The 103,811-nt window shown below is 56.6% G+C and carries 108 protein-coding genes, 2 tRNA genes and 1 pseudogene (1 of these 111 only partly in view); 68 read left to right on the forward strand and 43 right to left on the reverse strand.

Annotation, left to right across the window (positions count from 1 at the left end; all coding sequences use genetic code 11):
• The 16 genes from SE86_RS07320 to SE86_RS07395 form a co-directional block, all read left to right on the forward strand.
• On the forward strand, positions 1 to 40 hold the final stretch of the coding sequence (locus SE86_RS07320; RefSeq protein ID WP_117354900.1) for a hypothetical protein. Its footprint begins 644 nt before the window's first position; 40 of the gene's 684 nt are visible here — the last part of the coding sequence; the start codon falls outside the window, past its left edge; its stop codon occupies positions 38 to 40.
• 45 nt (positions 41 to 85) lie between these two features.
• Complete coding sequence (gene glp / locus SE86_RS07325) at positions 86 to 1,360, forward strand: gephyrin-like molybdotransferase Glp (RefSeq protein WP_117354901.1); 1,275 nt, start codon at positions 86 to 88, stop codon at positions 1,358 to 1,360.
• A 58-nt stretch (positions 1,361 to 1,418) separates the two neighbouring features.
• Entirely contained in the window at positions 1,419 to 2,195 is a 777-nt protein-coding gene (locus tag SE86_RS07330; RefSeq protein WP_117354902.1) for a nuclease, read from the forward strand.
• A gap of 75 nt (positions 2,196 to 2,270) precedes the next feature.
• Entirely contained in the window at positions 2,271 to 2,834 is a 564-nt protein-coding gene (locus tag SE86_RS07335) for a VWA domain-containing protein (RefSeq protein ID WP_117354903.1), read from the forward strand.
• Between the two features lie 161 nt (positions 2,835 to 2,995).
• Positions 2,996 to 3,202 carry a DUF5622 domain-containing protein gene (locus tag SE86_RS07340; protein WP_117354904.1) on the forward strand — a complete coding sequence of 69 codons (207 nt, stop codon included), beginning with the start codon at positions 2,996 to 2,998 and terminating at the stop codon, positions 3,200 to 3,202.
• A 58-nt stretch (positions 3,203 to 3,260) separates the two neighbouring features.
• Complete coding sequence (locus SE86_RS07345) at positions 3,261 to 3,809, forward strand: 50S ribosomal protein L6 (protein ID WP_117354905.1); 549 nt, start codon at positions 3,261 to 3,263, stop codon at positions 3,807 to 3,809.
• Entirely contained in the window at positions 3,809 to 4,213 is a 405-nt protein-coding gene (locus tag SE86_RS07350) for a 50S ribosomal protein L32e (protein WP_211096570.1), read from the forward strand. The genes SE86_RS07345 and SE86_RS07350 overlap by 1 nt, the downstream gene beginning before the upstream one ends.
• Before the next feature lie 2 nt (positions 4,214 to 4,215).
• Positions 4,216 to 4,680 (forward strand): 50S ribosomal protein L19e, encoded by a 465-nt coding sequence (locus SE86_RS07355; protein WP_117355206.1) that lies wholly within the window; start codon positions 4,216 to 4,218, stop codon positions 4,678 to 4,680.
• Complete coding sequence (locus SE86_RS07360; RefSeq protein WP_117354907.1) at positions 4,677 to 5,315, forward strand: 50S ribosomal protein L18; 639 nt, start codon at positions 4,677 to 4,679, stop codon at positions 5,313 to 5,315. Before SE86_RS07355 ends, SE86_RS07360 begins: the two co-directional genes overlap by 4 nt.
• Positions 5,312 to 5,965 (forward strand): 30S ribosomal protein S5, encoded by a 654-nt coding sequence (locus tag SE86_RS07365; protein WP_117354908.1) that lies wholly within the window; start codon positions 5,312 to 5,314, stop codon positions 5,963 to 5,965. The genes SE86_RS07360 and SE86_RS07365 overlap by 4 nt, the downstream gene beginning before the upstream one ends.
• Before the next feature lie 5 nt (positions 5,966 to 5,970).
• Positions 5,971 to 6,444, forward strand: a complete 474-nt coding sequence (locus SE86_RS07370) for a 50S ribosomal protein L30 (RefSeq protein WP_174221350.1) — start codon at positions 5,971 to 5,973, stop codon at positions 6,442 to 6,444.
• A 50-nt stretch (positions 6,445 to 6,494) separates the two neighbouring features.
• Positions 6,495 to 6,956 carry an uL15 family ribosomal protein gene (locus tag SE86_RS07375; protein WP_117354909.1) on the forward strand — a complete coding sequence of 154 codons (462 nt, stop codon included), beginning with the start codon at positions 6,495 to 6,497 and terminating at the stop codon, positions 6,954 to 6,956.
• Positions 6,957 to 6,961: 5 nt separating this feature from the next.
• Positions 6,962 to 7,558 (forward strand): PhoH family protein, encoded by a 597-nt coding sequence (locus SE86_RS07380; RefSeq protein WP_117354910.1) that lies wholly within the window; start codon positions 6,962 to 6,964, stop codon positions 7,556 to 7,558.
• Positions 7,546 to 8,049, forward strand: coding sequence for a CDP-2,3-bis-(O-geranylgeranyl)-sn-glycerol synthase (locus SE86_RS07385; protein WP_117354911.1), 504 nt, complete (start codon positions 7,546 to 7,548; stop codon positions 8,047 to 8,049). Before SE86_RS07380 ends, SE86_RS07385 begins: the two co-directional genes overlap by 13 nt.
• 110 nt (positions 8,050 to 8,159) lie before the next feature.
• On the forward strand, positions 8,160 to 9,302 hold the full coding sequence (fbp, locus tag SE86_RS07390) for a fructose-1,6-bisphosphate aldolase/phosphatase (RefSeq protein ID WP_117354912.1): 1,143 nt from the start codon (positions 8,160 to 8,162) through the stop codon (positions 9,300 to 9,302).
• A 96-nt stretch (positions 9,303 to 9,398) separates the two neighbouring features.
• A complete protein-coding gene (locus SE86_RS07395; protein ID WP_117354913.1) occupies positions 9,399 to 10,079 on the forward strand; it encodes a triose-phosphate isomerase in 681 nt (226 codons plus the stop codon).
• Here SE86_RS07395 and SE86_RS07400 read toward each other — a convergent pair.
• The gene (locus SE86_RS07400; RefSeq protein ID WP_117354914.1) at positions 10,060 to 10,413 is read right to left on the reverse strand and encodes an HTH domain-containing protein; all 354 of its coding nucleotides are present in this window, start codon (positions 10,411 to 10,413) and stop codon (positions 10,060 to 10,062) included. The genes SE86_RS07395 and SE86_RS07400 overlap by 20 nt on opposite strands.
• Positions 10,414 to 10,494: 81 nt before the next feature.
• The gene (locus SE86_RS07405) at positions 10,495 to 11,526 is read right to left on the reverse strand and encodes an acyl-CoA dehydrogenase (RefSeq protein WP_117354915.1); all 1,032 of its coding nucleotides are present in this window, start codon (positions 11,524 to 11,526) and stop codon (positions 10,495 to 10,497) included.
• A gap of 72 nt (positions 11,527 to 11,598) precedes the next feature.
• Here SE86_RS07405 and SE86_RS07410 point away from each other — a divergent pair, with 72 nt between their 5' ends.
• Entirely contained in the window at positions 11,599 to 12,165 is a 567-nt protein-coding gene (locus SE86_RS07410) for a 50S ribosomal protein L16 (protein ID WP_117354916.1), read from the forward strand.
• A 64-nt stretch (positions 12,166 to 12,229) separates the two neighbouring features.
• Here the strand turns inward: SE86_RS07410 and SE86_RS07415 are convergent, their stop codons facing one another.
• The gene (locus SE86_RS07415) at positions 12,230 to 12,556 is read right to left on the reverse strand and encodes a hypothetical protein (RefSeq protein ID WP_117354917.1); all 327 of its coding nucleotides are present in this window, start codon (positions 12,554 to 12,556) and stop codon (positions 12,230 to 12,232) included.
• Positions 12,557 to 12,917: 361 nt separating this feature from the next.
• Between SE86_RS07415 and glyA the strand changes: the two genes are divergently transcribed.
• From glyA to SE86_RS07435, 4 genes are all read left to right on the forward strand, one after another.
• Positions 12,918 to 14,219, forward strand: a complete 1,302-nt coding sequence (gene glyA, locus SE86_RS07420; protein WP_117354918.1) for a serine hydroxymethyltransferase — start codon at positions 12,918 to 12,920, stop codon at positions 14,217 to 14,219.
• Between the two features lie 204 nt (positions 14,220 to 14,423).
• A complete protein-coding gene (locus SE86_RS07425) occupies positions 14,424 to 15,368 on the forward strand; it encodes an ABC transporter ATP-binding protein (protein ID WP_117355208.1) in 945 nt (314 codons plus the stop codon).
• A 6-nt stretch (positions 15,369 to 15,374) separates the two neighbouring features.
• Positions 15,375 to 16,346, forward strand: coding sequence for an ABC transporter ATP-binding protein (locus SE86_RS07430; protein WP_211096571.1), 972 nt, complete (start codon positions 15,375 to 15,377; stop codon positions 16,344 to 16,346).
• 60 nt (positions 16,347 to 16,406) lie between these two features.
• Positions 16,407 to 16,580 carry a hypothetical protein gene (locus SE86_RS07435; protein WP_158543156.1) on the forward strand — a complete coding sequence of 58 codons (174 nt, stop codon included), beginning with the start codon at positions 16,407 to 16,409 and terminating at the stop codon, positions 16,578 to 16,580.
• Positions 16,581 to 16,738: 158 nt separating this feature from the next.
• Here SE86_RS07435 and SE86_RS07440 read toward each other — a convergent pair.
• Positions 16,739 to 16,826, reverse strand: a tRNA-Leu gene (locus tag SE86_RS07440).
• Between the two features lie 69 nt (positions 16,827 to 16,895).
• Positions 16,896 to 17,615, reverse strand: a complete 720-nt coding sequence (locus SE86_RS07445; protein WP_117354920.1) for a CdvA-like protein — start codon at positions 17,613 to 17,615, stop codon at positions 16,896 to 16,898.
• A 124-nt stretch (positions 17,616 to 17,739) separates the two neighbouring features.
• Between SE86_RS07445 and SE86_RS07450 the strand changes: the two genes are divergently transcribed.
• The 3 genes from SE86_RS07450 to rgy all read left to right on the forward strand — a co-directional run bounded on the left by SE86_RS07450 (position 17,740) and on the right by rgy (position 23,282).
• Entirely contained in the window at positions 17,740 to 18,420 is a 681-nt protein-coding gene (locus SE86_RS07450) for a Snf7 family protein (RefSeq protein WP_023428455.1), read from the forward strand.
• A gap of 247 nt (positions 18,421 to 18,667) precedes the next feature.
• Positions 18,668 to 19,423, forward strand: a complete 756-nt coding sequence (locus SE86_RS07455) for a helix-turn-helix domain-containing protein (protein WP_158543157.1) — start codon at positions 18,668 to 18,670, stop codon at positions 19,421 to 19,423.
• 214 nt (positions 19,424 to 19,637) lie between these two features.
• Positions 19,638 to 23,282: a reverse gyrase gene (gene rgy, locus SE86_RS07460; RefSeq protein ID WP_211096572.1), complete on the forward strand. Its 3,645-nt coding sequence runs from the start codon at positions 19,638 to 19,640 to the stop codon at positions 23,280 to 23,282.
• Here rgy and panB read toward each other — a convergent pair.
• A complete protein-coding gene (gene panB, locus SE86_RS07465; protein WP_117354923.1) occupies positions 23,269 to 24,132 on the reverse strand; it encodes a 3-methyl-2-oxobutanoate hydroxymethyltransferase in 864 nt (287 codons plus the stop codon). The genes rgy and panB overlap by 14 nt on opposite strands.
• A complete protein-coding gene (locus tag SE86_RS07470; protein WP_117354924.1) occupies positions 24,096 to 25,058 on the reverse strand; it encodes a ketopantoate reductase C-terminal domain-containing protein in 963 nt (320 codons plus the stop codon). The genes panB and SE86_RS07470 overlap by 37 nt, the downstream gene beginning before the upstream one ends.
• Positions 25,059 to 25,134: 76 nt before the next feature.
• Here SE86_RS07470 and SE86_RS07475 point away from each other — a divergent pair, with 76 nt between their 5' ends.
• Both SE86_RS07475 and SE86_RS07480 read left to right on the forward strand, forming a co-directional pair.
• Complete coding sequence (locus SE86_RS07475) at positions 25,135 to 25,401, forward strand: ribonuclease P subunit p25 family protein (protein WP_117354925.1); 267 nt, start codon at positions 25,135 to 25,137, stop codon at positions 25,399 to 25,401.
• 73 nt (positions 25,402 to 25,474) lie between these two features.
• Complete coding sequence (locus SE86_RS07480) at positions 25,475 to 25,882, forward strand: translation initiation factor IF-5A (RefSeq protein ID WP_117354926.1); 408 nt, start codon at positions 25,475 to 25,477, stop codon at positions 25,880 to 25,882.
• Positions 25,883 to 25,931: 49 nt separating this feature from the next.
• Here SE86_RS07480 and tfb read toward each other — a convergent pair whose 3' ends face one another.
• Entirely contained in the window at positions 25,932 to 26,888 is a 957-nt protein-coding gene (tfb, locus tag SE86_RS07485; protein ID WP_117354927.1) for a transcription initiation factor IIB, read from the reverse strand.
• Positions 26,889 to 27,114: 226 nt separating this feature from the next.
• Here tfb and SE86_RS07490 point away from each other — a divergent pair, with 226 nt between their 5' ends.
• On the forward strand, positions 27,115 to 27,894 hold the full coding sequence (locus tag SE86_RS07490; RefSeq protein ID WP_117354928.1) for a GTPase: 780 nt from the start codon (positions 27,115 to 27,117) through the stop codon (positions 27,892 to 27,894).
• Here SE86_RS07490 and SE86_RS07495 read toward each other — a convergent pair.
• Positions 27,891 to 29,729, reverse strand: a complete 1,839-nt coding sequence (locus tag SE86_RS07495; RefSeq protein WP_117354929.1) for an aldehyde ferredoxin oxidoreductase family protein — start codon at positions 29,727 to 29,729, stop codon at positions 27,891 to 27,893. The genes SE86_RS07490 and SE86_RS07495 overlap by 4 nt on opposite strands.
• 206 nt (positions 29,730 to 29,935) lie before the next feature.
• Here SE86_RS07495 and SE86_RS07500 point away from each other — a divergent pair, with 206 nt between their 5' ends.
• Positions 29,936 to 30,385 (forward strand): DUF2153 family protein, encoded by a 450-nt coding sequence (locus tag SE86_RS07500; protein ID WP_117355210.1) that lies wholly within the window; start codon positions 29,936 to 29,938, stop codon positions 30,383 to 30,385.
• A gap of 304 nt (positions 30,386 to 30,689) precedes the next feature.
• Positions 30,690 to 30,992: a hypothetical protein gene (locus SE86_RS07505; RefSeq protein WP_117354930.1), complete on the forward strand. Its 303-nt coding sequence runs from the start codon at positions 30,690 to 30,692 to the stop codon at positions 30,990 to 30,992.
• Here SE86_RS07505 and SE86_RS07510 read toward each other — a convergent pair.
• Positions 30,989 to 33,256, reverse strand: a complete 2,268-nt coding sequence (locus tag SE86_RS07510) for an adenosylcobalamin-dependent ribonucleoside-diphosphate reductase (RefSeq protein WP_117354931.1) — start codon at positions 33,254 to 33,256, stop codon at positions 30,989 to 30,991. The two genes, SE86_RS07505 and SE86_RS07510, sit on opposite strands and share 4 nt — an antisense overlap.
• Positions 33,257 to 33,396: 140 nt before the next feature.
• On the opposite strand from SE86_RS07510, the gene SE86_RS07515 reads away from it, so the two are divergent.
• Both SE86_RS07515 and SE86_RS07520 read left to right on the forward strand, forming a co-directional pair.
• Positions 33,397 to 34,668, forward strand: a complete 1,272-nt coding sequence (locus SE86_RS07515; protein ID WP_257791329.1) for an FAD-binding oxidoreductase — start codon at positions 33,397 to 33,399, stop codon at positions 34,666 to 34,668.
• Positions 34,665 to 35,960, forward strand: coding sequence for a hypothetical protein (locus SE86_RS07520; protein ID WP_117354933.1), 1,296 nt, complete (start codon positions 34,665 to 34,667; stop codon positions 35,958 to 35,960). Before SE86_RS07515 ends, SE86_RS07520 begins: the two co-directional genes overlap by 4 nt.
• 1 nt (position 35,961) lies before the next feature.
• On the opposite strand, the gene surE is transcribed toward SE86_RS07520, so the two are convergent.
• Both surE and SE86_RS07530 read right to left on the reverse strand, forming a co-directional pair.
• A complete protein-coding gene (gene surE / locus SE86_RS07525; protein ID WP_117354934.1) occupies positions 35,962 to 36,768 on the reverse strand; it encodes a 5'/3'-nucleotidase SurE in 807 nt (268 codons plus the stop codon).
• Between the two features lie 90 nt (positions 36,769 to 36,858).
• Positions 36,859 to 37,389, reverse strand: a complete 531-nt coding sequence (locus tag SE86_RS07530; protein WP_148666808.1) for a hemerythrin domain-containing protein — start codon at positions 37,387 to 37,389, stop codon at positions 36,859 to 36,861.
• 85 nt (positions 37,390 to 37,474) lie between these two features.
• On the opposite strand from SE86_RS07530, the gene SE86_RS07535 reads away from it, so the two are divergent.
• The gene (locus tag SE86_RS07535; protein WP_148666809.1) at positions 37,475 to 38,038 is read left to right on the forward strand and encodes a hypothetical protein; all 564 of its coding nucleotides are present in this window, start codon (positions 37,475 to 37,477) and stop codon (positions 38,036 to 38,038) included.
• A gap of 183 nt (positions 38,039 to 38,221) precedes the next feature.
• On the opposite strand, the gene SE86_RS07540 is transcribed toward SE86_RS07535, so the two are convergent.
• From SE86_RS07540 to SE86_RS07550, 3 genes are all read right to left on the reverse strand, one after another.
• Positions 38,222 to 39,619 carry a bifunctional hydroxymethylpyrimidine kinase/phosphomethylpyrimidine kinase gene (locus SE86_RS07540; protein ID WP_211096573.1) on the reverse strand — a complete coding sequence of 466 codons (1,398 nt, stop codon included), beginning with the start codon at positions 39,617 to 39,619 and terminating at the stop codon, positions 38,222 to 38,224.
• A complete protein-coding gene (locus tag SE86_RS07545; protein WP_117354938.1) occupies positions 39,603 to 40,682 on the reverse strand; it encodes an AIR synthase family protein in 1,080 nt (359 codons plus the stop codon). Before SE86_RS07545 ends, SE86_RS07540 begins: the two co-directional genes overlap by 17 nt.
• A 204-nt stretch (positions 40,683 to 40,886) precedes the next feature.
• Positions 40,887 to 42,857 carry an AMP-binding protein gene (locus SE86_RS07550; RefSeq protein ID WP_117354939.1) on the reverse strand — a complete coding sequence of 657 codons (1,971 nt, stop codon included), beginning with the start codon at positions 42,855 to 42,857 and terminating at the stop codon, positions 40,887 to 40,889.
• 96 nt (positions 42,858 to 42,953) lie between these two features.
• On the opposite strand from SE86_RS07550, the gene SE86_RS07555 reads away from it, so the two are divergent.
• Genes SE86_RS07555 through SE86_RS07570 form a run of 4 tightly spaced genes read left to right on the forward strand, consistent with a single transcriptional unit; the run spans position 42,954 to position 46,330 of the window.
• Positions 42,954 to 44,129: a thiolase domain-containing protein gene (locus SE86_RS07555; protein WP_117354940.1), complete on the forward strand. Its 1,176-nt coding sequence runs from the start codon at positions 42,954 to 42,956 to the stop codon at positions 44,127 to 44,129.
• Entirely contained in the window at positions 44,129 to 45,313 is a 1,185-nt protein-coding gene (locus SE86_RS07560) for a thiolase domain-containing protein (protein WP_117355211.1), read from the forward strand. The genes SE86_RS07555 and SE86_RS07560 overlap by 1 nt, the downstream gene beginning before the upstream one ends.
• 13 nt (positions 45,314 to 45,326) lie before the next feature.
• On the forward strand, positions 45,327 to 45,866 hold the full coding sequence (locus SE86_RS07565; protein WP_117355212.1) for a Zn-ribbon domain-containing OB-fold protein: 540 nt from the start codon (positions 45,327 to 45,329) through the stop codon (positions 45,864 to 45,866).
• A 5-nt stretch (positions 45,867 to 45,871) separates the two neighbouring features.
• A complete protein-coding gene (locus tag SE86_RS07570) occupies positions 45,872 to 46,330 on the forward strand; it encodes a Zn-ribbon domain-containing OB-fold protein (protein WP_211096575.1) in 459 nt (152 codons plus the stop codon).
• On the opposite strand, the gene SE86_RS07575 is transcribed toward SE86_RS07570, so the two are convergent.
• Entirely contained in the window at positions 46,327 to 46,956 is a 630-nt protein-coding gene (locus tag SE86_RS07575) for an undecaprenyl diphosphate synthase family protein (protein ID WP_117354942.1), read from the reverse strand. The two genes, SE86_RS07570 and SE86_RS07575, sit on opposite strands and share 4 nt — an antisense overlap.
• 107 nt (positions 46,957 to 47,063) lie before the next feature.
• Between SE86_RS07575 and SE86_RS07580 the strand changes: the two genes are divergently transcribed.
• From SE86_RS07580 to SE86_RS07630, 11 genes are all read left to right on the forward strand, one after another.
• Positions 47,064 to 47,942 (forward strand): AIR synthase related protein, encoded by an 879-nt coding sequence (locus SE86_RS07580; protein ID WP_158543158.1) that lies wholly within the window; start codon positions 47,064 to 47,066, stop codon positions 47,940 to 47,942.
• Positions 47,942 to 48,808 (forward strand): N-glycosylase/DNA lyase, encoded by an 867-nt coding sequence (locus SE86_RS07585; RefSeq protein ID WP_236747373.1) that lies wholly within the window; start codon positions 47,942 to 47,944, stop codon positions 48,806 to 48,808. The genes SE86_RS07580 and SE86_RS07585 overlap by 1 nt, the downstream gene beginning before the upstream one ends.
• A 117-nt stretch (positions 48,809 to 48,925) precedes the next feature.
• Positions 48,926 to 49,345, forward strand: a complete 420-nt coding sequence (locus tag SE86_RS07590; protein ID WP_117354945.1) for a 30S ribosomal protein S8e — start codon at positions 48,926 to 48,928, stop codon at positions 49,343 to 49,345.
• 184 nt (positions 49,346 to 49,529) lie between these two features.
• Positions 49,530 to 50,462 (forward strand): polyamine aminopropyltransferase, encoded by a 933-nt coding sequence (speE, locus tag SE86_RS07595; RefSeq protein ID WP_236747331.1) that lies wholly within the window; start codon positions 49,530 to 49,532, stop codon positions 50,460 to 50,462.
• Positions 50,463 to 50,533: 71 nt separating this feature from the next.
• A complete protein-coding gene (gene cedA1 / locus SE86_RS07600; RefSeq protein WP_117355213.1) occupies positions 50,534 to 50,782 on the forward strand; it encodes a DNA import protein CedA1 in 249 nt (82 codons plus the stop codon).
• The gene (locus SE86_RS07605) at positions 50,779 to 52,167 is read left to right on the forward strand and encodes a hypothetical protein (RefSeq protein ID WP_117354947.1); all 1,389 of its coding nucleotides are present in this window, start codon (positions 50,779 to 50,781) and stop codon (positions 52,165 to 52,167) included. The genes cedA1 and SE86_RS07605 overlap by 4 nt, the downstream gene beginning before the upstream one ends.
• Before the next feature lies 1 nt (position 52,168).
• Positions 52,169 to 53,740: a type IV secretory system conjugative DNA transfer family protein gene (locus SE86_RS07610; protein WP_117354948.1), complete on the forward strand. Its 1,572-nt coding sequence runs from the start codon at positions 52,169 to 52,171 to the stop codon at positions 53,738 to 53,740.
• The gene (locus SE86_RS07615) at positions 53,679 to 54,392 is read left to right on the forward strand and encodes a 50S ribosomal protein L2 (protein ID WP_117354949.1); all 714 of its coding nucleotides are present in this window, start codon (positions 53,679 to 53,681) and stop codon (positions 54,390 to 54,392) included. Before SE86_RS07610 ends, SE86_RS07615 begins: the two co-directional genes overlap by 62 nt.
• Before the next feature lie 115 nt (positions 54,393 to 54,507).
• Positions 54,508 to 55,512: a hypothetical protein gene (locus SE86_RS07620; RefSeq protein ID WP_117354950.1), complete on the forward strand. Its 1,005-nt coding sequence runs from the start codon at positions 54,508 to 54,510 to the stop codon at positions 55,510 to 55,512.
• Between the two features lie 111 nt (positions 55,513 to 55,623).
• Positions 55,624 to 56,547 carry a fumarate hydratase gene (locus SE86_RS07625; protein WP_236747332.1) on the forward strand — a complete coding sequence of 308 codons (924 nt, stop codon included), beginning with the start codon at positions 55,624 to 55,626 and terminating at the stop codon, positions 56,545 to 56,547.
• 5 nt (positions 56,548 to 56,552) lie between these two features.
• Entirely contained in the window at positions 56,553 to 57,179 is a 627-nt protein-coding gene (locus SE86_RS07630; RefSeq protein WP_117355214.1) for a FumA C-terminus/TtdB family hydratase beta subunit, read from the forward strand.
• Here SE86_RS07630 and SE86_RS07635 read toward each other — a convergent pair.
• From SE86_RS07635 to SE86_RS07655, 5 genes are all read right to left on the reverse strand, one after another.
• On the reverse strand, positions 57,145 to 58,281 hold the full coding sequence (locus SE86_RS07635; protein WP_148666810.1) for a SufD family Fe-S cluster assembly protein: 1,137 nt from the start codon (positions 58,279 to 58,281) through the stop codon (positions 57,145 to 57,147). The two genes, SE86_RS07630 and SE86_RS07635, sit on opposite strands and share 35 nt — an antisense overlap.
• A gap of 5 nt (positions 58,282 to 58,286) precedes the next feature.
• Positions 58,287 to 59,681 carry a Fe-S cluster assembly protein SufB gene (gene sufB / locus SE86_RS07640; RefSeq protein ID WP_117355215.1) on the reverse strand — a complete coding sequence of 465 codons (1,395 nt, stop codon included), beginning with the start codon at positions 59,679 to 59,681 and terminating at the stop codon, positions 58,287 to 58,289.
• 47 nt (positions 59,682 to 59,728) lie between these two features.
• Positions 59,729 to 60,490: a Fe-S cluster assembly ATPase SufC gene (sufC, locus tag SE86_RS07645; RefSeq protein WP_117354953.1), complete on the reverse strand. Its 762-nt coding sequence runs from the start codon at positions 60,488 to 60,490 to the stop codon at positions 59,729 to 59,731.
• 601 nt (positions 60,491 to 61,091) lie between these two features.
• Positions 61,092 to 63,506: a hypothetical protein gene (locus tag SE86_RS07650; protein WP_117354954.1), complete on the reverse strand. Its 2,415-nt coding sequence runs from the start codon at positions 63,504 to 63,506 to the stop codon at positions 61,092 to 61,094.
• A 165-nt stretch (positions 63,507 to 63,671) separates the two neighbouring features.
• On the reverse strand, positions 63,672 to 64,925 hold the full coding sequence (locus SE86_RS07655) for an IS200/IS605 family accessory protein TnpB-related protein (RefSeq protein WP_158543159.1): 1,254 nt from the start codon (positions 64,923 to 64,925) through the stop codon (positions 63,672 to 63,674).
• Positions 64,926 to 64,989: 64 nt separating this feature from the next.
• Here SE86_RS07655 and SE86_RS08035 point away from each other — a divergent pair, with 64 nt between their 5' ends.
• Both SE86_RS08035 and SE86_RS08360 read left to right on the forward strand, forming a co-directional pair.
• Positions 64,990 to 65,133: a hypothetical protein gene (locus SE86_RS08035; protein WP_158543160.1), complete on the forward strand. Its 144-nt coding sequence runs from the start codon at positions 64,990 to 64,992 to the stop codon at positions 65,131 to 65,133.
• Positions 65,134 to 65,184: 51 nt separating this feature from the next.
• A pseudogene (locus SE86_RS08360) lies at positions 65,185 to 65,334 on the forward strand (peptide chain release factor 1); the annotation flags it as partial.
• 116 nt (positions 65,335 to 65,450) lie between these two features.
• Here the strand turns inward: SE86_RS08360 and SE86_RS07660 are convergent.
• Positions 65,451 to 65,864, reverse strand: a complete 414-nt coding sequence (locus SE86_RS07660; protein ID WP_236747375.1) for a HEPN domain-containing protein — start codon at positions 65,862 to 65,864, stop codon at positions 65,451 to 65,453.
• A gap of 219 nt (positions 65,865 to 66,083) precedes the next feature.
• Here SE86_RS07660 and SE86_RS07665 point away from each other — a divergent pair, with 219 nt between their 5' ends.
• Positions 66,084 to 67,694 (forward strand): radical SAM protein, encoded by a 1,611-nt coding sequence (locus SE86_RS07665; RefSeq protein ID WP_117354957.1) that lies wholly within the window; start codon positions 66,084 to 66,086, stop codon positions 67,692 to 67,694.
• Between the two features lie 93 nt (positions 67,695 to 67,787).
• Here SE86_RS07665 and SE86_RS07670 read toward each other — a convergent pair whose 3' ends face one another.
• Positions 67,788 to 69,347 carry an APC family permease gene (locus SE86_RS07670; protein WP_117354958.1) on the reverse strand — a complete coding sequence of 520 codons (1,560 nt, stop codon included), beginning with the start codon at positions 69,345 to 69,347 and terminating at the stop codon, positions 67,788 to 67,790.
• Positions 69,348 to 69,582: 235 nt separating this feature from the next.
• On the opposite strand from SE86_RS07670, the gene SE86_RS07675 reads away from it, so the two are divergent.
• On the forward strand, positions 69,583 to 70,164 hold the full coding sequence (locus tag SE86_RS07675; protein WP_117354959.1) for a class II aldolase/adducin family protein: 582 nt from the start codon (positions 69,583 to 69,585) through the stop codon (positions 70,162 to 70,164).
• 135 nt (positions 70,165 to 70,299) lie between these two features.
• Here the strand turns inward: SE86_RS07675 and SE86_RS07680 are convergent, their stop codons facing one another.
• Positions 70,300 to 70,800, reverse strand: a complete 501-nt coding sequence (locus tag SE86_RS07680) for a hypothetical protein (protein ID WP_211096578.1) — start codon at positions 70,798 to 70,800, stop codon at positions 70,300 to 70,302.
• 100 nt (positions 70,801 to 70,900) lie between these two features.
• On the opposite strand from SE86_RS07680, the gene SE86_RS07685 reads away from it, so the two are divergent.
• The 6 genes from SE86_RS07685 to SE86_RS07710 all read left to right on the forward strand — a co-directional run bounded on the left by SE86_RS07685 (position 70,901) and on the right by SE86_RS07710 (position 77,040).
• The gene (locus SE86_RS07685) at positions 70,901 to 71,791 is read left to right on the forward strand and encodes a membrane dipeptidase (RefSeq protein ID WP_117354961.1); all 891 of its coding nucleotides are present in this window, start codon (positions 70,901 to 70,903) and stop codon (positions 71,789 to 71,791) included.
• 78 nt (positions 71,792 to 71,869) lie between these two features.
• A complete protein-coding gene (locus tag SE86_RS07690) occupies positions 71,870 to 72,187 on the forward strand; it encodes a DUF424 family protein (protein ID WP_117354962.1) in 318 nt (105 codons plus the stop codon).
• Between the two features lie 127 nt (positions 72,188 to 72,314).
• Positions 72,315 to 73,121, forward strand: coding sequence for an electron transfer flavoprotein subunit beta/FixA family protein (locus SE86_RS07695; protein ID WP_174221351.1), 807 nt, complete (start codon positions 72,315 to 72,317; stop codon positions 73,119 to 73,121).
• A gap of 12 nt (positions 73,122 to 73,133) precedes the next feature.
• Positions 73,134 to 74,042, forward strand: coding sequence for an electron transfer flavoprotein subunit alpha/FixB family protein (locus SE86_RS07700; RefSeq protein ID WP_211096579.1), 909 nt, complete (start codon positions 73,134 to 73,136; stop codon positions 74,040 to 74,042).
• A 129-nt stretch (positions 74,043 to 74,171) separates the two neighbouring features.
• Complete coding sequence (locus tag SE86_RS07705) at positions 74,172 to 76,085, forward strand: 2-oxoacid:ferredoxin oxidoreductase subunit alpha (RefSeq protein ID WP_117354964.1); 1,914 nt, start codon at positions 74,172 to 74,174, stop codon at positions 76,083 to 76,085.
• Entirely contained in the window at positions 76,075 to 77,040 is a 966-nt protein-coding gene (locus SE86_RS07710; RefSeq protein ID WP_117354965.1) for a 2-oxoacid:ferredoxin oxidoreductase subunit beta, read from the forward strand. Before SE86_RS07705 ends, SE86_RS07710 begins: the two co-directional genes overlap by 11 nt.
• Positions 77,041 to 77,115: 75 nt before the next feature.
• Here SE86_RS07710 and SE86_RS07715 read toward each other — a convergent pair whose 3' ends face one another.
• The 8 genes from SE86_RS07715 to SE86_RS07750 form a co-directional block, all read right to left on the reverse strand.
• Positions 77,116 to 77,964, reverse strand: a complete 849-nt coding sequence (locus SE86_RS07715) for a DMT family transporter (protein WP_117354966.1) — start codon at positions 77,962 to 77,964, stop codon at positions 77,116 to 77,118.
• Positions 77,965 to 77,969: 5 nt separating this feature from the next.
• Entirely contained in the window at positions 77,970 to 78,401 is a 432-nt protein-coding gene (locus SE86_RS07720; protein WP_117354967.1) for a DUF296 domain-containing protein, read from the reverse strand.
• 51 nt (positions 78,402 to 78,452) lie between these two features.
• The gene (locus SE86_RS07725) at positions 78,453 to 80,354 is read right to left on the reverse strand and encodes an aldehyde ferredoxin oxidoreductase family protein (RefSeq protein WP_117354968.1); all 1,902 of its coding nucleotides are present in this window, start codon (positions 80,352 to 80,354) and stop codon (positions 78,453 to 78,455) included.
• On the reverse strand, positions 80,341 to 80,859 hold the full coding sequence (locus SE86_RS07730; protein WP_117354969.1) for a 4Fe-4S dicluster domain-containing protein: 519 nt from the start codon (positions 80,857 to 80,859) through the stop codon (positions 80,341 to 80,343). Before SE86_RS07730 ends, SE86_RS07725 begins: the two co-directional genes overlap by 14 nt.
• A gap of 133 nt (positions 80,860 to 80,992) precedes the next feature.
• Positions 80,993 to 81,071 (reverse strand) — tRNA-Gly (locus SE86_RS07735).
• A gap of 50 nt (positions 81,072 to 81,121) precedes the next feature.
• Positions 81,122 to 82,594 carry a radical SAM protein gene (locus SE86_RS07740; protein WP_211096580.1) on the reverse strand — a complete coding sequence of 491 codons (1,473 nt, stop codon included), beginning with the start codon at positions 82,592 to 82,594 and terminating at the stop codon, positions 81,122 to 81,124.
• Positions 82,595 to 82,981: 387 nt separating this feature from the next.
• The gene (locus SE86_RS07745; RefSeq protein ID WP_117355217.1) at positions 82,982 to 83,431 is read right to left on the reverse strand and encodes a PadR family transcriptional regulator; all 450 of its coding nucleotides are present in this window, start codon (positions 83,429 to 83,431) and stop codon (positions 82,982 to 82,984) included.
• Between the two features lie 94 nt (positions 83,432 to 83,525).
• Entirely contained in the window at positions 83,526 to 83,999 is a 474-nt protein-coding gene (locus SE86_RS07750; RefSeq protein ID WP_117354971.1) for an NUDIX hydrolase, read from the reverse strand.
• Positions 84,000 to 84,148: 149 nt separating this feature from the next.
• Here SE86_RS07750 and SE86_RS07755 point away from each other — a divergent pair, with 149 nt between their 5' ends.
• Positions 84,149 to 84,943: a hypothetical protein gene (locus SE86_RS07755; protein WP_117354972.1), complete on the forward strand. Its 795-nt coding sequence runs from the start codon at positions 84,149 to 84,151 to the stop codon at positions 84,941 to 84,943.
• Between the two features lie 18 nt (positions 84,944 to 84,961).
• Here SE86_RS07755 and SE86_RS07760 read toward each other — a convergent pair whose 3' ends face one another.
• Positions 84,962 to 85,204, reverse strand: a complete 243-nt coding sequence (locus SE86_RS07760) for a sulfurtransferase TusA family protein (protein ID WP_117354973.1) — start codon at positions 85,202 to 85,204, stop codon at positions 84,962 to 84,964.
• 364 nt (positions 85,205 to 85,568) lie between these two features.
• On the opposite strand from SE86_RS07760, the gene SE86_RS07765 reads away from it, so the two are divergent.
• Positions 85,569 to 86,843 (forward strand): Glu/Leu/Phe/Val dehydrogenase, encoded by a 1,275-nt coding sequence (locus SE86_RS07765; RefSeq protein ID WP_117354974.1) that lies wholly within the window; start codon positions 85,569 to 85,571, stop codon positions 86,841 to 86,843.
• 41 nt (positions 86,844 to 86,884) lie between these two features.
• On the opposite strand, the gene SE86_RS07770 is transcribed toward SE86_RS07765, so the two are convergent.
• Both SE86_RS07770 and SE86_RS07775 read right to left on the reverse strand, forming a co-directional pair.
• On the reverse strand, positions 86,885 to 87,886 hold the full coding sequence (locus tag SE86_RS07770) for a GTPase (protein WP_117354975.1): 1,002 nt from the start codon (positions 87,884 to 87,886) through the stop codon (positions 86,885 to 86,887).
• A gap of 16 nt (positions 87,887 to 87,902) precedes the next feature.
• Positions 87,903 to 88,463, reverse strand: coding sequence for a TFIIB-type zinc ribbon-containing protein (locus tag SE86_RS07775; protein WP_117354976.1), 561 nt, complete (start codon positions 88,461 to 88,463; stop codon positions 87,903 to 87,905).
• Positions 88,464 to 88,696: 233 nt separating this feature from the next.
• Between SE86_RS07775 and SE86_RS07780 the strand changes: the two genes are divergently transcribed.
• Positions 88,697 to 89,665, forward strand: a complete 969-nt coding sequence (locus SE86_RS07780) for a tyrosine-type recombinase/integrase (RefSeq protein WP_117354977.1) — start codon at positions 88,697 to 88,699, stop codon at positions 89,663 to 89,665.
• On the opposite strand, the gene SE86_RS07785 is transcribed toward SE86_RS07780, so the two are convergent.
• On the reverse strand, positions 89,662 to 90,504 hold the full coding sequence (locus tag SE86_RS07785; protein ID WP_117354978.1) for a hypothetical protein: 843 nt from the start codon (positions 90,502 to 90,504) through the stop codon (positions 89,662 to 89,664). The genes SE86_RS07780 and SE86_RS07785 overlap by 4 nt on opposite strands.
• 211 nt (positions 90,505 to 90,715) lie before the next feature.
• Between SE86_RS07785 and SE86_RS07790 the strand changes: the two genes are divergently transcribed.
• On the forward strand, positions 90,716 to 91,291 hold the full coding sequence (locus SE86_RS07790; protein ID WP_117354979.1) for a hypothetical protein: 576 nt from the start codon (positions 90,716 to 90,718) through the stop codon (positions 91,289 to 91,291).
• Between the two features lie 36 nt (positions 91,292 to 91,327).
• Here the strand turns inward: SE86_RS07790 and gatE are convergent, their stop codons facing one another.
• From gatE to SE86_RS07805, 3 genes are all read right to left on the reverse strand, one after another.
• Complete coding sequence (gene gatE, locus SE86_RS07795) at positions 91,328 to 93,250, reverse strand: Glu-tRNA(Gln) amidotransferase subunit GatE (RefSeq protein ID WP_117354980.1); 1,923 nt, start codon at positions 93,248 to 93,250, stop codon at positions 91,328 to 91,330.
• Positions 93,237 to 94,598 (reverse strand): Glu-tRNA(Gln) amidotransferase subunit GatD, encoded by a 1,362-nt coding sequence (gatD, locus tag SE86_RS07800; protein ID WP_117354981.1) that lies wholly within the window; start codon positions 94,596 to 94,598, stop codon positions 93,237 to 93,239. The genes gatE and gatD overlap by 14 nt, the downstream gene beginning before the upstream one ends.
• 372 nt (positions 94,599 to 94,970) lie before the next feature.
• The gene (locus SE86_RS07805; RefSeq protein ID WP_117354982.1) at positions 94,971 to 95,141 is read right to left on the reverse strand and encodes a 30S ribosomal protein S30e; all 171 of its coding nucleotides are present in this window, start codon (positions 95,139 to 95,141) and stop codon (positions 94,971 to 94,973) included.
• 115 nt (positions 95,142 to 95,256) lie between these two features.
• Here SE86_RS07805 and SE86_RS07810 point away from each other — a divergent pair, with 115 nt between their 5' ends.
• The 4 genes from SE86_RS07810 (at position 95,257) to ilvA (ending at position 99,000) form a co-directional block, all read left to right on the forward strand.
• Complete coding sequence (locus tag SE86_RS07810) at positions 95,257 to 96,516, forward strand: C/D box methylation guide ribonucleoprotein complex aNOP56 subunit (protein ID WP_117354983.1); 1,260 nt, start codon at positions 95,257 to 95,259, stop codon at positions 96,514 to 96,516.
• Between the two features lie 5 nt (positions 96,517 to 96,521).
• Positions 96,522 to 97,217, forward strand: coding sequence for a fibrillarin-like rRNA/tRNA 2'-O-methyltransferase (locus SE86_RS07815; RefSeq protein WP_117354984.1), 696 nt, complete (start codon positions 96,522 to 96,524; stop codon positions 97,215 to 97,217).
• Between the two features lies 1 nt (position 97,218).
• Positions 97,219 to 97,641, forward strand: coding sequence for a DUF61 family protein (locus tag SE86_RS07820; protein ID WP_158543161.1), 423 nt, complete (start codon positions 97,219 to 97,221; stop codon positions 97,639 to 97,641).
• Positions 97,642 to 97,764: 123 nt separating this feature from the next.
• Entirely contained in the window at positions 97,765 to 99,000 is a 1,236-nt protein-coding gene (gene ilvA / locus SE86_RS07825; protein ID WP_211096582.1) for a threonine ammonia-lyase, read from the forward strand.
• Positions 99,001 to 99,002: 2 nt separating this feature from the next.
• On the opposite strand, the gene SE86_RS07830 is transcribed toward ilvA, so the two are convergent.
• Genes SE86_RS07830 through SE86_RS07840 form a run of 3 tightly spaced genes read right to left on the reverse strand, consistent with a single transcriptional unit; the run spans position 99,003 to position 101,401 of the window.
• Complete coding sequence (locus tag SE86_RS07830) at positions 99,003 to 99,770, reverse strand: hypothetical protein (RefSeq protein ID WP_148666813.1); 768 nt, start codon at positions 99,768 to 99,770, stop codon at positions 99,003 to 99,005.
• Between the two features lie 31 nt (positions 99,771 to 99,801).
• Positions 99,802 to 100,296, reverse strand: coding sequence for an Lrp/AsnC family transcriptional regulator (locus SE86_RS07835; RefSeq protein ID WP_117354987.1), 495 nt, complete (start codon positions 100,294 to 100,296; stop codon positions 99,802 to 99,804).
• Positions 100,297 to 100,339: 43 nt separating this feature from the next.
• The gene (locus tag SE86_RS07840) at positions 100,340 to 101,401 is read right to left on the reverse strand and encodes an NAD(P)/FAD-dependent oxidoreductase (RefSeq protein WP_117354988.1); all 1,062 of its coding nucleotides are present in this window, start codon (positions 101,399 to 101,401) and stop codon (positions 100,340 to 100,342) included.
• A 69-nt stretch (positions 101,402 to 101,470) separates the two neighbouring features.
• Here SE86_RS07840 and SE86_RS07845 point away from each other — a divergent pair, with 69 nt between their 5' ends.
• Positions 101,471 to 101,893, forward strand: a complete 423-nt coding sequence (locus tag SE86_RS07845) for an archease (RefSeq protein ID WP_117354989.1) — start codon at positions 101,471 to 101,473, stop codon at positions 101,891 to 101,893.
• Between the two features lie 27 nt (positions 101,894 to 101,920).
• Here the strand turns inward: SE86_RS07845 and SE86_RS07850 are convergent, their stop codons facing one another.
• Positions 101,921 to 102,472, reverse strand: a complete 552-nt coding sequence (locus SE86_RS07850) for an archaemetzincin family Zn-dependent metalloprotease (protein WP_148666814.1) — start codon at positions 102,470 to 102,472, stop codon at positions 101,921 to 101,923.
• Between the two features lie 95 nt (positions 102,473 to 102,567).
• Between SE86_RS07850 and nth the strand changes: the two genes are divergently transcribed.
• Together nth and SE86_RS07860 are read left to right on the forward strand one after the other, a co-directional pair.
• Positions 102,568 to 103,215, forward strand: a complete 648-nt coding sequence (gene nth / locus SE86_RS07855) for an endonuclease III (RefSeq protein WP_158543163.1) — start codon at positions 102,568 to 102,570, stop codon at positions 103,213 to 103,215.
• Complete coding sequence (locus SE86_RS07860; RefSeq protein WP_148666815.1) at positions 103,164 to 103,703, forward strand: hypothetical protein; 540 nt, start codon at positions 103,164 to 103,166, stop codon at positions 103,701 to 103,703. Before nth ends, SE86_RS07860 begins: the two co-directional genes overlap by 52 nt.
• The last annotated feature ends 108 nt before the right edge of the window (positions 103,704 to 103,811 follow it).

The following is a 103,811-nucleotide window of genomic DNA, read 5'->3' on the forward strand; positions in this document are numbered from 1 at the left end:
AACAAAAGACCTTGAAGGGAACCTCCTGCTGCTTAAGTGACTTAGGCTCATTAACTGAAAGGCCCCTGCCTGAGGGGGACGCGCGGTGTCGATAAAGAAGACCATGGAGGGCTTTAAAGTCCTCATAGGTGTTGACGAGGCTTTGAGAATGTTGAAGGAGAGCGTATCATTTACGCCAGAGATAATTGAAGTTAAAGTTCGTGATGCGCTAGGACTGCCAGTCGCCGAGGACGTGGTGGCGCCGACGGACGTGCCACCCTTTGATAGGAGCGCAGTTGACGGATATGCCGTTAGAGCCTTAGACACCCTTGGAGCCACTTTGCTGAATCCCATTAGACTTGAGATAGTTGGCGAGGCCGAGGCTGGCAGCGACCCGTCAAAGCTGCCGCGCGTTGGTGAAGGTCAGGCAGCCGTGATATATACTGGGGCCCCGCTACCACCAGGGGCGGACGCCGTAGTAATGGCTGAGGACACCGAGAGAATTGGGAACTACGTCAACATTAAGAGGCAGGTCACACCATTTGCAAACGTCTCAAGGAAGGGCGAGGACTTCACAAGGGGCGAGGTGGTCATAAGGCGGGGCTGGAAGGTGCAGCCATGGCACATAGGAGCCATGGCGTCACTTAGCATAACTAAAGTCAAGGTTTACAGGAGTATAAGGGTTGCGGTGCTCTCAACTGGCTCTGAAGTCGTGGAGCTCGAGGACCCCAGGGCCGGCTCGCCAGGAACTATAATAAACAGCACTAAGCCCATGCTCATATCGATGCTGGAGTCTGATGGCTTCGAAGCGCTGGACTTGGGGACTGTGCCAGACGACGTGGAAATAATAGAGGAAAGGGTGAGGCAGGGTATCAAGGAGGCTGACGCCGTGATAACCACCGGAGGCACAAGCATTGGCGCTCATGACCTTGTCCCTGAGGCCGTATCGAGGCTTGGCAAGGTGCTGTTCAATGGGGTCAGGATGAGGCCCGGCAAGCCGACCGGGGCAGGCGTGATCAACGGAAAGCCTGTCTTCATGCTGTCAGGCTTCCCAGTGGCCTCCTTAGCAGGTTATATGGCGTTTGTTAAGCCCACGTTAAGGCATATGACAGGGACGCCCGAGGAGCCGCTTCCAGTTGTCAGGGGCAAGATTACAAGGAGAATTGCTAACGTTGCAGGAGTGAGGACCTACCTTAGGGCGAGGGCTTACGTTAATGAGAGGGGAGAGCTGATGGTAGAGCCCTTGGCGATAACGGCCTCAGGAGTCCTTCGTACGCTGACAGACGCAAACGCGCTACTCATAATGAACGAGGACATAGAGGGCTACGACACAGGAGATGAGGTGGAAGTGGTTCTGCTTTCTCCAATTCTTCAAAGTTAAGGGTGGACTACGAAAACTAAATAGTTCTACTTGTAAATAAAGCTGGGAGAGAAGAGGCTTGGTAACTAACATAGAGATCTCAGGCTATACCGAGGAAGTTCTCGAGGCCCTGGTGAAGGCCGGCATATATGGGAGTAAGACGGAGGCCATAAGGGACGCCGTGAGGAGGCTCATTGAGAGTTATGACTTAAAGGATGTGTCACTGAGAGCCTACAAGGGTGGCGGCATCAGCTTTCAGCTGGCTGTTGAGATAAGTAGCCTCAGCGTGGATGAGCTGCTGTGGTATTTCCTGTCGCGCGACATGACGCCAATGCTTGGGTCTGATGACGAGACTGAAGTGAAGACCAGTGAGGAGCAGCTGAAGGAGAGGGGCTCCTTAGTTTTTGACCTATCATCGCTTTACACGACGCTGGAGCTTGATATAAGCGACGTCGTGAGCAGGTTAGGGAAGAGGCTATCCGTATCATCAAAGACTATGGAGAGGGCCAAGGCCCTCACGCTTAGGCTCTCAAAGATGAGGGGTGTAGTATATAGCTTTAGCGGCTTTGAAGTGGTTAATGTGAATAAGTCTCTGGCAGAATTTTCTAGGAAGAACGGTATTTCGCTTCAAGAGGCCCACTCTATGTATGTTGCCAAGAAACTGGGGGCTCTTTTAATTAGCGATGACTTAAGGACTAGACAGGTCTCAAGGACTCATGGGGTGGCAGCGGCGCCCACGCTGTCCCTTATTCTCTACGCCCGCGACGCGGGCATAGTGTCAGATGCAAAGCTAAAAGAGCTGGTGACCAAGATGGCAACAATACCCTATGTCGTGCCTAAGGCAATGTTAATATGAGGCCAGATCCATTTAAGCTTATTAAAGGTGGTAATATCAATTGAAAATAGGTCCCTCGTATTGGCGGGCAGAGCTTTGTCGAAAGGCCTTGGCACAGCGCTGGTCATAGCAATAGACAGCAGCGCCAGCATGATGTTGAAGGACGTGAAGCCTAACAGGCTTGAGGCCGCGAAGAGAGGGGCCGTAGTGATACTTAGGTCCATAGTTGGCAACGGCACCCCTACGCTGGTAGGTATAGTGTCATTTTATGGAAGCTCATTCCCCGTGGTAGACCTGACTGATGACGTCGAAGAGCTAGAGAAGGCCATAAATTCCATCAAGGTCTCTGGCAAGGCTACTAACCTAAGTACGGCAATTAAGGACGCCTTCTACATGTTTAAGGACGCGCCCCCGGGCTACTCTAGGAGGCTCATAGTAATAAGCGATGGGGACTTTAACGAGGGGCCCGACGCTGATGAGATGCAGTTCTTAGTTAAGACCAGCAGTATGAGAATTGACTTCCTTGTAATCACTAATAGTCAGCACGTGAAGACCCAACAAATAGAGAAGCTGGCAGGCCTGAGCGGCGGCAAAGTTTCTTATGCAAAATCCCTTGAGGAGGCTGTTAAGAGTGCCTATAAGCTAGCGCTGGGGGAGTGACGAGCTGTCATTTAAATGTGGCATGCCATTACTCAAGGTACGACATCCATCAAGCCAAGGGCTAGCCGAGAAAGCCGCCGCTCAGAGATCGGAACAAATGCGCGGCATTTAGCCGTGTAGCTTTTAAAGTCACATCTCAACCTTAGCCACGGTGCTATAGCATGGGTGACAAGAGGGACAAGGTGGTATTCGTCTACATGGGCAAGAGCAAGGGGTACCTGAAGGTGAGGTTATTTAAGAAGAGAAAAGAAGAGGACCCAGGCAGAGTTGTCATCCTTGGCAGGGTCTCCCAGCCGCTGCCAGGCTATCAGGTGCTGAAGCTAGACGACTTTGAGGCCGTTGTCAGGGAGAAGCTTGAGAATGCTTAGAACGCTTAAAAGCGAGACCCCATCAAGGGAAGGAGGAACTATAGGCAGGTGCTGAGGGTTGCCAAAGTCTATACACGTCGAGAGGGTAGTGGAGGTGCCACAGGGCGTCACAGTGAGGGTAGAGAGTCTAAAGGTGACTGTGAAGGGACCTAAGGGAGAGACGCAGAAGGACTTCTCCCATGCGAGAGGAGTAGGCATCAGGGTTGACGGCAACAAGGTCATAGTTGAGGCCTGGAGCGCCGACACTAAGGCTAGGGCCCTCGTCGGTACTATAGCTGCGCACATAAAGAACATGATAATCGGGGTCACGAAGGGGTTCAGATATAAGCTTAAGATAATATCTTCGCACTTCCCGATAACTGTTAAGGTCGAGAAGAGCCGTGTAGTCATAAACAACTTCCTCGGTGAGAAGGCACCACGCTATGCAACTATTATGCCCGGCGTTACAGTCAAAGTTCAGGGCCAGGACGTGATAGTGGAGGGCAGCGACGTAGAGGCTGTTGGGCAGACGGCTGCTAACATAGAGAGGGCTACGCGCATCACGGAGTTTGACCGCAGAAAGTTCATGGATGGTATCTTCATATACTCAAGGGAGGTGGCTAGCTGATGTCAAGTGAGGCCAAGCGCCCAGAGGCCTTAGAGGGGAGGAGAAGACTGCAGGCCCTCGCGAAAAGGAAGCTAAGGCTTCGCTTTATCAGGTACCTCTCGTGGCGCCTCAAGAGGATTGATGACTCATGGCGCAAGCCTAAAGGTATAGACAACAAGCTAAGGCAACAGAAGAAGGGCTTTGGAAGGCTGGTCAAGGTGGGCTATGGCACTAACTCAGAGATCAAGGGCCGCCACCCCTCAGGGCTTATACCTGTGGTGATATCATCAGTGAAGGACTTGGAGGGGCTGAGCCCTGCAGCGCACATAGTTTATATTTCAGCGAAGGTCGGGCTGAGGAAGAGGCTGGAGCTGCTTGAGGAACTTAAGAAGAGGGGCTTCAGGGTAGCGAACGGCGGTGAGTGAACATGGACTATAGGTTGCAGAGGAGGCTCGCGGCGGAGATACTGGGCGTCGGCGAGAGCAGGGTCTTTATAAGCCCAGACCCTGAGGACAGGGAGGAAATAGAGGGGGCCGTGACAAAGGACGACGTCAGAGCACTCATAAAGAGGGGTCTGATCAGCGCAATACCAGAGAAGGGCAACTCTCACAGGTGGCTTGAGAGGAAGGAGAAGAGAACCAAGGGCCACAGGAGGGGCCAGGGCAAGAGGAAGGGGACTGCCTTCTCGCGTAGGAAGCCCGAGGAGCTTTGGGTTAACAAGGTCCGCAAGATGAGGTCATACATAAGGTGGCTTAGGGATCACGGCTTAATAAGCAGGAAGGACTACAGGCAGCTCTACATCCTTATTAAGGGCAACAGGTTCGCAAGCCTCTCAGACCTGAGGAGGTACATTGAGAGCTCAGGCATGGTTAAGGGAGGTGCAACAAGTTGAAGGGAGGGCCAAAGTATAAGGTCCCGCTGAGGAGGAGAAGGGAGGGCAAGACTGACTACTATGAGAGGATAGCCCTGCTCAGCTCGAGGAAGCCCAGGATGGTAGTTAGGGTCTCAAACAAGTACGTGTGGGTGCAGTTCATACAGTTTGACCTTAAGGGTGATAAGGTGGTAGCAGCTGCGCACTCAAAGGAGCTTTCAAAGCTCTACGGCTGGAAGGGAGGTGGCAAGAGCACCTGCGCTGTCTATCTTACGAGCTTCCTGGCCGCGGCCAGGGCCCTCAGCAAGGGGGTCACAGAGGCAGTCCTCGACATAGGCCTGAGGAGACCGACCAAGGGCGCTAGAGTGTTCGCAGCCCTAAGGGGTGCCCTTGACGCTGGCGTTCACGTGCCCCACAGCGACGAGGTGCTTCCAAGTGATGAGAGGATAAAGTGTGAGCACGTGGCCTCATATGCTGCCGAGCTAAACAAGAACGATCCAGAGAGGTACAAGAGGCTGTTCTCAGCCCAGATAGCCAGGCTACCACCTGAGGAGATCCCGAAGAACTTTGATGAGGTCTTAGAAAATATAAAGAAGGAGTACGCAGCTGTGCTCGAGGCGGCTAGCAAGAAGGCTGAGCAGGTGGTGGAGAAATGAGCGAGCAGACCAGCGCGGCTGGACCCACGACGCCACAGGCTGAGGAGTGGGTCCCTAAGACTAAAGTTGGACAGTTCGTAAAGGAGGGCAAGATAGCATCAATAGATGAGATATTCAGGAGGAACCTGCCGATACTTGAGCCGGAGATAGTTGACGTCCTGTTGCCGAACCTCCAGATGGAAGTTCTTGACATATCTCACGTCCAGAAGATGACGGACGCCGGCAGAGTTACAAGGTTCAGGGCAGTTGTTGTAGTAGGTAACAGGGACGGCTACGTCGGCCTTGGAAAGGGCAAGGCCAGGCAGCTCAGGGAGGCCCTTGACAAGGCAGTGAGGAACGCCAAGCTCAACATAACGCCCGTGAGGAGGGGCTGCGGCAGCTGGGAGTGCACCTGTGGGGAGCCCCACAGCGTGCCCTTCACAGTGGAGGGCAAGAGCGGAAGCGTGAGGATCGTGCTGAAGCCAGCGCCCAAGGGGACAGGCCTCGTGGCTGGCAACGTGGCTAAGGTTGTGCTCTCGCTGGCAGGGATAAGGGACGTGTGGTCACAGAGCTACGGTGAGACTAGAACAACCTACAACTTCGCGAGGGCCGTCTACATGGCCCTGCGTAACACCTACAAGGTAATCACATACCAGGACTGGACGAGGTGATACAAATGGCGTACCTTATTATAAGGATAAGGGGCGAGCCAGACCAGAGGCCGGACGTCAGGGCCACCCTGGAAGAGCTAAGGCTGAGGAGGATCTTCACGGCAGTTGTTTACCCTGAGGACATGCGCGGCATAGATGGCATGTTGAGGAAGGCACAGAACACCATAACTTGGGGCGAGGCCAGCGTCGACGTCCTAGCCGAGCTGATAGGCAGAAGGGGGAGGCTTGTCGGGGAGAGGCCGATAACTGACGAGTGGGTCAAGGAGAAGCTGAAGCTGGGTAGCTTGAGGGAGCTCGCTGAGAAAGTAGCTAATAATGAGATAGAGTACTATAAGCTTACTGGCTTCGGTGTCAAGCCGTTCTTCAGGCTCCACCCGCCCAGCGGCGGCTTCAAGAGGTCCGTCAAGAGGCTTTACCCGCAGGGCGAGCTGGGCTACCGCGGCAAGGAGATAAACGAGCTGGTCCTCAGGATGTTCTAAGGCTCTTAAGTTTTTAATTCCTCCTGCCAGCGTCTGAGGGGCTGAGGCCTATGACCTGGACGATACCTAGGTCAAGGAAGAAGGTCAGGAAGCTGAGGGGCAGGACCCGCTCCATGGGCTGGGGCCGCATAGGGCAGCACAGGAAGACTGGGAAGAAGGGCGGGAGGGGCGCCGCGGGCATAGGGAAGCACAAGAAGAGCTGGATGCTGAAGTACGCCCCCGACTGGTTTGGCAGTAGGGGCTTCAAGAACCCCAACAGCAGGGAGGAGCCGAAGTCTATAGACCTGGAGGAGCTCGACAGCCTCGCGTCACTCATGGTGTCCAAGGGCGAGGCCAAGGTAGAGGAAGGCCTAGTCGTTGTGGACCTCAAGGCGCTTGGCTACGACAGACTCCTGGGCAGCGGCAAGATAACCAATAAGGTTAAGGTTTTGGTGCCCCACGCCTCTGAGAAAGCAGTTGAGAAGGTCAAGGAGGCAGGGGGAGTGGTGGTAACAGAGGAGGGCGGAGACTGAGGCCCGTGGCCTCATGCGAGCCGGTCTCACCACTTCCTCAGTTCATCTCTAAGCTTATTGACGAGCAGAAGTTTATGGTAGTTTACGGCCCCTTCGGGACAGGCAAGACCCGCCTAGCGTTTGAGGTAGCCAAGTACATTATGTCACAAGGCCGCAGCGTAAGGGTTATGGCGACAGAGCCAGGCACGCTCTCATACGCTAGAAACGTCGTTACGTGTGTCCCGTACGTTATTATTCTTGCTGCCGATCAGCTAGTAAACGAGGTGGTCAGGGCCGCTTCGGAGGGCGCCAGTATAATAATAGACTCGATAAACTGGCCCTTCAGGTCCCTCACAGGCGGTTATCCTCTGAGGGCGCTTTCCTTTATATCAGCCGTCCTGAGGCAAGTCGGGGGCTTTGCCGTCGGCCAGGTCTCCGAGGTGCAAGAAGGGGAGTATGAGATGTCCCTTGGGAAGTGGGTTCTGCCCTGGGCTGATGCAATAGCATATACTACAAGGGTAATGTGTAAGAGGGGACCATGCGTCACGCTAACTTTTATCAAGCCCTACCTTAACTCTCTGATATTTGAGCTCGAGAAGGAGGGTATTAGATGGGTGGCCTAGCAGAGTCGCTCCTGGTGCTGTTCATTTACATAGCGCCAGCCATGGTGGCTAACGGCACCCCTGTTATACTACATGGGCCTCCACCAATCGACTTTGGGAAGAGGATGCCTGACGGAAGGAGAGTCTTCGGCGACGGCAAGACCTGGGGAGGCCTTCTCGCGGGGATCACAGCTGGTACCTTTGTGGGCATAGTTGAATGGCCATTCCTGGGCGCAGTGCACATAGCGTTCGCGTCCCTGGCCTCCGTAGGCGCGCTCTGCGGCGATCTCTTTGGATCCTTCCTTAAGAGAAGGGTAGGCCTTGAGAGAGGAGCGGAGGCGCCCGTACTTGACCAGCTGGGCTTTTACATCTTTGCCCTCATATTTCTCTATATAGCTGGTATCAGCTTCTCAATATACGCTGAGCTGATATGGGCTATAATAATCTACGCGCTACATCGCCTCACCAACTGGGCGGCCTACATGCTGGGCCTCAAATCAGTGCCTTGGTAATGAGAAGCTTCTAACCTTAAGCTAAGGCGCCTAAGCTACTTGGCTGCGCTTCATGTTTCAGAAACGGAAAGATAAATAAAGCCCAGTCCCCCTGCTCTCTGGGAAGTCCTATGTCAGGGGGCGCGAGGACCACCCTTAGCGTTATAAAGGCAGACATAGGTAGCATAGCTGGTCACCACAAGGCCCACCCGGACACGCTTCTGGCGGCCTCGAGGGTCCTTGCTGAGGGTAAGAAGAAGGGCATTATAACAGACTTCTATGTGACTGCCGTGGGCGATGACATACAGCTAATAATGACTCACTCCAAGGGCCCTAACAGCCCGCAGATCCATGAGCTTGCCTGGGACGCCTTTAAGGAGGCAACAAAGGTGGCCAAGGAGCTTGGCCTCTACGCGGCCGGCCAGGACCTCCTGAGCGATACTTTCAGCGGCAACGTGAGAGGACTTGGGCCTGGCGTCGCTGAGATGGAGTTTGCGGAGAGGCCATCAGAGCCCGTGGCCATATTCATGGCTGACAAGACGGAGCCCAGCGCGTTTAACCTGCCGCTCTATAAGATCTTTGCAGACCCATTTAACACCGTGGGTCTCGTCATAGACCCCAGGATGCATGACGGCTTTGTCTTCACGGTGCTCGACCTGTATGAGGGCAAGGCCGTAGACCTAGCTGTGCCGGGGGAGCTTTATGACCTCCTGGCCCTCATAGGGACCACCTCCAGGTACGTCATAAAGTACATCCACAGGAGGGATGGGGAGCCAGCAGCTGTAGTGAGCTCGGAGAGACTTAACCTGATAGCGGGTAAGTACATAGGTAAGGACGACCCAGTAATGGCAGTTAGACTTCAGTCGGGCTTCCCAGCCCTAGGCGAGGCGCTTGAGGCCTTCTCATTCCCTCACCTAGTGGCAGGCTGGATGCGCGGGAGCCACTTTGGGCCCTTGATGCCCGTAGGCCTTAAGGACGCCAAGATGACCAGGTTCGATGGCCCACCGAGGGTTCTTGGACTTGGTTTTAACATAAAGGAGGGGAGGCTTATCGGGCCCGTTGACCTGTTTGACGACATAGCCTTTGACGAGGCCAGGAGGGAGGCCTCGTTAGTAGCCGAGTACATGAGAAGACATGGGCCTTTCATGCCTCACAGGCTCGGCCCTGACGAGATGGAGTACACCACGTTGCCCGACGTGCTTAAGAGGCTTGAGGGCAGGTTCAGGCCCTTCGACCTTGGCTATAAGCCGGTAATAAAGCATGAGGAGCTTTAAGCTGCAGGACTTTCCAGGCCCTAAGGCCTAACCTTTCTACTTCGATCGCATCAAGCCTCTTTTAGCGGGCGGCCCTCTGAGGGCATGTGAGGGCGTATGGCTAGGCTAGTCTTTGCCATAAACTTCAAGGCCTACGACACGGCCTTTAATGAGAGGGCCGTTGAGATAGCCAGAGAAGCCTCAAGGGCCTCGTCAAGGCACAACAACGTCAGGATAATACTTATAGTGCCGGGTGTCACAATTTCAAAGGTTTTACCTGTCTACGAGGATATATACGTAGAGCACGCAGACCCCCTCGACTTTGGGGCCTACACAGGCTACCTGCCAGTTAGCGCTGTTAAGTTCAGCGGAGCCAAGGGAGTCCTGGTAAACCACAGCGAGCACAAGATTGTCTACAGGGACGTCGCTAAGGTAATAGAGGCTGCGTCGAAGGACGGCCTAGAGACCATGGCCTGCGCCGACACCCCTGGAGAGGCCTCAGGGCTGGCGTTCCTGAGGCCGACGTTCATTGCCATAGAGCCGCCAGAGCTTATAGGCACAGGAGTGTCTGTTTCAAAGGCTAAGCCTGAGGTCATAACTGACGGTGTTAAAGCTGTCAGGGCAGTGGCTGACATACCGGTCCTCGCGGGTGCCGGCATAACGTATAGGGAGGACGTGACGCGCGCCGTAGAGCTTGGGGCCAGCGGGGTGCTGCTGGCCAGCGCCGTGATGAAGGCAAAGGAGCCGGGTAAGGTAATAGAGGACTTTGCTGATGCCCTCAGCTCTGTTGCGCGGTAGGTTGCGGGCTCTCTAGCTCCTTAATCTTAGGCTCTATGTACTTTTCAACTTCGTCAAAGTACTTTCTGCACTCATCAAGCATGTTCATAAGCTTCGCCGTGTTGAGCCTCACCAGCTTCCTTGGCCTGCCCCTTCCCTCTATCTTTAGCTTGCTTGTGCTCACGATCCCCAGCCCAGTGAGGTCGTTGATCACCCTCAGGACCAGCGGGTAGCTCACGTTAAGCTCCTTCGTGAGATCCCTTACGCTTATCTCCTTGCGCTCCAGCAGCGCCTCTATTATCTGTGCCGAGACCTCAGGGTCAGGGACTGAGGCGCACTGTATTAGGGCCTTCAAATACTTAAAGGTCTTACCTTCCACCTCAGGTCCCGCTTAGCACCTATCAAACGAAACTTATTAATTTTTCTCTTTTAAATATTAAGACGTAGAGGCCCCCCTGTACTTCTTTACGGCCATGTCACCCACGAAGTCTAGCAGGGCTTCCCTGGCCCCTGCGCCAATGTCGAGCATCCTAGCGTCCCTGGCCAGCCACTCAAGCCTGGAGCCCTTGTTGAAGCCGGACCCTCCCATGATCTGGACGGCGACCCACGTGGCTCTCTGGGCCACCTCAGCGCCGAGAAGCTTCGCCATGGCAGCGTCGTAAGGATCGGGCAGGCCGCCCTCAGCCTTAGCTATAGCCTCGCTTATGAGGGCGTCAAGAGCCCTTGACTTTATCTCGAGGTCTGCCAGGGTCCACCTTATCCCTTGGAATTCTCCGAGCTCCTTTCCAAAGATGACCTTCCTAAGGGCCTTGGGGGCTGCCTCCTCAAGAGCCCCTTCCTTTATTCCGAGGCCTATCATGCCGTACCCGAGCCTCTCATAGTTGACGGTCTCCAGGGCCTCCCGTACACCCTTGCCCGGCGTTCCAACTCTAACGCCGCGCGACCCCTTGAATACAACCTTTGAGACCCCAGCGCCCCTGAAGGTGTAGAGATCCTGAACCTCAACTTCAACGCTCGGGTCCCTCTCCACAAGGTAAAGTGTTGGCCCGCTGGGCCCATTTGCAAGGACTAGGAACCTATCAGCATATGCGGCGTTGCTGGCGAAGACCTTCTCGCCGGTTATCAGCGCCTCATTTCCCCTCTCCTCGGCGACCGTCTTTAAGTTGGCCTTTATGTCAGTGCCCCCTCCGGGCTCAGTGATGCAAATGGAGTAGACGTGACCCTCCTGCTTAAGCCTAAAGGCCGCGGCTGAGGAAGACATTATTATGTGGGCCACGGCTGGGCTCCACTTGGAGGCCTCCTTGACGATGCTGTAGACGGCCCGGGGCCCCAGGGAAAGCGCGTTGAAGGCCCCCCTAGAGGCTAACTCCTTGATGAGCTCCTCGTCAGCTATGTTCCTTTCGTCTATCTCTCTAGCCTTCCGCGGGAGGGCTCCGTTTAGGAAGCCTATGATGTCCTCAGAGTTCATGTGAACCCCCGGACTAGCTCTCTGAGCTAAATATTTAAGGGCCTTACGTGCGGCTATCCAGGGGAGAAGCCTATGCCCATGAGACCTGGCCGCTGCTACTCGCATGTGACAAGCCAGCCTTACACTAGGAAGGAGTACATCCACGGGGCCCCGCAGCCTAAGATTTCCAAGTTCACGGCTGGGACCCCAGCCATACGGAGCAACTATGAGGTGAGGGTTCAGCTTATATCACTTGAGAGGGGCCAGATGCGCTCAAACGCGCTAGAGGCAGCTAGACTGATGGCCTCAAAGTACCTCTCGGTGACGGCTGGTGATCCTAACTACTTCATGGTGGTTAAGACCTACCCGCATCAGGTGATAAGGGAGAACAAGATGATGGCGTTCGCCGGAGCGGACAGGCTCCAGGATGGCATGAGACTCTCCTTTGGGACTCCTATAGGTACCGCCGCTGTAGTGGAGCCCGGCAGCGTTATAATAGAGGTTTACGGTAAGGCCTCAGACCTTGACAAGATAAAGGAGGCCCTCAGGAGGGCTTCCGCAAAGATACCGCTCAGGACGCGCATTGTAATTAAGGAGACTAGGAGTAGCGGCTCCGAGGGAGCGCCAGCCGACAAGGGCGGGAACGCTCAGACAAGCTAGTCCCAACAGGGCCCGCGATAATGGTGTTTAGAAGTCCTTTTGTACATAATAGCTCCTCAACGCTTTATGCGGCTATCGTGGGCTGCTGGATGTAAACCGTTGAAGGCTCCCTGAGGCTCTCAATGCCGTTAGTGGCGGCGTTCTCAAGCGCCGCCTCTACGATCTCGTTGACCAAACTCTCATAAGGCTTTAACTGGTCAACCTTTATCTCCCTCGCCCCAATTACTATCGATGGTCCATCGCGGCTGCTGCCAAGGTTGGCTAAGTCGCTATTTATCTCAACTAAGATCATAAGCGAATACTCCCTCCTCAATATCTCGGCAGCGCTGAAAGCAGCCCTCTCAGCTATGACATCATCCCATGGGGTTTCGTTGACCACCAGGCTAAGCATTTTAAACACACCCGGGGCACCGGAAGCCCTTTACTCCAACCGGAATACTGGCTATGGGGTTATATTTATTGCATTAGGCTCTGTAATCCGCCTCCACACATGGTGACTTATTGAAGTATTTGTAGTAGTCCTCTATTTAACTATAGGAGCTCGGTTAAGTGCGTATACTTATGCTGTCTGTAAGGTGAGTGTACAATAAGTTAGGGAGTGATCTTACGCTCAACTAGTAACCTTTTCTGAACGCGCGGCTTATGGCGGAAGGCGTTTCTCCGGGGGACCTTAGGCGCAACATAGCATCTTTAACGTCTTAGCGCGTCAGGAATAATAACTCGCTCAAGAACAGCTACAGGGAGTGACAGACTTGATAGATAGGGAGTCCTTTATTAAGATCTTTGAGTTGACGAACACCCAGAACCAGTGGAGGCTAAAGGAGACTATAAATCTGATAGCCAGCGAGAACGTCATGAGCCCAGCAGCGATGACTGTCTACATAAACGACTTCATGCACAGGTACGCTGAGGGAAAGCCGTTCAAGAGACACTACCAGGGAACTAAATACATAGACGAGCTGGAGGTGCTGGCCGACAAGCTCATGGGGGACCTGATGGAGACAGAGATGGTAGACCTTAGACCTGTGAGCGGCACCATAGCTAACGCGGCAGTCTTCAGGGTGCTCGCCCAACCCGGCGAGCAGGCAGTTATAGCTCCAGTGCAGGCAGGGGCCCACGTGAGCCACACAAAGTTCGGCACCCTGGGCGCGCTTGGAATTAACCAGGTAGAGCTTCCCTATGACGAGGAGAAAATGAACGTTGACATAGATAGGGCTGTCAAGGTTATAGAACAGGTCAAGCCGAAGTTCGCTGTGCTAGGCGGGAGCGTCTACCTGTTCCCACACCCTGTCAAGGAAATAGCGGATGCTGTGCACTCAGTCAATGGGAAGCTCATATATGACGCGGCCCACGTGCTCGGCCTCATAGTAGGAAAGGCCTGGGAAAACCCACTGAAGCATGGGGCTGACGCGGTCACCGCCTCAACACACAAGACGTTCCCAGGGCCACAGGGCGGCGTGATAGCCTTCTCCGATGAGGCCCTCTACAAGGAGGTGGGTAAGACTATATTCCCCTGGTTTGTGAGCAGCCATCACCTTCACAGGATACCAGCCACGGCAGTTGTTGCCCTTGAGATGAAGGAGTTTGGACATGACTACGCTGAGCAGATAATAAGGAACGCGAAGAGGCTCGCAGAGGCCCTGGCTGAAAGGGGCTTCGCCGTGCTGGGCGAGCACATGGGCTACACTATGAGCCACCAGGTCCTCGTAGACGTCTCGAAGCAGGGCGGTGGCGCCAAGGTGGCCAAGGAGCTCGAGGACGCCAACATAATACTTAACAAGAACCTTCTGCCGCACGACCCACCGGATGCCGTGAAGAACCCGAGCGGGCTTAGGATAGGCGTCCAGGAGATGACCAGGTTTGGCATGAAGGAGCGGGAGATGGAGCAGATAGCGGACTTCATAGAGAGGGTAGTTATAAAGGGCGAGGACCCCCTGAAGGTGAGGGAGGAGGTTAAGGCTTTCAGGTCGCAGTTCACCAAGATACGCTATGCCTACACGCTGGAGGACCTTAAGGGCATATCCTACACAGATGTCGTAAGGCTTTTAGAGTAAGCTTCCACACTAAATACTCTTATTTAAAGGTATACAATTTTGTATTAGAATATTTCGATATGGGATTAGGAGATATTCTCTGCTCACCTTAAACACGCTAACTTAAAACATTCGGACACGGAGTTTATAGTATGAGAGACGATTCCAGCTATAGTAATTTAAATGCAGCTTTTGACAGAGTCAGAGGCCCCGAAGGGAGATAAAATGCCGTTGCTTAAAGTGGAGAACCTCAAAATATACTTTCACATGCCTAGAGGCAACGTTAAAGCTGTGGACGGCGTTGACGTTGAGATAGACGAGGGCGAGATCGTAGGTGTTGCTGGCGAGAGCGGCAGCGGCAAGAGCACGTTGGCCCTCGGTATAATGAGACTCATAGTGCCCCCAGGTTTTATAGAGGGGGGCAACATATACTTTGAGGGCAAGGAGATTCTTCACATCCCTGAGAAGGTCTTCAACTCCGAGTACAGGTGGAAGAGGATAGCCATGGTGTTCCAGGGCTCAATGAATGGCTTCACGCCAGTCTTCAAGATAAGGGACCAGATCAAGGAGGTTCTTGAAGTTCACAACTACAGTGGCGACCCCGACCAGCGCGTCAACGAGCTTATGAAGATGGTTAACCTAGACCCCTCAATAGCTGACAGGTACCCTCACGAGCTGAGCGGCGGGCAGAAGCAGAGGGCATTCATAGCCATGGCACTCGCGCTCAATCCGAAGCTTCTGCTGGCCGACGAGCCTACAACGGCCTTAGACGTCATAACACAAACTCATATAATAAACCTTCTGAAGCAGCTTAAGAAGGAGCTGGGCTTATCTATACTCTTCATAACTCATGACCTGGCCCTCATGTCAATGCTGGCCGATAGGATATACGTAATGTACGCAGGCGAGATAGTTGAGGAGGCAACCATCGAGAACATAGTGAAGAACGCCAAGCACCCGTACACGCAGCTCCTAATGGAGGCCGTGGCTGACATAAGAAAGGACTACATTAAGGGCATACCGGGCTCGATGCCAGATCTGGCCAACTTGCCGCCGGGTTGCAGGTTCCACCCGAGGTGCCCCTTCGTCATGGACATATGCAAGAAGGAGGAGCCGAAGCTCAGGGTTGTTGGGAGCAACAAGGTGGCGTGTTGGCTTTACCAGGGGTGATGGGGTGTGGCGGGGGAAGTCCTTATCGAGACGCGGGACCTGAAGGTTTACTTCCAGAAAGGCGGCCTCATGACAAAGAAGAGCTACGTCAAGGCAGTTGACGGTGTGAGCATACAGATACGCAGGGGCGAGATACTGGGTCTCGTGGGTGAGAGCGGCAGCGGCAAGACAACGCTTGGACGCACCACGATAGGGCTCCAGCAGCCTACCTCTGGACAGGTCATATACTATGACAGCAGCAGCAGGTCACACGAGATAACTCCAAAGAGGATCACGAAGGAGCTCAGGAGGAAGCTTCAGATGGTCTACCAGGACCCGTTCTCGTCAATAGATCCATATATGAGGGTCTACGACGCGCTCAGGCAACCCCTGTACTACGCCGGGGTGAAGGATCCAGCTGAGGCCAGGGAGATAATATATAAGGCCTTTGACGAGGTCGGGCTCCCGCACGACCTGCTTAGCAACTTCGTCTTCCAGCTCAGCGGCGGCCAGAGGCAGAGGGTGGCCATAGCCAGGGCTCTCATGCTTAACCCTGAGTACCTGGTCGCAGACGAGCCCGTCACAATGCTCGACGCGTCCCTTAAGGGACTGATAGTTGAGGACCTGAGGAGAATAAACGGCGAGAGGGGCATATCTATACTCTTCATAACCCACGAGCTGCCGGTAGCGAAGGTCATAGCGCACAGGATAGCGATAATGTACCTTGGTAAGATAGTGGAGCTCGGGCCCACGAAGAAGGTTGTTGAGAACCCGCTTCACCCATATACACAGGCCCTCCTTCAGGCCTACCCTAAGCTCGACCCGAGCCTCAGGGATCAGATTATTAAGGTTAACGTGAAGGAGCTGGAGCTCGTGGTGCCTAAGAGCGGTTGCAGGTTCCACCCGAGGTGCCCCTTCGTCATGGACAGGTGCAAGAATGAGGAACCTCAGCTTAAGATGGTGGAGCCTGATCACTATGTGGCCTGTTTCCTCTATTGAGGGGTGGCTCTCCTGAAAGTTTACTTTAGGTTCTTGATCGTCGGCTTTATAATGATGGGCTTGACATACGTCATAACAGCGCTGGGAATGAAGTATATGAGCCTGCCAATAGAGGTTCTGGCCTTTGCAGTGGGTCTGGCGGGTGCGATGATACTCTTCAGGGGACTCACAGAGTTCATCAGAGACGTCATCAGCGGCGAGTACAAGAAGAAGAGCAGGAACGAGGACGAGTGAGGTTATAGGTGTTCAGGTTTCACAGGGCTCGGTAAATGCTATCGGGCCCTCCGCCTTGGCCTCGTGGCCCTCAGGGCCCCTTTCATCAGGGTCCGCATCACGGGGCTCCGCCCCTTAGATCCCTTGCTGCGTGAGGGCTCGCTACTGTGTTAAGCAGCTGGTGCGGGGGGTGGGCTTCGAACCCACGCAGGCCTACGCCAACGGGTCTTAGGCCCGTCCCCTTTGGCCAGGCTCGGGCACCCCCGCGCCAGGAACTCTTAACTTGTTAGAGAGGAATTAAGGCATTCGCTGAGCTGGTAAAGAGAACTAAGGCGTTCAGGCCTCTATCTTCACGACCATGGTTTGTTGCTGCCCGCTGGGCGCGCTCTGCGGGGCTGGGGTAGTCGACGCCGTCTGCTGGACGGGCGCCTTCTGGACCTCGCCCTCGCTGGCCAGCTGCACCACCTTGTCGAGCTTGTCTACGAGGTCCTTGGCCGCTTTCTTCTCCTCGCTTAGGCTCTCCTGCAGCTTCCTCAGGTGATTCATGCTCTGCGTGTAGGCCCTCTCGCCGACCTCGCCGCTGAAGTAGGAGATGCCTATGGTAGCAACGGCCCTGGCGAGCTTAAGGCTCTCGTCGTCTATCTCGCCTATCCTGGCCTCGACCCTCTTCCTCACCTCGTCGGCCTTGAGCTTGAGAGCCTTTATGTCATCCTCCAGCTTCCTCTTCATGGGCTCAACGACAAGTGCTGGCAGATCATTTCTGCTGTTTATAGACTCAAGGGCCTTCCTCCTCTTGTAGGCTCTGTCAAGCTCCTCTATGATCTGAAGTACCTCAAACTTCCACTCGGACGTCACGTAGACCTTGTCGTCACTGACCTTTACTCTCTCCCCCTCTATCACCTGGAGCGGCAGGTCCTCGGGCTTTACTATTATTGAGGTGATCCTGCCGTCTATGTCGCTCTCGACGGCTATCAGCGTTCCAAGGCTCCTGTTAAAGTCATCAAAGACCTGAGAACCTATGAACTTTGAGACCTCGTCGACCTTAGGCGAGGGCATTCGCAGCACCAAGGAGGTCTAGCAACCCTGTATATAAAACGTGGAAGCCCGCTTAATGCCGTCTGTCCCCCTTTAAGTCCATGTGGTCAATTGGGCTGTTGGACAAGAAGGTCGGTGATAGATCGTGAGCGGCATAGAGAGCTGGTCCAAGAGGTGGAACGAGGAACCCAAGAGGGAGACGATAGCCGAGAAGGTCAAGAACTTCGTGTCCCCGCCCCCGCCTCTTAAGAGGCAGATCATGCTTGCCAGCTACAGGGTAGCCGCGCAGATGAACAAGCTTGACTACACACTCAGCAAGCTGCAGGCCTACGACAGGCAGCTATTCGAGAAAGTAGTAAACAGCCTGACTGAGGGCGACAGGAGCAGGGCCGCCATGTATGCCAACGAGGTCGCCGAGGTCAGGAGGATGACAAAGGTAATAATGACCGTCAGGTATGCGCTGGAGAAGGTGAAGCTTAGGCTCGACACGACCCTGATAATGGGCGACGTCAACGCTGACCTCGCGCCAGCCATAGTGGCCCTGAAGCAGGTTGCAGGGTACCTCAGGGGCACCATGCCAGATGTGTTCACTGACCTCATGGATATAGACGAGGAGCTGCAGACCGCCGTGACTCAGTACACCAGCGGCGCCGTGCCGATGTTCGACAACGAGTTCGTGACCGACGAGGCGCAGAAGATACTGAAGGAGGCCAGCATAGTGGCGGAGCAGAGGATGAAGCAGGAGTTCCCGGAGCTGCCCTCAGTGGAGGGCGCTCCAACGTCAACAACGCAGCAGGGGAGCGCCACAGCCGGAGCCTCAAAGTGAAGGCTGGCGTCCCCTTATCTTACATTTATTAATTTTATTTGATAACAATAAGCTCTGTTGTGGCTTTTTGACCGAGCGAAAAGGGCGAAAGGGGCCGCTAAGGCAAGGTTACTTTGATGTTACAGCCGAAAGCCTCACCCTTCAGGGCGGGGAGGAGGTCAGTTTGACTAGGTCTCTCGCCTAAAGGCTGACGCCTCCTAAATATAGCCTTCCCCGTTTACTTTACTGTTAGTTGAGAGGGGTCAACTTGGCCGGCGAGGACGCGGTGACAGAGGCGCTGAGGAAGGCGCTTGACCTAACGCTCTATGAGGCCAAGCTTTACATAGCGCTGCTCCAGGGGGCCAAGGATCCTAAGGAGGCCAGTGTCATGAGCGGCGTGCCCCTTCCAAGGATATACGACATCGTAAGGGTGCTCGAGTCCAAGGGCATGGTGTACAGGGAGCCCAACGGCTGGTACAAGGCGGTGAGCCCTCAGTCCCTTGCTGCCATGAGCATAGTTAAAGTTGAGGAGGACATGAGAAGGAAGGTAAAGGAGATTGAGAACGCCGTTAAGATGCTGGAGAAGTATGAGAAGCCGTCGCAGCGCTCAGCGACCATTGTGAAGGGATTCCTTAACATGATAAGTGCGGCCGTTGATTACTTCAAGGGCTCTACCACGGTTTATGTAACGGTAGCTTATGTACTTACAAGCACGGAGCAGCTTAGCAAGCTCCTCAGCTCTCTCTTAACCTACGTGACTGAGGTCAGAGTCCTCGCAGGGCTCACATCACTGCAGGTGCCGCAGATACCGGGCGTTAAGGTTTGGGACGGCGTCAACGGCATATACTTGGACTCCCTCGTCTCTAAGTCAGCGATTATGGTGATCTTAAGGGATCCCACAGCTGATGAACCCGTGAGCCTCTTGGTTAACGATCAGCTGCAGGCGGGCTTCTCTTTTAAGTCGCTCAGCGCTATTTGGCAGGCCAAGGAGCAGGCTAATGGGTCGACCATCGAGGACCTCTAGGCCCTTGTCGGCAAAGTTAACTTAACGTCACAATCCGTGGCCTTAGGTCTCGCGCTGGCCTTGACCCTCCTGAGCCCTCAGCCTGCGTCGGCCTCCCTGAACAGGAGACGAAGGCCTGGTTGACCGGCAGAAACTTCACAGAAGTTGAACCTGGAAACCCTTAATACCCTAGCTCCCTAGAAACCAGTTAACATGGTAATATATGGGAGAAGCTGTGCCAACCCTGCTGCCAGTATATGAAAGAATGTGTCCTAACTGCGGAAGGGAAATAACAGCTGACAGACTTGAGAAGGGCCTCCCCTGCAAGGAGTGTCTCCCTACGGAGATCAACACTAATGATGTGATAGAGATAGGCCTGGAGCTCTCAAGAAGGGGGAACCTCAAGGGGTACAACTTCCTCTACATAATGGAGAGGGACTTCAGGGAGTTCTCGAAGTTCTTTGAGGAGAAGTACGGCTTCAAGCTCTCGAGCGCGCAGAGGAGCTGGGCTAGGAGACTCCTCTCGAATGAGAGCTTCTCCATAGTAGCCCCCACTGGGGTAGGCAAGACAACTCTCCTGATGGCATACGCCGCCTTCATGTCATCCAAGAGGGGGCAGAAGGTCATCTACATAGTTCCAACGGAGAACCTAGTCGTTCAGACAGCCGAGAGGCTGTCCTTGATGCTAGGGGATGGGGTGGTATTCTACTACAGCAGCATGCCGAAGGGCCAGAGGGACGAGATGCTGGAGAGAATAAAGGGCGGGAAGTTTTCGGTGACTGTCATAACTCCAGGATTTATGACTAGGAACTTTGACGTATTGAAGGCCTCGGCACCATTCGACATAATGGTAGTTGACGACGTCGACAGTCTTCTGAGAAACAGCAAGAACATAGACAGGGCCCTGATGCTCATAGGGTTTGACGAGGAGACCATCCAGACCGCCTTGAAGGTGGTCCAGGAGAGGCTGGAGCTGGCAGCCCTTGAGGCCTCAGGTAGGGGCGAGGAGAGAATTAAGCAGCTGCAGGGTGACATAAGCTCGCTCACACTCAAGATAACAGAGAAGGTCCTCGAGGGGCACAAGGGCCAGCTGGTGATAGCCTCTGCTACGGGCAGGCCGAAGGGCATCAAACACCTGATCTTCAGGGAGCTCCTGGGCTTTGAGGTGGGAGGGGGCACTGATTACCTCAGGAATGTGATTGACAGCTATATAGTAACGTCGAACGTTGTTGGCACTGCTGTAGAGGTTGTCAGGAAGCTGGGCAAGGGAGGCATCATATTCGTCTCTCAGGCCCTCGGGAAGGCCTACGTTAAGGAGCTCGTTGCAAGGTTAAGCGAATCTAACGTAAGAGCCGTACAGGCGCTTACGAACTCGCGGAGGGCCGTTGAGAAGCTCGCCTCGGGCGAGGCCGACGTCGCGATAGGCGTAGCGAGCAGGTATGGGACTCTCGTCAGGGGCTTAGATCTGCCTGAGGTGATAAGGTACGCGGTATTCCTCGGCACTCCAGCCATCAGGGTTGAGCTTGGCACAGCCCTGCTCTCGCCCAGGAGGCTCCTGAGGGCCCTCCTCTTCCTTGAGGAGAGGGACCAGAGCTTCAAGGGGTACAGGGAGAAGCTTGAGGGCCTCTTGAAGAGCTATAACGTTGACAGTAACGTAGTGGCAGCTGCAATAAGGGGGCAACTGGAGGCCAGGGGGAGGCTTGAGGAGCTGAAGGAGCTAGTGCTTGAGGCCTCAGCCAAGGCAGCCCAGGCGCTCTCGGGCATGCTGAGTGAGGACGGCCAGGTGCTTAGGATAGGCACGATGGTGCTCAGGAGGGAGGGTGACAAGGTGTGGCTGTACTCACCTGACGCACCGTCCTATCTTCAGGCCAGCGGGAGGACAAGCAGGCTGTTCCGCGGTGCCATGACGAAGGGTCTCTCGGTGGTCATTGATAGCATTAAGGATCTAATCGATGCTATGCAGGACAGGCTCAGGTGGATGAGCCAGGCCTCGTTTGTGGAGTTCAGCTCGCTTAAGCTGGACGAGGTCATGCATGATATTGAGGAGAGCAGAAAGGAGACCGGCAACAGAAAGACCGTTAACATAGTCACGGAGCTCATAGTTGTGGAGTCTCCAACAAAAGCGAAGACTATAGCTAACTTCTGGGGCAGGCCTGCCAGGAGGTCTGAGGGAAGGGTCAACATTTATGAGACCACGGTGGTTGACCAGGAGACAAGCACTGTGCACCTCATAATGATAACGGCCTCTAAGGGCCACATCTACGACCTTGTGGTCGAGGGCAGCACAGAGAACAACAGTATATTTGGAGTCAGGTTCAACGAGCACATAGAGCCTCTCTACGCTACAATTAAGAGGTGCCTGAGCTGCGGCTACCAGTTCACGGAGGACGTTGACAGGTGCCCAAGGTGTGGCTCCACCGCAATAATTGACTCAAAGGGCGTGGCTGACACGCTTAGGAAGCTGGCCACGCAGGTCGATAGGGTCATAATAATGACTGACCCTGACAGGGAGGGTGAGAAGATAGCCTGGGACCTCTACCTGACAATGAGGCCCTACAACCAGAGCATATACAGAAGCGCCTTCCACGAGGTCACGCCAGGCGCCTTCATGGAGGCCCTGAGGCACCCAGGCAACATAGCCATCAACCTAGTTAACGCACAGATAGCCAGGAGGATAGATGACAGGTGGATAGGCTTTACGACAAGCCAGTACCTGTGGCTTGTTATGAACAAGAACTGGCTCGGGGCCGGCAGGGTTCAGACGCCCGTGCTGGGGTGGATTATAAGCAGGTATAACGAGTATAAGGATGTCATGGGCTATAAGGTCAGAGCGCTCCTGCCGTCTGGCACGCCTGTAATTTTCTACACTAAGTCGTCTGAGGACGCCGAGGAGGCATCAAAGCTCAACGTTGCAGCTGCCATCACCGAGAGAGTGTGGCAGGAGGACTCAAACCCAATGCCACCCTACACCACTGATGAGATGATATTTGACGCCTCAGCAAAGCTTGGGTACTCGGCAGAGCTCACTATGAAGCTTGCCCAGGACCTCTTCTATTCAGGCCTCATAACGTACCACAGAACTGACTCAACAAGAATATCAGAGGCCGGCATGCAGGTGGCCAGGCAGTACCTGGAGTCTCATGGACTTGGCAGCTACTTCAAGCCCAGGAGCTGGGGCACGGGCGGGGCGCACGAGGCCATAAGGCCCACGAGGCCGTTAAGCGCAGAGGAGGTTGAGAGGGCGATACTTGATGGCTCCCTGAGGGTCCCCATGGCCCTCTCTGGAGCCCACTACAGGCTATACCAGCTGATATTTGAGAGGTTCTTGGCGAGTCAGATGGTGCCGGCCACCCTTGAGAAGGCCTCCGTGACCCTGAGGCTCGGGAAGCTCTCCCAGAGCCTTGAGGTGGTGACCTCAATCGTCAAGGATGGCTACACTGCTATAACGAAGCCGAAGGTAGAGGGCTGGGTTCAAAGGGAGGCAGGCAAGGAGTATGAGGTGCCGTTGAGCAACGTGGTTATGTTCAAGGGGAGCCTGGTGCAGCCCTACAGGAGTGGCGACGTTGTGATGCTGATGAAGAAGAAGAACATAGGCAGGCCCAGCACATATGCGAAAGTGATAGAGGCTAACATAAGGCACGGCTACGTGATTGAGACCAAGAGGCTGAGGTTCCTCATACCGACGCGCCTTGGTATAGAGGTCTACAAGCTGTTGAGCAGCTCGCCGTTTAGCACACTGCTAGACGAGGAGGCCAGCAGGCGCTTGGAGGAGGGCCTTGACTTGATAGAGTTGGGCTCTCAGGACCCGGCGAAGTTTGTGCTGGCGCTCAGGGACGAGCTCTACAGGAAGCTGAGCGAAGTCAACCTCAGGCTGAAGTGACCGACTTTCCCTTGAGCAGCTCAGCCAACCTCTCGTGCTCCCCCTCCTTCATGTGCCAGTACATGCCATCCTGAGGGAACTTGCCCTCCTCAACCTCGCTCTTATATGCCTTCACAGCGCTCAGCATTATGGACCTTAGGTCAACGTAGCGTTTAGCGAAGGGCGGTGAGGCGTCGGAGAGGCCAAGTACATCATGGATTACAAGGATCTGACCGTCACATGCTGGCCCTGAGCCTATACATATGGTTGGCACGCTCACCCTCTTAGTTATCTCAGCAGCGACCTCAGAGGCCGTGTACTCTATAACTATGGAGAAGGCCCCAGCCTCAGCTATTGCCTGGGCGTCATCTATGATAGACCTGGCCTCGCCCGCCGACTTGCCCATGAGCCTGTAGCCCCCGAGCAGCTTGTGCTTCTGCGGCGTGAGGCCCACGTGCCCCATGACCGGTATCCCTGCCCTGCCCATAGCCTTCACAACGTCAACGTAGTCTGAGCCGCCCTCCAACTTAACGGCGTCGGCCCCCACTCTAAGGAACTCGCCCGCATTCTTGACAGCCTCAGTGACGCTGGCCTCATAGCTCAGGAACGGCATGTCTGCCACTAAGAGGGCCCTTGGCTGCGCCCTTGCCACAGCCGCGGTGTGCCTCAGCATGTCATGCATGTCGACCTGAAGGGTTGATGGGTTGCCAAGCATGACCATCGAGAGCGAGTCGCCAACTAATATAATGTCAACGCCAGCCTCATCAACGATCTTAGCAGTTGGGTAGTCATAGGCTGTTATCGCCACTATTGGCTTCTTCCCCTTCATTCCAACTACCTTGCGCACGGTGACCTTCTCCCTCTCAGCCACCGTGAGGCCACCTCGACAGCTCTGTAGGCTGTAAGGTTAATTACGGCACGTGACGCAGTCTTAAGGGACTCCTCCCACACGGCCAAGTTTATGTACCTGAGCTCCGTATCCCTCCCAGCCGCTAGGTCCTGGACTGTCGAGCTGCAGTTCTCAGCGGTTTCCCTTGCGGTCCTCATGGTGGCTTCCACGGGGTCCTCGGCCAGCTCTATGCCGAGCCCCTCTGCGACGAGCCCCGTCTCCCTAGCTAGGTCACCCGCCAGCTGGGCAGCCGGCAGGTCTTTAGCAATGACACCGTTCTTATCCCACGATAGTGCCGTGACAGGGTTTATGGCGCTGTTAACTGCGAGCTTCAACCACCGCTCTGAGTCAAAATCCTTGGGGTTTACGACCTCAGCGTCGAGGCCGCCAGCCTTTATTATAGTTGATAGCTGTGACAGCAGCTCAGGGTCGCACCCTGTCCTGCACCCAATGACGACTCTCCTACCCCCAGTGTAAATAGACGAACACTTGGACGTCCTAGTACTGCCATAGTAGAGTACCATGCCAGCTGCCCTGCTGCCCACCCTGCCCTCAAGGAGCTCGAGGGCGCCAAGGCCGTTGTGGGGCGACACTAGGAGCCTTGGCTCAAGCCTTAGTGCCCCCTCAAGCGCGCCACTGGCGTCATAGGACTTCGTGAACAGCATAGCGACGTCGTAAGGTCCCCTCACGGAGTCCCAGCCGCAGACCTTGACAGGGCCCCTCCAGAGCCCCTTTACCAGGAGCTCCCTGGTTTCACAGCCCCTGGTGCCTCTGTCGATTATGTCAACTTCGGCGCCCCCAAGCCTCAGCGCCGCTACCATCACTGAACCGGCAGCGCCGCAGCCCCCAACTACCGCGACCCTGAGGCGAGCCTCGATTGTTATGCCCGCCAGATATGTTAGACTCAAGCACAAAAAGGCTAATAGGGACGCCTCACTGTTTAGCTTAAAAACCTGTAGTTCAAGATCTTATGGGGGATGGCTATTGGAGGGCAGGAGCAGAATTAACGTGTCATCAAGCGGCACGGCTGAGGACTACGCGCTTCAGGCAATACTTGAATTTAATAAGGGCTTCAAGCAGGTTGAGCTCTATGCGGACAGCGACGACGCGTGCAAGCTTATAGACGCATACCTTATTATGAAGCAGAGGATGGGGGAGGCCCTTAGGCTGGCCTCAGCAGACGTGGGCTCCTCAAGGCCGAGGGGCAGGAACCAGGGCTACATGAGCATAATACTTGAAAGGCTTGCATGAGGCTCCTGCAGGGCCCCCTTGAGAAGGGAACGCTTTTAAGACGTCGCGGCAGTAGCTTCACAGGTGAAGGTAAATGAGCATTCAGTTCGCCACGCTGGGGGACCTTAAGAAGGGCAACTATATAGTGATAGATGGCGAGCCCTGCAGGATAGTTGAGATAACTAAGGCTAAGACAGGGAAGCACGGGAGCGCCAAGGCTCACGTGGTGGCGATAGGCCTCTTCTCTGGCACCAAGAAGACCCTAGTGGCTCCGACGGACACGCAGGTGCAGGTGCCAATCATAGAGAAGAGGAACGGCCAGATACTTGCAGACCTGGGGGACTCGGTGCAACTAATGGACATGGAGACCTACGACACGATAGAGGTTGAGAAACCCAAGGATGACCCAGAGCTGCTTGAGAGGCTTAAGCCGGGCGCCCAGATAGAGTACTGGCTCATAATGGGGAAGCCTAAGATAATGAGGACTAGGCCGGAGGAGTAAACAGTTAAAGCTTAAAAAAGAACCTGAAAGGTCTCAAGGCCTAACTTGTTTACTGTGCCTCACCCTTGAGCTCGTCGCCAACTAACTCCTTGTACCTGTTCCTCACGGTAACCTCAGTCACACCAGCGACGTGGGCTATCTCCTTCTGCGTCCTCCTCAGGCCGTTCCTGAGTGCCGCCAGGTAAACTGCGGCTGCCGCCAGGCCGCTGGGGTCCTTGCCGGCTGTGACCCCCTTGCTCCTGGCCTCCCTAAGTATCTTGGCGGCCTCTATAGTAACGTAGTCGGGAAGCCCGAGGGTGCTGATTATCCTGCTGATGAAGAGCTCAGGTTCTATAACCGGGATCTCAACGTCCAGGTCCCTCACAAGGAGCCTATAGCAGCGGGCCACCTCCCTCTTGGTGTCAGCGTTCTTGTTCGGCAGGTTCTTAACTATGTCATCAATTGTGCACGGTATCTTAAGCTTACGGCAGGCCGCGTAGATGGTTGCTGCCACCACGCTCTCTATACTTCTTCCCCTCGTCAGGCCCTTCTCAGTGGCCTCCCTATACAGCTTGGAGGCCTCCTCCTTGATGCTGTCTGAGAGCTCCATCCTGGTCGCTATCTCGTCTAGGATCTTCAGGGCCTGGTTTATGTTCTTCTCTATGCCGCTGAGGGTCCTCCCCATCTTGAAGCTACGCTGAAGCCTTAGGTTCTCGATTCTCTTCGACAGGCCCCTTATCCTCTTGCCGCTGCCCTCGTGGAAGCTGCCCAGGTAAACGTCAAGTCCCATGTTTGGCTTAGCGAGGGACAGGGGACCTCCAACCCTGGTCCTCCTGGCCCTCTCGTCAGGAGTGTAGGCCCTCCACTCTGCCTCGTCGCCTATGACCTGCTCCTCTATTATCTCGCCTGTGTCAAGGCATATTCTGGCTCCTGTATTAGGGTCGTATATTATGTGCTCAGGGGGGCACTTGGAAGGCCCAGGGGCAGCGGACCCCTGGGCCTTCTTAGGCTGATCAGCCTCCGACAAACCTCTAACCCCCTAAATATTTTGCCACTATTACTAGGAGAGCAAAGCTTATAAACTAAGATGCCTGAGCTCACAGAACATCCCAAGGTGACATCTGGTCACTAGGATAAGGCCCTGTGCTAAAGGGAACCTGCAGCGCAGCTAACAACTAGCACAGAGCTTATGTACGCGTGAAGCTAGAGCCTTACAGAGAATAGCCAGGGAGGCAGAGTAAAGGGGACAAAAGATGGAGCTCGCAGATTGGAGAACGCTCGCCAGGGTGATAAAGAGGTCAGACGGCGTAATAGAGGTGCTTGATGCAAGGGACCCCCTGGGCACGAGGAGCCTGAGAGCCGAGGGGATAGCCAGGGCCTTCGGAAAGAAGGTCATAATAGCTATAAACAAGGTTGACCTCATACCGAAGGACGTGGCCAAGAGGTGGCTTGACTACTTCGATTCGCTCGGCCTAAGGGCTGTCCTCGTCTCAAGCCTGAGGGGCTATGGCAAGGGGACCCTTAAGGCTGAAATGTTGAAGGTCTCCTCAGGCGGAACCTCGACATTTTCAGTGGTTGGGTACCCCAAGACAGGCAAGTCAAGCGTAATCAATATGTTCAAGGGTTATAGGAGCGCCAGCGTCAGCAAGGTGCCGGGCAGCTGGGGCCACACCAAGGGCTACACTATATATAGGGTCGCTAAGGACATCTACGTAATTGACACTCCAGGCACAATACCCGTTGAAGGCGACGAGCTGGAGTCGATAATAAGGGGCAGGAGCCCTGAGGAGCTAAGGGACCCTGTGAGGCCGGCAGTCCTCCTGATAGAGAGGGCCCTGAGGTACAACCCAAACTCCATAGCTGAGGCCTACGGCGTGCTTGAGATCGATCCCTATAAGATACTGGAGCGGATTGCTATGAGGAGGATGTGGATATACAAGAGCACCCATGAGCCAAACATAGAGGAGGCGGCTAGGACCGTGATAAGGGACTACCACAGGGGCAAGCTCTGGTTCTACGTCCCGCCGCCCTAACCCAGCCTTACGTACTTCTCCAGCTCCGGTATGACGTAGTCGAGGCCGAGCCTATGCAGGGTCTCCCTGGTTGGGACGCCGTTGTGATCCCAGCCCCTCAGGTCATAGTAGTAGTCAAGCAACTGGTTGTACTTGTCATAGTCTAGGTGCGCCCCGGCCAGCGGTCCCTTGGTTAAAGGCTTCTTGAACCACTTCACGGGCGGCATATCATAGTCCCTGCTCCAGCCCCCTTTCTCTCTTATCCAGATGGCCCTCATGAGTGCGTAAATTCTGTCTCCAAGCGCGTAGAGGTCGTCCCAGCTGTACTTGACGCCCGTGGAGTAGTACAGGAGCAGCGGATAGTGGTCGAGGCTGAGGCCCACCTCTACCCATGGTAGCCTACACGTGGTGAAGCTCTCGAAGAGCCCTCCCCTTATCCTCTGGAGCTCTATTACCTTGGCTGCTTTCTCCTTTGAGTAGGCGAACCTGTCGTTCTGGACCTCCCAGCTTATCACCCAGGCGTCCTTGTGATGCGCCCCAATGGGGCTTGTGGCGAACGCTAGGGCCATGCCTGGGGCGGCGTGGCAGTCGTAGGCGCTGACCCCAAGGCCCTTGACGTCCATTGAGAAATCGCAGCCGCCCACCTTCCTGCAGGCCCCGGAGCTGGCCTCTGCCAGTAGGTTCCCCAGCGGGGTTGACCTTCTGGCTATCTGATAGGCGACGTCAGCCAACGTCTTTATGTCGCCCCACTCCAGCTTATGTCCGCCGTCGTAGTCCTTCAGGAGGCCGGCCTGGCTCGCCTCTATGGCCCAGCTGAGGGTAGTTCCAAGGCTCTCGGTGTCGTAGCCCACCTGGTCACCTATCCTGTTTAGGTATGCGGCGTCAGCGAGGTGATCTATTCCAACGTTGCTGCCGAGCAGTGCGACGTTCTCATAGTCAAGCTCGCTCTTAACCCCCTCCCTATCAAGGACCACGTTGCCGCACTGCATGTTGCAGTTAGGGCAGCCCCTCTGATCGACCTTCATGGACTCCATGGTGAAGCCGTCTATGCCTTTGAAGCCTTCGAAGACGCCCTCATCGAAGTTATAGGCGGGGAGGACGCTGGTCTCCTGCGCCCAGTCTATGGTGTACATGGTGCCCTGACGCATCCAGAACTGATACCCTGGCCTGTTCTTTATCTCTATCAAGGCCTTAGCTGCCTCGACGTTGTACTGCTTGTCATCGTAGAGGTCAGCCTTCTCGCTGCCCCTTATTACCACAGCTTTAATCTTCTTTGAGCCCATAACAGCCCCTATGCCCGGCCTCCCGCCGCTCCTGCCCTCCTGACTTATCACGGTGGCGAACTTCACAAGGTTCTCCCCGGCAGGCCCTATCTCCACTATGCCCGCGAAGCGACCGTAGCGCTTTCTTAGCCTCTCCTCGGTTGTCCACGTGTCGAGGCCCCACAGGTCGTCCGCGCTCTCAAAATCGACCTTGGTACCCTCTATGTTAATTATTACAGGCTTGTCCGAGGCGCCACTGAAGACTATGGCGTCTAGTCCCGCCTTCCTCATCTCATTTGAGAAGAGCGTGCCTATGTTTCCATCTCCATAGCCCCCAGTCAGGGGGCTCTTGGCTGCCACCTGTAGCTTTCCCGTGCTTGGCCCCGGGAGGCTGCTGAGCGGCCCTATGGCGAATATGAGGAGGTTGTCAGGTCCAAGGGGTTCGGCGCCGGGCTTCATGTACTCCCACATAATCCTGGCAGCCAGCCCCCTGCCGCCCAGGTACATGAGGGCCCACTCGGCCGGGTAGTTAACGACCTTCGACTCCCTCCTAGTCACGTCTAACCACAGCAGCCTGCCGCTCCATCCCTTCATCTCGCGTTACCAATCGTTTGATGTGAGGGAGGAAGATTTATAAAGTATAGTTTTGTGCCATATATAAGTACCCACATGTAGGCATGAAGATGCACATGGGGCCTAATCCTTGCAGGCCGCCCAGGGTCAGCGCAGCCTTAACGACTGTAACTTAGGGCATTAGAATAATAGGCCTGGACCTCCCAGGTCAGACTCAGGTGCAGAACGTGTCGTCCAGGCAAGACTTAACAGAGTTCCTGCGTAACCTGGATAGATGGGTGCTTATGCAGCAGAGCGTGCTTCAGACGTTCAAGGAGAACGAGAAGAAGGTTTCTCAGTCGGACAGGCTCGAACTCATAGTTAACACCAGGCTTGCCTTCAGCCACATGATGAGAACAATAAAGGCCTTCGACGACTGGCTCCAGGACCCCTTCATAACCACTAACGCACCCAAGGACCTCCTGGTGGAGGTGTGGGAGAGGACCGTCAAGATACTCGAGGATCTTCTCGAGCTTGACATAGAGCATACGTCAGGCATGAAGAAGACCCTCGACGAATACTCAAAAAACGGCCAGCTCAACCCGATATTGACAAGGCTGAGAGAGATAGGGTCCACAATAGGAACTGAGCAGGAGAGGGGTCGCGGCGAGGTAGGGGGTACAACCATATCGTTCTAGGCGATCAACTGAGCGGCAGCGTGAAGACCTTTTTATTTTAAGACGTCTGAACATGAGTACCTCTATCGACTAGGATGATAGCCTCTACTCACCTGCAGGGCCCAGCGTTTAATTAGGGCAGCTTAAAACCTAGTTTATTTAATCAAAAAGGCTTCGAATAGATCGACGGGCTGCAGAGAGGCCCTAAGGCCTACAGCCGGTGGCCTTGAACTTAATGAAATAAAGAGCTGGCGGCGACGCCAGCGGGTGCGGGCGCGGGAAACCTTTAAAACTTTGAGCTATCATAAGCCCTAGGTGATGCTCTGTGTCCGAGCAACCTAAGAAGCAGGCCCAGGCCAAGAGGCCCTCCGGCGGCAGGGCGGCTAAGCAACAGCAGGCCAGGGCGCAGGCGGCGCCTCAGCTTGACGTGACCCAGGAGCTCATAAACAGAGCCAAGAGAGACATAGGTAAGATGAGCTATGTCACCCCATCGAAGCTCGCCGCTAGCCTAAACGTGAAGCTATCGCTTGCAAGGAAGGTGCTGAAGAGACTGGCTGCTGATGGCGTTGTCGACGTGCGTGTGAAGAACAGGAGAATAATTGTCGTCGTTCCTAAGTCATCGTCTTAGAGGTCGCAAGTAGGGCAACCGCCGGCGTACTCCTCACTAACGGCAGAGATCGTAGAGTCTCCTACGTTTATGGCCCCTGGGATCATCCTTGCCTTAGCCCTTATTTTCAGCGCTGGGGGCTCCTTGATCAGAGAGTCAAGGTCGCCGCTGACCTTGAGGACCTGAGCGCCTTTGCTTTGGTCTCTGAATACAGTTATGCCTTTGCACTTAAGCCTCCAGGCCTCAAGGAAGACCCCCTTAACGTCGTCAAGGGTAGCGTCCTTCCTCATGTTAACGGTCTTGCTGACGGCGTTGTCAACCCACCTCTGGAAGACCGCCTGCATCTTCACGTGCCAGCGCCAGTCCATATCCAGGGCCGTTGCCAACACGTCCTGGTACTCCTTGGGGACCCAGTCGAGCCCTCTCACAGACCCGCCGTGCCTTATTATCTCCTTCACCCTCTCAGGCGTCAGGTTGTTTGAGGATTCAAGCCAATCCTTCAGGAACCTGTTAACCTCTATCCAGGAGAACAGGGAGCTCTGCCTGATGTATACGAGTGAGTAGAAAGGCTCTATGCTGCTGCTGGCGTTGGCTATTATGCTTATGCTCCCCGTGGGGGCTATAGTAGTTACAGTGGCGTTCCTCGTGCCTTCTATCATCTCCAACCTAACCCTGTCCCAGTCAAGCTTAGGCCTTGACTCAACTATGGTGTGAACGTGCTCAGAGACCTTGGACTCGTCATATATCATGGAAGGGCTGAGCTGGGGCTCAAAGTTGAATCTGCCCTCCTTGTGTATGCTCCCTGGGAACTCAGGGTATGGGCCTCTCTCAGCCGAGAGCCTGTTGCTCTCGTCCCTAGCTACATAGGCTATAAACTCCATGAGCTTATCTGCTAGGAAAAGTGCGGAGTCGCTGTCGTAGGGCACTTTAAGCTCAGCCAACATGTCGGCCCAGCCCATAACTCCAAGGCCTACCTTCCTATTGCGCTTGACCGCCGCCTCTATCTCAGGCCTGGGGTACCAGGAGGCCTCTATGACATCGTCTAGGAATCTCACGGCGACTCTTATGTCGTGCTCGAGCAGCTCCCAGTCTATGGAGCCGTCCTTGATGAAGCGCCCAAGGTTAATAGAGCCCAGGTTGCAGGCCTCATGGCTCAGGAGCGGCGTCTCGCCGCACGGGTTTGTTGCCCTTATTCTGCCGAGCCTCGGGGTTGGGTTGTGTTCATTTATAGTGTCAAGGAACACAAGCCCTGGGTCGCCGCTCTCCCAGGCCGCCCTGACGGCTTCATTAAGGACCTCTGTGGCGCTGACGCTTCTCTTAGGTTTACATCTTCTCCATATGTCAGCTAGGTCGCCGCTGAGGGCCCCCACAAGCTGGGGGCACTCGCTGGGGTCGTATAGGTTCCACTGGGAACCATTAACGGCTGCCATAATGAAGGCGTCGTGCACTCCCACGCTTATGTTGAAGTTCTCGAGGCCCCCTGGCAGCTTCGAGTTTATGAAGTCCTCAAGGTCGATGTGGGTGTCGTGAAGTACGCCCATCATGGCGGCCCTCCTCCTACCCCCCTCCTTTATTACGTCCGCAACCTCGTCGAAGAGCCTCATGAAGCTCACCGGGCCGCTCGCAGTGCCACCAAAGGACAGCGGCGCCCCCCTCCCCCTCAGCGGCGTGAAGTCGAAGCCCGCCCCGGCGCCCGTCTTGAAGATCCAGGCAGCAGCGTTGAGGGCAGAGAATATGGAGTCCATATCGTCCTCCACTGGAATCACAAAGCATGCCGCCAGCTGGTGGTACTTGGTCCCAGAGTTCATGAGGGTTGGACTGTTAGGCATGAACTTGCCTGACGACATAATCTCATAGAACTCCTGCCTGACAGAGTCCATGTGACCTCCAAGGCTCAGCTCCGGCCCAGCTACAAAGGAGGCGACTCTCTCAAGCATCTCATTAGGCGTCTCAACAACGCGCCCCTCGCGCTTCACCAGGTACCTCTCGTAAAGCAGGTTAAGCCCGACCCAGCTGGCCCAGGACTCGAGGCCCTCAAGCTTCTCAGGGGGATGCTGGCCCCTCTCCTCGTAAATTCTGTATAATATTAACCTCCTCGCGGCCTCCTCCCACCTGCTGTCCATGAGGTCCCATGAGGCGAAAGAGCTAAGGGCTCTGGTGAATAGGTCGCTTGGGCTGGCCGTCGGGTAGCGCAGGAGCTCAAACTCTATCTCTGAGGGGTCGAGGCCTGCGCCTTTGGCTGCCTGCTTGGCCCATGTTATGACCTTGGTTCTGTTAACATCCATTGAGTACCCCTCTACTTATTTGCGGGGAAAATTAATTAATTCGTAGCATTTGCAGGAGGTTTCGTGGGACACGTTACGGATGGTGCTACATAAAAGCGGGCTCTAACGTATACCGTTGGGGAGGTCTTACGTACGATTACATAGTAGTTGGGGCTGGGATAACTGGCCTGGCCACAGCCTATTACATAAAGGTCATGAGCCCTGACTCCTCGATTATAGTTATAGACCGCGAGAACTCCCCAGGGGCTGGCGACACCTCTAAGAGTGCCGCTGCCTTCAGGGCAGCCTTCACTAATAGGACAAACCTAATGCTGGCCAAGGGCGGCATAGCCTTCTATGAAGGCGTCCAAAAGGGCGGCTTCGACCTCGGCATGAGAAAGGTTGGGTACCTCTTTGCTGTTGACGAGCAGACAGAGTCCGTCGTGAGGCAGGGGGTTAAGGCTGCTGAGGCCGAGGGCGTTCATGTCAGGGAGGTCAGCCCTGAACTGTTGGAGAAGGCTCTGCGCATGAGGACCTCTGTTAAGGACGTCGAGGAGTCGAAGCTTGTAGGCGTTGGCGACATAGTCAACTCATACCTGTTTGAGGATGCTGGAATAATGGATGCCGAGAAGCTTGTAGACTACTACTACCTCAAACTTAAGTCAATGGGCACGGAGTTCATATTCGGCGTTCCAGTGAAGGAGTTCGTAGTATCAGCAACGAACCCGCTCGGCATAGAGGGTGAGCCCTTCCCGTGGGAGGACGCTAAGGTCAGCGGCGTCAGGCTCGGGGACGGAAGGTATATAGAGGCGCACAGGAAAGTTGTTGCGGCGATGGGCGTTTGGGCAAACGACCTGCTTAACAGGATAGGCGTGGACACCTACAGCAGGCCCAAGAAGAGGCAGCTGTTCGCTGTTAAGGCAGACGGGCAGGAGCTTAAGTCCATACTTTACGCTGAAGGCTTCAGTGCAGAGAAGGTTATGCCGTTCCTGATCCTTCCCAAGGGGGCCTATGTGAGGCCCAACCCCTCCGAGGGCACGTTCTGGATAGGCCTGGCTGACGAGCTGGGGAGGCCCTTCTTAAGGGAGGAGGACCCAAAGGCCGAGGAGAGGTACTACACCTACGGCATACTGCCAGTGCTAGGCACCTACATGCCCCAGCTGGGCCTGAAGTACCCTGAGGCCTCCTGGGCGGGCCACTACGACATAAGCTTTGACGGCATGCCAATAGTTTATGAGCCTTACAGGAGCGGGCTCGTAGTGGTTGCCGGGACCAGCGGGAGCGGCATCATGAAGGGTGACTCCATAGGCAGGGTCGCCGCGGGCCTCGCGCTTGATAAGGAGGAGGTAGAGCTTGGCGACGGCAGCGTCATAAGGACGTCAGTCCTAGGCCTAGAGGGGAGGGGGTCTGAGAGGGAGCTGTTGATTCTATGAGGATCCTAGTGGTCCTCTCAGAGGAGGCTGCGAAGTTTAAGGGCTCGCTGAAGAGCATTGGCACATCAGTTGAAGTGCTGGAAGTGAAGGACCTACTGTTCTTGAGACCAAGCGACCTTAGGCAGCTGCTGCCAGCTGGCTTTGAGAGCATTTATGACTACGTCATTTTACCAGGCAGCTACCCGTGGGACGCTGGCCTGGTAGGCCCCAACGTCTTCAAGGGGCCGGAGGGCCTAGGTCTCCTTGCAAGGCTCCTCATGGAGGGTGGGCACCTGCAGTTTAGCAAGCAGGAGGCGCTAGAGAAGTACATGCCTAGCAAGGTGAGCTCCTTAGCGCGCAGGGACCTCGAGGCCGTTAACTCGTCACCGGAGCTGCTTCCAGCGACGCCGCCGCCCATGAGGGTGCTGGCAGAGATCCCGCTCAGCGGCGCAGAGAGCCCTGGAGAGCTTTTGGATAAAGCAAGGAGCCTTGTGGCCGACGGCGCCGACATTGTGGTCCTCGCGCCGCTCACAGATAAAGCTAGGGCAAAGCTAAAGGAGTACTCATCGCGCTTGAGCGACACTGGTATAGCACTAGGCCTGGACGCTGACTATGAGGTTCTGGCGTCAAGCCCGAGCGGTTTTAGAGTCCTCCTCAGCCTTAGACCTTGGCAGGCCAAGGACGTCAGCTGGGCTAAGGGAAGGTATGTTGTTGTGCTTTCGGAGGATACGGCGGCCGCAGCAGAGTACGCAGTTCACATTGCCTCTCAGGGCGTCAGGCCTGTGCTTGACCCTGTTATGAAGCCCCCCGTGGTGCCCGGCGTGTGGGACTCCATGAACAGGCTCAGCGCTCTCAGATATTATGGGTTCCCAAAGATGGTCGGGGTAAGCAACGTGGTTGAGCTAATGGACGCTGACACCTCAGGCTCAGCCGCAATGTTAGTCTTCATAGCGGCCGAGCTCGGGGCCTCCTCGCTCCTTGTTGAGGAGGCCAGCACAAAGGCCAGGGGCCTGACGGCGGAGGTCAGGAGAGCGGCTGACATGGCGTCCCTGTCACTGCTCTGGCTCAAGCCACCCAAGGATGTTGGGGTGAGCCTGCTCAACTCTAAGGTTAAGCTCCCTGAGCTCGCGTCCAACGGCTACTCGGTGAGACTAACCTCAAGGGACTCCGTGGAGGTCTCCCTGGGGAGCCGCAGGGTAGCCGTGAGCTGCAGGGATCGGTGCCCCCCTAAGGAGCTGGGATTTACGGACCCTTCGCTGATAATAATGATGTACAGGGCCTGTCTCCCATGGTCAGCTGGGTGGAGCTGCTGAGCTAGCTGAGCAGCCCTGAGAGGGCGCCCCTGAGCTTAGCAAGCGAGTTAACAGGGTAGGTTGCAACAGTGAGGCACCTTATGCATATCGGCGTCAGTGAGGCGTAGCCCTTCTTAACCACATCGACGTCACTTCCCTCCTCGCCGCCCGAGTACGCAACCTCCAGATCATCTGTCCTCCACCCGAGGACATGATAAACGCCGTCCTCCTCTCCGTTGTACACCTCCTTGTTTGAGATGTTAGCTATGGGCGCTATGACGAGGCCCTTGGGGTCGCCCCTCGGGAAGTTAAGGTTAATTATTTCAACATCTACGAGCTCATAGAGCGTGTCGACGAGCCTCGACACGACCTCTGCCGTTATAATGGCGGCCGTCCTCAGGCCCCTCAGGTCCCCCTCGCCCTTGAGGCCCCTCAGCACGGAGTAGCTAGAGGCCACAGCCTTAACACCGAGGAGCGACGCCTCTATGGCGGCCCCTATGGTGCCACTTGTGAAGAAGTCCGTGATGCCCATGTTGGGCCCAATGTTAATCCCCGAGACTACTAGGGCTGGCCTGGAGGGAAGGAGGACCTTTATACCTAGGGTCACGGCGTCGGCGGGCCTTCCATCTATGGCCCACGCGTCCTTAGCGCCTTCAAGCTGGCGCCTCTCTACCCTTACAGTGAACGAGTTTGACTTGCTGGCCCCGCTTACCTGCTTGGCTGGGGCTACCACGTAGACCTCAAAGCCTCTGGAGGATAGCTCCTCTAGAATATATTGTAGGCCTAAGCTGTCAATTCCGTCGTCGTTGGTCAGCAGTAGCTTCTCCATGTTTTCCTCACTTCTGGCCTTGCAGAGCGCTAAAGTTAACGATAAGCGAAGTATAAAAATATTAACGATAGCCGTGGCGTCCCAAACCCGCTAGCCCTCAATGACAGAGAACATATAGCTGATGAGCCTTTCGTCGGCTCCCCTGTCGCACTCGGGCCTCTTGTCAAAGGAGCTCATTGCTGAGAGTATCGAGTCCTTCTCGTCGTCACCTGTGTACATTTCAACGTACGCAAAGGCGACGGAGTTTTCCTTATCTTGGTGCCTCCTGAGGGTTAAGGAGAGCTCCCCCATGGCCTCCGCCGCTGATGTCATATCGCCAGCCTCCAGGGAGGACTTCAGCCTGTCCGCCAGGGACCTGATGGTCGCGTGGTCAGCCTCAAGCTCCCCCTCAAGGGATCTGACGTCCTCCGTGAGCTTCTTGAGCACTGGGAATATGTACAGCTCCTCCTTTGCGAAGTGGCATGATATTATGAAGCTGGATAGGAATTGAAGCATAGATGACAGGAACTCGTCGTCAATGCCCACACCTGACTCAAGTCTCGTCCTAGTCCAGTCCAGAATTGAGGCATACCTCTCTATGAGGATGTGCTCGTCCTGCAGCTCCAGAGTTACAGCCTTCATTTCCCCCGGGACTCCTGGGAAGGAGCGGAAATAAATCTGAAGGCTTATAGAAGCCAGGGGAGTTGACCTGAAATCCACGTTGATATTGGCTGACGTTCATTACCCTCACACGGACCTGGGGCTCCTCAGGGAGGCCCTTGACGAGCCTCACGATAGTGTTATCCTGCTCGGCGACTCTGTGGATGTGGTCAGCTCACTATCAGCGCTTCTTAGACTTGTAAGCCACGACGGCAAAGTGCCAGTGACCCTCGTGCTTGGTGACAACGAGCAGAGGCTTGGCATTGGTGGGCTTAGAGAGCACTACGCTTGTGACGGCAGGGCCGTGCTTATTCATGGGCACCAGGGCAACGTGAGCAGCGAGGACCTTACGAAGATGTTAGCCAGGCTTGGGGCTAAGGTTAGCAGGAGGCTCGTGCTTTCAGCGTATGCGGCAAGGCTTCACAGGAAGGGACGCTTCGTGGTGGCTGGCCACGCCCACGTCGCGTGGCACTCAAGGCTCTTCAGGGTTGCCATGATAGGGGCGCTCTCGTTGCCAAGTGGCTCAAGGCCTTTCAATGAGAGGGGCTATGCGCTGCTCAACGGCTGTCAGCTCCTGGTTAAGGGGGCCTCCGGCGAGCGGCTGTTTTCCGTTAACCTCATTGAGGGCTGAATCCTTTTCACGTTAGTAGAAATACTTCTATCTATATTAGATGTGACAAATCTTTACTGATAAGTTGATGAGCCCCGCGCCGTTGGGCTCCAGGGGGCCTATGACCCGCCTGCCGCTAGGCCTAGCAGGCTGCCGAGGGCCTACACGAAGGTTCCAAGGATGGGACCCCGAGCAGCGCAGCACTTATCCTGAACGTTCACCCTCGAGCTCGGCAACCTTCTTGGCTATAGCTATTACCTTCTCAGCGACCTCCATAGCGTTTCTTCCGAAGACGAATGCCCCTGGCTCCTTCCCGAAGTCGCCGCTATCATATATCACGTCGACCGGTGCCCCGGCCCTCCTCAGGGCTGAGCTAATTCCCCATGGCAGTGAGCCGCCCTCCGCCTCCTTCACGTCCTTGGGCTCCTCGCGCCTGTCATAGGACGACGACCTAAGACCTAGTAGCTCCACAGCCTTCTCTATGTGCTCGTTGAGCGCTATGTTGACCGCCGCCCTGTACTCAGGGTAGAGCCTCATGTAGGCCAGCAGCGCCCTGGCCACGTGGCTCGAGGCCCCAGGCGTTGGGTCCCCGTGAATTACTATGGTGTCCTTGTACCTAGTTATCCTGCCGGGCACGGCTACTACGTCATCAACAGACCTAGCGTACGGCGGCTCTATGGCGACGCCGAAGTTTATCGCTATCTCAGGCACCAGCCTACTAACGTAGCGCTCGTTCTCCTTAAGCGCGCTGAGCGCCCCCCTCAGCTCCTCTATCGTCAAGTACTTCTGGGCGGGCACGTAGACCCAGGCCGTGGGGTTGACGGGCCCGGCTCCCTTGCCCAGGTTAAGGCCGTAGACTATGGCTGTTGTTACGAGCTCCTTAGCCTTGACCACAGCGTCAGGGATGCTGAGCCCCTTAGCCAGGTAGGCAGCTATTGCGGCCGAGAACGTGTCCCCGGTGCCGTGAGTGTCCTTGGTCTCAATCCTCGGGGCCCTGTATTCGCGGAAGTTACCATCATAGTAAAGAATGTCAACGGACTCAGGGCCCCCAATGTGGCCGCCCTTCACTATCACCGCCCTGACCCCCGTGGCGTCAGCTATTGCCTTGGCGGCCCTCCTGGCGGATTCTGTGTCCATGACCTTCAGGCCTGAGAGCCTCTCGGCCTCAGGGGCGTTAGGAGTCACCACGGTGGCTCTCGGGAGCAACTCCTTGATTAAGGTCTCTATGGCGTCCTCCCTCAGTAGCCGGGCCCCGCTCTTGGCAACCATGACAGGGTCGACGACCAGGGGAAAGTCATACGACTTAAGCTCGGCAGCCACGGCGCTCACTATCTCCTTGTTGCTCAGCATGCCTGTCTTGGCAGCATCTATGCCCATGTCATCGTAGACGACCCTTATCTGGAGCCTAACCATGTCAGGCGTCACATCATAGATGCCAGCCACTTCGTGGGTGTTCTGTGCCGTGACGCTTGTCACCGCGAGGGTTCCGTGAACCCCGACGGCCGCAAATGTCTTCAGGTCCGCGACGGCCCCAGCTCCCCCGCCGCTGTCTATGCCAGCTATTGTCATGGCGACGGGTAGCGGTTTATCCCTGCTTTGCACCTCTCACCACCTCAAGCGTCCTGAAGAACAGCTGCCAGAACGGGTCCTGCTCCGGCTGCTGTATAAGCTTTTCAGAGCCGTCGTCGACGAGGTAAACGCCCTTGCCCTCCACGACCTCCCCTATGACGGCCGCCTCTATGCCCTTAGACCTCAGCAGCTCCAGGGCCCTGTCCTCGTATCCCCTCTTAACTGTGGCTATCAGCGTCCCCTCGCTTATCGACGCAAACGGGTCAACCTTGACGCCTGTGAGCTCTGAGAAGGCGTTCACGACCTTCATGACGTCTTCCCTGGCGAAGAGCTTCTCCCTGAGGACCCTTATTGAGACGCGGCTCGCCTCAGCCACGTCGTTGAGGGCCCCCCAGACCCCGTACTCTGTGGCGTCATGCATGCTTGTGACCCCCTCCCTGAGGCCGAGCTTTGCAAGCGTCAGGGCATCGTCTACAACTGACTGGAGCCAGAATATGTCCTTGGCCTTCTCGGCGAACTCATTGCCGTAGTGTTTGACCAGCACCTCCGGAAACATCGAGGCCAGGATGCCGGCCGTCTCCACGGCGGCCCCCTTGGTCATTATGACTACGTCGCCTGGCCTTGCCATAGCGGGGGAGACGTAGTGGTCTCTCTTGGCGACCCCTATCATGGTGGCTCCCCCTATCATGGGGTAATCCACGCCGCCGTACCTGCCCGTGTGACCAGCTACGACTGCGACGCCAAGCTTCTCGAGCTCCCTGTGCATCAGGGTCCAGAGCGTGGCGAACTCCTCGTCAGTCATGCCGAGGGGCAGGTTGAAGTCTGGGAAGAAGTACCGCGGCGGGACGCCAGAGACAGCGACGTCGCTGGCCAGTATGTGGACGGCGAACCAGGCGCTCCTCTCCCAGCCGTACTCTGGGACCACATATATTGGGTCGACCTCAAAGATTAGGTCGTAGTCGCCAAGCCTCACGACGCCGAAGTCGACCCCGAACTGGGGCCCAACTATCACTGAGGGGTCCTTGGCCCCAAGCTGGGGGTATATAACGCTCTCAAAGAGCCCCCTGTTAACCTTACCAATTACTACGTTGTTCATATGCTCACCTGGTTACTACTATAAGTGGTAGCATCGCCACATGTTAAAAAGTCATAGTCCGCACTCAGCAAGCGTTTAGACGCACTACGCGTTAAAAGGCGCCTTCCCCTGTGCAAAAAGCGGCCGCTATGAGGAAAGGTTTCGGGGCTGAAACGTGATGAGGGCTAGATTGATCGAGCGGCCCTCCTGGTCGCTTATTGCGTCTCACTTCATTAACTTCTTCAGCTCCTCTGCGGCCTCCTTAACGGCTGTAACTGAGTCCGGGTTGTCTAGCACTGGGGTCTGCTCGACCTGCTTCCCAAGCACGGCGTCCCTCACGATCCTCCTCATTATCTTGCCGCTCCTCGTCCTCGGCAGGTCATTCACGGGCACCACGGCCTCAGGTTCAAACGGCTTGCCTAGCCTCTGTGCTACAATAGATTTTATCTGCTCCAGCTGCTCAGGCCCCAGGGTCCTGCCTGGCTTCGGGAGGGCGAAGCAAACAATCACCTCGCCCTTGACCGGGTGTGGGTAGCCTATACAGGCGCTCTCAGCTACGTCAGGGTGGCTGTTAATTATTGTCTCTATCTCCGCTGGCCCTATTCTCTTGCCGGCCACCTTTATTACGTCGTCAGCCCTGCCAAGTATGTACCAGAAGCCGTCCTCATCTATCAGGGCGTAGTCCCCGTGGTACCAGACGCCAGGGAACCTTGACCAGTAGGTCTCTATATACCTCTCGGGGTCCCTCCAGAGCCCCCTGGTCATGCTGGGGGCCGGCTTCTTGGCCACTAGGTAGCCTGGCCTGCCCCTCACGGGCATACCGTCGTCATCGTATACGTCGACGTCCATGCCAAGGCCCGGGCCCCAGAGGGTGGTGGGCTTAAGCGGCACCACGGGGCTTGGCAGCAGGAAGCAGCCCATTATCTCCGTGCCCCCGCTAAGGTTTATCATAGGCCTTCTCTCCTCGCCCACCTCCCTTACGACCCAGTTCCAGGTGTCCTCGTCTATGGGCTCCCCTGTGTTCCCAAAGGCCCTCAGGCTCGAGAGGTCGTGGGACTCATAGGTCTCGCGTCCCAGCGCCTTCAGCAACCTAGCTGCGGTCGCCGCGAAGCCCAGGTGAGTGACCTTAAACTTCTCTATTATGGCCCAGACCCTGTCCTTCGTGGGGTAGTCGAGGGCGCCCTCCAGCGACAGATGGGAGGCGCCAAGGGTCTGGGAGCCCACGACCATCCATGGGCCCATCATCCAGCCCAGGTCAGTTATCCACCAGAGAACGTCCCTGCTGCCGGTCCAGCCCGGCTTTATGTCAAGGTTAAAGAAGTGTTCCTTGGTGGGCTGAAGCAGCATGCCTGCATGGCTTATCACTGCTCCCTTAGGCTTCCCGGTGGTGCCGCTGGTGAACATTAGGATGGCCGGGTCCTCGGCCTCGGTCTCGGCCGGCTCAAACTCAGGCCTCTTGGACGCTATGGCCTTGTCGTACCACAGGTCCCTGCTTTCGTCCCAAGGCACGTCAACGTTGAGCCTCCTCACGACAACCTGCTTAGCCTGAACCCCAGAGAGCCTGATCGCCTCATCGGAGCTGGGCTTCAGCTTTATGACCTTGCCTTTCCTGTAGTAGCCGTCAACAGTAACTACAACCTTAGCCTCACTCATCCTAAGCCTGTCGGCCACGGCCTCAGGGGCAAAGCCGCTGAATATGGGACTCGCTATGGCACCGACCCTCATGGATGCAAGCATGGCAACCACCGTCTCGGGCATTATAGGTGCGTATATGGCTACCACGTCGCCCTTCTTCACGCCCAGGTCAACTAGCAGGTTGGAGAACCTGTTGACATGGTCCAGCATCTCGTTGTAGGTGAGCTGCACCACCCTGTCGTCCTCCCCAATCCACGTCATTGCTACTCTGTTCCCAAGGCCTCTCTTCACTATCCTATCGAGGACGTTGTACGCTACGTTTATCCTGCCCCCTATGTACCACCTCGTCCACTCGATGCCCTTTGACGCGTCGTAGACATCCTTGGGCTCCGAGAACCACTCAAGCTCAAGCCAGTCAGGCAGGTTGCCCCAGAACCACCTTATATCGGAGGTGCTCTGCCTGACGAGGTCCTGATAACTCTTTATGCCGTGGGCCTGAATGAAGCCCGTCACGTTGGCCTTGTCAACGACATCCTTAGGAGGGGTCCAAATATATGTCAAATCATCCCACCCTTTATACTACCACCAATTATGTATCCACTAAGGAACACGGTTTTTATTCTGATAAAAAGCACTCTTCATAATAGGCAGGCTGGCATGGGCAACGGAAGAGTGGCGGTTATAGGTGTCGGGTCCTATGGCTTTAGGCCATCAACGCCCGAGGTCAGCTTCCAGGGGATGATGTTTGAGTCCTCACAGCGCGCCTACGCAGACGCCAACGTTGACCCAAGGAGAGACGTGGATGTATTTGTGGACTGCCAGGAGGACATGTGGGAGGGCATTGCGATAGCTGACGAGTTCGCCCCAGAGCCCATAGGTGGGGCGCTGAGACCCACGTTTACGGTCGCAGGGGACGGGCTGCAGGGGGTTGCCCACGCCTACATGCTAATAAAGTCAGGGCTCGCTAACGTGGTCGCAGTGGAGGCCCACGGGAAGCCGAGCGAGATAAAGACGCTCCAGGACATATACTACTTTGCGATGGACCCCCTCCACGTGAGGCCTCTGCCTACTGGCAACCCATTCTTTATAGCCGGCCTTGACGCTCAGGCGTTTATTTCTAGGACGGGCGCTACAAGGGAGCACCTGGCTATTGTCGCTGTCAAGAACAGGAACAACGGCCTGAGGAACGAGAGGGCCCCCTATGCCTCAAGGGTGCGTCTCGACGAGGTGCTCTCGGCGCCTTACTCCGTGTACCCGATGAGTAGATACGAGATCGCCGGCTTCTCGGACGCCTCCATCACAGTGGTCCTGGCGAGCGAGGATGCCGCGAGGAAGTTCACTGACAGGGTCGTGTGGCTCGATGGTGTAGGGTACTCAACGGAGGTCGGCAGCGGCTCACTTGAGTGGCACGAGTGGGGCAGGATGCCCTCGATGAGGAATGCAGCCCTCACTGCCTACAGGCTGGCGGGGGTCAGTAACCCTGAGAAGGACATAAGCCTTGCTGAGGTGGAGGACCGCTTCAGCTTCATGGAGCTCCTCTCTGTCGAGGAGCTCCTGCTGGCGCCTGATGGTGAGGCCCACAGGTACCTGGAGAATGGCGACTTTGACTTCAACGGGAGGCTCCCGGTCAACCCAAGCGGCGGGAGCCTCTCAATGGGCGTCCCACTTGAGGCCACAGGGCTCGGCAGGTTCCTTGAGGCGGTCATGCAGTTGAGGGGAGAGGCCGGGGCCCACCAGGTTAAGGGAGCCAAGAGGGCGGTCGTGGCCTCGTGGAGGGGCGTACCCTCATACACGAGCGTTGTTTCTGTTTTATCATCTGACATTGAGGGGTGATGGAAGTGGTTAGCAACCTGTTTGTGAAGGACAGGGTAGCGATAGTTGGGGCTGGCCTCACGACGTTTATGAGGCGCGCCCTTGAGACCCCCAGGGAGCTCGCCTGGGAGGCGGCCAGGCAAGCCTTGGATCAGGCTGGCCTGACCCTGAAGGACATAGACTGCGTTGTCATAGGCTCGGCGCCTGACACTTTCGACGGCGTCCACATGAAGGGCGAGTACCTGGCTGACGGCTCAGGCGCCATAAATAAGCCGATGACTAGGGTCTACGTGGGCGGCGGCACAGGAGTCTTCGTACCAGTATCGGCGTGGTGGCACGTGGCCAGCGGCCTTTGCAGGACTGTGCTGGCAGTTAGCGAGGAGAAGATGAGCCCAGCGCACCCGCACCCACAGTACGTCTTCAGGTACATATGGGATCCAATACTTCATAGGCCGCTTGAGCCCAACTTGATATGGATATTTGCCATGGAGATGAGGAGGTACATGGCCAAGTGCGGCGCCAAGAAGGAGGACATAGCTCTCGTCAGCGTCAAGAACAAGAGAAACGCCCTTGACAACCCAGCCGCCCAGGTGGCCGCTAACATAACAGTTGACGATGTGCTGAAGAGCGAGCTCCTCGTGTGGCCAGTCAACGAGCTTGATATATCGCCCGTCAGCGACGGCGCCGCGGCCCTGGTGATAGCCAGCGAGAACGTCGCAAGGCAGGTCACAGACTCGCCCGTCTGGATAGACGGCGTTGGCTTCACGCTTGACAACCAGCACTGGGAGAACAGGGAGCTGGCGTTCCCGAGGTACCTGAACTACGCCGCAAGGATGGCCTACAGGATGGCCGGCATAGAGAGGCCCTGGAAGGAGATAGACGTTGCAGAGCCCTACGACCCGTTTGACTACAAGGAGCTCCACCACATAGAGGGCCTGATGCTCGCCAGGCCCTGCGAGGCCTGGAAGCTGCTGAAGGAGGGCTACTTCGAGAGGGATGGGGAGCTGCCGACGAGCCCAAGTGGGGGGCTGCTGGGCGTTGGCAACCCAATAGCTGCGGCCGGCACAATGAAGGTGGCCGAGCTGTTCTGGCAGCTGCGCTACGAGGCCGGCAAGAGGCAGGTCAAGAAGCCCGTCCACAAGGCCGTAGCAAACGCGTGGGGTGACCTCATGCAGGCTGGGACAGTTATTGTTTTGAGTAATTGAGGGGGTGGTGATAGTGAGCGAGAGGAAGGGCGAGGTAAAGCTTCCTGGAACGAAGCTTAGCACAAAGGAGATGTACTCACTGCTTGGTCTTGTGGAGTCCGCTCCACAGGCCAAGTATGAGTTCTCAGCTGGTCCCTCGCTATCAAAGTTCCTGCAGGGGCTGAAGGAGGGCAAGATACTGGGCAAAAGGTGCCCGAGGTGCGGCAGGATCTACGTGCCGCCCAGGGACTACTGCGAGTACTGCCACGTCCCCCTAACCAACTGGGTTGAGGTGCCTGACACAGGCGTTGTGCACACAGCGGTCGTCAGCTACATCTCAACTAAGAGGGAGAGGCTTGAGAAGCCGGAGGTTGTAGGTGTGATAAGGCTAGACGTGCCGGGCTACAAGGAGGACAGCTACGAGTTCGCAGGGCTCTTCCACAGGCTCTGCATAGACCCTGAGGAAGCTAAGAAAGACAGCGCCGTTGGGATGAAGGTGAAGGCCAGGTGGAAGCCGAAGGAGCAGAGGACAGGATCTATTTTGGACATTGAGTGCTTTGAGCCCGTGAGGTGATGGGCATGAGCTGGGACAAGCACGGTAGGCTGCACGACCTGGTCTTCTGGCCTGAGCGTGAGGAGATAGATAAGTACGTCTACACCCCAGGCCTCCACGGCCTTGAGCTGGCCAAGGCCTTAGTGGACGGCAAGGTGCTTGGCATGAAGTGCCCTGACGGCAAGGTATACGTCCCGCCCAAGACGTTCTGCCCTGACTTCACCGAGGGGCAGCTGGTGGAGATCAAGGGTCCCTGGAGGCTGCTCCACTATACGGTCGTTTATGAGGACCTCTATGGCAACAGGCTGGACAAGTCCGTAGTCGTAGGCATAATAAAGCCGGACGACGCTGACAACGGCATGATACACATAGTGAATGTCGACCCATCAAAGGTTGTCATTGGCATGGAGCTGAAGCCCGCGTTCAAGCCGAAGGACCAGAGGAAGGGCACTATAACAGACATAGAGTACTTCGAGCCTGCTTAGTTCCCGAAGTTCCTCTTTTGAACCCCGAACCACTCAAGGGCTTTCTTGAGCTCCTCCCTTGTGAGCTCAGGCCACAGGAGGTCCATGAAGTAGAGCTCAGCGTAGCTTGTCTGAAGCGGGAAGAAGCCGCTGAGCCTCCTCATGCTCCCAGTCCTTATGACTAGGTCTATCTGGGGCACGCCGGCGCTTATGGAGGGTGCCACCAGGCCCTTAGCTATGACCTGCCTCTCCCACTCGCCGCTGTAGCAGACTCCAAGGTGGAGCGAGCCGCCTGAGTAGGAGGCAGTGTGCTCCTCAAGGGCGGCTGCCTCCCTCCTAGACTCGTCAGAGACCAGGTTCAGGTCGCCAACCACCTTGACCTTTATCTTCTCTCCGTTTATTACCTCGTCGTTGCGCAGGTCCCTTAGGCCGTTGATTAGGAGGTCCTCTAACACGGCCCTCTCAAGGGATGACCTCCTGGTGCAGTTCTCGTAGCTCATGACGTAGACAACAGCCCTCTTGACGCCCTCCTCTATGACCCACCTCAGGGCCTGCCTCAGCTTCTCATAGCCCTGCCTGTAGGCCTGAAAGTAGGTGAGGCCGTACTTTTTAGCGAACCTCCTATTGCCATCAGGTATTATGCCTATAGCGTTTGGTAGCGTAGGTTTTAGAGACGTGACGTTGCACCTGCAGGAGGGTAGGTGGAGGGAAGGTTAAAAAGAGTTCTCATGCCGTTTGGCCTGGATTGGGCGCAGTGGGCGAAGAGTCTGTATTAAGAAGGCTGGCGGCGCTTGCGGGCAACTCTGACATCTTTGACATAGATGCGGCGGGGCCTGACGGAATAGTAATTAACATAGACGGCTATGCCGCGTCGGCGAGCAGGCTCCCCTTCATGAGCTGGGAGGACTGGGGCTACAAAGCTGTTATGGCAGCAGCTAGCGACGTCATAGCTGCTGGGGGAAGGCCTGTAGGCATAGCATACAGCGTCGGCGCGAGCTCTGTCGACCTGCTAGAGCGCGTCGCTGCCGGGGTGGGTGAGGCCTCGAGGGACCTTGGAGCGAAGGTCTACAAGGGTGATGCTAATAGGCTGACCTCGGATGCCTGGATAGACGTGGCTGTGGTGGGGCTCTCAGGAAGGCAGGTCGGCAGGTCCGGGGCGAAGCCGGGAGATATGGTCGTCCAGGTCGGCCTCCTCGGCTACGGCGCACTTGCAAACAAGGTGATGAGGTCTGAGCTGAGGGCTGACTCATTGCCACAGGATCTCCTCCTTAAGGTGAGAAGGCCGAGGGCTCACGTTGAGGCCGCGGAGGCTATATCAACATACGCTCACGCTTCCTCTGATAACAGCGATGGGTGGCTCCTCACGCTCAGCAATATAGCTTCATCGAGCTCCGTGAAGATATCCATTGAGGAGGTCGTAATAGACCCTAAGCTCGAGGGCCTGGTGAGGCCTGAGGAGGCCCTGGGGAGCTGGGAGGACTACAACTTAGCCGTCGTAGTGCCGCAGGACCACCTGAAGGAGTTCATGAAAACGTGTGGCTCAACATGCTTTACCGTGGGCAGGGTCGAAGAGGGCAGAGGAGTTGAGTTTAAGGGCAAGAAAGTAGAGCCAAGGGGCTGGTCCTGGTGGTGATGAGGGTCTCAGAGGAGAGGGTAATGTCTGTGGCCTCGGCAATAAGGTTGGCTGGCGTTGACGGTCTGCTGAGACTTGAGGAGCAACTTGACCCTCAGTACGATTATATGCAGAGGCTTGCAGACAGCGTCGGAAGGGGGCCCGCGAGCGCCTACGCGCTCTTGGTGGCACTGGTCAGCTACAGGCTGACGATGAGGGGGGAGGAATGGTGGAAGTGCGTCTCAGAGATGCTGGGCAGTAGGGGAAGGCCTAGGAGCGTTGACGAGATAGTTGATAACGTTGTGTGGTTTCTTAACAGCTGCAGCGGCTCCCTTGTGGCGAGGGACGCTAAGGTCAGGAGGGTCAGGAGGGCCGGCTCAGCTCTCAGAGGTTTGCTTGATGAGATAGCGAGGGACCCAGGCGCGGTGATGAGAAGGCCTCAGGAGCTACTAAGGGATATAGCCTTCTCACTGGGCTCCAGCGAGGAGAGGAAGACCATCACGTTCTCAGTCAAGATGGCGTACTATGCAGCAAGGCCAAGAGGGCAGCTCGTGCCCCTAGGCTTTAACATACCAATGCCGGTTGACGTCAGGGTGGCCTGTGTGAGCCTCACCAGCGGCGTTGTGAGCGGGGTAGCGGACTACCACGATCTCGTGAGAAGCCCCCGCGAGGCCCAGAGGGCGTGGGAAGAGGTCTCCCAGCTAAGCGGCGTCCCGACGCCACACCTGGACTCCCTGCTCTGGGTCGTGGGCTGGGCCCCGAGGGACCTCGGCCAGCAGGAGGCCAGGATGAAGGTTAGGGATGTGCTGTCGGCTGTCATGAGTCCTGAGGCCGCCGACGCAATAGCCACTGAGCTGACCTACATGCCCTGTCGCCCCGCTTATTAGGCGCCTCACGATAACCGAGAGCTCAACAGGACGCACGTCCAGCTGAAGGACAGGGCCACGCCTGTTAGCATTAACGCTTTTATGTGAAAGCTAGGCCCCTGCCCTTAGGTGTGGGGCTTGGGCGTCTACCAGTACAGGGACCTTAAGAAGCCCAGCGGTGGCCTGAGGTCGCTTCCGCACAAGAGGAAGAGGAGGTATGCCACGGGCGACTACTTTGTCCCAGCGGTCCTCGGCGAGGCTCGCGAGGTCAGGGTGAAGAGGGCCATGGGCGGCAACATGAAGGTGGCGCTAAGGGCCGTCAGCGAGGCAGTAGTTAGCGACCCCAAGACAGGGAAGAGTGTCAAGGCTAAGATACTTGCCGTCGTCTCAACGCCGGCGAACAGGGAGTACGCGAGGAGGAACATAATAACAAAGGGGACAATAATAAGGACCTCGGCTGGCGTTGCAAGGGTCACGTCCAGGCCGGGGCAAGATGGGGTAGTCAACGCAATCCTAATTGAGGGTCAGGCCCCGGCTGGCGCAGCTAAATCAGGTTGATTTCGCATAGCAAGCCTATGCAAGATGGCCAGCTCGACCTAAAAGAGGTTCCTCATAGCCAAGTGGACAAAAGCCAGATGCACGGTCTTATCTTGCCCTAACACGACTTCTTAGTGCCTGGAATACTGTTGACGCCCCTCAGCCTCTTAAAACCCTATAAGCCGCGTCTAAGTTTTGAACGCGGGTGAGTGCCTTGTCCGTCAGTTACCCGGCCTGGCACTGGATCCACGAGTGGAGCACGCCAGGGACCTTCCACGCCCACTCCGTGAAGAAAGTTTATGCATTTGGTAGGACAAAGTACCAGACCTACCTGGTAGTAGAGTTCGATGACCTTGGCAAGGCCCTCGTGATAGACGGCAAGACGCAGTCTGCCGTAGTTGACGAGCATGTTTACCATGAGTCCCTCGTGCAGCCCGCCATGGTAGCCCATGGCTCTCCCAGGAGCGTCCTAATACTTGGCGGCGGCGAGGGGGCGACGGCGCGCGAGGTCCTCAAGTTCCCCTCCGTTAACAGGGTTGTCATGGTTGACATAGATGAGGAGATTGTAAATGCCTGCAAGGAGCTGTTGCCAGAGTGGCACAGGGGTGCCTTTGACGACCCAAGGCTCAAGCTTGTGATAGATGACGCTGAACATTATGTGAACACTACGTCTGAGAAGTTTGACGTGGTAATAGCTGACCTGGTGGATCCGGAGGAGGGAGGACCTGCGTGGAGGCTCTACACTAAGGAGTTCTACGAGCTATTAAAGTCGAGGCTCAACAGGGGCGGCGTCTTCGTGACGCAGGCCACGAGCCCAACACTGACGTCCAAGGTTCACGCGACCATATTTAACACGGTCAAGGCCGTGTTCAGACACGCCATTTCATATTACGTCTACATAAGGAGCTTTGAGGGCCTCTGGGGCTTTGTGATGGGCTCTGATGACGCTAACCTTGAGGCCCTTCGCGACATGAATGACGTTGACTCGCGCCTGGCATCCATGGGAGTTAAGGGCAACAGGTTCTACGACTCTGAGAGCCACCAGTCCATGTTCCACGCGCCCAGGAATGTGAGGGATATACTGGCCTCGTACCACGAGGTCTCGACCCTCAGCAACCCCATCTACCTGCCTGCCTGACGCCTCTGCAAGGGCGCTTCCGCCTAGCCCTCCCCCGCGCTTTTCTTAGGGGGAACCCCTTGGGAGTGGCAATGACAGACGTGGTGAGCTTCATTCAGCAACTTACCCAGGAGGTCACGCTAGCTGCATGGGCCCTCTTCCTCCTAACGTGGACTATAGGCTGGACTTTGAGAGGGGCCCCGATACCCCTCTCAAGGCTTAAGAGGGCGGGCTCGGGGCTCGTTGAGGACTCCATATGGGCGGCCCTGTGGCTCGCCCTGGGCAGCACGGTGTTCACGTTCATAACGTACGTCGTCAAGGCGGTGGTAGGCTCTCCATGATTTCCTACAGCTACCTTTTTCAGCTCGCAGTTAAGCTGGCCCTGCTGTCTTTCTACATAGGCGTGCTCATCTATGCCCTCCCCATACCCGTGAGGGGCCTCAAGAGGTGGGGCGGGACCCTGCTCAGGGACTCCTTCCTCTCATTTGCCCTGGCGATATCGCTGACCGCAATTATGGAGTTCACGCAGGGCATAGCTGGCATGATGGGTGGCTCGTGGCAGTACTTCGACTCCTGGCTCTTTAATGGAATAGAGCTCCTCCTGAGCCTCAAGATGGCGGCCCTCTCCCTCTCATCGTTGACCTCATACGTCCCCGGGGCGACGGCGGCGAGGGCTATACTCGGCCCCCTTAACGATGCGCTCACCGCTGACCTGCTGCTGCTCTTCACGTTGGCCGCCATAGAGGCCATGGTTAGGTACGCGGGCCTCCTGATAGCGCTGATAGGGCTCGTCATGTTTGCCATGCCCTTCAGGCTGGGCAGGGAGGCCGGGGCCTGGTTCATAGCATTCGTGGTGACCTTCAGTGTAGGCCTTCAGGCAATGCCAGCCTTTGAGTCCTCTATCACCTCAGCGCCATCCGTTGGCATAAGCCCGAGCGCCGCCTCCCTGGGGCTTGGTTACCAGAGGGTCTACGTAAAGGCGGCTGACGGCAGCCCCCTGGGCGACTCCCTCCTGGAGCTCTATGCTATGGTTAACAGCAAGGCTGAGAAGGTGGCCCAGTACTGGGTCAACGCCGATGGCACGGCGTATGACCCGGAGTCGCCTCAGCCTCAGCTTGTCTCAATGCCCAGCGAGGGTCCAGTCTACGGTTACATCATCATAGACGGCGTTGAGACCCTCCTTGACCCCTACCCGTTCAGCCCAGCCAACTACAGCTTCTCCCAGGAGATAACACTGAGCTCTCCGTACATACTGTACGCCCCAGGCAACGATATAATAGTGTTCACGAATCAGCCTCAGTACGTTCACGTGGTGAGTACTCCGCGCGGGGCCCTGTTCTTTGCTAACCTAAGCTATGGAGGCATCGTTGAGGTCAGGGCCCCTGACAGCTGTAATGTAAGCATCACGGGCAACGTAAGGCCTGGCATGGGCTCCTGGACGTGGCTTGGTAACAACGGACAGGAGTGGTACTTCGTAGGTCCCCTGAACCTCACGGCGTCAGTGGCGCTGGAGGGCTGCAGGCCGCTGAACTTTACAGGGATCACGTATATGGACTACGCCACCCAGTTCTTTGGGCTAAACTACCTCTCCCCTAACCTTGTCGAGGAGCTCATAGCTTACTACCTAGTGCTCCCGTTCATGTATGTGGCCACCTTAACTATGGTAACCTATGCCCTGGCCAGGCTGCTTGGCGGCAGGAGGGGCATAATGCCGAGGGTGGCATAACTTGAATCCATCTTACGCCTTTGACGTGTTCCTGGCGGTTATAGCGACGGCGACGGCAGCCCTGATGATAAGGAACCTCAGGGCATCAAGGGAGCTCAGGCTCTCCCTCGGCGTCAGGCACGAGAGAGGACAGCAGATGAGCGTCTACGTTGACGGCAAGAGGCTGGCGGGCATAGCCTATGTGGCTGACGACGTGCCCAGGGAGGGCTCTGACCTCCCGCTACGCCTCGCCAGGCTTGCCAGGTCATCAAGGCTTTCGGTGACGTTCATAAGCAGCATGTACTCGGTCAGCAAGAGCTCCCTGATAAAGGAGCTCGAGGAGGAGATAAGGAAGGCCGACTTCGCTTACACAGCCACTAGGCACGTCAAGTACAGGGAGAGGCTCAGCTTCCTTGAAGGGCTGTACAAGGAGGTGCTCCACTCCCAGGTGCCCTACGTTGGCAGCCTCTCCTTCATAGTCTGGGTTCCCCCTGGCGACAGGGAGGCGGAGCTCAACGCGGAGGCATTTAAGGAGCTCGTCGAGGCCGAGGCCCAGGTGAGGCTAAGGAGGGTGAACGCGTCTGACCTGTCGCAGCTGCTTAGCGCCTCTGAGCCAACTTGGCTCAGCGAGAGCGGCCATGCCATAATTGTCAACAGGGAGGACATAAACGATGAGAGCGGAGTTGTCATAGGTGAGGACGTCGATGGGCCTGGGAACCTGGTCATAATGAGGTGGCCCTACGCCTTCAGGGTCCACGTCGGCGTCTTTGGCCCAACTGGGAGGGGGAAGACCGTCATGCTCTCAGGCGTGGCCGCCCAGCTCATCTCAAGGCATGCCACCCTCGGCGACCCTAAGGCTATAGTGGTCGTAGATCCAAAGGGCGACCTGGCCTCCATGCTGAAGGACGTGGCAGACTCATATATAACGCCCTTGGCCGGGGACTGCGTCCCCATGCCTAGAACTGACGGCGTGGCCGCTAAGCTGATAGAGAGCAGCCGTGAGACCGGCGAGGGGGCATCGGTGAGCGTCTGCCCTGGCTCCCTCGACCTCAGGGGCCTAGTTGTATATGATCTGCGGGGCCTTCCCAACGAGCTGAGGAACGTCTATGGCTCCCTGCTCGTCAGCTCCATAGCCATAAGCGCCAGCGAGGGCGCGTCGGGCGGCAGGGTGGTGCTAATGCTTGACGAGGCCTGGCGCTTCAGCAGAGGCTCGGCAGTTCACATGGAGTTCGCCCTGAGGGAGGGGAGGAGCAAGGGGCTCTATGTGATATACGCTACCCAGTTGCCCTCGGACGTGGGCCGCACGGTCATAGATAACACGGGCTACAAGTTTGTCTTCGGCGGCTTCACAAGCTACTACGTCGAGCTCGGCGCTCAGCTGGGGGTCCAGAGGCCTGAGGTGTTGAAGTCGCTGCCAGTGGGCCACGCGGTCATGATAGACGAGGTGGGCAGAACGAGGGAGGTGAGGGTCCTGGACTTCACGAAACTGCTTAAAAACCTAACCCCCTCACCTACTGGCGAGGGCGGATTAGATGGGAAAGAGCTTAAGGCAGCAGAGGGCAGGGAAGGGCTCACCGACGTTCAGGAACCCTGACCACATGCACCCAGGCCCAGCCAGGTACCCAAAGCTCTCGAACGAGACCCTCGAGGGCGAGGTCAAGGAGCTGATCCACGACCCAGGCAGGTATGTCCCCCTGGCGCGCGTGGTGCTCTCAAAAGGCGAGGAGTTCCTAATGCCGGCCGCCGAGGGCATGTTCGTGGGCCAGAGGGTAAGGGTTGGCCCTGACGCGGAGCCCAAGTTCGGCAACGTGCTTCCACTCTCAAAGATACCTGAGGGGACCCCCGTCTTCAACATAGAGCTGAGGCCCGGTGACGGGGGCAAGATAGCGAGGCAGGCCGGCAGCTATGCTGTCGTGCTCAGCAAGTCGGACAGCACAGTGAAGCTGCTGCTTCCAAGCAAGAGGGAGAAGGAGCTCTCAGGCGACTGCAGGGCCACCATAGGAGTCCCAGCGGGCGCCGGCAGGATAGAGAAGCCCCTGCTCAAGGCGGGCGTCAGCTACTACAAGTTCAAGGTGAAGGGCGGCAAGTGGCCGACCGTGAGGGGCGTTGCCATGAACGCCGCGAACCACCCGTTCGGAGGAGGCTTCCACCAGCATGAGGGTAGGCCCACAACTGTAGCGAGGAACACGCCGCCTGGAAGGAAGGTCGGTCACATAGCCGCCAGGAGGACTGGAAGAAAGCGTTAGTGGCCTTTTACTTAGGGCCCAGTAGCCGTGCCCTCTTTGCATACCCTGGGCCCCAGACGCCCTCATAATAACTCATCTTTAATTTCCTCCTCGTCAGAACGCCAGCCAGGGCGCCTTGAAGCTAAAGGTGCTATATGTAACCTCAAGCGTCGGCCTTGGGCATGTAACCAGAGACTACAGGCTCTCGAGGCTCCTAAGCGGCTGGGCTGATATAACGTGGCTCACAGCCGGCAGGGCCCTTGAGTACCTAAGGGCCAGGGGCGAGAGGTTTCACGATGCCTCACAAAGGCTCAGGTGCATAGGGACCTCGCTCATGCATGTAATTAAGGGCTGCAGGGTTACCTACTCGCCGCTTGGCCTCCTGAGAGTCTACAGCGACCTGAGGCACAACGCTGATGTTATAAGAAGCGAGGTTGACTTAGGGGACTATGACATAGTGATAGGTGATGAGCCCTGGGAACTCATGATGAGCGGCTTAAGGCCTTCCAGGAGGTCAGTGCTTATAACAGACATAACCTCGCTTGGCAGCTCCGACAACTTCATAATGCGGAGGGTCAACTCGTGGGTCGACTACCACTTTAGGAGCTTCACGCTCAGGTTTAATGTTGGCCTCTGGGACAGGGGCGACGGCTACCTGCGCTACGGGCAGATATTTACACATGACAGGTACCCGGACCCCAGCGACGGGGACTCAATAGTTGTTAACCTCGGTGGGACTGACGCTGGCGTTGGTCTGGCGGGGACCCTATACTCTTACCTGGACGGCAAGGGTCTCAAAGTCAAGGTCATAGGGAGCGCTCAGTTAGTTCCAGACCCCACCGAGCTGATAGCGAGAGCTAAGGCACTGGTCACGTTAGCAGGCTATGGGAGCCTTGTGGAGGTTGCGGCGCTTAGGAAGAGGGCTGTCATACTGAAGATAGGTAACCACTTTGAGCACGAGGAGAACGCAAAGATGTTTGAGGGAAGGCCAGGGTACCGCGTCCTTAGGTGCGACAGGGCCGACCCAGGGCAGATCTATAGGGCCCTCCTGCAGGTGCTGGGCGAGGAGCCTCGGCCCCCGCAAGTGGTTGACGCCACACAGAGAATAGCTGAAGATATAGGCAAGATCGTGGACGGTTAGCTATAGGTGGCCCGTGGCGGCCTTAGCGCTGCACGTCGCCAGCCAACTTGGAAGTCTTAAGAACACATCATGGTACAAGGTTATTTACCTTGAAGCATCACTCATCTTCAGGTGAGCCTGTTGGCGCTGACTGAGAGCGACCTAACTGGCATCTTCTACGAGATGGTTAAGACGGCGGCGACGAGCATCCCTGAGGACGTCTACAGAGCTCTGAAGGACGGCTATGAGAGGGAGACCAACCCCCTTGCTAAGAAGCAGCTGGAGGCGATACTGAAGGACATAGAGCTCGCCTGTTCAGGGAAGGTGCCAATATGCCAGGACACAGGGACGCCCTACTTCTTCTTTGAGATGGGCGAGAACTTCCCCATCAGGCTGGGCGCCATAAACGCCGCAAGGGAAGCCGTTAGAAGGGCTACGAAGGACGGCTACCTTAGGCCTAACGCGGTGGACCCCTTCTATAAGAAGAACAGCGGCGACAACACTGGCAGGTACATACCGTGGATTCACGTTGACTTAGTGGAGGGCAACGACCTTAAAGTGTGGTTCATGACAAAGGGAGGAGGCAGCGAGGCCCCCGTGACCCTAATAATGAGCGAGCCTATACTTGGCTTCGAGAAGCTCAAGAGCGGCGTCGTAGACACTATAGTTAAGTACGGCCCCCTGCCGTGCCCGCCAGTAATAGTTGGCGTGGCCATTGCGGCAGGGGGCGACATGGCGCTCACGCTCGCCAAGAAGGCCCTCTTGAGGCCCATCGGGGAGCGCAACCCCGACCCTAACATAGCTAAGCTTGAGGTGGAGCTGCTTAACGCCCTCAACAAGCTCGGCCTTGGCCCCCACGGGTTCGGCGGCGGCCTTACAGCGCTTGACGTTAAGATAGACTACGCCTACAGGCACCCGGCGACGTTCGCCATAGGTATAGTGACGAGCTGCTGGGCCACAAGGAGGGTCTCTGCTGTGATACACGCGGACGGCAGCTGGGAGATGACAAGCAGGCACCTAAGGTATACGGGCAGTGGCTGCACTATTTTGAGGTGATGGCCATGAGTTCGGCTAGGGAGTTCCACCTGAGGACCCCCCTCAGGGACGAGGACGTGGAGGCCCTGAGGATAGGTGACGTAGTCTACCTCTCTGGCACCGTGGTTACGGCCAGGGACGAGGCGCACGAGCTTGCCCTTGAGGTGCTGCGCAGCGGTGGGACGCTGCCAGTGGACCTAAGGGGGCTCGCTGTTTACCACTGCGGTCCCGTGGCTGTGAAGCAGGCCGACGGCAGCTGGAGGATAATCGCTGCAGGCCCCACGACGAGCATGAGGATGGATACCGTTGAGCCTGAGTTCATAGAGCGCACAGGCGCTAAGCTGATAATAGGCAAAGGGGGAATGGGCAAGGCCACGGCAGAGGCCATGAAAAAGCGCAAGGCGGCCTACGCGGTCTTCACGGGCGGGGCTGGGGCGCTCGCGGCCCAGGCGATAAAGAGGGTCAAGGACGTCTACTGGCTTGACAAGCTTGGCATGGCTGAGGCCATGTGGGTCTTCGAGGTTGAGGAGTTCGGCCCCCTGACGATAACGATTGACTCCACCGGCGCTAACCTCTATGAGCAGTACATGAGTGAGGTAGCTAGGAGGGCAAAAGAGGTTAAGAGAGAGCTTGGGCTTCCTGCCGAGGAGTGAACGACCCCTCTATGGCCTTTTTTATTAGTCTCATGCCCAGGTTCTCTGCCTCAGCCGTTATCTCAGGTGGGAGCCCCTCGAGGGAGGCCATGAGCTTCCCCCTCAGTATCAGCTCAAAGGCCTCTGGCTCGCTGAGGCCCCTGCTCTCAAGGTAGAAGAGCTGGTCCAGCGGTACCCTGTACTGGGCCGCGCGGTGTGAGGCGGCAACTATGTCGCCTGTGTCTATCCTCATCATTGGCATTGTGTAGGCTCTGGACTCGTCACTCATAAGGAGAGCCTCAACCACGAAGTTTGAGGAGGAGTGAACAGAGTTAGGCGTCATTATTGCGGTGCCCCTGACAGAGACCAGGGACTTGCCTGAGGAGAAGCCGAAGCCTGAGACGACGGCCGTGCTGTCATAGCCAGTCTGAACGGTGTCTATAATGTCATCAACGGCCTGTCCGTCAGAGGCGGCGACGAAGGACCTGTGCACTATGACAGAGCCCGCGTTAAGGAGGCTCTGTTCATCTATCCTTGTCATGATGCTCCCGCCGGCCACAACGGAGGACCTGACCCTGGCCCTTACTCCCAGGGCTCTCCTGAGTATGAAGGCCATGGGCAGCTCGGCCTGGGGGTCCACTATCACCATCAGGTTAAGCTCCGAGCCCTTCTTGGCCCTGACCTCTATTCCTGTGGTCCCAGGGGCTGCCCTTGGAGCATAGATAAGCATGTTCGCCTTTACGTTATCATTGACGTTTATGAGCAAGTGGTAGGAGTACCACCTGTTGCCCTCGGGCCTGCAGAGCGCAATCCTGTAGGTGCCGCCCTCGGGCTCGAGCTTGTGAGCGCCGTCTAGCTTAGCTATGTGCACGGCGTAGAGCTTTGAGGCAGAGAGATCGAGGACGCTCTCATCAATATCATAGTTATACGCGGAGCCGCAGGGCCCCAGCACGAGGTCCCAGCTGCCCTGAGGGGCCATGAAGGACACATCACCCTTTCTATTCAGGTACTCCTCGAAGAGCCTCCAGTTGGTGTAGTTCTTAGTTGTAGGGGAGTCCGCGACCTGCTGCCACTTAATTGTGGCCGCCAGGGCTCTCGCCCTCTCAACCAGGGGAGAAGTCAAGGCCTTCACCCGACGCTGCCGAGCTGGCTGAACTCAAGCTCTATGACCTTCGTCAGTATGCTGACTGTCTCCAGTGGAAGGTTGCGCAGCACGTCCCTTATGAAGCCGTTAACTATCATTGCCTTGGCCTCGCCCTCAGTTATGCCCCTTGAGGCCAGGTAGAAGAGCTGGTCCTCGCCGAGCCTTCCGACAGTGGCCTCGTGGGTCACCTCAGCAGTTGGTTCATCGACCTCATTCCTTGGGAGGGTGTAGGCCCTGCTGTCCTTATCCATTATCAGGCTGTCGCACTGCACGTGGGAGACGCTGCCCTTAGCTCCCTTCAGGACCTTTACAAGGCCCCTGTACGCAGCGACGCCGCCGCCGGAGCTTATGCTCTTGGAGATTATCAGGCTCCTCGTCTCCGGGGCCGCGTGTATTGCCTTTGAGCCCACGTCCTTTATCTTGGAGGGGCCGTTCGCTATGCCTATAGATATGTTCTTAGTCGAGGCGCCCCTGCCCTTAAGTACAGTGGATGGGTACGTGAACGTGACCCTGCTGCCTATGCTGCCCTCAACCCACTCAACGTTGGCATAGTCCTCAGCTATGGCCCTTTTGTTATTGAAGTTAACTATGCTGCCGCTCCAGTTCTGTATGGTGGTGAAGTGGACCTCAGACCTACTCTTGGCATAGATCTCAACCATGCCGTCGTGGAAGCTGAACTTGGTGAGAACAGGCGCCGCGCACCCCTCTATGAAGTGCATGAAGCTACCCTCGTCGGCTACCAGTAGCGTGTGCTCAAACTGGCCCTCAAGCTCGCTGCCTATAAGGAAGAAGGCCTCAACTGGGTTCATGATCTTTGCGCCCTTTGGGACGTACACAAAGGCGCCGCCGCTCCACAGGGCGTAGTGGAGGGCCGCGAACTTGTGGTCAGCGTAGGGGAACACCCTGCCAAAGTACTCCTTTACTAGGTCTGGGTACTTCTTGACGGCCTCATCCATTGACACGAATATTACATTCTTCTTCGTCAGCTCCTCCTTAACCTTGGTTATTATGTTCTCGCTATCAAACACCGCTGTGAGTCCTGAGAGAACCTTGGCCTCGGCCTCGGGCAGGCCGAGCTTCTGATAGACGTCCTTCATCCAGTCTGGCAGATTCTCCCAATTATTAGTGCTCTCTGCCTTGGGCCTCACGTACGCTGCTACCTCATCGAGGTCTATACTCTCAACGCCCTCAAGCCAGTTGGGCATTGGGAGCCTCTCAAAGGTCTCAAGGGCCTTAAGCCTCAGAAGCCTCATCCACTCAGGCTCCCCCTTAGACTTCGATATCTCCTCCACCAGGTCCCTCGATATTCTACCCCTTACCTCTATCTCCTTGGGGTACTGCATCGACCTGCCGAGCAGGGAGCCAGCGTCGAATTGCATGACCTCCTTGAGCTCCTTCTCCCTCAGCAGCTTCACGGGCTCCGTCGTCACTGCTCACCCCTCACCTGCAGGTGCTCATAGCCCCTGCTCAGCACTTCCTCCACCAGCTCAGGGCCGCCTGAGGCGACCACCCTTCCGCCCATGAGGACGTAGGCCCTCGTTGGGTTGATGAACTTGGTTATCTCGGCATGGTGAGTTATTATAAGTGCCCCGACGCCCTCAGAGGTTATAGAAGCTATTGCGCCCCCTATGATTCTTATCCCGTCAACGTCAAGGCCGCTGTCAGGCTCATCGAATATAACGTACTTGGGCCTGAGCGCCATGACCTGAAGGACCTCTGACCTCTTTCTCTCACCCCCGCTGAAGTTCACGTTGATGTCCCTGCCAAGCAGGTCGGCTGAGACTCCGAGCTTGGTTGCCTCCTGCCTAACCCATGATATGAACTTGGGGTCGACATAGGTGAGGTCGAAGCCTTTCACTTTCTTGGCGTTTATGACGTTAAGCAAGTAGTCAAGCTTAACCCCAGGCACCTCAACAGGGTTTTGGAAGGCGAGCGTGAGTCCCATGAGGGCGCGCTCGTAGGTGGGCGCCTGGGTTATGTCAGTGTTATCCATAACTATCCTGCCACCGACGACCCTATAGCTCGGGTGGCCCATGAGGGCGTAAGCAAGTGTTGTTTTGCCGCTCCCGTTGGGACCCATTAGAACTACGGCCTCCCCTCTCTCCACTCTCATGCTGACGCCCTTCAGTATCTCCTTGCTGTCAACGCTCACTCTGAGGTCCTGGACCTCTATAGGCAATTTGATCACTCAGGCCTTTAACGCGCGTTAAAGTTTATAAGCGACAGTCCGTAACATTTTTACATATCTATTCGTTATTTTTAATCACTTCTAATCCCTTAACGCTGTTAAGCAGGCTGAGGCTGTGTGCCTAATCAATTTTTATGAGCTTTTACGCTGACTTTAAGTCGGAGGGCGCCACCGTGAAGTCGATGAGCAGTCGCGAGGCGGAGGAGGGCGCCCAGTGAAACTCCCCACGTCGTGGCTGGGAGCTGTGCTCCCTAACCTAGGCGCGGGGAGGAGGAGGAGTATGAGGCCGAGCGGCTAATAGCCGCGAGAGGTGACTATTAGTCACGATGAAGGCCGAACTCTAAGCTCGTTCTCCTCCAAGTAAGCCTTCGAGTAGGCTCTTAGCCTTGCCACGCTGTTCTATATGCTTTTCTTTGCATTAATTAGGTACATCTGGGCTTTCACTAGGTCATCCAGCAACTGTTGCCTAGAGTCTTAGAGTCCCTGGGCTGCGACTTCTTTCAAAACAACCTCGGCAAATTAGCAGCACATAAAGATGCGCTGCGGTCAAAAGTTAAATCAATTTGGGCCCAAAAGCCGAAGGACAAAACATTATTCGGCCTTAAATGGCTCCTGCCCACTTATAGAGGAATACTACAACGCTATAGAAGTACGTCACGTTGGAGCCTGCCGGGCTCCACGCATAGGGCACGGAGATGAACACCTTCACTGGCTGGTAGTACGGCAGCGGGCTGGGTGGGGTTATGGGCTCCGGCACCAGGGAGCCCGTGGTGGGGTCGACGTACTGCACCGCCGCTGGGGTGAAGGAGGTCGCGTTAATGAGGAACTTGGCGCCAGTTCCGAAGTAGCCATATTTGTTTAGCACGCTGATGCCGTACATCATGAGGTCATATATTGCGGTGTGAAGGGTTAAACTGACGTTAGACCCAGGACCTCCAACAAACGCTGGGAACTGGTAAAATTCGTAGTTGCCCTCGGTAGTAACTGAGGTGTAGTTGGAGAAGAAGGGGCTGCCAGTGTAGGGGTTAACTCTAAGGGCTATCCTTAACATTTGATAGGATTTGGCAATGTCACCGAGCCCATAAGTTATGGCATAAACCCCTGCCTGAGGGTTAACGGGGTACACGTTAGGATATGGGAACATCATCACGCCGTGGGTTTCATTATTGTAAATGCCAACGAACACGTCGTAGGTTATTAGGTAGGTGTCGTTTGGCACAAGTCTCATCATCTCAAGGTAGGCGGGGCTCTGGTTCACGGGGGCCGTGAACGCGTTAGCTACTAGCCCTATCTGGGTTCCGTTAATTGTGGAGCCGTCAACTACGGTTGTCCTGTTGCCTAACGCGGCTATCCAGTAGCCATAGTCCCACCACGACACTAATATAGAGTTCTTTGACGTGTTATACTTAACATAGTTGAGGGCCGCTAACCAAGCGTTGTTAAGCGGCACTATAATTTTGCTAGCACCGTTAGGCGTGGGCACCGAGAGCGCCGTCAGCCAGCCGGCGGTTACCGCGGGCGCATCTAACTTCAGCGCAGCGTAATCCTCAGGAATGTAATAGGCTGCAAACCCAAGAATTACTATAGCCAATATAACCCCTGCCGCGAGCGCTGAGGTTTCCCTCTTATAGTAGGTGCGCCTTAACTTCTTGTCAAAGTAACTTACGTGCATGGACGTCAAGGCCCCTATGGAAGTCCCTGCTGACAGCGCCAAGAAGAAGGCGGCGGAGGGTATGAAGTAGGCCTCGTTTATGCTGGCCACCATAAAGAGCACGCCGAGAACTAAGAACGCAACCCTTAAGGTGTCAGTACTGCTTAGCCTCTCCCCTCTTGCAACAATGTCGTAAATGAACGCTATCAATCCTATGAGCGTCACGAAGAAAACAGGCCCATACTCAGCCATAGCCTCTGAGAACGATATGGGCATGTACTCCTGCACCGTGAGCGGCACTACGCCTGTCAGCGGCCTTATTCCAAGCGATAACAGCACCCTTGAGGGCAATGATATTATGCCTGACATCGCGGCCGCCGCGAGAAGCCCCACGCCTAGGATTACGACCCACAGGTGCATCTTCCTTGTAAATGTGCCTGTGAGGTGCAGCCTTTCTAGGTGCAGCTTCTCAACATTAGCCTCTAGGAAGTAAACCACGAGAACAGCCAGAAGGGCTAGACCTAGACTATGATAAACATAAGTAGGCCCCACCGCGGGTGACGTTGAAAGCGCTGCAAGGTAGCCAACGGCTGCGGCCAGGTGCTTATAGAACCTGTCCATAGCGGGTTTCACAATGAAGGGGTCCAATAATATTATAACTGCCAGTATTAGTGCAACATATTCATATCCTCCCCACAGCCACGCAAGGGAGCCCCCTATTATGCCGCCCACCAATGCAGCTACAATGGATCTAGTCCTTGAACTGGAAGTGTAAGCTATGGCAAGGAAGTAGAGCGATAGCGCTATTATGCCAAGGCCTGAGACCTGCTTGCCTGGGTATGTCGCAAAAGACTTGTCAAGCACTATAGCAGGGTAAAAGGCGTAGACTGATGCCGCGGATATCGCTCCCAGCTTTGATCTGGTAGCACTGTAGACGGCCATGTATGTAGCTGCTATCCCTACTACAGAGAATATGACTGGCAGAAGGCCCTCAGCCTCGGTTATGAAAGACTGGCCCTTGCCTAGAAGCTTAGTTATGAATGCCGAGAGCCATGGAATGCCGAGGTACTCAGTCTTCAGGAAGTTCCTTCCCCAGGGATACCAGAATGTGTCAACGTGAGACAGCTGGGAAAGGCCTCCTAGGTTGTGTGTGTAGAAGTAATTAGCTAGCCAATAGAATATCCAAGGGTCATTGCCGTTGACATACTTAAAGCCATAGATTAGGCCTGGCAGAAGCCTTAAGTAAGTACTAGCTATTATCATGGCCAGCAGGGCAGCTATTGACACAGGAAGTGAAAACCTTTCTATGGCGTCTATAAAAGATGCCTCATTATGAGTCCTTGAGCCGCTGTCCCTTCTAGACATTACACTACCCAAAGCACTTTTATGGGTGCAAGCACTATATACTTTACTTACCCACGTCTGAATAACATAAAAGAAAAAGAGCAAATAATAGGAAAGGCCTTATAGGCTCTGCCTTAACTCTAAAACGAAGAGGAACCCATGATCGAGGACTTAGAGAAGAAGCTGCTAGTCAATAAGCGAACGCTCTAGGAAGCCATAAATGAGCTTAGGCAGTGGGGGGTTCAGCTCCCATACAGGTTCATGTTGCCTTACGGTCATCGCCTCATCCCTGTTCCCCCGCACCCCGCTCGGGCTTTCATCGGGCTTGGGGGCGCTCAGGGCCACCCCAGGGGCCCCACATCTTGAGTGCACAGACACGTACCTCCTGTATATGTTTATCGTAGCAATGACGTCCCTGTCGCCCTCAAGGCCGCACCTTGGGCACCTCGAGGACGTCCCTCGGGGGTCTACCTTAGCGACCTGTAGGCCTCTTTCCTTTGCCTCATATTCTACGCAGAACTGGGCCCTCCTGTAGAACCAAAGCGCAAGCCTCTTGTTAAAGTCCCTGCCCCTCTTCTTGTCCTCCCTCAGGCCGTTAAGGTCCTCGAGGACTACCGCAGAGCGGTATCTCAACGCCAGCTCAGCAATTAAGTCCCCCGCCTTGTGAGTGTAATCCCACGAGATGTTCTTAATCCTCTCGCCGTGCCTCTCAACAGCTCTCCTTACGCCCTTGGTGAACCTCCACGACCTAGGGTACCTCCTCTGTATCCTCTCAGCCCATATCCTGTGTGTCAGAGCCTTCCTGAGAGGCGTCCTGAGCCTCTTCAACCTGATCAGCTTGCCGTTAAGCGTGAACACGGCAAGAGTTATGTTGTCAAAGTTCAGGTCAACGGACATAACTGTCCTGGGCTCCGCTGGCTTAACGCCCCTCCTGAAGTATACTGTGACCCAGAGCCCATCCCTGTCGTACTTTATCGCCAGCTCGTAGTTCTCCCAGCCCCTGAACTTCTCAGCCCTCTCCTTAGGCGCTATCAGCCTTAGCCTGGCCTCACGCCCTCTGTGAAGCTTCAGCGTCAAGGTCATATCATCCAGGTCCAGCCTGTAGTCGTACCTGTCTAACCTGGCCGTTAGCCTCCTAAGAGTTGGCCTCCTGTCGCCGTTGCCCTTAGCTGACTTCACAACGCTCTTAGCGTAAACGTATATCTCCTTGGCGTGGTGCGCCCTGAAGCCAGTGGAGACGAGGTCTTTGTAGAACAGCTTGTGCAGCGTTTTTATGGAGAGCCTATCGCTGGTGCCCCAGGTCCTGTCCACTACCGTCTGAACAGCATCACGGTAAAGCCTCAGGAACTCAAGGAGGTCATCACTGCCGCCCTCGGGAAGGGCCCTCACTCTCAGGGTCTCGACGAGTGCGGGCCCTTCACCCCTCACTGGGCAGCTCACCCACATAACCATATGATAGAAAAACTTATAAGCTTTTCTATCAACTCTAGCTTTTGATGATAGCATGGCTAAGTTCATATACGTCGAGAGCACGGTGATAAAGTACAGGGGCGGGACCGTGGTCCTTTACCCGCTGGCTAAGTACCAGCCTGAGGTGAGGCCTCTGCACGGCAGGAAGGTGCACGTGATAATAATAGCGGAGGAGTGACGTTATTCTCTATAAACCTATATGAAAGTTAAAACAGTTACGTAGGGCGTTCCAGCCACACTATTGCTAAGCCTTTACGTACCTCCTAGCAGACCCATAAGCTATATAAAGACGCTCAGGGAGGGACTCTCCTTGGCTGATAACATAAAGCTTAAGCGAACTCTAAACGCCGTGAAGAGAGCTATCGCTGCTGCCAACGAGGGCCGTGGTCCCGCAGATGGGGGCCCGCGCCGCTGGGCTTGACGGCCGCTCATGAAACTGTAGGAGCCGTGAGCCCCTGCGGCAAGAGGTAGTGGTCCCTGGGCGCTCGAGCGAGCTTAAAACGATGAGAGTGAGCGCCTAGGGATAAACAGCCTGGAGGGTGAGCCAAGAGCTCTTCTTGCGTATTCGATTATTGCTTTTGCGCACTCCAGCGCCTTCCTAGCGTCCTCTTCCGTGGCGTCGCTGGCCTCATAGCCTCCTGGAAGCTCGTCGCTGCAGGCGTCGTCACAGGCCTTGCTGGTAAGTATGTTAAGCGAGTCCAAGATGCCAAGGCACGTAGCGAGCTGGGAGTCCCTCGGGGCGCCTCTCTTAACAGCCTCAGCATAGGCATCCCTTAGGCTGTGCGATGAGCCTGCCCCAAGCATAGCTAGGGACGATAAGGCCGCCTGCCTGGACTCATAGCATGAGACCCCGTAGAGGCCAGCCCTCAAGTGCCTTTCAGCGGACCTTATGAGGTCCTCACTGTACATCACCAAGCCCCCTATCCTTGGCTAAGGGCGTACGAAGAGGAGGAAAAAGCCTTTCCCTGGTGGCGGGCCTGACGTGGCGCCTGCGTTTTTAGTTAGAGTTTATGGAACCGCAGGCCCAGGCGCGCCTTAGGCTACATTATTCCACTGTCCCGCCATAAGTATAGCTCTAGGCCAAATTATTTAAGTTGGCATCCAATATATGCTGCAGAGGTGTATTGATTGCAGGGAGGCGCCAAGGTAGTACTTACGTCAGAGGGTGCGACTGCCAGCGACACTCTGGGCGCGAGCGTCGCTGGTTTCATCAGCGCCTTGCCTGACAGCTACATAAAGCCCCTGATAGCCAAGCTGTATTTCAGGGTCAAATCTAAGGACGGGGTCGCCCTCAGGGCGCCCTACGGGCTCTCAAAGGTCGAGGCCTCGCTCGTGGCAAAGGGGGTTGTGAGCAGGGACGAGGTAGTTATAGCGAACCCCCATGAGCTTGACAAGGTAATAGGCCCCAACACGAGAGTCCTCGGAATTTATGTCATGGATCCCCTGGGCCTCAGCTACGGGAGCGGCATAACCTACTGGATCGTCAGGCTCGCGGGCCTCCCATATTCTGGGATACCATTCATAGCAAGGTCCTTCCTCGAGATCTTCACAGACCCAGCGGTGAAGGCCCACAGGAGCCACATGAAGATAGTGGTCGGGGGGCCCGCGACGTGGCAGCTTACAGACACAGGCTATTACAGAAAGCTCGGCGTAGACCTGGTTTACGAGGGCGAGTTCGAGAGCCTAGGCCCCTCAGTCTTCAGAAAGCTCCTTGCTGGGGAGTCGCTGCCCCCGATAGTCTCGGCGCCCCCGGCCAAGCTGGAGGACATACCGACGATACTTACCCCCTCGAACGGCGGCCTCGTGGAGGTCACGAGGGGCTGCGGCAGGGGCTGCGCCTTCTGCACGCCTAACCTCAGCGGCGCCATTAAGTCTCTCCCGTTCGAGGGGCACATAGACAAGGAGATAAGGCTGAACGTTGAGAAGGGAGGAATTAAGGACATAAACCTTCACAGCGAGGAGTTCTTCAGGTATGGGGCCAAGGGCATAGAGCCTGACCCTGAGAAGGTCATAGGGCTCACAAGGAAGGCCTACAAGCTTGTGAAGTCGTACGGCGATGACTACACTATATCAACAGACTTCACCACCGCCGCGGTAGTCGTCTATAAGCCGAAGATGGTTGAGGAGGTCGCCCAGTACATAAACGAGGGAGGGAGGAGGACCTTCATAGAGATGGGCATAGAGACAGGGTCGCCAAGGCTGCTGAAGAAGCTCATGCCAGGCAAGGCGCTCCCGTACACGCCAGAGCAGTACCCAGAGGTAGTTGAGCAGGGCATAGGCATACTTAACGACAACGGCTGGGTCGTGGTTGGCACCATGATAGTCAACCTGCCTGGCGAGACGGAGGACGACATAGTCCATGACCTGGAGCTTCTCGACAGGATCAAGAAGCTGAGGGTGATACCGTTCCCGCTCCCCTTCATACCAATGGGAGCCCTGAGGCACACCTACTTCACGCTGTTAGACAGGATGATACTTGATCCTGTGAGGGGTCGGTTCATAATCGAGGCCCTTAGCAAGGCCTTCAGCGAGGCCGCAGCAGACATAGATATGGCTGTTGAGAAGATGGAGAACCCATTCGCCAAGGCAATAATAGGTAGGCTCGGCAATGCTTTGACCTCCATGCTAGTTAGGCGTTACGAGGAGGCTATGAGGGAGCTTTCATCGAGGAGGCTGAAGGCACCGGAGCCAAGCGAGGGCTACGCGACGTTGAGCGCTTTAACAAATATTAAATTATGAAAGGGAACATCTGTTATGGCATGGTGAGTCCTCTTTCAACTTCCTTAATACGAAGATAAGGAGAAACGCAGTATCTGAGAAGCTGGAGGGACTTCACGAGGAGCTCGCAGTGAGGACTCCCCACGGAAGGAACACCGCGACAGAAACTACAGCTACAATGATACTTGCTGGTATGAAGCCTATAACTGAGAGTGCGCCGTCGCTGCCTATGTAGGTCATGAGGACTATGAACCCAATGTACGCCAGGTACCATAGGGAGTTTACAAGGCCTCCCTTAACTTTGAACGCAGCGCCGAAGATCAAGGCGCCGGCAAGCCCTATAGCTACCGCGTAGGGCACCGCAGGCCAGCCGCTCCAGAACGATATAAGTGAAGCGCTGACAAACGCCAGCGCTGCCCATACCCATGAGCCTGGTATTCTGTACTCCTTAGGTATAAGGTTCTTCCTGTGGCCTGCAAGCATTGATGCAGGAAGTGTTGCAAACGCCAGGTAGCCGCCCACGACAGCGTCCTCAAGCATGGCATATATAGTCGGCACGGGAGCTGTCAGGAAGGTTAGCACGGCGGCAACTATGGCGAACACCACGAGGGCCCAGTAGGGGATGGCATAAGACTCGCTTATTTCATTAAGTTTCTTTGGCATATAGCCTGACCTGGCCATAGAGAACAGCACCCTAACCCCGCTGCCCAGGTATATGTAGCCTGTGACGAAGGGGCCCAGTATGGCTACTATTAAAGTTAAGTAGAGCGCTAGCGAGGACCTGACAGCGTTCGCAAGGTCAACGAAGGGGTTCCCAGGCAAGTTGCTCACTGCCGTCCAGTTACCAGGCGCTATGCCAAGTGAGCTCCACTTTAACCCACCAATGAAGACAACGCTGAACAGTATGTAGATAAGGGTCTGGCCCAGAACGGTGAACAGTATGGCCTTCCCTAGGAACGACTTGTCTTTTACCTCCTCAGCGAAGTCAGGTATAACCCTTATGCCTCCGAATGCAAACATGGCGAGGGGTATAGCGAGGAAGACGCCGCTGAACCCAAAAGGCATGAAGCCTCCCTTAACAGCCGTGAAGTTCCTGAAGTCGAAGAACGCGAAAGCAAGGGCCAGGGCCGCGACAACATAAATGAGTAGCTTTATAACACCAGCGAAGGCCGTGGTCCTGCCAAAAGCCTTCACGCCGAAGTAGTTGAATGGCACAAAGGCCAGCAGGAGCAGGGTTCCCACAATGGCGCCCTGTAGGGTTGGAGTAGTCGTGTGCGGAACTATTAGTGACGGGAATATGTATGAGAGGCCCTCAACAGTGGCTAACGCCTCTATCGGAGGTATAAAGATGTACCAAACTAAATTCATAAACGACGATAACAGGTTTAACGTGTTGCCGTGCGTGTAGAGGGGGTACCTGGCCGGCCCTCCAGCCTCAGGCCAGGTGAGGGCCAGCTCTATTAGAGGTATTGAAACGAAAGTATAGAATATGGCGCCAAGAACCCATGCTACGACTAGGCTGGGCCCCGCCTCAACCGCCATCTGGGCTGGCGCAAAAAGCACGCCTGTCCCCACGGCGCCCACTATTCCAGCTATCAGTATCTCAAGGAAGGAGAGCTCCCTCCTTAGGGACCTGTTTGCTATATGCGTCACCCCCGGATCGAATATTATCATTTATTGATAATCCATCTTTGGAGGTACTAATATGTGTACACAACATCTACATATATTGCAGCTTGTTGCCCTTAATGGGCTCACAGGAAGCTCCTTAATCTTAACATACGGAGGGTATGCTAAGAGCGCTTTATGAAGAGGAAGGATGTTACTTAGCGATACATTATGAAGTTTGTAAGCTCGCCTTAACGGTTTTAACTCAGTTGTAGTAATCCCGGTGAACGGGTTATAGAAGTTGAGGTTTAACGAGGAAGCCATGGAGGCCGTTGCGGACGTTATGAGGCTCCTTTATCAGAGGGGGCTAGTGCAGGTAAAAGGGGGCAACGTTAGTGTCTTAGATAAGTCATCAGGGCTCGTTTACATAACCCCTACAGGGGTTCCGAGGCATCAACTTAAGGCCGATGACATAGCGGTTATGTCTATCGACGGAAGCGTGATAGTTGGAACCCCGAGCAGCGAGTTCAGGATGCACTTAGATATTTACCGTTCTATACCATCAGCTGTGAGCGTCGTGCACGCTCACCCACCTAAGGTAATAGCGCTCTACGAGCTTGGATCAAAGCTAGACCTCTCCATGACTACAGAGGCCAGGGCTAGGGTTAATTGCGTCAGCGAGGTGCCGTACGTAAAGCCCGGCACCCAGGAGCTGGCGACCGCGGTGAGCGACGCACTTAAGCAGTGCCAGGCCGCCGCGCTCAGAGGCCACGGCATAGTTGCCTACTCATCGCGCGACGTGTATGAAGCGCTTGATATCGTGGAGGCCTTGAGCGACCTAGCAGAGGTTCAGCTGTACGCAGGTCTAATAGCCAGAAAGTGAACGGGGCATTAGCATTAAGGTGGATGTTATGTTATAGACGTTACATAAATCAGAGTAGCGACGACTTATGCCAATACCTAAATGTTTACATAGCAAAAACCTCGCCCTTCGGGGCGTGGAGGAGATCAGGTATACTCAGCCTCCTGGCGTTCCATGATATATAGCGTCGCGCCAGATGGCGTCCCATATCTCCTGCTCGCTTAGGGTTATGTTCTTTATTATGGCGTTGTATATCTGCTGCAGGAGGGCGTGGTGGAAGCTCTCATCCCTGAGAAGCATGTCAACTAGGAAGCTGAGGACAGCGTCAGACTTAATTATGGGGTCCTCCTTAAGCCTCTGGAGCTCTTCTATGCTCTCCTTCTCCATGGCCACGTGGGATTCAAGGTCCTTGAGGACGGCTGAGGACTCCGCCTGATCTATTACGCTGCTGCCGATCAATATAGCGGCCATGGTCTCATAGATTTTCGAGTGCTTCACGGAGTCCTGGGACACGGCGTCAACTATTAGCCTGACTACGGCGTTCTGGGACCTATCCGAGGTTGCCCTCAGCCTGTCCGCATACTCAAGCTCCCTCTTGGCCTCGTTCTTGAAGTACTCGGCGAGCCTCTTCCTCGCCTCAAAGCTCTGCAGCGACATATCTCTCACACGGGTAATTAAGGGCCCCGAGGCCAGATATAAGGCTCTCATCAAGAAAAGGTAAATACTGTTACGTTGGTCCTTAGCTGGGCCTGAGAACGTGAAGCTCTTTGACCTGCACGAGGACATAGGGTACTGGCACTCCAGGGGTTTTGACTTCGTCTCAGGGCAGGGGCCCACGAGCCTTGAGAAGCTCTCCTCGCTCGGCGACGTGGCCGTGGTGGCCATGATATTTCCGGCCACAGGCAGGGGCAGGTATGACTTAACGCTTAACGTGCTCCTCAGCCAGCTTAAGTACTTCCTCTCGCTTGAGCGCGAGGGCAAGGTTAAGATAGTCAGGAGCGCGGGCGACCTCGACAGGCCAGGGGTCAAGCTCATAATAGGCCTTGAGGGCACTGACGCCCTGAGCGATGCCTACGACCTCCTCTGGCTCTTCAACGCTGGCCTCAGGGTGATAGCGCCCACCTGGAACTACAACACTAAGTTCGCGGCGTCCTGCACATCAAAGAAGGACTACGGCCTCACGGACCAGGGCGAGGAGCTGGTCAGGCTTGCCAACGAGCTGGGCGTGGTCATAGACGTCTCGCACTCCTCAAGGCAGACGACCTTGGACGTGGCGTCCATAAGCAAGAGGCCTGTGATAGCGACCCACAGCAACGCAATGGCCTTAAAGCAGCACTACAGGAACCTTGACGACGAGGAGATAGAGGGCATAGTTAGGACCGGCGGGGTCATAGGGGTCACGAGCATACCTGGAACTCTCCCGTCAGACGACGTAAAGGGCATCGCGTCTGTGGCGAACTACATAGGCGAGAGGTTTGGCTGGGACCATGTGGCGCTCGGCACGGACTTCCTGGGACTTGACAGGTACCCGCAGGGCTTCTCAGACCTCGCAAACGTTAGCGACTTAGCATCCCTCCTGGGCGTCCACGCTGACGGGGTGCTCTGGGGCAACGCCCTGAGAGTCTTCAGGAGCGCGCTGCCTCACTGAGCTTGTCACTTCTTCTCTGGCTTGAGTAAATCAAACGTTATTTAGGCCTCATCCTTGACGTCTAACCAGTGATGGGGATTGGGGAGTAAGCTCGCGTATAACATGATAAGAACCAACTCAGGCAACATACTTGCAGTGGCAGACGCCGAGCTGTTAAACAAGAGGTTCACAGGCCAGGGCGGGGCAGTCTTAGATGTTAACGAGGAGTTCTTTGGGGACAAGGTAGGGGACGAGGAGGACGTGGTTAGGTTCATTGAAGAGGCAGACATAATAGTCCTTGTGGGCAAGAGGTCCGTTGGCTTGGGCAACAGGCTTGGCCTGGTGAGCCCTGGCTCCGAGCTTGTGATAGGCGGCGTACCTTACGTTCAGGTCTTCAAGTCATTCATGCAGGCCTAAGTTTAGCCTTTTGTAGTGCGCCCCTTGGTGCCCTGGCCTTCAAATAAGGCAGCGGCCGAACTGCTATATGCAGGCTACGTGGCCTGACTTTTTAGCTGGCCTAATCAAAGGTTAGGGGGCGAGCGAAGTGGGCGACATAGTGGTCTTACTGAAGCCTGCCCTGAACCCAGAGATGATAAGGGGGACGCAGGACGGCAGCGTGGACTTTGACTATATGCCACTGAAGCTCTCTGACATAGACAGGAACGCAGTGGAGGAGGCCGTCATGTTGAGGGACCAGTACTTCAAGGGCTCGAAGATATACTCTATAAGCGTCGTCACGTGGGGACCAGCCTCCAAGAGGGACAAGGACGTGAAGATGGCTGTCCAGGAGGGCCTGGCCAAGGGCGTCGACGAGGCCTACATAGTGGAGGATGACTCAATAGTGCCGGGCGACCCAGTGACCACGGCGTCTGCTATAGTGGCCGTGATCAGGAAGTTCGGCCTAAAGCCGGACCTCATACTTGCAGGCGAGGCGACAATAGACGGCTTCTCGGGGCAGGTGGCTGGCAGGGTCGCTGTCAAGCTAGGCCTCCCCTACGTGAGCTTCGCCAGGAAGGTCGAGTTAAAGGGCAACTCCATTGTGGCTGAGAGAGACGTGGAGGACTATGTTGAGGTCGTTGAAGCCCCGTTGCCGGCGGTGGTGAGCGTCACGAGGGAGATAAACGCGCCCAGGCCGCCTACGCTAGTTCAGATAAGGATGGCCTCGAGGAAGCCACAGCACATGGTCAAGCTAAGCGACCTTGAGGGCGTCGTGACGCCTAAGAGGAGGCTGGCCGCAGCGAGGGTGCTCGCTGTCAAGAGGAAGCAGATGATAATAGAGGGCAAGACGCCTGAGGAGACCGCCGACAAGCTGCTGGACGCCCTGGCCTCAGAGGGCGTTATAAAGGCTTAGGGGGTGGCGGTGATGCCGACCTCAATGGTGGTTGGGAGCTCCGAGGACGATATTGCTGAGGCCCTCACCGTTGCCAGGCAGCTAGGCGACGCTGTGATTGTAGCATATGGAAACGTTAACACAGGCTCCCTGGCAGAGTACGGCCACAAGGTCTACCACGTGAAGGCTGATGACCCAGAGTCCGTGTTCCTTGCGGTGAAGCAGGTTTATGATGAGGTCAAGCCGTCCCTCGTTGTTGCCCCCACCAACAAGAATCTCAAGGACGCCCTCTCAAGGCTCTCGGGCCTCTACGACCTCCCAATGGCAACCGAGGTCTTCAACGTTAAGGTCTCAGGGAGCTCCGCCTCCTACACGCGCGGCTTCCTGAGCGGCAGGGCCCTCGAGGATGACCAGGTTCCGCTGCCCGCGGTGCTACTTATAGCTGCGAGGAAGGTCCCCAGGGCCCAGAAGTCACAGGCCAAGGGGGAGGTAGTTGAGCTACAGGCAAGCCCCGCAGTTAAGATTATCGAGAGGAGGCCAAAGGAGAGGGGAGGGGTAAACATAGAAACGGCGGAGCTTATAGTGAGCGTTGGCCGCGGCTTCAGGAGCAAGGAGGACCTCAAGCTAGCCTTCGAGCTGGCTGAGGCCCTGGGGGCCCAGATAGGGTGCTCAAGGCCCATAGCTGCTGACCTCAAGTGGCTCGGCGAGGACCACTGGGTAGGCCTCAGCGGCCACAAGGTGGCGCCCAGGCTCTACGTTGCTATAGGCATAAGCGGCGCCCCGCAGCACCTTGCGGGCATAACAGACGCCAAGGTAGTGGTGGCCATAAACAACGACAAGAGCGCGCCCATATTCAAGAACTGCGACTACGGCGTCGTCGCTGACCTATACCAGTTCGTCCCAGTCCTCACCAAGAGGGTCAAGGAGAGGCTGCACAGGTAAGGTGGACACAACTTATAATACTTTTCTCTAAAAATATTTTTGATAGATTATTTAAAAATAAGAGAAAGAAAAATACATACACTGGCGTAAAAGTCTTTTAGACAAACCTAAAATGCTGAGTGTGAGCAAATGGCGCTTAAGGAGGTTCACCTGCTGCTGGGCGGCCCGCAGGGGGCCGGCGTCGAGACGAGCGCCTCGGTGCTAACAGCCTCCCTGGCGGGCCTAGGCTACGGCGTTATGTCAGACAGGGAGTACTACTCAAACATAGTCGGCAGACACTCATATGTCCACTTCACGATATCAGCAGCGTCATTCCCCCGTAGCTTAACGTACCCCGTGGAGCTGATTGGTGCCATGGACGCTGAGTCCGTGCTGACGCACTTCCATGAGATTGCAAAGGGAGGGGCCCTAGTTTATGATGTTGGCGTAGAGAAGACGAGGACTGTGCAGGTCATCAGCATGGAGCCCGAGGTCAGGGAGAGGGTGGAGGCGAGGCTGAAGGAGCAGGGAGTCGACCTGACAGTGGCGGGCGCCGTCGAGGCCGCCAAGAAGATGGGCGCAAACGCGGTGCCGCTCGACTTCAGGGGCATGCTCGAGGAGGCCAGGAAGAAGCTGGGCGTCAGCAGCGTTGAGGTGCAGCGCTACAGGAACAGCATACTGTTGGGCGCAGCCGCCGCCATCCTGGGCCTTGATCCGGATGTCATAAGGAGCGGCCTCAGCGTGAGGTTCAAGGGCAAACAGAAGGTAGTCGACGCCAACATGGCTGTAGTTAGCCTGGCCATGGAGGGGGTGCCCAAGGGCCTCAGGGGCTCTGCGAGGCTGGAGGACCCGAGCCTGGACGTCGAGGAGATGATAAGCGCTAGCGGCAACGACGTTATAGGCATGGCGAAGATAGTGGGGGGCGTCAGGTACCAGTCATACTACCCAATAACGCCAGCCTCCGACGAGTCCGTCTTCATAGAGGCCCACCAGGCCCTGAGCGTTGAGGGCAAGCCAGTTGGCTCGGTTGTTGTCTTCCAGACGGAGGATGAGCTGGCAGCGATAAACTCAGCTATAGGGGCGGCGCTGACGGGCGTCAGGGCTGCCACTGCAACAAGCGGGCCTGGGTTCAGCCTCATGGCCGAGGGCCTCGGCTGGGCTGGCCACAATGAGGTGCCGCTGCTCATAACGTTCTACCAGAGGGGAGGCCCAAGCACTGGGCAGCCCACCAGGGGGGAGCAGGCCGACCTCCTGTTCTCACTGTTCGCCAGCCACGGCGAGTTCCCGAGGATAGTCATGGCGAGCGGCGACATAGAGGAGGCTTTCTATGACACTATCAAGGCGCTCAACTGGGCCGAGGAGTTTCAGGTACCAGTCATACACCTGGTCGACAAGTACATGGCTAATGTCATATCGTCCATGAGGGTCCCTGACCCGTCAAAGGTTAAGATCAGCAGGGGCAAGCTGCTGTTGAAGGCCTCAGGGCCCATGAAGAGGTTTGACCTAAGCGACCCCATAAGCCCTAGGCCTACAATAGGCTCTGGTGCTATCACGTGGTACACGGGCGACGAGCACAACGAGTGGGGGCACATATCAGAGGACCCGATAAACAGGGTCAGGATGTACGACAAGAGGATGAAGAAGCTTGAGATCATGGAACAGGAGATACCGCCAGAGGAGAGGGCAGTCTACTACGGCGATGACAACGCTGACTTCCTCCTGGTAGGCTGGGGCTTCGTGAAAGGCGTGGCCTTGGATGCCCTCGAGGAGCTGAGGGCCCAGGGCCACAGGGGGGCGTACCTTCACTTGAAGGTCTTCACCCCGTTCCCCTCGAAGTACGTGGCTGGCATACTCTCGAAGTTTGACCCAAGTAGGGTGATAGACGTGGAGCATAACTACATTGGCCAGGCGGCCAGGGTGATAACCATGAACACTGGGTTTGAGGTCTCCAGGTTCATACTCAAGTACACGGGGAGACCCATGTACAGGATGGAGCTAGTCGATGCCGTGAAAAGGATTCTTGGCGGTAAGAGCATGAGGGAGGTGTTGACCTATGGCGAGTGAGGCTGCGTATAAGACTAACGTTTGGGTTGACTGGTGCCCCGCCTGCGGCAACTTCGGCATACTTACAGCAATGCAGAGGGCTCTGGCGGAGCTGAAGATACCGCCTGATAAGGTAGTTGACGTCTCAGGCATAGGGTGCAGTGGCAAGACATCGCACTTCCTAAACGTTAATGGAATCCATAACCTGCACGGCAGGTCTATACCTTACGCAGAGGGCGTAAAGCTCGCAAACCCTGAGCTCACGGTAATTGTGAACGGCGGCGACGGCGACCTGCTGGGTATAGGCATGGGCCACTTCGTGGCCCTGGGCAGGAGGAACCTGGACGTAAAGGTGATAATACATGACAACCAGGTCTACGGGCTGACTAAGGGGCAGGCCTCGCCCACCCTCAGGGCGGGGCAGAAGGTCAAGTCAATGCCTCTGCCTAACATGCAGGACTGGGTCAACCCGATTTCCGTTGCCCTGGCGAGCGGCTACACGTTCGTGGCCAGGGCCTACGCCCTCTGGATCGATGATCTGAAGGAGATAATAAAGGCCGCAATAAAGCACAGGGGGGCAGCCGTCGTAGACGTCCTACAGCCGTGCCCGACCTGGAACGACATCTACACGCCGGACTTCTACAAGCAGAGGCTCTACAAGCTTGACAGCGAGAAGGACTGGGACCCATACGTGAGGAACCCTGACCCTAAGGAGGCGGCCGAGAAGCTGTCAAAGGCCTTCGCGAAGGCCCAGGAGTGGGGCGACAGGATACCGGTAGGCATATTCTACGTCAACCCGCACGTGGAGAGCTTTGTAGATAACGTAAGCAAGGTCAACCCGTTCTACAATACCATGCCCCCCGCCAGCAACATAATAGCTAAGGAGGACGGGACGCCGGTCATAGACATGCCAACGCTGAGGGCAGTGTTCAGGGACTACGTAGTTGGGGTCTCAAGGAAGCCAAAGAGCCCTTAGCATAGCAATAGGGCCTACCTTTAACGCCTTTTTCTTTTATTACATGATTATTAGGTCTTCGGCTCTGCTGCCACGCTAGAGGAGGCCTGAGACTAGTGCCACGCCTAAGAAGGCTAGGACTGCGGCGGCCCAGTGCCTCACAAGGGGGTGCTTCCCGGCCTCCTCCGAGGCCTCGTAAAGTATTGCCGTGGCCGCTATGGGCCTGAGGTTCTGAAGAGGGGTCACTACGTCAACGTTAAGGGATGTAAGCGCCAGGTACCTCAGGAGCTGTCCAAGCGCTGCAGCCACCCCCATTATTGAGACGTACTTCGCGCTCTGACCTCTGACCAGCCTAAGGTTTGCCCTTGGACCGAGCGCGGCGAGCCCTGATATGTAGGCTATGATGACGCCGAGTCCAGGGCTACCTCCGAGCTCCTCACCTACCTTTATTATAGCCACCGAGGACGCTATGACAAGGCCTGTGGAGAGGCCTATGGCCACGCCCGAGGGGCTGTAGTCCCCACGCCTCCAGCCCGAGGCCATGTAGACCGCTAGCATTATGGCAGCTATGCCTAGAAGGTCGCTTATGGTCACCCTCTCCCCGAGGAGCAGGCTCATAACTGCTGAGAACGCAGCACTAGTGCTTGTCATGACGCTTGCCCCACTTGAAGAGAGCCTCCTGGTGGCCATGTACATCAGGGTTCTGCCGACACTAAAGTTCAGGATCCCCGCAACAACAAAGACGGCTGCGGAGGCCGGCGTCACCCTAAGGCCTCCAGAGAGTGGCAGGAGCGCTATCAGAAGTGGGAGGCCCAGCAGGAGCGTCGAGAACGACAGTAGGGCTGGGTCAGCGTTCTCAAACTTAAGCTTCGCCACCGAGTCGTGGACCCCAAAGACTAGGCCCACGGAGACTGCCATGACAAGTGCTATGACCCTTGATATCAATGCGCTCACGCAGTCAGGGCAGGAAGCCCTAGTGATTGGTCTGGCAGCCTCCTTAGGGTGCCGGAGGCGCTGACTATGAAGACCTCTACCAGCGGGCTAACGACGCCCTTGATTAGGTGGCCTGAGACCGGCTGGTGGTTTGGCAGCGAGGCAGTCACATGTATGTGGGGCGACGGGTCCCCCTTCTCGTCTAGGGCCACGCTGCCTATGGCTGAGGTGAGCTCTATGGTCTCGCCCTCGCCAGCATCAAAGCTTTGGACGTCATATTTTCCCACCTTATAGACTCCCATCTCCAGGTGCTTCAGGCCTCCAATAGCTACTACGAGGCCGCCGCTTATTGAGTACTTCCTGGAGAGGTTCTTTATGGACTCAAGCAGCTCCTCCCCGGGGTGAAGCCTTGCAACTACCAGGGAGGAGGGCGCAAGGCTTACCTCCACGGGACCTTCACCTGAGCGAGCCCTTTACCCTGGCGGCAATTAATGTATTACCTAATCCTCGAGCTTTACCCCCCTGGCCTCTAGGTCCCTGGCCACCTCATCGAGGCCCAGCCTTGATAGGGTTGACCTTCTTGGCACGCCGTCCATTGTCCAACCTCTTACTTGATAGTACTCATCCAACATGACGTCAAGCTCTATTACATGTCCCTTGGCCGGCCCGCTTCTCAGCGGCTCCTCTAAGAACCTCTTCGGCAGCCTGTCATGGGGCCTCCTCACGCCCTCCCTTACAAGGTAGGCCCTCTCTATGTTAACTATTCTCATGCCGGCCTCCCTCATCTCGCCTTCGGTGACGTGAATTCCAGTGATAGCCGTGTAGGCCCTGGCGGCCATCTCAAAATCAAGTATTAGCATGTTCTCTGCAGTGTTCTTGCACGACTCGAACGAGTCCACGATTGCGTTGAGATCCTCAAAGTAGTTTATCAGCTTGCCCTTCCCCTTAACGCCTAGCCTCATAGCGGCCTCAGGCTCCCCAAACATCTTCCTGCCAAGCTCAGGGTCATCCTCCACTTCAACGAAGGGCTCTGACCTGAGGTGGTCGGCGCCCCTGCTGGCCACAGCGAAGCCAAGGCCATAGCCCTTGAGAGCCCTTGGGTCTGCTTGTATCATCTCTAGCCCCTTGACGTGGAACGCTATGTCCTTGCCCTTGTTTAATATCTCAGAGGCCCTCTTGACCCCTTCACCAAGGACCTTGCCTATGCCCCTCCTATAGGCTATCATATCTACTAGCTCCTCTATGGTATCGGGGTTGCCCCACTCCAGCTTCACCCCTGCGTCCTCGTCGGTTATCTCACCACGCTGCCTCAGCTCCATGAGCCACGCTATGGCCTCGCTCGTGGTTATGGCGTCCATGCCGTAGTCCGCCACTTTGAGTATTATCTTGAGCGCCCTGTCAAGGTTCCTGTTGCCCACCCTAACTGTGAAGCCGCCGAGAGGCTCGTACTCGGGGCCCTCGCCCATGAGGCCCGCAAGCGGCCCCCTCTTTATCATAAAAAACCTCGCGCAGGGCAGGGCGCAGCCCGCAGAACACGCCCTCACCTTAACGTTGTACTCCCTGGCTAGCCTCTCGCCGCTGACCTCATAGGCATAGTCGACCACCGGTTCCTGGAAGTGCCTTCCCGGAAGGAAGCCGAGCCTCTGGCCGGCCATTAACACCCTCGACGTGCCCATTATCCTCCTTGGCCAGTACTGTGGGTTCTCATAGATCCTGCGAAGCATTTCATCTATGACCCTTAGTAGTTCGTCAACGTCTTCAGCCTCAACGTAGCCGTCCCCCCTCACAGCAATGGCTTTGACGTTCTTAGAGGCCAAAACTGTTCCCATGCCGGTCCTGCCGGCGGCCCTGTAGATGTTGAAGAAAACTCCAGCGAACTTAACAAAATTTTCGGCTGCGGGCCCAACGGCGCCTACCTGGACCCTCTGATCTCCGAGGTCGTGCCTTATAGCTTCGTGGGTCTGTGACACTGTGAGCCCCCAGAGGCCCTCAGCATCCATGAACTCGACGCCGGACTCCGTGATATACAGGTACACGGGCCTGTCGCTCCTGCCCTCTAAGATCAGCTGATCATAGCCAGCAAACTTCATCTCCTCTGAGAAATGCGTGCCAGCGTTTGAGTCGCCTAAGAGGCCTGTTAAGGGCGAGCGAGAGGTGACGTTAAGCCTTGACCCAAGGCCGTGGGGAAAGCCAACCAGGGGCCCCGTCGCTATCATTAGCTTGTTCTCAGGCCCTAGCGGGTCAACGCCCGGCGGGACCTCCCAGTATAGTCTGTAAACGTTGAGCCCCCTGCCGCCTATGAATGCCTTTGCCAGCGAGGGGTCGAGCTCCTCTGCCCTGTATGTCCTGTGGGTGAGGTCTACCCTGAGCACCCTGCCACCATAGCCCTTAAGCCTCGTCAACGTCAACACCCAACCCTTCCGCTAACTTCTTGAGCTCACCTATGGCGAAGGCCTCAGCGGTGTTGCGGGGCTTCACCTTTACGTTAGTGACCCTTGAGAGCGACAGCGCGTTAGTCGGGCACCTGGCGACACACATGGGCTCCCCGCCGCACAGGTCACAGATGAGGGGGTAACGGGCCTCCCTGGGCTCCATCCTTGCGGCGCCGTAGGGGCAGACCTCGCTGCAGACCCTGCAGCCTATGCACTTGCCCTTGTCTAGGTTTACTTCGCCGAGCTTGCCTTTGCTCAGCGCGCCCGTGGGGCACAGCTCGACGCAGGGAGCCGGCTCGCACTGCTGGCACACGACGGGGTAGTCAAAGCCTAGGCGCTCATAGGTTATTACTGATATCCTTGAGAGGGACCTCGAGAATACGCCTTCATGCTCGTAGGAGCACCAGAGCTCACATATGTTGCAGCCGACGCACTTGGAGGGATCCACAACTATGTGAATCCCTTTAGACTCCATTGGCTCAAGGTCTCACCACTGCGGTGGCCCGTGGCCTTCGCTATTTTAAGGGCTCATATATATGCGTCATAACTTTATGCACGGCTTTAGCCAACTATCGCTATGCTAGGGGTGCAATCATAAATGTGTAAGGTGGTGCGGCGGCCGGGATTTGAACCCGGGACCTTCGGCTTGGGGGGCCGACGTCCTAGACCAGGCTAGACGACCGCCGCACCATGTTAGACTAATGTGAAGGGCTTTAAAGCGTTCCCTTGAATGAGGCCTAGGCCGCCTCAGCCCTAAGCTCCTCCGCAGCCTCAGGCACCTCCCTCAGGTAGGCCTCAAGCCTCGCCCTCAGGGCGTCCTCGCCCACCGGCCCCCTGACGTGGCTCCATGGCAGGGGCGACCTCCTCGGCCTCACGGCTGCCAGCAGCATGCCCTCAGCTGCCCGCCTCCTCCACGCCCCCCTGCCGCCCCCCTCCGCCGCGGTCTCGGCTATGTACTTCAGCGTACCCCTGTCGCCCAGCGAGATCGACGCCTGGACGAGGGCAAGGAACGGGTCGTAGCTGCTGAAGCTAGCGTGAGGGGCTAGGGACTCCAAGAGCTTGAGCCTCCTGTTAAGCTCCTCCTCCCCCTTCATGGGGAGCCACTGGAGGGGCGTCTGGGGCTTTATGACGAGCGGGTTGACGCTGAGCTCAACCCTGGCCAGGGACGCTATCCTCTTTACGAGGCCCGCAGCCTCGCTTATGTCGTCCTCCCTCTCCCCGGGGATCCCGACCATCATGTACAGCTTAACCGTCATGTTGTGCCTGCCCGCGGCCTCAGCGACCCTTATGAAGTCCTCGTCCCTCGAGGCCTTGCCTAGGGCCACGCGCAGCCTCTGGGAGGTCTCGGGCGCCAGGGTAACGGTCCTCTGGCCCATAGAGGCTACGAGGTCTATTGACTCCTCGTCCAACAACTCCGCCCTGAGGGACGGCAGCGAAAACTCGACGCCCTCCTTGGACAGCGACCTTAGTATGTCCTTAAACCACGGGCTGGCGTTTATAGTGAGCCCTACCATGGCGACCCTCAGGCGATACCTGCTGTAAAGCGACTTAGCCTCACTGACAACGTCCTCGGGCCTTCTGGGCCTGAAGGGCTTGGTGAGGTAGGAGTCCATGCAGAAGGCACACGAGAAGGGGCAGCCCCTGGCCACCTCCACAGCTAAGGTGAATGCCGCCTCAGGCGCCATTATCCTCCTCACGTCACCCGGCGGCACCTCGCTCGCCGAGGCGACCTCAACCTCGTGGGGGCCCAGGGAGGGCACGTAGACGCCCCTGGAGGGCTCCAGAGGGGCGTCCTCGTTGAGGACGCTTTCAAGCCAGCCAAGCGAGGGCTCAAGGTCGCCAAGTATTATTGCGTCAGATATGTCGGCTATTGGCTCAGGGTTAGCCGTGGGCGCCGGGCCACCGACTATCATCTTTGGCCTCCTCCTCTCGCTTGACTTAAGGCTGACCCCTGAGCCCATCAGGGCCCTTGCAATGTTGACGTAGTCCAGCTCATAGTGAACCGGCACAACAAGGTAGTCAAAGGCCCTCAGGGGCGTGCCGCCCTCAAGGCCCCTCAGCTGAACCGGGCCACCCGAGGCGCTAGGCATGACGAGCCTCTCAAGGTACACGTTCTCCATGTCGTTGAGGAGGAAGTAGAGCCTGTGGTAAACGAGAGACGACATAGCGATCTCGTAGGTTGAGGGGTAGAGGAGCCCTACCCTTGTCATGCCTTTCCTATACTTCTTGTGTATTGTGCCTTCCTCGCTTACGGCCCTCATTAACGTCCAGGGAGCCCGTGGGGCCCAAGGTTAATAACTGTTGGTTCACCTTGTTGGAGGCTTCGCCCTTTAGGGCGGGGAGGATATGAGCATTTATAAGCTCTTTGCCCAAACCTTGCCATGGAGTTGGGCGCGGGCGAGCTTAGCAGGCTGTGAGCCCGCGCCTCCCCGAGGCTGACGGCGGGGCCTGAAGTGGTGATGCCGCACCCATGGGCCTGAAAGGTTATGAGAAGGCCCCAGTGGGCGTAGAGCCCTCGCCCTCAGGGCGGGGAGCCGTCAGCAAGAGGGCACCGGCACGTGCATTTGCGTCCGCTCATTATAGAGGCTAAGGGCTAGCTACCTGCCCTGGCCCTCAAGCCTCTCAATGATCTCATCAAGCCTCCTTCTCAGGTCCTTGAGCTCCTGCAGCCTGCCCCTGAGCTCCCCAGGCGAGCTGTTGGCCATCTCCTCAAGGCCTGAGAGCGCGCCCCTGAGCTCCGACAGGGGGTCAACGGCTGAGGCCAGGGGCGCGTAGAGGGTCTTCGCGAGCTCCATGCCCTCCTCAGTCAGCTCGTACTTGCCGTCGGTCCTCCTCGCTATGAGACCCTCCTCAACGAGCTCGGAGAGCATAGGGTAGACGCTGCCCGGGGAGGGCCTCCACAGGCTTCCCGTGAACCTGTAAATTTCCTCTATGAGCTCCGTTCCATTCATCGGTCTCTTGGCGAGGAGCGTGAGAACAAGTGGCCTCAGCCAGCCCCTCTTCCTGCCTCTGGCCACGAAAGCCCATGGCGGGCCCCACCTGTGCATAGGCTTAACCCCTCCGACCGCTGAGATTGTAAGCAGGACAAACTTTAGCCTTATAGGTTTGGTAGCTCCGCTAAGCTGTCCCACTGCACGGCTCTCACCTGGAGCTTGAAGTTTCAACGGCTATAGGCCTCTCAACGGGCACCATGCCCAGGGACAGCTTCCTTAGGAAGCCTTTCGTGGAGGCTGCCACGTCATTCCTTGATGTAGCCTCAACTATGGGGAAGTACCTAACTTCAAGGGCATCGCTTGCGGCCCTGGGGGCACCGAGGCACCTGTTCATAAGGACAGTCACGAGGACGTAGTGGAACATGACCCTGCCGCCTTCGTTCTGGGTTATTATTTCGTCAACATTTACAACACCAAGGGGCTCGCAGCTGAGCCCCGTCTCCTCCTCGAGCTCCCTCTTCACAGCGTCATAAAGTCTCTCCCCGAGCTCAACCTTGCCGCCCGGTATAGCCCACTTGTCTTGATCAGGCGGCACAGCTCTCCTGACCAAGAGTACCTCCTGACCCCTCAGGACCAGGGAGCCGACGCCCACCACAGGCTGGGAAGGGTATAGGCCCCTCAAGGCTACCCGTCAGTGTGAGCGGCTGGACCGGGTAAAACTCTATGAGGTTCTGTGCATACAGACGAAAACATGGAATAGTCGTAGAATATTTTAGTATTCACAGTTAAGTTTTTAAACCAAAGCCTTTACTTAAGAAAAGGCGACCTAATATGGCATGGTACTCGCCTCTCGTATATACCCTTACCCACTCGCTTCCGTCAATAATAGAGTTCATAATAATCGTCATAATTGGCGTCATAGTGGCCTACGGAGTCGCTGCCGTCCTCAGGAGGGCCCTCTCGCTGAAGTACTTTGATCAGTACCCTGAAGTGAAGGGCCTCCTGGGCCTAAGCGTAGGCGCCGTCAAGGCCTTCATCATACTGGTCACGCTGGCCATAGCGTTCTCGATCCTGCAGCTGGGACCGGCGACAGTCTACATGCAGGAGATAGCCAACTACCTGCCGTCCCTGGCCGGCGCCATAATCCTGCTGACCCTCGGCGTGGCCCTCATTAATATACTGGTGGACTACATCCAGAGGCAGGTGGGAGGGGCCAGCAGCCCGTTCCTGGCCTCCATCTTCAACATACTTAAGTTCGGCCTCTACGCCGTAATAATAACGATAGCGGTCCAGCTCTCCATATTCTACTGGATACACTTCATCAACCCCTACCTCTTCTATGACATCATAATAGCCTCGGTGATACTGGTTGCGACCCTGACCATCACCGACACGGTAGTTGACCAGCTGCTCAAGTCTCACCCTGAGCTCAAGGACGTCGCCGGCTACGGCAGGTTCCTCCTCTACCTGATATTCCTGCTCATAGCCATAGCGATAATAGTCCAGCCCTTCACCAACGTAACTAACATAATCTACGCGTTCAGCTGGGGCCTCGCGATCGCCTTCGCCATCGCGGTCATACCGCTGGCCTACCTGCTGGTCAAGAGGGTAGCGAAGGAGATTTAATAAAAAATAGTTTTTAATTTACTTTTTTGCCGTGACCTTTATGACGGCCACTATCTTGTCCTTGTCCTCCTTAAGCTCAACCAGCTGGTTCCCAGTCCTCTTGATCCAGGCCTCCACGTCGGGCTTGAAGCCGGGGTCAGTGGCCCATATCTCTAGGACGTCACCATTCTTCACGTTCCTGTATGCCTTAACTATCTCCGTTATTGGTCCAGGGCACGCGAGACCGCGGGCGTCTATCAGGACTCTCCTGCCCTCACTCATGCTACCACTCTCATATTAGAGAAGGGCGTTCTCTCTATAAAAACCTTTATCACATAGGCGCTAAACTTCCTAAAGAGAAGACTTTTAATAGGATTTCTCTAATTAGGGAAGGGAAATAGTGTTTGTTTGCGGCCCGATCGCTCTGGGGCCCGGGCGCGCCTGCGCCCTCCGAACCGATGGAGAAATGCAATGAGCCGCTCTGGGTAACGCGCACACTTTCATTACAGGAAGGAGGTCAGTTGGATAAGGGTCCACTTTTTTGATTGTATTTCTTTTATAGCCTATAAGAATAACCCAATTCCTTTTTTAGTAAGAGCTTATATATCTAGTGGAGTCACTTCTGTATACATGTGAGGTGCGAGGGTTGACCTCAAGGCTTGACCCGTATGAGGAGGCCAAGAAACAGCTCCAGGTAACTGTCAGCATACTTGGGCTGAGTAAGGAAGTTTACGAGATGCTTGCTACCCCTGAGAGGATAGTGCAGGTAAAGGTACCTGTAATGATGAGGGACGGCAGCATCAAGGTCTTCATAGGCTGGAGGGTCCAGCACAATAGCGCCCTCGGCCCATACAAGGGCGGCGTCAGGTACAGCCCTGAGACGAACCTGAGCGAGGTCATGGCTCTAGCTACGTGGATGACCTGGAAGAACTCCCTGGCCGGCCTGCCATACGGTGGTGCCAAGGGAGGAATACAGGTCGACCCGTTCCAGCTAAACCAGTTCGAGCTGATGCAGCTCTCGAAGAACTACTTCTCAGCCATAGCCCCCTTTGTCGGCGTCGACCTTGACATACCGGCGCCTGACGTTAACACGAACCCGCAGACCATGGCCTGGTACATTGACGCCTATCAGATGAAGATGGGGAGCAAGGAGCTCGGCGTCGTGACTGGCAAGCCCCTTGAGCTGGGCGGCCTTGAGACCAGGATATACTCAACTGGCCTGGGCGTGGCGTCAGTCACTCAGGCTGCCGCTAAGAAGCTGTGGGGAGGCATAGAGGGCAAGACCGTTGCGGTGCAGGGCTTCGGCAACGTGGGCTTCTACACGGCCAAGTTCCTGAAGGAGATGGGCGCGAAGATAGTTGCCATATCAGACATAAAGGGAGGCATATACAGCAGCAGGGGACTTGACCCAGAGGCCGTCAAGGAGTACATAACTAAGAAGGGGTCAGGCTTTGTTATAGACTACCCTGACGTCGAGAGGAGGATAACGAATGAGGAGCTCCTGACGACGGACGTTGACATACTTGTCCCGGCCGCCGTTGAGAACGTGATAACAGCTGAGAATGCCCCCAAGGTTAAGGCTAAGCTCATAGTTGAGGGCGCCAACGGGCCCACGGCGCCTGAGGCCGAGCAGGTGCTGGTGAAGAGGCAGGTCGTCATAGTCCCTGACATACTTGCTAACTCAGGTGGCGTTGTTATGAGCCACATAGAGTGGGTCAACAACAGGATGGGAGGCTGGATAACCGAGGAGGAGGCAAAGAACAAGCTCATGCAGAAGATGGCTGACAACTTCAACGCTGTGTGGAACTTCTGGGAAAACAAGCTGGGAGGCATGGGTGGCGCCTACAGCATGAGGTCAGCGGCGCAGGCCATAGCAGTGGACAAGGTAGTCAGGGCAATGAAGCTCAGAGGCTGGATATGAGGCACTATTTTTCTCGCCTAGCCTTTTTCTCCCAGCCTTAATCAACTGTCAGACTTCTGGCTGAGGCCCTTTATGGCAAGCCTTAGGGCCTCCATGCATGCAGCTCTCTCCTTAGCGGATATCTTAAGGGGCTCGCTGATGCCCGCCCTCTTAAGTTCATCCTCGGCCTGCGAGACCCTGTACGGCTCGACATAGTCCACCTTATTTATGGCAACCACTATTGGGCGCCCCTGGCCAAGGATTGACCTTACGCGATTCAGCAGGCTCACCTGCGAGCTGATAGGCATTGTCGCCTCGGGCGACGGGTCCACTAGGAATATCACAGCGCCAGGCAACTCCTCAAGGGCTGCGAGGGCCCTGAGCTCAACCTCGTTCATCTCGGAGGGGTCCCTGTCGAGGAGGCCCGGCGTGTCTATCACCTGCACCTCTGAGCCTTCAAAATCGGCATGGCCAACTATGACGTTCTTTGTCGTGAAGGGGTAAGGCGCTATCTCAGGCCTTGCCCTCGAGATAGTTGATATGAACGTTGACTTGCCCGCGTTTGGAGGGCCCGCCACTATAACTATGTCCTTGCTCACGTCTATGCCAGGTAGGCCTGCGAGAAACTTCACTGCCTCCCTTATCCTCTCCAGCCCCCTAGAGCACTTCTTGAGCTGCGACATCATCCTGCCCCTGGCCTCCCTGCCTATGGCCCTGGCCTCCCTCTCGCTCTCAGCTGCCAACAGTGCGTACCTGTAGCTCTCCCACAGCCTCTGGGCCAGGGCCCTGGCCTTCATGACGCACTCCATGTCTTCCTCCAGCTGCTCAAGGTCAAAGCTTATGGAGAGCAGTCTCCTATAGAACGGGTGAAGCCCCCTCAGTAGGGCCCTGAGCTGTACTACGGGCTCTGTCTTGCCGACTATTACGTCCTTGACTAGCTCTATGGACCTCCTCTCCCTCTCATAGGTGCTGACGTTGTGGGGGTACCTGTTCTTGATACGCTGCAGCACCTCGCTGTAGGAGGGCACATGTATCTTCTTGGCAACGCTGGCCGGGTCCGGCAAGCGCTCAGCCCAGTCCTCAGGAGGTCCTGGCCTTAATTAATGGGTCCCTCCCTTCGAGCAGGGCGGCCCCCACGAGCTCAGAGTAGCTTATGAAGGCCTCCCTGTGCCTCCTCACCGCGCTCTCTATAGACCTTGGGGAGGCCCCAGACCTCCTGGCGGCCTCAGCAATAGCCCTCGAGGAGCTGAGGCCCATTGCCCTGAGGGTCGCGTAGAGAGCTATACCGAGCCTGACCCTCTCGGTCCTAGACTTCAGCTCCGGGAAGAACTCCATTATGCTCAGGGCTGTTGAGGCCTCCTCATCATGTTTAGTGGCAGGCGACCTAAGCCTTATGACCCCGTTTATAACCCTGACGAGCTTGCCTCTCCTGATGGCCCTCTCAGAGGCGTCGCTCAGGGCTAGCTCAAGCTCGCCGAGCGGGGGAGCCGGGATGGCAACGCGGACCTGCTGCCCACGCTGGGGCTGGGGCCCATCGTCAATGAGGTCCTCTATTATGGCTCCGCAGTCCTGGCAAACCAGGTGACCAGTCTCGTCGCTCCAAGCCAGCCTTTGGGAGCCGCACCTAGGGCACCTCAGCACGGTCTCACCTTAGGCCTGTCAAGGAGCCCGCTCGTAAGCAGATTTCCGCACACTCGGTGCTGAGGGGGACAGGGGCCTCAGCGTAGCGTCCAAGGGTTTACCAAAACTGACCTCCTCCCCGCCTGAGGGGAGAGGCCTTCGCCCCCTAACCCTCTCCTTTGTAAAGAGCCTGGCGACAGCCGTAACACTGACCCGCGACCCCTAGCGCGGCCAGCTGACCAAGTCCCAGGGCGGTGGTAGGCCTGCCCGCGAAGAGACTTCAGCAGCCGCCCTCTGACATAACGTCAAGGAGGCTGGGTGATGCGGCTGAAGCATTCATTTACGCGCTCCAGCTCTCTGGCGCCTCAAGGCTTACAATTAAGTCGTACAGGGCCGCCCTTCAGTCCTTCCTCTCATACGTCGGGGCGGACAGGGCGGCGTCGAACGTCAAAGCTGAGGACTACATAGCCTGGCTCACAGCGATGAGGTCCCGGGGGCCAATGGGGCCGAGAGGCGGCAGGTGGAGCTCCACGGTTCACTACTACTCGGTATTCGTGAGGAGGTTCCTCTCTTGGCTCGGCGTCTCAGGTCTGCCCTCAGAGCCCAGCAGGAGGGGCGAGTTTAGCGGTGCCCTGAGCTGGAGGGACGTGGAGGTCATGATGTCAAAGGCCAGGGACCTCTACGACCTTCTTATAGTCTCGCTTATGGCTGAGTCAGGCCTCAGGGCAAGGGAGGTCGTGGGGCTGACCTGGGGGGACATAGACCTGGCCAGAGGTGAGGCGAGGGTGAGGGGTAAGTACGGCAAGGAGAGGACAGTTGTCCTGGGTCAAGTGGCCCGCGCTGTGCTCTCAGCCCTGCCGCCCGGGCAGCCCAACGAGAGAGTTGTTAAGCTCAGCTACCAGGCCATCTACGACAGGGTCAAGTCGATGGCGAGGAGGGCGGGCATCGACGTGAGTAGGGTCAGGCCCCACGTGCTGAGGCACACCTTTGCCACGGAGGCCCTGAGGAGGGGCATGAGCCTCCCAGTTCTTCAGAGGTTGCTCGGTCACAGCGACATAAGGATAACGCAGGTCTACCTACACCTGCTGGACGAGGATGTGAGGAGGGAGTACGAGAGGGCTTTCATGCAGCCACAGCAGCCCTACTACCCGCCCTACCCGCCGCAGGCCTACCCGCCGTACGTGCAGCCATGGTACATGGGCGCGCCTGGCCCAAGGGGTTAGATCATGCCCTCCTCCATTACCTGCTCCCTTACCTTTCTCCTCAGCTCCCTGCTCTCGAAGGGCATCAGGTCCATGAGGCGCTGCGGCACCTCAAGCTTTGACTCCTTAACCATCCTCAGGACAGCCTTATAAGCGCTGTAGGAGGCGAGGCCCTCGTCATCGATCTCAGCTTCGGCTATGGCTTTAGCCACGAGGTAGAGGCTCCTCAGCTCGTCCTCGCTGCTAACTATGGCGACCTCGCCGTCGCCTCCCTTAGCTATCCTTGTCAGGTTGTGGAAGTGGTGGGCTGGCAGCTTAACGGTCAGCGACTCCCCGTTAAGCTCGGCCTCAGGCTCCTCAGGCTCCTCCAGCTCAGACCCCCTGTAGTCCTCCTCTTCCTCCTCGTTCTCATCGCCATAGTCAACAACGTTGGGGTAAAATATGACTAAGTCATCAGTGTAGGCTATAAGCCTGACCTGCCTTATGTGCCTGTATATTTCCTTAGCCACGTTTGTGATGAGATAGTATACCAGAAACACGCTGTCATCATCATATTCATTATCGTCCACGTCCTCTCCCCCGTAGTCCTCCTCTTCCTCCTCGCCGGGGCTGACGGCCGTGGAGATTATATCGGTGAGCCAGGTCCAGACCTCGCCCGCGGCGGCCCTGAGTGTGAAGAAGGAGGCAACCGCAGTTGCGACGCCCAGGAGGGGTGCCACTGCCTGGGGCCATCTGTACAAAGTGGATAGCGCCAGTGCTGCTGAGAACACGAGTAATCCCAACAGCGCTGAGGCCGCCACAAGGGCCAGGTAAAGCTTTGTACCCGTTCCTACCAGCCCAACCAGCTTAACGCAGGGCAACCCCTATTAAGGTTAACCCGTGCGCTGGGCTCTGGTTACGATGTGCTTTGACTAAGGGGAAACTACGCTGTTCTCATGGAACTGACCTCCTCCCCGCCCTGAGGGGCGAGGCTTTCAGTTGTAAATACGGGCTTGCGTCAGCCTCCCTAGAGAGCCTAACGTTATGTTGATGTTAATAGGACAGGGACTACACGAAGAGCGGGCGAGCAGGATGCCGAGGGTCGACACAGGCATGTACGTTGTTGAGACGGCTGAGGTGTTCAGCCTGAGCCGCCGTGAGCTGCTGTCTCTCAGGGACTGGGCGCTTTCAAGCCGCGCGGTCTTTGTCACGTCACCCTCTATAGCCACCGTGGACTCAACTTCAGGACCCCTGAGGCTTGCGCTGGGCGTGGGCTCGCTGGTAGGCCGCGAGAGGCCTCCGATACCCTACAGGGTCACCAAGTCCTCAGAGTGGGTCGACGGCTGCGTCGCCGGGGCAACGGAGCCCAGGTACCTCAGGGAGGCAGGTGAGGGCGTTAGGGCTAGAGGAGTGGCTGTGGCAGTTGACTACAAGGATCCGCCATCGCTCATGTTGAACTCCGTCAGGCTTGAGGCCGTTGCTAGTAGGCACGCCGAGGGGCAGCCGCTATTGATCCTGCTCGAGGATAGCACAGGTGCGCAGCTGCCCCTGCTAGCGCTCAGGGGAGGGGAGTACATTATAGAAATCCCTGAGGGCAGCGCCGGCGACCTGCTGGAGTATGCCACGTCCCTCTACACAAGCTGCGGGCCCACAAAGGATGGGGGTTAGGGGGCGAAGGCCTCTCCCCTCAGGGCGGGGAGGAGGTCAGCGTGAGCTGAGCTGCCTCAGCTTCGACCTTATCATCTCCGAGACCACCTTGCCGTCAACCTTGCCTCTCAACACTCCCATGGCCTTTCCCATGAGGGTGCTGAAGGCGGCCTCCCCCTTCTGCTTTACTAGCTCCATGTTATCAGCTATTATCCTGTCTATCACCTTCTCGGCCTCCTCCCTGCTCATTCCGAGAAGCCCGAGCTGCCTAGCGGCCTCCTCGGCGGTGATCTTTGGGTCCTCCGACATCTTAGTCAGTATCGGCTCTATGGCCTCCTTAGCTATGGAGCCCTGGGCCAGCAGTCTGACCACGCCCTCGAGTCTGTCCTCGTCGATAGAGTCGACGTCAACCCCCTTGCCCCTGAGCCCCTTCATCAACGTCACAAACATGGACGCTATAAGGGTTGGCGTCACTGAAGAGCTATACCTGTTTATCATCTCTTCTATAATAGGCAGCCTGGGATCTGCTACTACCTTCTCCGCCAGCTCTCTGCTAATCCCGTACTTCTCGACGAAGCGCCTCACCTTGGCCTCCGGCGGCTCAGGCACAAGCCTCTCAGCCTCTGCCAGCAGGTCAGGCGTGACCCTGAGCGGCGGTATGTCGGTCTCAGGGTACATCCTCTCCTTGCCGGGCCTGGGCCTCATGTACTTGGTTGTGCCGTCCTCGTTAGCGGCTCTAGTCTCCTCTGGGACGCCGTCGAGTGCCTGCCTGACTCTGTCAACTATCACGGAGATAGCCTTGAGCGCCCTGTCCTCCCTCTCAGCCACCATTGCAAACGCGTCAGCGCTGGGGTCAGCGCCTAGGGCCTTGTAGACGGCCTCTACCTCCTCCTGCGTTATCCCGTAGCTGGGCAACTCGTCGCTGTGGAACAGGCCCTGGACGTCAGCCCAGAACCTGACGTAGTCCGCTATCTCAGTGCCGAACCTCCTGCCGGGCTGCACGTAGGTGCCGAGGAGCCCCTTCATCCTCGGCAGCTTCACAGCTAACACGCGGCCGCCCGACGAGAGGGCCTTTGATATTACCTTGCTCTTGGTCGACTTGAAGACCTCTGTCACGTCAACGGGCTCCATGACTATCACGTCCTTCGTTATCCCCCTCCTCACCATCTCATCCCTTATCCTTAGCAGGTTCACTTGCCTCATGGCTTCATATTTGACTATCTTGTCTATTAGCTCCAGCGTCTGGACGCCCTTGATCTCAGTCTTGGCGCCTCCAACTATGCTCACGTTGAGGTCCTGCCTTATGGTGCCGAGCCCCCTCCTCACGGCACCTGTCATGCGGAGCAGCATACCTATGGCCAGGGCCACGTCCCTGGCCTCGGACGGCGTGTGCATGTCGGGCGCCGTCGAGATCTCTATGAGGGGTATCCCCAGCCTGTCGAGCATGTAGTTGGTCTCAGCCCCGCTCTCCCCGGTCTTCCTGGCGGCGTCCTCCTCGACAACTATGGTCTGGATGCCATAGTCCTTGTTGTTGACAGTTATCTTGCCGCCGAGGGCCACTATTGCGGTCCTCTGGAAGCCGCTGGTGTTGCTGCCGTCTATAACTATCTTCCTCATGACATGTATCTCGTCAACTACAGTGGATTTCAAGGCCTTAGCCACAGCTATAGCTATGGCCACGGCCTCCCTGTTTATTGTGTGCGGCGGCTCCTCGTCAGACTCGACGAGGCAGTAGTGGCCACTCGGTGCCCCGTACCTGTAGGCCTTACCCTTCCTGTACTCGAAGAGAGCCGCAACGTCAACCTCCCCAGTCTCGCTCCTGGTGGGCCTGAGCTTCCTGACGAAGCTCTCCTTCGCCTCCTCCGCGAGCTCGGCTGGGCAGCTGCAGAAGAGCTTGTTCTTCGTCTTAAGCTGCTGGTGTATCTCAAGGCCTACCTTGAGGCCCAGGACCTCATAGTCCAGCTCATCACTCGTGCTCATGGTACCACCTCGGGAACAGCCTCAGCTCATGCCTCGGGTTTATCTCTCCAGCCATGTTTGTCAGCATTAGCGTCTTGACCTCCTTGAGGTCCCTTGTCCTGCGGAGCACCCAGGAGAGCTTTACGTACGCAGTCTCCGGTAGCATGTCCTCAGCTGGTATCACGCCGGCCTGCAGCATGCGCCTCCCCGTGCTGTAGACGTTCAGGTTAACCCTGCCGAAGAGAGTCTGACTGGTGATAACCACGGGCACCCCTGACTCCACGGCCCTCTCAACGGAGGGTATGAGGGAGTTGGCTATGTGCCCGAAGCCTGTGCCCTCTATGATGATGCCGTGGTAGCCCCTGTCGACGAGGAAGTCTATGACCTCACTCGTCATACCTGGATAGAACTTCACCATGGCCACCCTGTCGTCAAAGCCGTTCTCAAGGCTCAGCTCGCCGCGCGGGCGGTAGCTCCCCTTGAGGACCTCTATCTTGCCCTCATACGGCCACACCTTGGCGAGCGGCAGGTCGTTTATGCTCTGGAAGGCGTCCCTCCTGCTCGTGTGCATCTTCCTCACCTTAGTGCCCCTGTGGGCCAGGGCGTACGTGTCGCCTGTCTCGCCGTGCATTACCACTGCGACCTCTCCAAAGGGAGCCCTTGCTGCAACCAGCACAGCTGCTGTTAAGTTGAAGGCAGCGTCGCTGCTCGGCCTGTCGCTGCTCCTCTGGGCCCCGACCAGCGCCACGGGGCCCGGCAGGCCTCCGTGAAAGGCGAAGGAGAGCGCCGCCGCCGTGTAGGCCATGGTGTCAGTGCCATGGGCGACCACGACGCCAGTGTAGCCTTTCCTGAAGCTCTTGGCCACCTCGTCAGCTATGGCCTCCCACGCGCGGGGCGTCATGTCCTCGCTGAATATTGACATGAACTGAATGGCGTCAATGTTGGCGTATCTGAAGGCCTCAGGCACCGAGGCCGAGAGCTCCTTTGGATCCATGTATGGATAGACGGCCCCGGTCTCGTAGTCCACCCTGCTCGCTATGGTGCCGCCAGTACCGAGTATGAGCACCCTCTCGCTTGGCGGCCTCACCTCACCCTCGGCAAGGCTTACCGGCTCGCCTGGGTGCGCCGTTAGCTCACCAGAACTAAGGACCCTGAGCGAGGCGCCCCCGGAGAGCCTTATACCCACGTTATAGCCGTTGTCAAGCTTTATGACAACTATGTCGTCAGCTGAGAACTCGCTTCTGGGCATAAGGATGCCAATGAAACTGGAGCCGTCTGGCCTCGTTATCTCAACCAGGTCACCCGGCTTGGCTGAGGCCTCCACGAGTCGCCTGGCTACCTCACCCACGTAGCCATGGTAAGCTTCCACAGGCCTTGAGGTAATGTTGCCCACCGCAGGTGTGGTGGAGGGTAAGAGTAAATAAAGAACCGCCTGGGCTCGGCCAGCTTCTAAAGAAGGTTTGAGGATGGCTGTCGCGCCAACCTTACGGCATAAGGCGTCTGAGGCTGAGCGTCGACAATTTATGTAGCTTTAAGGATAAAGCCTTCATGGGGGCGGTTTAGGCTCTTCTGGAATTCAATTTCCCGTTTCAATGGCTTAAGATTTTGATGACTATTCGTGTGCCGTCGAGGCTATATTGGCAGAGGCGAAGCCGGCGCGCCAAAATAATGTAGGTAGAGAGCGTTACGCTATAGGTCCAGTGAAGGTTAACATATGTCTTGAAGCGACCCTTGAGCTTTCTCATCTAGCCGCCCTAGGGGCGGCCTTCTTCTGCGAGGCCTTGAGTACCCTCAAGACAAACTCTACCCTGTTCTTCATGCGTGGAGGCTCGTTCTTCTTGTGCTTGGGCTCTATCTTAGGTGTGGCCTTTCTGACCTTGCCCGCCTTAGTCATTGACCCGTGCGTTGGCAAGCGACGCTCACCGCCTCACTCTAATCGCCGTCAGCTTAAAAGGATTTTCGCCTAAGTCCCTTCGGCGACCGCTTAAGGTTATAATTTCCCTTAGCTTACACTCTACCCAGACGCGGTGAAAGGCTTGAAAATTTACGTAGTTGACACGATTGCAGGCAGCCACGCCCTTGACGAGGCTGGCAGGGAGGTGGCCTTCGAGCCTGCCCCCAAATCCCTGGACGACCTCATGGCTTGCGTAATGAAGATATCGAGCGGCGAGGTTCACGAGACGTTTGCTAAGCTCGCTGAGAAGCTGAAGCAGATGAGCCCAGAGGAGGTGGTGGTTGAGAGCGAGGAGGAGGCCAAGTACCTGAGCCAGCAGGGCCTCAAGGCTTCAGCTGCCGAGGGCAACACCGTGGCGGTGTCGGTGAGGTCAAGGCTCCCTCAGCTCCTGTTAGAGTCGGGGCTTGTCAAGAGCGAGGAGGAGGTCCTCCCCTTTGAGCTCAGCGTGACCTATGAGTTTACCAGAAGGGGCCTCATGGGGGCTGCGAAGAAGCGTGACATGTTGGCGGCGCACTCGATAAGGACCATTGACGACATAGATAAGACCGTGAATCTGTTCGTCAACAGGCTGAGGGAGTGGTACAGCGTTCACTTCCCTGAACTTAATGACATAGTTGAGGACCACAGGCTCTACGTTAAGCTGGTCGCAAGCCTAGGCAGCAGGGAGAACTTCTCTGAGAGCAGCCTGAAGGAGCTTGGCGTGCCAGAGCAGCTGGCCGGGAAGATACTCGACGCCTCTAAGAGAAGCCTGGGAGCTGACATCTCAGAACACGACCTTGAGGCCATAAGGACCTTTGCCAGCATAATACTTCAGCTCTACGAGCTGAGGGACCAGCTGGAGGGCTACGTGAACAGGATAATGAAAGAGGTGGCTCCGAACATCACGGAGCTCGTGGGCCCCCTGCTGGGGGCGAGGCTCATAAGCCTGGCGGGTGGCCTTGACAGGCTAGCCACCATGCCGGCAAGCACTATACAGGTGCTGGGGGCAGAGAAGGCCCTCTTCAGGGCGCTGAGGACAGGCGGCAGGCCCCCCAAGCATGGCATAATATTCCAGTACCCTGAGATCTTCAGGGCCCCCAAGTGGCAGAGGGGTAAGATAGCCAGGGCGCTCGCCGCCAAGCTTGCCATAGCTGCTAAGGTTGACGCATTCAGCGGCAGGTTCGTGGGCGACAGGCTCAACGCCGAGCTGAGGGAGAGGATAGATGAGATAAAGAAGATTTACGCCGCGCCGCCGAAGAAGAAGGCTGCCCAGCAGCCTCAGCAGAGGTTCCGGGCGCCTCCAAGGAGGGGAGGCAGGGAGAGGGAGGGCAGGCACAGGGGCAGAGGGAGGTGATATAAGTGAAGGTTTACGAACATGACCTGTGGAAGGGCGTCTACGTTGTCGAGTTTGATGACGGGAGCCTGAGGCTCGCCACCAAGAACCTGGTGCCAGGTCAGAGGGTCTACGGGGAGCATCTCTACACCTACGAGGGCGTCGAGTACAGGGAGTGGAATGTTTATCGCAGCAAGCTTGCCGCGGCGCTGCTGAAGGGGCTTGAGGAGCTCCCAGTTAAGGAGGGTGACTCAATACTATACCTTGGTATAGCCAGCGGCACGACCGCTAGCCACATAAGCGACATAATAGGCCCAAAGGGCGTGATTTACGGCGTTGAGTTCTCCCCAAGGGTCATAAGGGACCTGCTTCAGATAGTGCCAGAGAGGAAGAACATACTGCCAATACTGGCTGACGCCAGGGAGCCCGTCAGGTACAGGCATCTGGTAGGCACAACCATGGGCCTGTACGCAGACGTGGCACAGCCTGACCAGGCTAGCATAGTTGCGAGGAACGCGAGGCTCTTCCTGAAGGACGGCGGCTACCTGCTCCTGGCCATAAAGGCCAGAAGCATAGACGTGACGAGTGAGCCCAGCGACATCTACCTCAAGGAGATGAGGACCCTGGTCGAGGAGGGCTTTGAGATAAGGGACGTGGTGCACCTGGACCCATTCGACAAGGACCACGCCATGGTCTACGCAGTCTATCACAGGAGGGCCTGATGTGAGCGGCGAGGAGAGTCCGGCGAAGCACGTAGTTAACATTTACAGGGAGGAGGTCAGGAAGCTCCAGGCCTCGTGGCCCACGAGGCAGCTGAGTCTCAGGGAGCTCAAGGGGACCCCATTTATAGAGCTCACCGACGGGACCCTTCACGAGTTCAACCAGGAGGAGGTTGACAGGCTCCTCTCACAGGTCCCAGAGTACTTCTGGGACTTCATGGCCATCCCGCTGCTTCTCCACTACATGAGGACCGAGTCAGGGATTGCTAAGTATACGGTTGTCGGCAACAGGTGGCAGATGAGGCTGGCCGAGATAATGCTCAGGGGTGACTACAGCGCCAACGGCGTGAGCGAGCTTGGAATTGAGGAGTTCCTGGAGATTATCAGAAAGTACAGGAGCCTCGTGTTCGTCTCGCTTCACTTATAAATAAGGGGGTTCAAAGAGGGCGGAAAGCCTTGCCCTTGGGCGGGTAGCTCATAATGTGACCTAAGGCTCCATTATATACCCCTTTTATACTTCTCACGCCAAGGTAGGCTTGGTGTCAAGGCCTTGGAGAGTAATCTGGTGGAGGATATTTACCAGAACTCCATAAGGGCTAGGGACGTGCTTAGGGGACTTATACACGAGACGCCGCTCGACCTCAGCTCGACGTTCTCATCGATGACAGGCGGCGAGGTCTACCTCAAGCTGGAGAACCTCCAGAAGACGGGCTCATTCAAGGTAAGGGGGGCCTACTACAAGATATGGACCCTGGGAGAGAAGGCCAAGAGGGGCGTCGTTGCCGCCAGCGCCGGTAACCACGCCCAGGGGGTTGCCTTCGCTGCCAAGCTGCTCGGCGTCAAGGCTATCATAGTTATGCCGGTCGTGGCGCCGCTGTCAAAGATACTTGCAACTAAGTCCTATGGGGCCGAGGTCGTGCTGCATGGCAACGTTGTAGACGAGTCGATGAAGAAGGCCAACGAGATAGCGGAGCAGACGGGCGCCACGCTGATACACCCCTATGATGACCCAGCCGTAATAGCTGGCCAGGGGACCATATCGCTCGAGATACTTGAGCAGATGCAGGAGCCGCCGGACGTAGTTGTGATACCAATAGGCGGGGGCGGCCTCATATCGGGTAACGCGGTCGTTTTGAAGAAGAGGCTTGGCAGCAGAGTCAAGGTTATAGGGGTTGAGCCCTCCTACGTGCCTAAGTACTCCATGAGCCTTAAGGAGGGCAGGCCTGTGAACATTACGGGCGCCCCCTCAGGCCTTATGGATGGCCTGATAGTCAAGTCTGCTGGCCACCTGACGTTTGAACTGATAAGGGAACTGGTAGACGACATAGTCACAGTAGATGATAAGGAGGTTGCCAGGGCGATGTTCCTCCTGCTTGAGAGGGGCAAGACGCTGGCTGAGGGCGCTGGGGCGGCGCCGCTGGCGGCCCTCATAGAGGGCAAGGTTGACGTCAAGGGAAAGAGGGTGGTGGCGCTAATAAGCGGTGGCAACGTTGACCTAAGCAGGTTGGCCAACATAATAAACTACGAGCTCTTCAGGACCAAGAGGCTCATAAAGTTAGTGGGCGCAGTGCCAGACCAGCCGGGCTACCTTGACAGGGTCCTGAGGAGGCTGGCCGACGCCAGGTTCAACGTGATAGACATAAGGCACGACAGGTTCTCGCCCATGCTGACACCAGGCTACGCCCTCATCGAGGCCCTCGTGGAGGCTCCCGATCCTGATGCTATACCTGAGGCGCTTCAAATGTTGAAGTCAGACGGCTTTGACTTTAAGGTCTTGGAGTCCTGAGCCTAGGCCGCCTCAGGGGCTGACTTAACAACGTTCATGTATTCTTTGTCAGAGTATATGCCCTCCTGCTCCTCCCTGACCTTCTCAAGGAGTCCTGAGGCCGTCCTTGCTACGAACTTTGCCATGGCCTCCAGGTCCTCAGCTGCTGAACCCCTTGGGTTGAAGGGCAGCGCCGCTCTCCCAAGGCTTCCCTTGCCTAGCAACCAGAGGCCAACTACCTCGGGCCTTGAGAGCTGCCTCAAGTCATCTGCCGTGATGCTACCGCCTGAGGCCCAGTACAGCTCTCTCACGAAGCTAACAGCGAGGGCCCTCCTCAGCTTGTCCCTCCACCCCTCGAAGAGCTCCAACGCTGCCTGCCTGATCCTGTTAACCGCCTCGTCAACGCTCACGCCGCTGGCCGGGCCCCTGACGGCCGCGTTGACCAGGCTCCTTGTTATGACGGGCTCTATGGAACCGTGGAGCACTGCAACAGCTGAGGCCAGCGAGCTGTGGAGGACAGCGTTCATGAAGGCCTCCCTGACGTCCCCGGGGTCAACCTTGATGCCATCAAGGAGTTGGATGACGTCGTCAGATGTGACAGGGTCCGTGGCGGCCGGCACGCCATTGACGACGATCCAGGGGACGCTCAGGACGCCGAGGTTTACAGCTCCTAGGGAGTTGATTCTGAGCAGCCTCACCTCATGAAGTCTCCCAGCCTTCATAAGGCCCCTTATCACTTCGTGACTTGTCGCGCAGGAGGGATGGAAGTAGATTGTTACTTTGGCCTCCAAGTTGCTTCAACCCGCGCGCACAGTAATCCTCTCAGCTTTTAGCGCTTAGCCACCTCTCGTAGACGCTGCTTATGCTGAAAGACTGCTTGACCTCGCTTAGGGCCAGTATGGAGGAGACCTCGACAACCCCTGGGGTTGAGGCTATGGCCTCTATGGCTGATGAGAGCTCCCTCTGGGAGGGGGCCAGGACCTTAACGAGGAAGTTGTAGGGCCCCGTGGTCTCATAGGCCTCGATAACAAAGTAGAGCCCCCTGAGCATCTCCCTCGCCTTTGCTATGCTGTCAGCCCTCACCCTGACTAGAAGGAAGGCGGTGGCGTCAAGGCCCAGCTTTGAGGGGTCAGTCCTCACTGTGAAGCCCCTTATGACACCCTCGTTTAAGAGTCTCTTCACTCTCAGGTAAACCGTCGCCTCGCTTACGTTCATCTTTGAGGCTATCTCGCTCCACGGCATTCTGCCTTCCTCCTCAAGGAACTTTATCAGCTGCAGGTCCCTCTCGTCAACCGTTGGCGTCTGCTGCTTCCTCAAGGCGCATCATAAACTTTAGTCGTGGCAGGACTAAAAACGGCTCTCATCTAAGGGAGATGTACTTCATTAGCTTGGCCGCCAGCAGCGGCTTGGCCGCGAGCGCCCTCACTATCCTGCCCATGTCCATGGTGCCGAGCGCCACCTCCTCGTGAACGGCCGCAGGTATCTCAAGCATGAACCTCCTCCTGTCCTCAGGGCTTAGCCTCCTCAGAGCTGAGAGTATGGAGCTGTGCACCCTTATCGCCCTGCTTACCTTGAGCGAGCGGAGGGTCTCGCTCACGTCCTGACCCATTAGGTAGGCCCTCGCGGCCTCGTAGCCTGATATAGCTGAGGGCCTTATGCCCTCGCCCGTTAGGGGAAGTACGAAGCCAGCGGCTTCACCGACCTTGTGGAGGCCCCTGATGGAGCCCAGCGAGAGACCTCCTACCGCTATGGGCGCCCCGGCGACGCTTAGCACGTGACCGTTACCCAGGAGGTCCCTACGTGCCTCTATGAAGCGGTCCAGCAGTCCTCTCAGAGAAGCTGGGTCGGCGAAGCCGCCGACCCCTATCTCGACCCCCTCCTCCGCCGGGAAGATCCAATAATATCCAACTAGCTTGGTGTCAAAGTCTATGTAGAGGTAGTCCATGCTATCAAGCCTGGGCGCCCTAACTATTGCCTGAACCCCCTGTATCTTCTCGCCGCTGTAGAAAGCGACGCCCCCGGCCAGGAGGCCTGACTTAAGGTCCCTTACCTCGCCCCCCACCCTCACGGTGCCGTTGGAGGGGTTGTAGGGCGCTGAGGTCACAAGCTCGCCGCCCGACGACTCTATAATGTCCCTTATCATGCCCTCCTTGTCAACTATGTAGCCGTTTACGGAGCCCCTAACTTCGACCGACTTTATGCCGTCGACATAGAGTACGGCCCCCCTTATCCTCGCTATAATTCTCTCTCTTGGGATCTCGAACGGCATGTCGGAGATCGTGGGCACCCCCCTGCCGCACGGCTTCACCGCAGGCCTTGGGTTGGCCTCGTAGACAACTGCACTGATGCCAAACTTTTGGGCTGCGTAGGCGGCCGCGGCCCCGGCGGGCCCAGCGCCGACTATGTTAAGGGTCTCGGACATGGGGGTGACTCCTCAAAGCTTTTACATCTTACCCGAAGTAAAAAGCCTGAGGCAGGTGGGGGTCTTGGAGTGCCCGGCTACAGCTTCCTTGACCACACCGCTGACGTGCTCATAGAGGCGAGGGGCAGGACGAGGGAGGAGGCGCTCGAACAGGCGGGCCTGGCGGTGTATGAGATAATGACTGACACCTCAAAGGTCAGGCCGCTCACGCGCGTTGACGTAGAGGTCAACGGCTTTGACCTCTACAACACTATATACAGGTGGATAGAGCAGCTCCTAGTTGAGACAGACGCTGATGGCCTTGTGTTCAGCGTATTCAGGGTTTGCGAACTGAGCGACGACGGCACGAGGTTGGTCGCCAGGGTATGGGGGGAGAGGTTCGACCCCTCTAGGCACGAGCAGAGGATCATAGTGAAGGCCATGACCTACTCTCAGATGGAGTTCGTGCAGGAGGACGGCTGCTGGAAGCTCCGCTTCGTCGTTGACATTTAAGCTCGAGGACCGCGGAGGACGGCTCCGTCAAGGCACGAGGTCCTTGTCACTGTATGCCCTGATGAGCTTCAGCTTGCAGGAGTCGCAGAAGTCGGGGCTCTTCAGGTCGACATCTTCAACGTCGTTACTGAATGACATCACGCACGCCCTGTTGGGGCAGTGCTCAAGGCCTAACAGGTGGCCGACCTCGTGTATGGACTCCTTGAGGAGCCTTGAGAGGAACCTACCATTATCATTGTCCTCAAGCCTAGCAGTGTAGACAGTTGCCACCCTGAGCTCCGGGTCGGCGAGGCCAAAGACAAAGTTCAGGCCGCTGACGAACGCGTCGGCCCCCACTAGGCCTAGGGCTAACCTTCCCCCCTTTAGGAGGGGGCCCAGGCTCCTGCTCAGCCACTCATTTATATCAAAGGCCCTGTACTGCATCCTGGACCACTCGTAGGCCGAGGCCGGCGGCTGAAGCGACCACATGGTGGGGTATACCCTTATGCTAATTGGGAAGTGCTTGGGCATCTCCCTGGCCACGTAGATGGCGTCCTCAGGCCTGACCCTGCCGACGGGCTGAACTATGAGTTCTATCAAATCCGCTCAGCCGAGCTCTAAGCATAAAGCCTTATTTAATAAGAGTGACGCAGGGAGGGCCTCTGCAGGGCAGGATATCTGCTGACGGTGCCACTGTGTATGTGTTGCTGAGGAAGGCCGTGGCCATAAGGCCTGAGGACTTCACGGCGTTGCACAGTCTCCCTGACGGGCCCTTCGCCCTGCTCGTGGCAATAGTGCTCAGTCAGAACTCCAATGACAGGAACTCCATAGCCGCCTATGATAACCTGAAGAGAGGCACGGGACTTGACCCGAGGAGGATACTCGAGATTGGCAACGGTCTTGAGGACATGATAAGGAGGGCAGGCATGGTCAGGCAGAAGGCCAACGCGATAAGGGGGCTCGCAAGGCTCGTGCTTGAGAGGGGCGAGGAGTTCCTCAGGAGCGGCGACATAAATGAGGTCAGGGAGGCTCTGCTCTCAATAAGGGGCATTGGCATGAAGACCGTTGACGTCTACCTGTCGCTCTACAGGAGGATCCCCAGGTTTGCCGTGGACACGCACGCCAGGAGGATAGCGGCAAGGTGGGGGCTTATAAGGCCCAACGCCAGCTATGAGGAGGTCTCTGAGGCCCTGCTGAACTTCTTTGGCCCTAAGAGGGCCGACGAGGCCCACAGGCTCTTAATAGCCTTTGGGAGGACATATTGCACGGCCAGAAGCCCAAGGTGCTCGGAGTGCCCCCTGAGGCCGTACTGTCCCTCGGCTGCAGCGAGTGCCCGAGGCTAGTGGCGACATCGCTCCCTGGCAGGGACTACTGGGCCCTTGAGGAAATCATGGACACCGTCGTAGCAAGAGACCCGGCGGCTAAGGTTAAGGCGACAGGCTACAGGGGGGTCTTCGAGGTCCTCTCGGGCCAGGACCCTCAGGGGCTGGCGGTACAGTTTCTAATGTATAATCACGCCTTCATAGCTAGGGTGCTCCCGGTCCTGGCCTGCGCCATACCTGTTAAACTTAAGGAGGCCCTCTCAGGCCTCGGGCTGAGCGGCCTCAGGGCTAGGCTTGAGTTCAAGGCGAGAGAGCCGCTTAAGGGGACCCTGACCGAGGACCTCGTCAGGTCAGCGCTGGCCTCGGCCGGGGTCATCTTAGTTGGCAGGCGCGAGGGCGGGGTGATCATAGACGTTGAGAGCCTCGGCAAGTGCGTTATAATTTCCTTTGGGGAGCCCAGGAGCTGTGGTCCGAGGTGCACAGTCCTGGTCCCGTCTAGGAGCCTGTAATACCGCCGCGGGACCCTCAGGGCGCATTCCAGCGGCCTTAATGCAAATCTATTAATAAGTCCAGGGCCTCTTCCGTTAACCAGAAGTAGTAGGTTACCCTACCGGGCC

This window comes from Acidilobus sp. 7A (assembly GCF_003431325.1).
Classification (GTDB): domain Archaea; phylum Thermoproteota; class Thermoprotei_A; order Sulfolobales; family Acidilobaceae; genus Acidilobus.

Bases quoted from the DNA above. Each gene is read 5' to 3' on its own strand.
- SE86_RS07570 (WP_211096575.1), top strand. From the start codon at position 45,872: ATGAGCTGGGACAAGCACGGTAGGCTGCACGACCTGGTCTTCTGGCCT.
- SE86_RS07340 (WP_117354904.1), top strand. From the start codon at position 2,996: ATGGGTGACAAGAGGGACAAGGTGGTATTCGTCTACATGGGCAAGAGC.
- gatE (WP_117354980.1), bottom strand. From the start codon at position 93,250: ATGAGCACGAGTGATGAGCTGGACTATGAGGTCCTGGGCCTCAAGGTA.
- SE86_RS07480 (WP_117354926.1), top strand. From the start codon at position 25,475: ATGAGCATTCAGTTCGCCACGCTGGGGGACCTTAAGAAGGGCAACTAT.
- SE86_RS07710 (WP_117354965.1), top strand. From the start codon at position 76,075: ATGGCGAGTGAGGCTGCGTATAAGACTAACGTTTGGGTTGACTGGTGC.
- SE86_RS07490 (WP_117354928.1), top strand. From the start codon at position 27,115: ATGGAGCTCGCAGATTGGAGAACGCTCGCCAGGGTGATAAAGAGGTCA.
- SE86_RS07585 (WP_236747373.1), top strand. From the start codon at position 47,942: ATGAGGGTCTCAGAGGAGAGGGTAATGTCTGTGGCCTCGGCAATAAGG.
- SE86_RS07510 (WP_117354931.1), bottom strand. From the start codon at position 33,256: ATGGATGTTAACAGAACCAAGGTCATAACATGGGCCAAGCAGGCAGCC.
- SE86_RS07545 (WP_117354938.1), bottom strand. From the start codon at position 40,682: ATGAACAACGTAGTAATTGGTAAGGTTAACAGGGGGCTCTTTGAGAGC.
- SE86_RS07405 (WP_117354915.1), bottom strand. From the start codon at position 11,526: ATGAACTCTGAGGACATCATAGGCTTCCTAAACGGAGCCCTCCCGCGG.
- SE86_RS07745 (WP_117355217.1), bottom strand. From the start codon at position 83,431: ATGCACAGGTGGGGCCCGCCATGGGCTTTCGTGGCCAGAGGCAGGAAG.
- SE86_RS07555 (WP_117354940.1), top strand. From the start codon at position 42,954: ATGGGCAACGGAAGAGTGGCGGTTATAGGTGTCGGGTCCTATGGCTTT.
- SE86_RS07730 (WP_117354969.1), bottom strand. From the start codon at position 80,859: ATGGAGTCTAAAGGGATTCACATAGTTGTGGATCCCTCCAAGTGCGTC.
- SE86_RS07425 (WP_117355208.1), top strand. From the start codon at position 14,424: ATGCCGTTGCTTAAAGTGGAGAACCTCAAAATATACTTTCACATGCCT.
- SE86_RS07650 (WP_117354954.1), bottom strand. From the start codon at position 63,506: ATGTCTAGAAGGGACAGCGGCTCAAGGACTCATAATGAGGCATCTTTT.
- SE86_RS07700 (WP_211096579.1), top strand. From the start codon at position 73,134: ATGCCGACCTCAATGGTGGTTGGGAGCTCCGAGGACGATATTGCTGAG.
- SE86_RS07365 (WP_117354908.1), top strand. From the start codon at position 5,312: ATGAGCGAGCAGACCAGCGCGGCTGGACCCACGACGCCACAGGCTGAG.
- SE86_RS07615 (WP_117354949.1), top strand. From the start codon at position 53,679: ATGGGAAAGAGCTTAAGGCAGCAGAGGGCAGGGAAGGGCTCACCGACG.
- SE86_RS07790 (WP_117354979.1), top strand. From the start codon at position 90,716: ATGCCGAGGGTCGACACAGGCATGTACGTTGTTGAGACGGCTGAGGTG.
- SE86_RS07370 (WP_174221350.1), top strand. From the start codon at position 5,971: ATGGCGTACCTTATTATAAGGATAAGGGGCGAGCCAGACCAGAGGCCG.
- SE86_RS07520 (WP_117354933.1), top strand. From the start codon at position 34,665: ATGAGGATCCTAGTGGTCCTCTCAGAGGAGGCTGCGAAGTTTAAGGGC.
- SE86_RS07495 (WP_117354929.1), bottom strand. From the start codon at position 29,729: ATGAAGGGATGGAGCGGCAGGCTGCTGTGGTTAGACGTGACTAGGAGG.
- SE86_RS07680 (WP_211096578.1), bottom strand. From the start codon at position 70,800: ATGTCGCTGCAGAGCTTTGAGGCGAGGAAGAGGCTCGCCGAGTACTTC.
- SE86_RS07530 (WP_148666808.1), bottom strand. From the start codon at position 37,389: ATGAAGGCTGTAACTCTGGAGCTGCAGGACGAGCACATCCTCATAGAG.
- SE86_RS07445 (WP_117354920.1), bottom strand. From the start codon at position 17,615: ATGCCCTCGCCTAAGGTCGACGAGGTCTCAAAGTTCATAGGTTCTCAG.
- SE86_RS07605 (WP_117354947.1), top strand. From the start codon at position 50,779: ATGATTTCCTACAGCTACCTTTTTCAGCTCGCAGTTAAGCTGGCCCTG.
- cedA1 (WP_117355213.1), top strand. From the start codon at position 50,534: ATGACAGACGTGGTGAGCTTCATTCAGCAACTTACCCAGGAGGTCACG.
- SE86_RS08035 (WP_158543160.1), top strand. From the start codon at position 64,990: ATGGCTAAGTTCATATACGTCGAGAGCACGGTGATAAAGTACAGGGGC.
- SE86_RS07385 (WP_117354911.1), top strand. From the start codon at position 7,546: ATGGGTGGCCTAGCAGAGTCGCTCCTGGTGCTGTTCATTTACATAGCG.
- fbp (WP_117354912.1), top strand. From the start codon at position 8,160: ATGTCAGGGGGCGCGAGGACCACCCTTAGCGTTATAAAGGCAGACATA.
- SE86_RS07560 (WP_117355211.1), top strand. From the start codon at position 44,129: ATGGAAGTGGTTAGCAACCTGTTTGTGAAGGACAGGGTAGCGATAGTT.
- SE86_RS07760 (WP_117354973.1), bottom strand. From the start codon at position 85,204: ATGAGTGAGGGCAGGAGAGTCCTGATAGACGCCCGCGGTCTCGCGTGC.
- SE86_RS07630 (WP_117355214.1), top strand. From the start codon at position 56,553: ATGAGTTCGGCTAGGGAGTTCCACCTGAGGACCCCCCTCAGGGACGAG.
- SE86_RS07840 (WP_117354988.1), bottom strand. From the start codon at position 101,401: ATGTCCGAGACCCTTAACATAGTCGGCGCTGGGCCCGCCGGGGCCGCG.
- SE86_RS07755 (WP_117354972.1), top strand. From the start codon at position 84,149: ATGGCATGGTACTCGCCTCTCGTATATACCCTTACCCACTCGCTTCCG.
- SE86_RS07410 (WP_117354916.1), top strand. From the start codon at position 11,599: ATGCCCATGAGACCTGGCCGCTGCTACTCGCATGTGACAAGCCAGCCT.
- SE86_RS07395 (WP_117354913.1), top strand. From the start codon at position 9,399: ATGGCTAGGCTAGTCTTTGCCATAAACTTCAAGGCCTACGACACGGCC.
- sufB (WP_117355215.1), bottom strand. From the start codon at position 59,681: ATGCAATTCGACGCTGGCTCCCTGCTCGGCAGGTCGATGCAGTACCCC.
- SE86_RS07415 (WP_117354917.1), bottom strand. From the start codon at position 12,556: ATGCTTAGCCTGGTGGTCAACGAAACCCCATGGGATGATGTCATAGCT.
- SE86_RS07740 (WP_211096580.1), bottom strand. From the start codon at position 82,594: ATGACAAGGGTAGGGCTCCTCTACCCCTCAACCTACGAGATCGCTATG.
- SE86_RS07375 (WP_117354909.1), top strand. From the start codon at position 6,495: ATGACCTGGACGATACCTAGGTCAAGGAAGAAGGTCAGGAAGCTGAGG.
- SE86_RS07350 (WP_211096570.1), top strand. From the start codon at position 3,809: ATGTCAAGTGAGGCCAAGCGCCCAGAGGCCTTAGAGGGGAGGAGAAGA.
- SE86_RS07355 (WP_117355206.1), top strand. From the start codon at position 4,216: ATGGACTATAGGTTGCAGAGGAGGCTCGCGGCGGAGATACTGGGCGTC.
- SE86_RS07705 (WP_117354964.1), top strand. From the start codon at position 74,172: ATGGCGCTTAAGGAGGTTCACCTGCTGCTGGGCGGCCCGCAGGGGGCC.
- SE86_RS07660 (WP_236747375.1), bottom strand. From the start codon at position 65,864: ATGTACAGTGAGGACCTCATAAGGTCCGCTGAAAGGCACTTGAGGGCT.
- SE86_RS07670 (WP_117354958.1), bottom strand. From the start codon at position 69,347: ATGATAATATTCGATCCGGGGGTGACGCATATAGCAAACAGGTCCCTA.
- surE (WP_117354934.1), bottom strand. From the start codon at position 36,768: ATGGAGAAGCTACTGCTGACCAACGACGACGGAATTGACAGCTTAGGC.